91 protein-coding genes, 4 tRNA genes, 1 other RNA gene and 1 pseudogene (1 of these 97 only partly in view) are annotated in these 115,343 nt (G+C 26.9%); 24 read left to right on the top strand and 73 right to left on the bottom strand.

Annotation, left to right across the window (positions count from 1 at the left end; all coding sequences use genetic code 11):
• The 12 genes from ftsA to rsmH all read right to left on the bottom strand — a co-directional run.
• On the bottom strand, positions 1–1,256 hold the 5' portion of the coding sequence (gene ftsA, locus Bpudo544_RS00740) for a cell division protein FtsA (RefSeq protein ID WP_500825451.1). Its footprint begins 4 nt before the window's first position; only the first 1,256 of its 1,260 coding nucleotides appear in the window; the start codon lies at positions 1,254–1,256; its stop codon lies off the left edge, out of view.
• A gap of 26 nt (positions 1,257–1,282) precedes the next feature.
• On the bottom strand, positions 1,283–1,981 hold the full coding sequence (locus tag Bpudo544_RS00735) for a cell division protein FtsQ/DivIB (RefSeq protein ID WP_500825450.1): 699 nt from the start codon (positions 1,979–1,981) through the stop codon (positions 1,283–1,285).
• A gap of 197 nt (positions 1,982–2,178) precedes the next feature.
• On the bottom strand, positions 2,179–3,669 hold the full coding sequence (gene murC, locus Bpudo544_RS00730) for a UDP-N-acetylmuramate--L-alanine ligase (RefSeq protein ID WP_500825449.1): 1,491 nt from the start codon (positions 3,667–3,669) through the stop codon (positions 2,179–2,181).
• 12 nt (positions 3,670–3,681) lie between these two features.
• Positions 3,682–4,773: an undecaprenyldiphospho-muramoylpentapeptide beta-N-acetylglucosaminyltransferase gene (gene murG, locus Bpudo544_RS00725; protein WP_500825448.1), complete on the bottom strand. Its 1,092-nt coding sequence runs from the start codon at positions 4,771–4,773 to the stop codon at positions 3,682–3,684.
• On the bottom strand, positions 4,770–5,906 hold the full coding sequence (gene ftsW / locus Bpudo544_RS00720) for a cell division protein FtsW (protein ID WP_500825447.1): 1,137 nt from the start codon (positions 5,904–5,906) through the stop codon (positions 4,770–4,772). The genes murG and ftsW overlap by 4 nt, the downstream gene beginning before the upstream one ends.
• A 75-nt stretch (positions 5,907–5,981) precedes the next feature.
• On the bottom strand, positions 5,982–7,322 hold the full coding sequence (gene murD, locus Bpudo544_RS00715; protein ID WP_500825446.1) for a UDP-N-acetylmuramoyl-L-alanine--D-glutamate ligase: 1,341 nt from the start codon (positions 7,320–7,322) through the stop codon (positions 5,982–5,984).
• A gap of 7 nt (positions 7,323–7,329) precedes the next feature.
• Positions 7,330–8,373 carry a phospho-N-acetylmuramoyl-pentapeptide-transferase gene (gene mraY / locus Bpudo544_RS00710; protein WP_500825445.1) on the bottom strand — a complete coding sequence of 348 codons (1,044 nt, stop codon included), beginning with the start codon at positions 8,371–8,373 and terminating at the stop codon, positions 7,330–7,332.
• 33 nt (positions 8,374–8,406) lie between these two features.
• On the bottom strand, positions 8,407–9,792 hold the full coding sequence (murF, locus tag Bpudo544_RS00705; protein WP_500825444.1) for a UDP-N-acetylmuramoyl-tripeptide--D-alanyl-D-alanine ligase: 1,386 nt from the start codon (positions 9,790–9,792) through the stop codon (positions 8,407–8,409).
• A gap of 13 nt (positions 9,793–9,805) precedes the next feature.
• Entirely contained in the window at positions 9,806–11,323 is a 1,518-nt protein-coding gene (gene murE, locus Bpudo544_RS00700) for a UDP-N-acetylmuramoyl-L-alanyl-D-glutamate--2,6-diaminopimelate ligase (protein ID WP_500825443.1), read from the bottom strand.
• A 37-nt stretch (positions 11,324–11,360) separates the two neighbouring features.
• Positions 11,361–13,049: a peptidoglycan glycosyltransferase FtsI gene (ftsI, locus tag Bpudo544_RS00695; protein WP_500825442.1), complete on the bottom strand. Its 1,689-nt coding sequence runs from the start codon at positions 13,047–13,049 to the stop codon at positions 11,361–11,363.
• 110 nt (positions 13,050–13,159) lie between these two features.
• Positions 13,160–13,480, bottom strand: a complete 321-nt coding sequence (ftsL, locus tag Bpudo544_RS00690) for a cell division protein FtsL (RefSeq protein ID WP_500825441.1) — start codon at positions 13,478–13,480, stop codon at positions 13,160–13,162.
• Positions 13,473–14,447: a 16S rRNA (cytosine(1402)-N(4))-methyltransferase RsmH gene (gene rsmH / locus Bpudo544_RS00685; protein ID WP_500825440.1), complete on the bottom strand. Its 975-nt coding sequence runs from the start codon at positions 14,445–14,447 to the stop codon at positions 13,473–13,475. Before rsmH ends, ftsL begins: the two co-directional genes overlap by 8 nt.
• Positions 14,448–14,932: 485 nt before the next feature.
• On the opposite strand from rsmH, the gene leuA reads away from it, so the two are divergent.
• The 9 genes from leuA to Bpudo544_RS00640 all read left to right on the top strand — a co-directional run bounded on the left by leuA (position 14,933) and on the right by Bpudo544_RS00640 (position 26,373).
• Positions 14,933–16,495 (top strand): 2-isopropylmalate synthase, encoded by a 1,563-nt coding sequence (leuA, locus tag Bpudo544_RS00680; RefSeq protein ID WP_500825439.1) that lies wholly within the window; start codon positions 14,933–14,935, stop codon positions 16,493–16,495.
• Between the two features lie 29 nt (positions 16,496–16,524).
• Positions 16,525–17,631 (top strand): 3-isopropylmalate dehydrogenase, encoded by a 1,107-nt coding sequence (gene leuB / locus Bpudo544_RS00675; protein WP_500825438.1) that lies wholly within the window; start codon positions 16,525–16,527, stop codon positions 17,629–17,631.
• A gap of 16 nt (positions 17,632–17,647) precedes the next feature.
• A complete protein-coding gene (leuC, locus tag Bpudo544_RS00670) occupies positions 17,648–19,054 on the top strand; it encodes a 3-isopropylmalate dehydratase large subunit (protein WP_500825437.1) in 1,407 nt (468 codons plus the stop codon).
• 21 nt (positions 19,055–19,075) lie between these two features.
• On the top strand, positions 19,076–19,693 hold the full coding sequence (leuD, locus tag Bpudo544_RS00665) for a 3-isopropylmalate dehydratase small subunit (protein ID WP_500825436.1): 618 nt from the start codon (positions 19,076–19,078) through the stop codon (positions 19,691–19,693).
• 204 nt (positions 19,694–19,897) lie between these two features.
• On the top strand, positions 19,898–22,288 hold the full coding sequence (lptD, locus tag Bpudo544_RS00660) for an LPS assembly protein LptD (RefSeq protein WP_500825435.1): 2,391 nt from the start codon (positions 19,898–19,900) through the stop codon (positions 22,286–22,288).
• 48 nt (positions 22,289–22,336) lie between these two features.
• Positions 22,337–23,626 carry a peptidylprolyl isomerase gene (locus Bpudo544_RS00655; RefSeq protein ID WP_500825434.1) on the top strand — a complete coding sequence of 430 codons (1,290 nt, stop codon included), beginning with the start codon at positions 22,337–22,339 and terminating at the stop codon, positions 23,624–23,626.
• Positions 23,619–24,665 carry a 4-hydroxythreonine-4-phosphate dehydrogenase PdxA gene (gene pdxA, locus Bpudo544_RS00650; protein WP_500825433.1) on the top strand — a complete coding sequence of 349 codons (1,047 nt, stop codon included), beginning with the start codon at positions 23,619–23,621 and terminating at the stop codon, positions 24,663–24,665. Before Bpudo544_RS00655 ends, pdxA begins: the two co-directional genes overlap by 8 nt.
• A complete protein-coding gene (gene rsmA, locus Bpudo544_RS00645) occupies positions 24,631–25,440 on the top strand; it encodes a 16S rRNA (adenine(1518)-N(6)/adenine(1519)-N(6))-dimethyltransferase RsmA (protein WP_500825432.1) in 810 nt (269 codons plus the stop codon). The genes pdxA and rsmA overlap by 35 nt, the downstream gene beginning before the upstream one ends.
• A gap of 105 nt (positions 25,441–25,545) precedes the next feature.
• Complete coding sequence (locus tag Bpudo544_RS00640; RefSeq protein WP_500825431.1) at positions 25,546–26,373, top strand: symmetrical bis(5'-nucleosyl)-tetraphosphatase; 828 nt, start codon at positions 25,546–25,548, stop codon at positions 26,371–26,373.
• Positions 26,374–26,400: 27 nt separating this feature from the next.
• Here the strand turns inward: Bpudo544_RS00640 and Bpudo544_RS00635 are convergent, their stop codons facing one another.
• The 8 genes from Bpudo544_RS00635 to ribF all read right to left on the bottom strand — a co-directional run bounded on the left by Bpudo544_RS00635 (position 26,401) and on the right by ribF (position 38,090).
• Complete coding sequence (locus Bpudo544_RS00635; protein ID WP_500825430.1) at positions 26,401–26,904, bottom strand: dihydrofolate reductase; 504 nt, start codon at positions 26,902–26,904, stop codon at positions 26,401–26,403.
• Positions 26,905–27,060: 156 nt separating this feature from the next.
• Positions 27,061–30,330, bottom strand: a complete 3,270-nt coding sequence (gene carB, locus Bpudo544_RS00630) for a carbamoyl-phosphate synthase large subunit (RefSeq protein WP_500825429.1) — start codon at positions 30,328–30,330, stop codon at positions 27,061–27,063.
• A gap of 11 nt (positions 30,331–30,341) precedes the next feature.
• Positions 30,342–31,502: a glutamine-hydrolyzing carbamoyl-phosphate synthase small subunit gene (gene carA, locus Bpudo544_RS00625; protein ID WP_500825428.1), complete on the bottom strand. Its 1,161-nt coding sequence runs from the start codon at positions 31,500–31,502 to the stop codon at positions 30,342–30,344.
• Between the two features lie 184 nt (positions 31,503–31,686).
• Positions 31,687–32,553, bottom strand: a complete 867-nt coding sequence (gene dapB / locus Bpudo544_RS00620; RefSeq protein ID WP_500825427.1) for a 4-hydroxy-tetrahydrodipicolinate reductase — start codon at positions 32,551–32,553, stop codon at positions 31,687–31,689.
• A 164-nt stretch (positions 32,554–32,717) separates the two neighbouring features.
• Complete coding sequence (gene ispH, locus Bpudo544_RS00615; protein WP_500825608.1) at positions 32,718–33,662, bottom strand: 4-hydroxy-3-methylbut-2-enyl diphosphate reductase; 945 nt, start codon at positions 33,660–33,662, stop codon at positions 32,718–32,720.
• Between the two features lie 115 nt (positions 33,663–33,777).
• Positions 33,778–34,269: a signal peptidase II gene (gene lspA / locus Bpudo544_RS00610; RefSeq protein WP_500825426.1), complete on the bottom strand. Its 492-nt coding sequence runs from the start codon at positions 34,267–34,269 to the stop codon at positions 33,778–33,780.
• Positions 34,270–34,271: 2 nt separating this feature from the next.
• Positions 34,272–37,127: an isoleucine--tRNA ligase gene (gene ileS, locus Bpudo544_RS00605; protein ID WP_500825425.1), complete on the bottom strand. Its 2,856-nt coding sequence runs from the start codon at positions 37,125–37,127 to the stop codon at positions 34,272–34,274.
• Positions 37,128–37,136: 9 nt separating this feature from the next.
• Positions 37,137–38,090 (bottom strand): bifunctional riboflavin kinase/FAD synthetase, encoded by a 954-nt coding sequence (ribF, locus tag Bpudo544_RS00600; RefSeq protein WP_500825424.1) that lies wholly within the window; start codon positions 38,088–38,090, stop codon positions 37,137–37,139.
• A 268-nt stretch (positions 38,091–38,358) separates the two neighbouring features.
• On the opposite strand from ribF, the gene rpsT reads away from it, so the two are divergent.
• A complete protein-coding gene (rpsT, locus tag Bpudo544_RS00595; RefSeq protein ID WP_500825606.1) occupies positions 38,359–38,595 on the top strand; it encodes a 30S ribosomal protein S20 in 237 nt (78 codons plus the stop codon).
• An 86-nt stretch (positions 38,596–38,681) separates the two neighbouring features.
• Here the strand turns inward: rpsT and dnaJ are convergent, their stop codons facing one another.
• The 24 genes and pseudogenes from dnaJ to rplU all read right to left on the bottom strand — a co-directional run bounded on the left by dnaJ (position 38,682) and on the right by rplU (position 67,972).
• Positions 38,682–39,815: a molecular chaperone DnaJ gene (gene dnaJ / locus Bpudo544_RS00590; RefSeq protein WP_500825423.1), complete on the bottom strand. Its 1,134-nt coding sequence runs from the start codon at positions 39,813–39,815 to the stop codon at positions 38,682–38,684.
• Positions 39,816–39,917: 102 nt separating this feature from the next.
• On the bottom strand, positions 39,918–41,852 hold the full coding sequence (gene dnaK / locus Bpudo544_RS00585) for a molecular chaperone DnaK (protein ID WP_500825422.1): 1,935 nt from the start codon (positions 41,850–41,852) through the stop codon (positions 39,918–39,920).
• A gap of 331 nt (positions 41,853–42,183) precedes the next feature.
• Entirely contained in the window at positions 42,184–43,503 is a 1,320-nt protein-coding gene (thrC, locus tag Bpudo544_RS00580) for a threonine synthase (RefSeq protein WP_500825421.1), read from the bottom strand.
• Between the two features lie 3 nt (positions 43,504–43,506).
• The gene (thrB, locus tag Bpudo544_RS00575) at positions 43,507–44,445 is read right to left on the bottom strand and encodes a homoserine kinase (protein WP_500825420.1); all 939 of its coding nucleotides are present in this window, start codon (positions 44,443–44,445) and stop codon (positions 43,507–43,509) included.
• A gap of 35 nt (positions 44,446–44,480) precedes the next feature.
• Positions 44,481–46,931, bottom strand: coding sequence for a bifunctional aspartate kinase/homoserine dehydrogenase I (gene thrA / locus Bpudo544_RS00570; protein ID WP_500825419.1), 2,451 nt, complete (start codon positions 46,929–46,931; stop codon positions 44,481–44,483).
• 718 nt (positions 46,932–47,649) lie between these two features.
• Positions 47,650–48,057: a DNA polymerase III subunit psi gene (locus tag Bpudo544_RS00565; RefSeq protein ID WP_500825418.1), complete on the bottom strand. Its 408-nt coding sequence runs from the start codon at positions 48,055–48,057 to the stop codon at positions 47,650–47,652.
• A gap of 253 nt (positions 48,058–48,310) precedes the next feature.
• Positions 48,311–50,092: a DEAD/DEAH box helicase gene (locus Bpudo544_RS00560; RefSeq protein ID WP_500825417.1), complete on the bottom strand. Its 1,782-nt coding sequence runs from the start codon at positions 50,090–50,092 to the stop codon at positions 48,311–48,313.
• A gap of 294 nt (positions 50,093–50,386) precedes the next feature.
• Positions 50,387–52,483: a polyribonucleotide nucleotidyltransferase gene (pnp, locus tag Bpudo544_RS00555; protein ID WP_500825416.1), complete on the bottom strand. Its 2,097-nt coding sequence runs from the start codon at positions 52,481–52,483 to the stop codon at positions 50,387–50,389.
• 196 nt (positions 52,484–52,679) lie between these two features.
• Complete coding sequence (gene rpsO, locus Bpudo544_RS00550) at positions 52,680–52,946, bottom strand: 30S ribosomal protein S15 (protein WP_500825415.1); 267 nt, start codon at positions 52,944–52,946, stop codon at positions 52,680–52,682.
• Positions 52,947–53,248: 302 nt separating this feature from the next.
• Positions 53,249–53,989 (bottom strand): tRNA pseudouridine(55) synthase TruB, encoded by a 741-nt coding sequence (truB, locus tag Bpudo544_RS00545; RefSeq protein ID WP_500825414.1) that lies wholly within the window; start codon positions 53,987–53,989, stop codon positions 53,249–53,251.
• 23 nt (positions 53,990–54,012) lie between these two features.
• On the bottom strand, positions 54,013–54,381 hold the full coding sequence (rbfA, locus tag Bpudo544_RS00540) for a 30S ribosome-binding factor RbfA (RefSeq protein WP_500825413.1): 369 nt from the start codon (positions 54,379–54,381) through the stop codon (positions 54,013–54,015).
• 177 nt (positions 54,382–54,558) lie between these two features.
• Positions 54,559–57,318 carry a translation initiation factor IF-2 gene (gene infB / locus Bpudo544_RS00535; protein ID WP_500825412.1) on the bottom strand — a complete coding sequence of 920 codons (2,760 nt, stop codon included), beginning with the start codon at positions 57,316–57,318 and terminating at the stop codon, positions 54,559–54,561.
• A gap of 43 nt (positions 57,319–57,361) precedes the next feature.
• Positions 57,362–58,867 carry a transcription termination factor NusA gene (gene nusA, locus Bpudo544_RS00530; RefSeq protein WP_500825411.1) on the bottom strand — a complete coding sequence of 502 codons (1,506 nt, stop codon included), beginning with the start codon at positions 58,865–58,867 and terminating at the stop codon, positions 57,362–57,364.
• A 428-nt stretch (positions 58,868–59,295) separates the two neighbouring features.
• Positions 59,296–59,372, bottom strand: a tRNA-Met gene (locus Bpudo544_RS00525).
• 75 nt (positions 59,373–59,447) lie between these two features.
• Positions 59,448–59,533: pseudogene (locus Bpudo544_RS00520) on the bottom strand.
• A 161-nt stretch (positions 59,534–59,694) separates the two neighbouring features.
• Positions 59,695–59,979: a preprotein translocase subunit SecG gene (secG, locus tag Bpudo544_RS00515; protein ID WP_500825410.1), complete on the bottom strand. Its 285-nt coding sequence runs from the start codon at positions 59,977–59,979 to the stop codon at positions 59,695–59,697.
• A gap of 48 nt (positions 59,980–60,027) precedes the next feature.
• Positions 60,028–61,398 (bottom strand): phosphoglucosamine mutase, encoded by a 1,371-nt coding sequence (glmM, locus tag Bpudo544_RS00510; protein WP_500825605.1) that lies wholly within the window; start codon positions 61,396–61,398, stop codon positions 60,028–60,030.
• Between the two features lie 20 nt (positions 61,399–61,418).
• On the bottom strand, positions 61,419–62,258 hold the full coding sequence (folP, locus tag Bpudo544_RS00505; protein WP_500825409.1) for a dihydropteroate synthase: 840 nt from the start codon (positions 62,256–62,258) through the stop codon (positions 61,419–61,421).
• Between the two features lie 128 nt (positions 62,259–62,386).
• Positions 62,387–64,318, bottom strand: a complete 1,932-nt coding sequence (gene ftsH, locus Bpudo544_RS00500; protein ID WP_500825408.1) for an ATP-dependent zinc metalloprotease FtsH — start codon at positions 64,316–64,318, stop codon at positions 62,387–62,389.
• 50 nt (positions 64,319–64,368) lie between these two features.
• Positions 64,369–65,016, bottom strand: coding sequence for an RlmE family RNA methyltransferase (locus Bpudo544_RS00495; protein ID WP_500825407.1), 648 nt, complete (start codon positions 65,014–65,016; stop codon positions 64,369–64,371).
• Positions 65,017–65,295: 279 nt separating this feature from the next.
• On the bottom strand, positions 65,296–65,781 hold the full coding sequence (greA, locus tag Bpudo544_RS00490) for a transcription elongation factor GreA (protein ID WP_500825603.1): 486 nt from the start codon (positions 65,779–65,781) through the stop codon (positions 65,296–65,298).
• 243 nt (positions 65,782–66,024) lie between these two features.
• Positions 66,025–67,119, bottom strand: coding sequence for an Obg family GTPase CgtA (gene cgtA, locus Bpudo544_RS00485; protein ID WP_500825406.1), 1,095 nt, complete (start codon positions 67,117–67,119; stop codon positions 66,025–66,027).
• A 229-nt stretch (positions 67,120–67,348) separates the two neighbouring features.
• Positions 67,349–67,603, bottom strand: a complete 255-nt coding sequence (gene rpmA, locus Bpudo544_RS00480; protein ID WP_500825405.1) for a 50S ribosomal protein L27 — start codon at positions 67,601–67,603, stop codon at positions 67,349–67,351.
• A 51-nt stretch (positions 67,604–67,654) separates the two neighbouring features.
• The gene (rplU, locus tag Bpudo544_RS00475) at positions 67,655–67,972 is read right to left on the bottom strand and encodes a 50S ribosomal protein L21 (protein ID WP_500825404.1); all 318 of its coding nucleotides are present in this window, start codon (positions 67,970–67,972) and stop codon (positions 67,655–67,657) included.
• A gap of 211 nt (positions 67,973–68,183) precedes the next feature.
• Between rplU and ispB the strand changes: the two genes are divergently transcribed.
• Complete coding sequence (gene ispB, locus Bpudo544_RS00470) at positions 68,184–69,158, top strand: octaprenyl diphosphate synthase (protein ID WP_500825403.1); 975 nt, start codon at positions 68,184–68,186, stop codon at positions 69,156–69,158.
• Between the two features lie 175 nt (positions 69,159–69,333).
• Positions 69,334–69,867, top strand: a complete 534-nt coding sequence (ppa, locus tag Bpudo544_RS00465) for an inorganic diphosphatase (protein ID WP_500825402.1) — start codon at positions 69,334–69,336, stop codon at positions 69,865–69,867.
• Positions 69,868–69,948: 81 nt separating this feature from the next.
• Here ppa and Bpudo544_RS00460 read toward each other — a convergent pair whose 3' ends face one another.
• The 17 genes from Bpudo544_RS00460 to orn form a co-directional block, all read right to left on the bottom strand.
• Positions 69,949–73,851, bottom strand: a complete 3,903-nt coding sequence (locus Bpudo544_RS00460) for a translocation/assembly module TamB domain-containing protein (RefSeq protein WP_500825401.1) — start codon at positions 73,849–73,851, stop codon at positions 69,949–69,951.
• Positions 73,851–74,855 carry an autotransporter assembly complex protein TamA gene (locus Bpudo544_RS00455; RefSeq protein WP_500825400.1) on the bottom strand — a complete coding sequence of 335 codons (1,005 nt, stop codon included), beginning with the start codon at positions 74,853–74,855 and terminating at the stop codon, positions 73,851–73,853. The genes Bpudo544_RS00460 and Bpudo544_RS00455 overlap by 1 nt, the downstream gene beginning before the upstream one ends.
• Positions 74,828–75,577, bottom strand: coding sequence for a POTRA domain-containing protein (locus Bpudo544_RS00450; RefSeq protein WP_500825399.1), 750 nt, complete (start codon positions 75,575–75,577; stop codon positions 74,828–74,830). The genes Bpudo544_RS00455 and Bpudo544_RS00450 overlap by 28 nt, the downstream gene beginning before the upstream one ends.
• A gap of 270 nt (positions 75,578–75,847) precedes the next feature.
• A complete protein-coding gene (gene cysQ / locus Bpudo544_RS00445) occupies positions 75,848–76,624 on the bottom strand; it encodes a 3'(2'),5'-bisphosphate nucleotidase CysQ (RefSeq protein WP_500825601.1) in 777 nt (258 codons plus the stop codon).
• Positions 76,625–76,808: 184 nt separating this feature from the next.
• Complete coding sequence (gene rplI / locus Bpudo544_RS00440) at positions 76,809–77,270, bottom strand: 50S ribosomal protein L9 (RefSeq protein WP_500825398.1); 462 nt, start codon at positions 77,268–77,270, stop codon at positions 76,809–76,811.
• Between the two features lie 58 nt (positions 77,271–77,328).
• Positions 77,329–77,556, bottom strand: a complete 228-nt coding sequence (rpsR, locus tag Bpudo544_RS00435; RefSeq protein ID WP_500825397.1) for a 30S ribosomal protein S18 — start codon at positions 77,554–77,556, stop codon at positions 77,329–77,331.
• A gap of 69 nt (positions 77,557–77,625) precedes the next feature.
• Complete coding sequence (rpsF, locus tag Bpudo544_RS00430) at positions 77,626–77,991, bottom strand: 30S ribosomal protein S6 (protein WP_500825396.1); 366 nt, start codon at positions 77,989–77,991, stop codon at positions 77,626–77,628.
• A gap of 278 nt (positions 77,992–78,269) precedes the next feature.
• Positions 78,270–79,025, bottom strand: a complete 756-nt coding sequence (gene rlmB, locus Bpudo544_RS00425; RefSeq protein ID WP_500825395.1) for a 23S rRNA (guanosine(2251)-2'-O)-methyltransferase RlmB — start codon at positions 79,023–79,025, stop codon at positions 78,270–78,272.
• 203 nt (positions 79,026–79,228) lie between these two features.
• A complete protein-coding gene (locus Bpudo544_RS00420) occupies positions 79,229–80,575 on the bottom strand; it encodes an adenylosuccinate synthase (RefSeq protein WP_500825394.1) in 1,347 nt (448 codons plus the stop codon).
• A 153-nt stretch (positions 80,576–80,728) separates the two neighbouring features.
• On the bottom strand, positions 80,729–81,763 hold the full coding sequence (gene hflC, locus Bpudo544_RS00415; RefSeq protein WP_500825393.1) for a protease modulator HflC: 1,035 nt from the start codon (positions 81,761–81,763) through the stop codon (positions 80,729–80,731).
• On the bottom strand, positions 81,764–83,062 hold the full coding sequence (gene hflK, locus Bpudo544_RS00410; protein ID WP_500825392.1) for an FtsH protease activity modulator HflK: 1,299 nt from the start codon (positions 83,060–83,062) through the stop codon (positions 81,764–81,766). It abuts the gene before it with no gap.
• 54 nt (positions 83,063–83,116) lie between these two features.
• The gene (gene hflX / locus Bpudo544_RS00405; protein ID WP_500825391.1) at positions 83,117–84,394 is read right to left on the bottom strand and encodes a ribosome rescue GTPase HflX; all 1,278 of its coding nucleotides are present in this window, start codon (positions 84,392–84,394) and stop codon (positions 83,117–83,119) included.
• Positions 84,395–84,893: 499 nt separating this feature from the next.
• Positions 84,894–85,856: a tRNA (adenosine(37)-N6)-dimethylallyltransferase MiaA gene (gene miaA, locus Bpudo544_RS00400; RefSeq protein ID WP_500825390.1), complete on the bottom strand. Its 963-nt coding sequence runs from the start codon at positions 85,854–85,856 to the stop codon at positions 84,894–84,896.
• A 191-nt stretch (positions 85,857–86,047) separates the two neighbouring features.
• Positions 86,048–87,367 (bottom strand): N-acetylmuramoyl-L-alanine amidase, encoded by a 1,320-nt coding sequence (locus Bpudo544_RS00395; RefSeq protein WP_500825600.1) that lies wholly within the window; start codon positions 87,365–87,367, stop codon positions 86,048–86,050.
• Positions 87,368–87,374: 7 nt separating this feature from the next.
• Positions 87,375–87,872 carry a tRNA (adenosine(37)-N6)-threonylcarbamoyltransferase complex ATPase subunit type 1 TsaE gene (gene tsaE / locus Bpudo544_RS00390; protein WP_500825389.1) on the bottom strand — a complete coding sequence of 166 codons (498 nt, stop codon included), beginning with the start codon at positions 87,870–87,872 and terminating at the stop codon, positions 87,375–87,377.
• Between the two features lie 200 nt (positions 87,873–88,072).
• Positions 88,073–88,145 (bottom strand) — tRNA-Gly (locus tag Bpudo544_RS00385).
• A 180-nt stretch (positions 88,146–88,325) separates the two neighbouring features.
• Complete coding sequence (orn, locus tag Bpudo544_RS00380; RefSeq protein ID WP_500825388.1) at positions 88,326–88,874, bottom strand: oligoribonuclease; 549 nt, start codon at positions 88,872–88,874, stop codon at positions 88,326–88,328.
• 573 nt (positions 88,875–89,447) lie between these two features.
• Between orn and asd the strand changes: the two genes are divergently transcribed.
• On the top strand, positions 89,448–90,350 hold the full coding sequence (asd, locus tag Bpudo544_RS00375; RefSeq protein ID WP_500825387.1) for an archaetidylserine decarboxylase: 903 nt from the start codon (positions 89,448–89,450) through the stop codon (positions 90,348–90,350).
• Between the two features lie 193 nt (positions 90,351–90,543).
• Complete coding sequence (mscM, locus tag Bpudo544_RS00370) at positions 90,544–93,882, top strand: miniconductance mechanosensitive channel MscM (RefSeq protein ID WP_500825386.1); 3,339 nt, start codon at positions 90,544–90,546, stop codon at positions 93,880–93,882.
• Between the two features lie 79 nt (positions 93,883–93,961).
• Here mscM and efp read toward each other — a convergent pair whose 3' ends face one another.
• The 3 genes from efp to Bpudo544_RS00355 all read right to left on the bottom strand — a co-directional run bounded on the left by efp (position 93,962) and on the right by Bpudo544_RS00355 (position 96,728).
• A complete protein-coding gene (gene efp / locus Bpudo544_RS00365) occupies positions 93,962–94,537 on the bottom strand; it encodes an elongation factor P (RefSeq protein ID WP_500825385.1) in 576 nt (191 codons plus the stop codon).
• Positions 94,538–94,743: 206 nt separating this feature from the next.
• A complete protein-coding gene (groL, locus tag Bpudo544_RS00360) occupies positions 94,744–96,384 on the bottom strand; it encodes a chaperonin GroEL (protein ID WP_500825384.1) in 1,641 nt (546 codons plus the stop codon).
• A 50-nt stretch (positions 96,385–96,434) separates the two neighbouring features.
• Complete coding sequence (locus Bpudo544_RS00355; protein ID WP_013516405.1) at positions 96,435–96,728, bottom strand: co-chaperone GroES; 294 nt, start codon at positions 96,726–96,728, stop codon at positions 96,435–96,437.
• Between the two features lie 413 nt (positions 96,729–97,141).
• Between Bpudo544_RS00355 and cutA the strand changes: the two genes are divergently transcribed.
• The 3 genes from cutA to metC all read left to right on the top strand — a co-directional run bounded on the left by cutA (position 97,142) and on the right by metC (position 99,312).
• A complete protein-coding gene (gene cutA, locus Bpudo544_RS00350) occupies positions 97,142–97,465 on the top strand; it encodes a divalent-cation tolerance protein CutA (protein WP_500825383.1) in 324 nt (107 codons plus the stop codon).
• Positions 97,466–97,683: 218 nt separating this feature from the next.
• Positions 97,684–97,756, top strand: a tRNA-Phe gene (locus Bpudo544_RS00345).
• A gap of 380 nt (positions 97,757–98,136) precedes the next feature.
• Positions 98,137–99,312 (top strand): cystathionine beta-lyase, encoded by a 1,176-nt coding sequence (gene metC, locus Bpudo544_RS00340; protein WP_500825382.1) that lies wholly within the window; start codon positions 98,137–98,139, stop codon positions 99,310–99,312.
• Between the two features lie 106 nt (positions 99,313–99,418).
• Here metC and Bpudo544_RS00335 read toward each other — a convergent pair whose 3' ends face one another.
• Together Bpudo544_RS00335 and ribB are read right to left on the bottom strand one after the other, a co-directional pair.
• Positions 99,419–100,153, bottom strand: coding sequence for a 1-acylglycerol-3-phosphate O-acyltransferase (locus tag Bpudo544_RS00335; RefSeq protein ID WP_500825381.1), 735 nt, complete (start codon positions 100,151–100,153; stop codon positions 99,419–99,421).
• Between the two features lie 248 nt (positions 100,154–100,401).
• On the bottom strand, positions 100,402–101,058 hold the full coding sequence (gene ribB / locus Bpudo544_RS00330) for a 3,4-dihydroxy-2-butanone-4-phosphate synthase (RefSeq protein ID WP_500825380.1): 657 nt from the start codon (positions 101,056–101,058) through the stop codon (positions 100,402–100,404).
• Positions 101,059–101,396: 338 nt separating this feature from the next.
• Between ribB and Bpudo544_RS00325 the strand changes: the two genes are divergently transcribed.
• Positions 101,397–101,660: an accessory factor UbiK family protein gene (locus Bpudo544_RS00325; RefSeq protein ID WP_500825379.1), complete on the top strand. Its 264-nt coding sequence runs from the start codon at positions 101,397–101,399 to the stop codon at positions 101,658–101,660.
• A 142-nt stretch (positions 101,661–101,802) separates the two neighbouring features.
• Here Bpudo544_RS00325 and hldE read toward each other — a convergent pair whose 3' ends face one another.
• The gene (gene hldE / locus Bpudo544_RS00320) at positions 101,803–103,293 is read right to left on the bottom strand and encodes a bifunctional D-glycero-beta-D-manno-heptose-7-phosphate kinase/D-glycero-beta-D-manno-heptose 1-phosphate adenylyltransferase HldE (protein WP_500825378.1); all 1,491 of its coding nucleotides are present in this window, start codon (positions 103,291–103,293) and stop codon (positions 101,803–101,805) included.
• A gap of 205 nt (positions 103,294–103,498) precedes the next feature.
• On the opposite strand from hldE, the gene Bpudo544_RS00315 reads away from it, so the two are divergent.
• The gene (locus tag Bpudo544_RS00315) at positions 103,499–104,728 is read left to right on the top strand and encodes a multifunctional CCA addition/repair protein (protein WP_500825377.1); all 1,230 of its coding nucleotides are present in this window, start codon (positions 103,499–103,501) and stop codon (positions 104,726–104,728) included.
• Between the two features lie 109 nt (positions 104,729–104,837).
• Here the strand turns inward: Bpudo544_RS00315 and uppP are convergent, their stop codons facing one another.
• Both uppP and Bpudo544_RS00305 read right to left on the bottom strand, forming a co-directional pair.
• Complete coding sequence (uppP, locus tag Bpudo544_RS00310; protein ID WP_500825376.1) at positions 104,838–105,698, bottom strand: undecaprenyl-diphosphatase UppP; 861 nt, start codon at positions 105,696–105,698, stop codon at positions 104,838–104,840.
• A 143-nt stretch (positions 105,699–105,841) separates the two neighbouring features.
• Entirely contained in the window at positions 105,842–106,237 is a 396-nt protein-coding gene (locus tag Bpudo544_RS00305) for a dihydroneopterin aldolase (protein ID WP_500825375.1), read from the bottom strand.
• A 107-nt stretch (positions 106,238–106,344) separates the two neighbouring features.
• On the opposite strand from Bpudo544_RS00305, the gene plsY reads away from it, so the two are divergent.
• Positions 106,345–106,920 (top strand): glycerol-3-phosphate 1-O-acyltransferase PlsY, encoded by a 576-nt coding sequence (gene plsY / locus Bpudo544_RS00300; protein ID WP_500825374.1) that lies wholly within the window; start codon positions 106,345–106,347, stop codon positions 106,918–106,920.
• 72 nt (positions 106,921–106,992) lie between these two features.
• Here the strand turns inward: plsY and tsaD are convergent, their stop codons facing one another.
• The gene (gene tsaD, locus Bpudo544_RS00295; protein WP_500825373.1) at positions 106,993–108,066 is read right to left on the bottom strand and encodes a tRNA (adenosine(37)-N6)-threonylcarbamoyltransferase complex transferase subunit TsaD; all 1,074 of its coding nucleotides are present in this window, start codon (positions 108,064–108,066) and stop codon (positions 106,993–106,995) included.
• A gap of 178 nt (positions 108,067–108,244) precedes the next feature.
• On the opposite strand from tsaD, the gene rpsU reads away from it, so the two are divergent.
• The 4 genes from rpsU (at position 108,245) to Bpudo544_RS00275 (ending at position 112,805) form a co-directional block, all read left to right on the top strand.
• On the top strand, positions 108,245–108,460 hold the full coding sequence (gene rpsU / locus Bpudo544_RS00290) for a 30S ribosomal protein S21 (protein ID WP_500825372.1): 216 nt from the start codon (positions 108,245–108,247) through the stop codon (positions 108,458–108,460).
• 137 nt (positions 108,461–108,597) lie between these two features.
• A complete protein-coding gene (gene dnaG / locus Bpudo544_RS00285) occupies positions 108,598–110,376 on the top strand; it encodes a DNA primase (RefSeq protein WP_500825371.1) in 1,779 nt (592 codons plus the stop codon).
• A 157-nt stretch (positions 110,377–110,533) separates the two neighbouring features.
• The gene (gene rpoD, locus Bpudo544_RS00280; RefSeq protein ID WP_500825370.1) at positions 110,534–112,381 is read left to right on the top strand and encodes an RNA polymerase sigma factor RpoD; all 1,848 of its coding nucleotides are present in this window, start codon (positions 110,534–110,536) and stop codon (positions 112,379–112,381) included.
• A gap of 350 nt (positions 112,382–112,731) precedes the next feature.
• Positions 112,732–112,805: transfer RNA gene (locus Bpudo544_RS00275), tRNA-Ile, on the top strand.
• 89 nt (positions 112,806–112,894) lie between these two features.
• Here Bpudo544_RS00275 and Bpudo544_RS00270 read toward each other — a convergent pair.
• The 3 genes from Bpudo544_RS00270 to rsmI form a co-directional block, all read right to left on the bottom strand.
• Positions 112,895–113,458 (bottom strand): DedA family protein, encoded by a 564-nt coding sequence (locus Bpudo544_RS00270; protein WP_500825369.1) that lies wholly within the window; start codon positions 113,456–113,458, stop codon positions 112,895–112,897.
• Positions 113,459–113,723: 265 nt separating this feature from the next.
• An RNA gene (rnpB, locus tag Bpudo544_RS00265) (RNase P RNA component class A) lies at positions 113,724–114,159 on the bottom strand.
• A 42-nt stretch (positions 114,160–114,201) separates the two neighbouring features.
• Positions 114,202–115,056, bottom strand: coding sequence for a 16S rRNA (cytidine(1402)-2'-O)-methyltransferase (gene rsmI, locus Bpudo544_RS00260; protein ID WP_500825368.1), 855 nt, complete (start codon positions 115,054–115,056; stop codon positions 114,202–114,204).
• Between the last annotated feature and the right edge of the window lie 287 nt (positions 115,057–115,343).

The following is a 115,343-nucleotide window of genomic DNA, read 5'->3' as shown; positions in this document are numbered from 1 at the left end:
AATTCTCTTTTTAACCAATTACTTATTTTTTTTATCCAATTTTTAATCTTTATTCTTTTATCTATATCTAGATTATTATTTAAATGAGACTCTTTACCATAATGTAATAATCCTATAACAGTAGAATATCGTGGCCCACCTATTCCATCTATTGATCCACTAATATTTATAGAAGATGCAACTCTAACTTGCATGTTAAACACTTTTTGTGCACATGCTACTACACCTTCCATCAAAGATGCTCCTCCAGTTAATACGATACCTGCTGCAAGATGATGCTTAATACTAAGCTGTTTTAATTGTAATTGTAATTGTAAAATCTCTTTATTTACTAATTTCATTAATTCAATATATCTAGGTTCAATGATTTCTGCTAACATATGACGTTGTAAAACCCTTGATGGTCTACCTCCAACACTTGGCACTTCTATATTTTCATTTTTGCTTACTAAAGATTCTAAAGCACATCCATAACGCACCTTTATAGTTTCTGCATCAGATAATGGCGTTCCAAATGCATAAGCAATATCACTTGTTACTACATTTCCAGCATACGGAATAACCTTAATATGACGTAAAGCTCCATCAATATATATCGCAATATCCATTGTACCACCTCCTAAATCTACAACACATACCCCTAATTCACGTTCATCCTGAGTCAATACTGCATAACTTGAAGCTAATCCAGAAAAAATTAGTTGATCTACTCGCAATCCACATTTTTCTACCGCTTTTACAATATTTTTAGCCATATCATTATGACAAGTAATTAAATGAACTTTTGCTTGCATCCTCACTCCAGATAAACCAACTGGATTTTTTATACCTTCTTGATAATCAATAGAATAATCTTGAGGAATAACATGTAATATTCGATGTTCATCGCGAATTTTTACTGATTTAGCTATATGTACTACATTATCTACATCCAATTGAGTAACTTCCTCCGCCAAAATAGGGACCATACCTATTTCATTCTTACAACTAATATGTTTGCCAGATAAAGATAAATAAACAGATGCAATTTGGCATCCTGCCATTAACTCTGCTTGATTAATAGAATATTCCACACATTTTATTACCGACTCTAAGTTATTTACTCCTCCTTTATCCATTCCTTGCGAAGAGCAACAACCTAAACCAATAATATTTATTATCCCATCTGGTAAAATTTCTCCTATTAACGTAGCAACTTTATCTGTTCCAATTTCTAATCCTACTAAAAGCTTTTTATTATCCACAGATTTCATCATTCTTTCAATTGCCTTATTTGTATGTATCACTTCTTATCACACAGCATAGATTTACCCAAATTATCTATCCATTTTACAGCAAAACCAGAATAATAACGCAAATCAATATAATCAATATATATATCTTTTTTATTAATTTCTTGTAATAAAATAGGATAAATTTTTATAAAATAACATAATCGATCTATTGGATTATTTCTGCCTAATTTTAATTCAATATTATTCCTTAATTTTAATTGCCAAGAATAATGTATATCCATTTTTAATGACGCTATCTCAAATTTATTAGATCGAAGTATTGCATTAAATATTAAATAATTATTCAGTACATCTTGTTCTTTATTATGCGGACCATATAAAAATGGTAAAGATTTAATATTATCACCATCATTACAATCATTACTTTGGTATTCAGGTAGATGAAATATAATACCTGTCGTGCTGATAATTAATTTATCATTCCAATATGCCATAGGAATATACTCGATTAAATGAATTTTTAATGTATCTGGCCATTGCTTCCTAACACTAACTTGTTTAATCCATGGCAATTTTTGAATTTGTTTTTGAATTACATCAACATCTTGTGTTATAAATGATCCTAACTTTTCTAATTTTAAAATTAAATAATTAATATCATCATTAGTAGTAAAACAACGATTTCCAGTAACTACAACATAAGATATAGGATAATAACAATAATGACACATCCAACGAAAAATCATCTTATACACAACCCAAATACTGATAAGTATAAAAATAGATACAAAAATCCAACTTATTATTAATTTAAAATTAATATAACACTTTAATTTTGATACATACTTAATTAACATTACATTTAATGTAATTAAAATAACTATTTTATTTAACTTATATAATTTCTCTAATGAAAAGTATCATATTCAAAAAATATAAACTATCACCGTACAATATTCGTGTTATTATTGTGCTGAAATGTACAAAACTTTTGATTTTTAAAAAATAAATCGCGTATCTCGTTTCCTATTGTACCAGCTCCCTGAAGTAAGAGCAAATCTCCATTTTGAAGTAATTTTGACAAAATTTTTAATAAAATATATTTGTTAGGCACAAATACGGGTCTAATTTTACCATATTTAATAATTGCATTACATAAAGATTGACTATTTATATTTAAAATAGGTTCTTCTCCGGCAGAATAAATATTTAATATTAACAGCACATCTACAGTAGAAAGTACATGAATAAAATTATCATACAACTCATACGTACGAGTAAATCGATGTGGCTGAAATATCATTATTAATCTTTTATCAGGCCATCCAGATCGAGCAGTCATAATAGTTGCTTGTAATTCAGTAGGATGATGGCCATAATCATCTACTATCATGAACTTACCAATTCGACCATTTATTTTATTTAAAGAAAAATATCCTAAAATCTCAAAACGTCGATGTACTCCTCGAAAATTCAACATAGATTTTGAAATAATTAAATCATGTATACCTTCTTCAATAGATACACCTATAGAAGCTGTAGCATTTAATACATTGTGATAACCAGGAATATTTAAAATTATTTGTAATTTTTTATTATTTTTTGTTAAAACAGTAAATTTACTTTTCCCCGTATATTGATAATAATTTAAAATACATAAATCTGCATCTTTACTAAATCCATAAGTAATAATTTTTTTGTTAATATTAGATAATAATATACTGCGAATTGCTGGGTCATCAATACATACTACAGCATAACCATAAACTGGTAAATTATTTAAAAATTCAATAAATGCTCGTTTAAGAAGTTTAAATTCTTTTTGATATGTATTCATATGATCAAAATCAATATTAGTAATTATTTCTACTGTGGGATATAACCACAAAAATGATTTATCACTTTCATCTGCTTCTGCTATTAAATAACGACTATATCCAAGTCGAGCTTGAACCCCTTCCGATTTTATTATTGCTCCATTTATAAAAGTTGGATCTAACCCTGCTTCAATATAAATATTAGTTAACATAGCAGTAGTTGTAGTTTTTCCATGAGTTCCAGCAATAACTATTCCATATTTATCTCTCATCAATTCAGACAACACTTCCGCTCGTCTCATAACAGGAATTTTTGCAAATTTAGCTGCTTGAAGTTCAGGATTGTCCCAACGAATAGCGCTAGATATAACCACAACATCTACATTATTTACATTACTAGAATAGTGACCTAAAAATATTTTTATTCCTAATGTTAATAAATACTGAGTTATATCACTTTTTTTTATATCAGACCCAGTAATTTTGTATCCTTGATGCATTAATATCTTTGCAATACCACACATACCAGCGCCACCTATTCCAATAAAATGAATTCGTTTAATATTATAACGATTAATTACAGGTAAAATATTACTTTTTGATGGTAATAAATGCATAAGAATAATATTTCAATAATTTTTTTTATGTAAATGTTGTATTATTGTCTGTGCAACTAATTTTGTTGAATCAGGTATTGTAAAAGATTTAGCTCTTAGAGCCATAATAAGTAATGTCTTTCTATTCCAAGATTCTAAAATTTTACTAACATAATCACTAGTAAATTTCTCTTGTTCAATAATGATTGCTGATCCTGATTGTACTAAAGGTAAGGCATTCCAATATTGCTGTTTATCCTTATGATAAGGAAATGGTACAAATATTGCAGGTAGTCCAACACACATTATCTCACTTACTGTTAATGCGCCAGATCTAGATATTATAATATCTGCCCATGAATATGCTTGTGCTATATCATCAATAAATGGCATTATTTTATAGTGAGTTTTTTGTTTTATCTGTTGATAAGCTTCTATTACATACTTGAAATCTTTTTCACCAGATTGATGCCATATAATCAACTTATTAAATAATCTTTTAAAAATTTTTGGTACAACTTTATTGAATATATAAGCTCCATTACTTCCACCAATTACCAAAACTCGAATTGGACCAGTACGATTTTTCCATCGAACAACTGGATCGGGAATAGAAACAATAGTACTTCTTAATGGATTTCCTAATGTAACAGCATTATCAATAACATTAGGAAACCCTTGTAATATTTTTTTAGCAAAAAAAGATAGCAATCGATTAGTTAAACCTATAACTCTATTTTGTTCATGTATGATTAATGGAATCTTACATAATAAAACTGCTATACTACTAGGACCAGCAACATATCCTCCCATACTTAAAGCAATATCAGGTTTCCAATATTTTATAATCTTTAAAGCCTGATACATTGATAAAAAAATTATAAATAACAACTTAATTAACCTCTTATATATTTTTGTTCCACGCCATCTTTCAGCATGAATAAATTTAATATTAATTCCATACATTGGAACTAATTTAGATTCAATATTATTTTTTGATCCTAACCAAACTACTTTATATCCATGCTTTATTAAATAACGCGCTACCGATAATCCTGGAAAAATATGCCCTCCACTTCCACCTGCTATTATCAAAACCGTCTTTAATTTTCTTTTTACATTCATTTATTATGCTCATTCCCTTTCAAAAAGGCCTGATTTTTAATTAAACGTATTTCAAAATCTATTCGAATTAATAATATACTTGCCACTGTTGTAATCAAAAAACTAGATCCTCCATAACTAATAAAAGGAAACGTCAAACCCTTAGTAGGTAAAATTCCACTTACTACTCCTACATTAATAAATGTTTGCACTCCTAACCATATTCCAATAGAATAAGCTAAAATACTAGAAAACTTTTGATGACAATATAATGCACTAGTACCAATAATCATAGCTCGAAATACTATCACAAACAATACTAACAATACTAAAATTGATCCTATTAATCCTAATTCTTCTGATAAAACAGAAAAAACAAAATCAGTATGTGATTCAGGAAGATACTCTAATTTCTGTATAGAATTTCCTAAGCCTCGTCCAAAATATCCACCTCGCCCAAAAGCCATTAACGATTGAGTTAATTGATATCCATTTCCAAATGGATCTTCCCAAGGATTCCAAAAAGACAGAATTCGTTGAATACGATAAGGTTTGACAATTATGGATAAGGTGATTAAAAATATATTTAATATAAATATTAACATCAGCTTCCACAATTTTGCTCCAAATAAAAACAACATATATAAAGTAATAATAAATAAAATTATAATACTACCAAAATCTGGTTGTCCTAATAATAATAATGATAACGATAACATTATTATAATAGGTTTACATATACCCCAAAAAGTATTTCGTACTTCTATTAACTTACGTTCCAAATAATTAGCAAGATAAAAAATAAAAGATAATTTTGATAACTCCGAAGGCTGCATACAGAAAGATCCCCATATTATCCATCTTGAAGCTCCATTGATAGTATTATTAAAAACTAATACTATTATCAACATCACAAAACTACACAACAACATTATAAAATTATAACTTTTCCAGGTAGTTATAGGTAATCCTAATATTATTAAACATAAAACAAAAGTAATACTATAATAAATGATCGCTCGTTTTATAAAAAAATAAGGATCTCCTGATATATTTATACCTATTGGAATAGATCCAGAACTAGCTATAATAAAACCAATACAGATCATTCCCAGTAATAATCCAAATAATACCCGATCATATAACAACATCATCTATAATATAGATCTTATTTTCTTGCTGAAAAATTTTAAAATTATCATTTTAGTTAAAATATACATTTCTATATATTATCCTAATCTTTGAGCCAAATAAGTAAATAAAATTCCTCTAAACTTAAATGATAAAAACTGATCTAAACTGGAACATGCCGGAGATAATAGTACTATATCTTTTCTTTTTACTCTTCGCGCAATAATATACATCGCATCAATTATATTCTTAGTTAAAACAATATTTCCAGAACCAAACTCCGTCAAAAATAATCCATCTTTTCCAAAACAATACAAATGCACTTCATATTTTTTAATTAAATCTTTTAATTCATCAAAATTAGCTAATTTTTTATCCCCTCCCAATAATAAATGAAGATTACCTGATAACATGGATACAGCAGTATTAATTGCTATTTTAGTAGCTCCTATATTAGTAGCTTTAGAATCATTAATCCATCGTACATCACGATTTTCATAAATTAATTGAAAACGATGCGGCAATCCAAAAAAGTGTTTCAAAGATTTTAAAGATGCTATACGCGGAATATTAACGCTATCTGATAAAGCTAAAGCAGATAAAACATTATTATAATAATTAATATGATAACTCACTTTTAATTCAAGACAATTTAATATATATTTATCATATATAACTATCCAATTACTTCCTCTATAATATTCTATACGATAATCTGAAGAATCTGAATTTCTACCAAAACTTATGAGATGCTCATAATTGCAAGATAAAGACGGATACGTTAAAGGATCTAAAGAATTTACCACACAAGTAATAGCATTATTATAAATTCTATTTTTAGAACGACTATATGATGAAAATCCATCTGAATATCGATCCATATGATCTTCACTAACATTTAAAATAGTAGCAGCTGTAGCACATAAACTATGCGTTACATCTAATTGAAAACTCGATATTTCTAATATATATAACTGATATTTCTTATTTAACGAAGTAAGAGCAGGAATTCCAATATTCCCAACAACTCCAACTTTCCATCCAGCAGATTTAGCCATATTATTTACTAATCTAGTAACTGTACTTTTCCCATTTGATCCAGTAATAGCAATTATTGGAACAGTTATTTCTCGAACAAATAATTCAATATCTCCAATAATTTCTATTCCTATCCTTCTAGCTTCCATTAATATAGGATTATCTAATCGAATTCCAGGACTGACTACTATTAAATCAGCATTTAATATCCACGAACTACATAATTTTCCAAAACAAAATTTAACAAAACTAGGCAACCTATTCAGTTTAGGAGGGTATAATCTAGTATCGATAACCTTAGGTAAAACTCCTCGCATTAAAAAAAAATTTAAACAAGATAGTCCAGTAATTCCTAATCCAATAATTACAACTCGTAATTTTTTATAATCTCTTCTATTCATAACTATACTAATTTAAAATAAAAATAGCTAATCCAAGTAACACTAAAACCAAAGACACAATCCAAAATCGTACAACTAATTTTGGTTCTGAATATCCCTGCAATTCAAAATGATGATGAATAGGAGTCATCTTAAATATTCTCTTCTTAAAAATTTTAAAACAACTCACTTGAAAAATTACAGATAATGATTCTAATACAAATATACCACCTATCACTAATAACAAATATTCTTGTTGTAGTAATACAGTAATTACTCCAATTGCACCACCAAATGATAAAGAACCTGTATCTCCCATAAATATCTGTGCTGGATAACTATTAAACCATAAAAATCCAAGTCCTGTTCCTACAATTGCAGCACACACAACTATTAATTCTTGAGCAAAAAAAATATATGAAACATTTAAATAACCTGAAAAATATACACTACTACTAATCCATGCTATAACAGCTAACCCAATAGTCGCTAATATTATTAAAACAATTGCTAATCCATCTAATCCATCAGACAAATTAGTGGAATTACTTGTACCTACAATTACAAAATATGATAATAAAATACTCCAAATATCTAATTTAGATATAATATTTTTAAAATAAGTCCATCCCTCTAAATTGGTATTTATACAATCCATTCTTGTAATACACATGATAATACTTAATAATAAAGCAATTAATGTCTGCCAAAAATATTTATTTAAAACATTCACACCTAAAGTATTTTGTCGTGTTACTTTTAAAAAATCATCAATCCAACCTAATAATCCATATACTATAAATATACATAATACATACCACACATATACATTTGATAAATCAGCCCATATTAATATCGACGTAATTGACGATATTAACATGATTATACCTCCCATTGTAGGAGTATTACGTTTTAATTGATGAATTTCAGGGCCTTCCACTCGAATCATTTGAAACATACAGAAATGACGTAACCATGAAATAATAATAAATCCTATTCCTAAAGAAATAAACAAAGCAAAAAATAAACTAGCAATACTCCTAAAAAAAACAGAATATTCAACACTAGACATAAAAAAATACATCATTACGCAATTTCTCTTATATTATTTAACAACAACATTATGATTACTTTTAATAGCATCTACTACCTGTTCCATTTTAAACTTTCTAGAACCTTTTATTAAAATACTAACAGGCCGATTTTGAAATAAAATTTTATTTAAATAAAAAATTAATTCAGTTTTTCTTTGAAAATGTCTTCCTTTCTTGAAAACTTTTAATATACAATAACTAAAATCTCCTATAGTCATTATTTGATCAATATTACTTCTTTTTAGAAATTTACCAATACTAGTATGATAATATTGTGATGTTCTTAAATCTCCCAATTCCAACATATCACTTACTACTAATATACGATAACCAGGCATCATGTTCAAAACATTAATCGCAGCAATCATCGATCCAACATTAGAATTATAAGTATCATCTATTAATAATAATTTACCTTTATTTAAAACAAATGGAAATAATCTCCCAGGTAAGGCATGTATTTTTTGCAATCCATATACAATATCAAATAAATTAGCTCCTACAGAAAAAGCGAGTGCACTAGCAGCTAAGGCATTAGATATATTATGCATACCTAATACTGGTAAAAACACAGGAGAAGATCCGTATGGACTATGTAAAACAAACTGAATTCCATATGTATATAAAATAATATGACTTGCAAAAAAATCAACATCTGTATTTTTGTATAAAGCAAAATTCCATATTTTTTTAAAATTCAATAATGCTGAACGCCATATTAAAATAGCATTATTATCTAAATTTATAACAGCTTGAGCATCATTACTTGATGCACCAAAAAAAATTTCTCCTTTCTCTTTTTTTATTATATCTAATGAATTAAATCCTGATAAATGAGATGAAAAAATATTATTTACTAAAGCTACGTCAGCACAAATAATCTTTCCTAACTTTTTTAATTCTCCACACTTATTAGATCCTAATTCAATAATTGCAAATTTAATTTTATATGTTAATCTTAATAATGTTATAGATACTCCTATAAAATTATTATAATTTTTATGAGTGGCTATTACTTTTCCACAATTTCTTAATATAGATGCAGTCATTTCTTTCACTGAAGTTTTTCCACTTGATCCAGTAATAGCAATAATTTTTGAAGATACTTGATGACGCATCCATTCAGCTATTTTTAACAAAGCATCACAAGTATCATGAACTATTAACTGAGGTATATGCAATAATAAATAATGATCTACTAATAACGCTTTCGCTCCAGCAATAACTGCCTGATTTGCAAAATTATGCCCATCATAACGCTTGCCTATCAATGCTATAAACATACATTGTTTTTCAATTAAATCAGAATGAATACTAATAGTATTAATCACAACGTTCATGCCAATAACTTTAGCATTTACAATAGATGCTATTTCATAAAGTTTTAATGGAATCATAATCACATAGCTATCATAAAATATAATAATTCATCAAAGCATTTATCACTACATCTTGATCAGAATATTCTATGTAATTATGACCTATAATTTGATATCTTTCATGTCCTTTTCCAGCAATTAATATTAAATCTTTTGAATTAGCTTGATAAATAACAGTCTTTATTGCTTGAATACGATCTTGAATAATTCTTATTTTTTTAGAATATTTTATTTTCACAATAATATCATTTATAATTAGTTGAGCATTTTCAGTACGTGGGTTATCATTAGTTATAATTACATAATCAGAATATTGCTCTGCCAATTCTCCCATTTTTGAACGTTTTATTGGGTCCCTATCACCACCACACCCAAAAATACACCATAATTTTCCATTCTTACATAATAATGTATTTAAAAATATTAAAACTTTCTCTAAAGCATCTGGAGTATGAGCATAATCAATTATAATTGTAGGTCTATTATGCAATTGAAATTTCTCTAATCGCCCGCATACAGGTTTTAATCTAGACGATATTTTTAACAATTCTGTTAAGGGATATTTTAAAATCAGTAAAGCTCCCAAAGCTAGTAACAAATTACTAACATTAAACTCCCCTAATAATTGACTATGAATCACCCCTATTCCCCAACTAGAATCAAAAATAATATCAGATCCATAAGAATGATAATTTGCTTTAATTAATTTTATCCATTTGCCTTTCCAAAATTTAGGCAAATTATTTTGAACAGTTACTGCCACTGAATCAGGTAAACGTGATAACCATTTATATCCAACATAATCATCAGCATTAATTACATAATGATTGACATATAAATCATTAAACAATCTCCATTTAGCCATTTCATATTTATGAATATCACCATGATAATCTAAATGATCAGATGTTAAATTTGAGAATATTGCCACGTCAAAATTTAACGCATCTACACGATATTGAGCTAATCCATGCGATGATATTTCCATCGCAACAAATTTAATCCTATTTTTAATAAATTGACTTAACATTTTTTGAACATCAATAGCAGAGGACGTAGTATAATTAGACGCATATATATTACTTAACATACCATTCCCTAAAGTGCCCATTACAGCACTTTTCTCTCCTAATAGTCCTACCCAATTAGCCAATAAATGACTAATAGTAGTTTTTCCATTAGTTCCTGTCACTCCAATTAAATTTAAATATCGTGATGGATGACCATAAAACCTTCCTGCTATACTAGATATATGTTTATGTAACTTATTAAAATGAATAATAGGTATAAGTGTATTAGCATTATAAATAATATTTTGCACGAAAAAATTAGCATTAGATTCTAATAAAACAGCAATTGCTCCTTTTTTAAGAGCATGACGAACATATAATCTTCCATCAGTTTTATATCCCTTTATTGCTATAAATAAATCTCCAAAAGTAACACTTCTACTATCTAATTTTAATTCTGTTAAAGTTAGTGTAGATGAAATTAACTTATTAAAAATCCATGGCATAAGAAGTTCATTCAACTCATGTATAGGAAACATATAACAATTATTCAAATATTTTATCCTACATATTATATCATTTTAAAAAATCTGGACTTATGTTCATTAACCTCAATGTATTACTCATAATTGACTTAAATACTGGAGCAGATACCATTCCACCATAATAAACTCCATTTTTTGGATCATCAATTACTACTACTAATGCAAATCTTGGATTACTAGATGGAGCTATACCTGCTGTACATGCAATATATCTATTAACATATTTTCCTTGAGATCCAACTTTTTTAATAGTACCTGTTTTAACTGCAACTCGATATCCCTCTATTGCAGCTTGATAACAACCACTATTTGAGATAGTCGTAACTTCCATCATATCTATAACAGTACGCATCAATGATCTTGAAAATACTCGATTTTCAGAAGATATTAAAGGAACCACAGATTGATTTATCTTAATAATAGAAAGTGGATGAGATAAACTCAATCCCCCAATAATAGCGTAAATCCTAGCTAACTGTAATGGAGTTATCATTAATCCATACCCATATGAAAGAGCTGCATGCTCTATAATAGAATCATATCGCTCAGGTGAATATATTTTTCCCCTATTTTCTCCTACTAATCCAACATTTGTTAATTGTCCTATACCAAAACCCAAATATGCATCAATCAAAGTAGATACAGGCATAGATAATGCTAATTTAGAAATACCAACATTACTAGATTTTCTTAAAATTTCACTAATAGTTAACTGACTATTATATGAAACATCTTTTACCTGATGACCATTAATCATATAAGGTAACGTATTAATTATACTATCTTTATTTATAATATTATTTTTCAATGCTGTCATCACTACAATAGGTTTGACTGTTGAACCTGGTTCAAAAATATCAGTAATAGCTCTATTTCTCATCATTGATTTTTTTACAGTCGAAAAATTATTAGGATCATATGATGGACTATTTACCATAGCCAAAACCTCACCAGTACTAATATCTATTAATACTGCACTACCAGATTCTGCTTTATGAAAATTAACCGCATTATTTAACTCATTAAATGCTAAATATTGTAAACGTTCATCAATACTTAACACAACATTTTTAGACAGTTTTCCTTGATTCAATAAATTAATATCTTCTACTACTCTTCCCAATCGATCTTGATAAACTAATCGTGTTCTAGGAAATCCAGATAACCAATTATTAAAACTTTTTTCTACTCCTTCAATACCTTGATTATCTATATTAGTTATTCCAACAAGATGAGCTGCTGCAGATCCAACAGGATAATACCGTTTTGACTCTTGCTGTACATATATTCCAGGTAATTTTAATTGATTTACCTGTTGTGCTATAGCGGAATCTACCTGACGTGATAAATACAAAAAACGTTCTGAACTATGATTTTGTATAAAACACAATAATTTTTTTAAAGGAAAATTTAAAAGACTAGATAATGCTGTCCACTTTAAAATATCAGCATTAATTTCTCTGTGTCTATTAACTACTTGAGGATCAATCCAAATAGAAGTAGTTGGAACATTAATTGCTAATAATCGACCTATTCTGTCAGTAATAATTCCCCTAGATTCTGAAATACTTTTTATTCTTAATGAGCGTTTATTACCTTCATGAATTAAATAATTTGAAGATACAATTTGTAAATAAATTAATCTTAAACTTAAAATAAAAAACATTAAAAAAACACTAATATATAATATATATAAACGCTTTTTGCTAAAGAAACCCATAAAATTTATATCTAGTCTTATAATTAATAATTGAAATATTATTAATTACTATTATATTGTTCTATATTAATTTATCCATAACAAAAAAATTTACATACATATGTTGCTCTTTACTCACTTATATCAATCCTATCTAAAATAGGATTTGTATAACGCATTTGTAAATTATTAACAGCAATATATTCAATTCGCATATGATCAGATAATTTTTTTTTCTTAAGCATTAAATCATTCCACTCTAAATTTAATACATTTTTTTCTAAAAATAATTGCTCACGCTTCATAACCATACATCTAGTTTGGTAAGTTATCAAAATAACTGCAATAGAAGACATTACAATCAATAATAATAAGATTAATTGTAATTTTCCATAAATACATAAATCAGTATAAATAATTCTGATAAGATTAAATCGTTTCTGATTACTCATGTGTATACATATAAGTATCTATTTTTTCAGCATAACGTAAAACTGCAGAACGAGCTTGTACATTTGATTTAATCTCCTGTTTAGTCGGTATTATCTTTCCCATATTTTTAAATTGATATTTATTTGAATAAATATCAATTATTTGGGCTTCAGTCAAAGCTAATTTAGGAAATTCTAAAGAAATACGGCTATGCTTACAAATAAAATTTTTTACTAAACGATCCTCTAAAGAATTAAAACTAATAACTACTAATCTACCTTTATTGGATAATAAATTATATACATCTTTTAATATATTTATTATTTCTTTTAATTCATCATTAATATACATACGAATTGCCAAAAAACTACGAGTTGCAGGATGCTTATTCCAACTATATTTTTTTGTACGATTTGATACAACTACATCACTAATAATTTTTGACAATTCACTCGTTCTGGTAATAGGTCGAGTTCTTCTATGAAATAGAATAGATTGTGTAATCTTTCTAAAAAATCTTTCTTCTCCAAAATTTTTTAAAACCCATTCAATATTTTTTTGAGACGATACAGCTATCCATTGAGCTGCAGTCTTTCCCATAGTAACATCCATACGCATATCCAATGGACCATCTTGAGTAAACGAAAAACCACGATTAACATCAAATAACTGAGTTGAACATACTCCTAAATCTAATAAAATGCCATTAATAGAACCTATAAGGTTCATATCATGAATATAATCCGATATTTTAGAAAATGAAGTATGAATAATAGAAAATCTACGATCATGTTTAGCAATCGTTTTTCCAATTTTAACAGATAACTGATCTCTATCCAATGCTATCAATCGACCTAATTTCGATAATTTAGATAAAATTAATCTTGAATGACCTCCTGTTCCAAATGTGCCATCTATATATATTCCAGAAGGATCGATATTTAGAGCTTCTACTGCTTCATATAATAATACACTTTTATGATTCATGAAAATAATCAAACCACCTTGCCTTATATCAAAGGTTTAAATATAACCTTTATTTAATTATTTACAACAATTTACATTTATATTGTATATGTGATACACTATCACTGCTATTTCCTCAATAGAAGCCCACAAATACTTAATATAAAAATTTAATTTAAATTAACAATAATAAACAATTATATCGTGACAATATACAAGCCTCTTTACTATAAAGTAAGAAGATTATTTTATTTATCAAACATATTTGTTATATACTTTGCATATTCATTACAATACACTATAATATACTCATTATTATTAAAATAATAGTATTTTATATGATTTATAGTTGACAAATTATATTTAATTAGATTAAATTAAGTTTAATGTAATAATTTATTATTGTACAGATATCAAATACCTTAACATTAAAAATTAACGCTATTATATTAGTAGGTATTTACCCTGTTTCTCAACACTACATCAAAAATGAATATTTTAATCCTATGAAGAAACAAGTAATTATTTTTGACACAACTTTACGTGATGGGGAACAATCTTTACAAACTAGTTTAAAAGTTAATGAAAAACTTGAAATCGCTTTTGCATTAGAAAAATTAGGAATAGATATAATAGAAGTTGGATTTCCGATATCTTCTCCAGGAGATTTTAAATCAGTACAAACAATAGCACAACAAATAAAAGATAGCACAATATGTGGTTTAGCAAGATGCGTAGAAAAAGATATTGATATAGCAGCTGAAGCTTTAAAAATCGCACAAAATTTTAGAATACATATATTTTTACCAACATCTAATATACATATTACATCTAAACTAAGAAAAAATTTTGATCAAATTATAGAAATGACTATTCATTCAATACAATATGCAAGAAAATATACTGATGATATTGAATTTTCTTTCGAAGATGCAGGACGTACCCCAATAGATAACTTATGCCGTATAGTTGAAATTGCTATACAAGCTGGAGCTAAAACGATTAATATCCCAGATACTGTTGGGTATACTACTCCATATCAATTTGGAACAATTATTACTTCCTTATACAATAAGGTACCTACTATTGATAAATCCATAATCTCTGTGCATTGTCATAATGATTTAGGAATGGCGGTTGGAAATTCTATTGCTGCTATACAAGCTGGAGCCCGACAAGTTGAAGGTACCATTAACGGTATTGGAGAACGAGCAGGAAATGCTGCTTTAGAAGAAGTAATTATGGCTATCAAAATACGTGAAGATCTCCTGCATGCATATACTAATATACACCATGAAGAAATTTACAATACTAGTAAAACAGTCAGTCAATTATGTAATATACCCATCCCATCAAATAAAGCAATAGTTGGATCCAACGCCTTTTCTCATTCTTCAGGTATTCATCAAGATGGAATTTTAAAAAATAGAGAAAATTATGAAATTATGACTCCTGAAAGTATCGGATTAAAAAAAATGCAATTAAACTTAACATCTAGATCTGGAAGAGCAGCAGTAAAATACCATATGAAAAAAATGGGTTATCAAGATAAAGATTACAATATGGATAAATTATATAATGTTTTTTTAAAATTAGCTGATCAAAAAGGAAGAGTATTTGATTATGATTTAGAAGCATTAGCTTTTACAAATAATTCCTATGATCAAATGGAATATTTTAAAATAAAATCGTTTAATATTCGTACTGATTCATCTGGAGTATCTGAATCGTTTATCGAACTATATTGTGGCAATCAAAAACACATGTATTCCTGTTCAAAAATAGGAACCGGACCAATTAGCTCAATCTACGAAGCATTAATAAATATCACAAAACTACCTATAAGTTTAGAAAAATATACGCTTCATTCTAAAGGTTACGATCGTGATGCTTTAGGACAAGTCAATGTTGTAATATCATATAAAAATCGAAATTTTCATGGTATGGGATTGTCTGTAGACATTATTGATGCATCAATTACAGCTATAATTCAAGCTTTAAATAATATTTGGCGTACAAAACAAATTATGAAAAACCGCGTATATGATAGACAATATAATGAACAATAACTAACATTTGAAAAAATTTAAACATATTTATGAAAGATAACTACCGAATCGCAATATTACCAGGTGATGGTATAGGACCAGAGATTATAAAGCAAGCTCTTAAAGTAATAAATACAATAAAAAACAATTTTAAAATTAATATTATTACTACAGAGTACAAAATAGGAGGAAATGCAATTGATTCAGAAGGTACTCCTCTTTCCGACAGTACTATAAAATGTTGTGAACAATCAGACGCAATATTATTTGGAGCAGTTGGAGGGCCTCAATGGGATCATCTAAAAGGAGTAGAAAGACCGGAATACGGAGCATTATTAACCTTAAGAAAACATTTTAATTTATTTGTTAACTTCAGACCTATATATTTACCTAAAAAATTAATAGATTTATCTCCTATAAAATCAAAAATTATTTCTAATGGATTAGATATTGCATGTGTTCGAGAATTAACCGGAGGTATTTATTTTAGTCAACCTCGAGGAAGATTTGGAACAGAATTAAAAGAACGTGCATTTGATACTGCTGTATACCACCGATTTGAAATTGAACGCATTGCTCATTTTGCATTTAAATTGGCTCAAAAAAGACACAAACATGTTACATCTATAGATAAAGCTAATGTATTAAATACCTCTATTTTATGGAGAGAAACAGTATCAAAATTAGCTACACATTATTATCCAAATGTTCAATTACAACATTTATACGTAGATAATGCTGCTATGCAATTAATTCGAAATCCATCTGGATTTGATGTTATTTTATGTCCAAATTTATTTGGAGATATTTTATCAGACGAATGTGCCATGATTAGTGGATCAATAGGAATACTACCTTCCGCTAGTCTTAATGAACATAATTTTGGATTATATGAACCAGCCGGAGGATCTGCGCCAGATATTGCTGGAAAAAACTTAGCTAATCCTATAGCTCAAATTCTTTCTACTGCTTTATTATTTAGATATAGTTTACAGTTGGATCATATCGCTAAAATTATCGAACAAGCAGTATATTCTGCATTAGCATTAGGATATCGTACTCCAGATATATCCAAAAAAAATGGTCAAGAAAATGTAATAGGCACTAACGAAATGGGTGACATTATAACTTCATTAATACATAAAAATACAAAATAAATAAGAGGGTATTATTATGGGGCATTCACTATATCAGAAAATATATAACACACACATAGTACATGAAGATAAAAATGATGTACCTATATTATATATTGATCGTCATTTATTGCATGAAGTCACATCTCCTCAAGCTTTTGAATCTATTAGAATCAAAAACCGTAAAGTTAGAAAACCTAGTAAAAATTTTGCTACTATGGATCATAATGTTCCTACTATTTTAAAAGATTTTAATTGCATTAAAGAAACAGCTCAAATTCAACTAGATCAGTTGACTAAAAATTGTAAAGATTTTGAAATTAAATTATTCGATTTAAATCATCCTAATCAAGGAATTATTCATGTTTTAGCTCCAGAACAAGGTATTGTGTTACCCGGAATGACAATTGCATGTGGAGATTCACATACTTCAACTCATGGAGCTTTCGGAGCTTTATCTTTTGGTATTGGAACATCAGAAATAGAACATGTATTAGCAACACAAACTTTACGTCAACCTAGACATAAATCTATGAAAATTAATTTATTCGGAGTAATACCTCATAAAATTACGGCAAAAGATCTTATTTTATTTATCATTGGACAAGTAGGAAACGGAGGAGCATTTAATCATATAGTAGAATTTTCTGGAGAGATTATTAAAAAATTAAGTATGGAAGAAAGAATGACCTTATGTAATATGTCTGTTGAAATGGGAGCTGTTTCTGCTTTAATAGCTCCAGATTCAATTACTTATAATTATTTAAAAAACAGAAAATTCTCCCCTACTCACAAAAATTGGGAACAAGCTCTCATATATTGGAAGACTTTATATTCGGATGAAGATGCTTATTTTGATAAAATATTTAACTTTGATGTATCCTATATCAAACCTCAAATAACTTGGGGAACCAATCCTAGCCAAGTAATTTCTATTGATCAACCTATACCACAATTAGAATCTTTTAATGATCCTGTAGAGCGACAATCTGCAGAACAAGCGCTATACTACATGAAATTAAAACCTAATACTTATTTAACAAATATTCCAATAAACAAGGTATTTATAGGGTCATGCACTAATTCAAGAATTGAAGATCTACGATCTGCCGCTAACCTTATTAAAGGTTATAAGATTTCTAATCATATTCAAGCAATCGTAGTTCCTGGATCTAAATTAGTCAAAAAACAAGCAGAAAAGGAAGGATTGGATTCTATATTTTTAAAAGCAGGATTCGAATGGCGTTTACCTGGTTGTTCAATGTGTTTAGCTATGAACGATGATCGATTAAACAAAGGAGAACGATGTGCTTCTACAAGTAATAGAAATTTCGAAGGAAGACAAGGAAGAGGAGGATTAACTCATTTAGTAAGCCCAGCAATGGCAGCAGCTGCTGCCATTGCTGGGCATTTTGTTGATATTCGCACATATTTTGTCAATTAACACAAACTGCTGAGAAAAAATATGAACATCACTACACCATTTAATCAACATACAGGAATTATACTACCTCTAGATATTGCTAATATTGACACTGATTGTATTATTCCTAAACAATTCTTACAAAAAACTACCAGAGATAATTTTGGAAAATATTTATTTTTTAATTGGCGTTTTCTAGGAAATACAACTAACACTCTTAATTATAATTTCATACTTAACAATTTAAATTATAAAAATGCTAGCATTTTATTAACCCAAAAAAACTTTGGATGTGGTTCATCTCGAGAACATGCAGTATGGGCTCTTACTGATTATGGATTTCGAGTAATTATAGCTCCAAGTTTTGCAGACATTTTTTACAAAAACAGTTTTAATAATCGACTACTACTTGCAATATTAACAGAACTAGAAGTAAATTCTTTATTTAAAGAAATAAAAACATACACTAATAAAGTAATGAATGTAACTGTCAATTTGCATACCAAAACAATAATGACCGAAAATACAAAATATTCATTTCAAATAAGTGATTTTCATAAAAATTTTATGATTAACAATTTAGATAAAATTAATCTAACATTAGAACATCACTCAACCATTCAAAAATATGAAGATAATCAACCCAATTTCTTAAAATAAAAACTCAAATAATAAATTTTTTATGCTGCATGCTCATAAAAATTATATTACTTTATAAACCCTATTCCGTTCATATTAACATAATTTATTAAAAATATTAATATATCAAATAATATTATAATAAATAACACATTATATTTAAATTTATAAATAAACTTATATAAATCAACATTTTTATATTATGTATAGCTTAACAATAAATTAATGATATTAAAATTATACCGTACAATACAACTTATTAGTTTAAGTTATTTAATACTCTATACACAAACATCACTAACTCACAATTCTCAAAATAATCTATATTATTTAAACACATCACAAATTTTACAAAATAACAATGTTAATACTAAAACACACTTATATACAACAATACATATTCACTCCGATAAAATAGAAATTGATTATCCTAAAAAAATTCAATTTTTTGGCAATATTAATATTAAACAAAATAATAATATTATCAAATCCGATAAATTAACAATTTTTTATTATCACAATAATTATAAATTATACAAACCCATACTATATGCTGAAAATAATGTACGTTTTCAAAATAATTATATTCAATTAAAAGGGTCTTCTGCTCAATTTGATTTAAATAACAAAAAAATAAAATTTTACAACAGTGAATATTATATATTTAAACCAAATATTCGAGGAAAAGCAGCATATATTATCCAAAACGAACACTACCGCTATACCATTTTAAATCAAGGAAAATTTACTACATGTTCTTCTAATGAAGATACTTGGAACATAATAGGTTCAAAAATAGTTTATGATCACCATAAAAATAACATTGATATTTGGGATGCATGCTGTACAATAAAAAAAATTCCGATATTTTATAGTCCTTACTTATCTATTTCTCTAAATAAAAAAAATATCCTAGAATCTTATATTCCTAATATAAAATACAACTCAAAACATGGAATAATATTAGAAATACCATATCCTTTAGTTTTTTCAAAATATTATTCTGGAGTTATTTCTCCATGTTTTATATCTAATTCAAAAATTAAATTAAAAACTAAAATACATTATTCATTGAAACCAGGATTCGGATTCATCATTGCAAATATTATAAAAAATAATGCGACATACCCTTCGCATGCTTCTTATTCCAATGTATTCTATAAATTATACTGGAAACATAATGGATTTATATGTAACAAATGGCATTGTGATATTGACTACACAACAAACAACAATTTTAATTTTTCTTTAAATAAGAAGACCTCCAAAATAAATATTAAATTACCCGACAATAATATTATAAATCAGAAAATTCTTTGTTACTACAATAATAAACACTATAAAATCAACCTATTTTATCTAGGAAACGATAACTTTTATGAAAACAAAACAAACCAAAAAAAATACCCAATTTATAAAGCATCTCCACAATTAGAATTACATGTATACTCTAATCTTTACAAAAAATTACTTTACTTTCAAATATTTAATCAATTTTCAAAATTTATTCCATCCCATCATATTTATCCTACATCAATCAGAATGCACACAGAACCAACAATAAATTTTATAATAAACAATTTCTGGGGAAAATTAAATGTAGAAACAAAACTTAAAATTACACATTATCAACAAAATAATATTAATTATTATAATTTACAACAAGATAAAATAAATTATTTACACAAAAATATCAATCGAATTATTCCTCAATTTAAAATACAAGGAAATGTAATTTTTCAAAAAAAAACAAATATCTCTAAACAATATAAATATTTTTTAGAACCAAAATTTCAATATTTATATGTTCCTTATCATTTTCAAAGAAATATTGGAATATACGATACTAAAATGATTCATACAACTTATAATAATTTATTTTATAATTCCATATATAGTGGACTAGATCGCATAGAACCTTCTAATCAAATTACAAGCAGTATAATCACTCGATGCTTTAAAAATCATAATGAATTATATTATTTATCTATAGGTAATATTTTACACATAAAACAACATAACTTTTGTATACATTACAATAACGCCTATAAATTTTGTTTTCATCAATTTATTCAAAAATTTTTATTAGTTTCCGGAATGGGACATTGGAATATAAATAATTATTGGAATATACATTCTGAAGTGCAATACTATATTCCTATTAATGAATTCTCTTTTGGCAACATTATATTAGAGCATAACAAAAAAAATAAACATATATTTCAAATAAACTATAAATATATTAATTCAAAGTATCTGAAGAAACACTTAACTTATCATAATTCATCAATATATTCTCAAACAATTTCTCAATTAGGAGCTATTATTTATTATCCACTATTAAAAAATTGGACAATAAGCTATTCACAATACTATAGCATAAAATATAATCATGTTATTAATCAAACTATAGGAATACAACGACTTAATCCTTGCTGGATTTTTACCATATTTTTCGAACAAAAAATTATTAACTGGAATGATTTATTAAATACTGGACTATATGATAAAAAAATACAATTTTACTTCAAAATAAATAATTCAAAATCTAAATTTTATCTAAATCCCTATAAACTTTTACAATCTAGTATGATACCCTATATTAATAATATGTAATGCAATACATATTATTACAACATTAATTCATAATCATTTGTATATACAATGAAATACATGCAATTATTATTTTTAATTTTATTTTTATTGCAAACCAATACAACGTATTGTATTGAACAAACCACAGATAGAATTGTAGCTTTAGTCAATCATAATATCATTTTACACAGTGATGTTTTAAATAAAATTAATATTATTAAATTAAATCCATCCAATTTTACACATTATCTTATTCAAGATAAAAACTTGTATCATACAATATTAAACCAATTAATTATAGATAATCTAATTACTCAAATAGCAAATAAAAAAAATATTAATGTAGACTACAGTCAAATTGACAGTATAATTGATTATATAGCTTCTTCTAGAAATATGACAACAAACCAATTTCTTTTCAAACTAAACAAATACGGATTAAATTATAAACAATATTCCTCAGAAATACGTCAAGAAATACTCAATAAACTTATATGTAATCAAATTACATATCAACGTATTGATATTTCTTCATACGAAATAAATGAAATAATTCAACAATCAAACTTCATTGATATAAATAAACAATTCAAACTAATACACACTATTATTGAATTACCTATACATCCATCATTAGATCAAATTAATATTTCAAATAATTTATCAGAATTATTAATACACACAATAAAATCTAAAAAAAATACTCAAAATTTAATACACACATATTACAATAACAGTATTTTTCCAAGAATTACAGTAAATAAATCATCATGGATTTCGTGGAAAGATATCCCAATGATTTTTGATCAATATTTACAAATAGTTAAACCAGGTGATATTATTGGACCAATTCACTCGAACGATGGCATTCATATCTTGGAAATTCAAGATATACGTTTTAAAAAAACTATCTTTCCAATAACTAGAGTAAAAATAAATAGTATTTTATCTAAAAATACATCTAACATACAAGATGTAAAAAAACAATTATTCAATATTAAAGAAGAACTTAACAACCATTATATCACATTTGATCTAGTAATTAAAGAAAAATCAAAAAATTTCTATTCTGAAAATTACGGTATTTCAGAAAAATGGATAGATTTGAACAACTTTAATTTATCAGTACAAAAATCCTTACTTTCTCTAAAAAAAAATCAAATCAGTGATCCTATGTATATTTTTGATACATGGGGTATAATAAAATTAATAGATATTGAAAAATTAAACTATTCTGAAATAATACGAGAACGTGCTTACTTGTATTTATTATGCCAAAAATTTAATGAAAACTTAAATAATTGGATTTATGAATTAAAATCTGAATCATACATCAAAATTCTTAATAAAAATGACTAATTACAACAATAAACACCATAGAATTGTCATCACTCCAGGAGAACCATCTGGTATTGGTCCAGATATAGTTGTTATGGCTATCCAAAAAAAATGGCCTGTAGAATTAATTATATGTGCTGATGCCAATTTATTACTAGATAGAGCAAAAAGAATCAATCTACCATTAAAATTATGGCCATACCATGTCAAAAAAAAAATACTCCCTTTCAAACCTGGAGAATCATCTATACTAAATGTATCATTATTCAATTCTGTTATCCCAGGAAGATTAAATATAGCTAATAACAATTATGTAATTAATACTTTAAATAGAGCTGTCAAAGGATGTATAAATGGAGAATTCTCAGCTATAGTTACCGGTCCAATAAATAAAGCTATTTTAAACAAAGGAGGAATACCATTTTATGGACACACTGAATTTTTTGCTAAAATTAGTGGTATAAATACACCACCTGTAATGATGTTAAGCAATGATAAATTAAAAGTAGCATTATTAACTACACATATTCCTATATCTTCTGTATCAAAATCTATTACTCAACAATCTATCCATAATACTATGACCGTTCTTGTAACGGGATTACAAAAATATTTTAATATTTCACGTCCTAAAATTTATGTATGTGGTTTAAATCCACATTCTGGAGAATCAGGATTCATTGGTTCAGAGGAAATTGAAATTATTATACCTGCCTTAAATAATTTAAAAAAATCAAATATTATTTGTGATATTACTGGACCTTTATCTGCAGATACTATTTTTCAAACACAATACTTACGTCATGCAGACGTAATCTTAGCTATGTACCATGATCAAGGATTACCTGTACTAAAATTTTCTAGGCCCGGAAAATCTGTTAATATTACATTTGGATTGCCTTTTATTAGAACCTCTGTTGATCATGGTAGTGCTTTAAAATTAGCTGGGTTGGGCATTGCAAATGCCAATAGTATAGATATAGCTATCAATACTGCTATTAATATGATAAAAAACTCTAGTAATTATGCAAAAAATACAGTACAAACAACATATAATTAAAAAAAAATGGGGACAAAATTTTTTAAAAGATCAACATATAATTGATTCCATTATTGATATATTTAAACCTCATCCAAATCAAATTATAGTAGAAATTGGACCAGGATTAGGAGCTTTAACTAAACCAATACTAAAAATTGTTGATTTTTTAACAGTAATAGAATGCGATTCTCTTTTAACTAAAAAACTTTTAAAAAATTTTAAAACTAAAAAATTAAAAATTTTAAATACAAATGTCATGAAAATAAATTTTTTTCATCTTATTCCTCCAAACTCTAATCAAAAAATTCGATTAATAGGAAATTTACCATATAACATCGCTACAAAACTAATCATATATTTATTTAAATATACTGATGTCATTTTTGATATGCATTTTATGTTACAAAAAGAGGTAGGTAAACGAATTATAGCGCAACCTAATAATAAAGCATACGGAAGATTAAGTATTATGACTCAATATCACTACAAAGTATCACCTTTATTGGAAGTATCAAAATCATCATTTATACCTATTCCAAAAGTAGAATCTATGATGATAAAATTTATTCCTTATCATACATATACTCCTTATCCAATTACTGACATAACATCACTATCTTTAATCACTCGAATTGCTTTTCACCAAAGACGAAAAATAATTAAAAATAGTCTATCTTCCCTATTTAGTACAAAAGAAATAAAACAATACGGTCTTGATATCAAGTCAAGACCAGAAAATTTAACTATTCAACAATTTTGTCTACTTGCAGATATCTTACATAACAAACGCTAATAAGGTTGATTAAAAAAACAAAATTGTTATAATTGATACAAATATTAATTGTTTGTTTTATACAGTAACAAACAACATTATATATAATTAGTATTATAGGTAACAATGACTACTTATTTTATTGGGGATGTACATGGTTGTTATACGAACTTAAGAAATATATTAGATCATGTAAACTTTGACCCAAACATTGATTTTCTTTATCTTACTGGGGATTTAGTCTCCAGAGGTCCAAATTCGTTAGAAGTACTGCGTTTTATTAAAAGTTTAAAAAAAAACGCTTGTACAGTACTAGGAAATCATGATTTACATCTATTAAAAACATATTTTTCTGCAACAAATAAAAAAAAAAATAACCACTTTGAAGATATTCTTAATGCTGCAGATATAGATGAATTAATAAATTGGTTACGTTATCAACCCATACTTTATATCGATGACAATAAAAAAATATTAATGAGTCACGCTGGCATTCATCCTAAATGGAGTATTAATCAAACAAAATTATATGCTCAAGAAATAGAAAATATCTTAATTAGCAATCAACCTATATTATTATTTTTAAACGATACACAAAAAAAAGATACAATAGAAACTTACAATATTCACATAAACCAATTAGAAAAAATACAAAACAATCTTACTGTATTCACTAGAATGAGATATATTTATTTAGACGGAACATTAAATTTGAAGTATAAAGATCTTCCTCGATTTGCCCCACCGAATATATTTCCTTGGTTTAATTTATCAAAATTAACAACTATTACTGGATATAGTATAATTTTTGGACATTGGGCATCATTAAAAAATATTAAAATTACTGATAAAATTTATGGATTAGATTCTGGCTGTTGTTGGGGAGGAGAATTAACTTTATTAAGATGGGAAGATAAAAAAATTATACAAGAGTCCTGTATACCTACTTCATAATTCTAATATAACATTAACATTAATACGTTAATAACGATCAAGAATTTTAAAATTCAAATTGTAAACCCGATTACTTTTAGATTTAAATGTTTTATAAATATTATATATTATCTTCCAATCTCTTCTTTTATAATTAGGAAACCATGTATCACCATAATTATAAATAGTATTAATATATGTCAAATACATCCTAGTACATTGAGGAAAAAATAAATTATATAATGACTCTCCACCTATAATCATAATTTCCTTATTTTTATTCATTAAAGACATTGACAATGCCTTATAAGGACTATTTACAAAAATAACACTATTTTTATCTCTATCTAATAACTGACTACTTAACACTACATTCAACCTTTTAGGTAATGGTTTTTTTCCTATAGATTCAAACGTTTTTCTCCCCATAATAATTGCTTTATTAATAGTATGATATTTGAACCAATCCATATCTATAGAGAAATACCAAGGAATAATATTTTTTCTGCCAATAACATGATTAATTGTCATTATAGATATTAAACTTATCATCATACTCATTATTATTATATGATATAACTAGCTTCGATCAGAAATTACTTATACTTATATAAAAAATTTTTACTTTTTATTATAAAATTTGATTTCAATATCAAAAACATTATATAAAATCATAATATAACCAAGTTAAATATAATTTTTAATTAATTAAACTGATATGTGTATCTCTTGAATAGACTTAATATATTTTGTTGGATCTTCATCAATAGACATAACAATAGCTGCTCCTCCTTTTACTGTGGTACTATAATGAATAGTACTTTGTAAAGCCATACTTCTTAATAAAATAGAAGAATCATTATTAATCTCATCACAACATATTGTAGGGTTATTGTTTGTTGTGTCAATTACATAATTATATTTTCCGTCCTTCATTTTACTAAATAAACATGAAAAATTCATTACATTTATTTTTTTTATCATTTTAGAAAAAATACCTACATTTTTTAACATATCTGCAGTTTTTTCAGTTACTTCTAACATAAAACCTTTTTTAAGAAATTTAACAACCAAATCTCTTATTTCAAATTTTAAATCCTTCTCAGAAAAAGATAATAATACACAACCTTGATGACAATTATTTTGTTTCATTTTAAATTGACTGCTGCTTAGCACAGCTTTAGCAAAAGCTTCTTCAAAAGTACGTCCAATTCCCATCACCTCTCCAGTAGATCTCATTTCAGGACCTAATTTCGGATCAACATTTAAAAATTTATTAAAAGGCAACACCACTTCCTTTACTGAAAAATAAGGAGGAATAATTTCTTTTACAATTTTTTGATCTGACAGAGATTGACCAATCATTACACGAGTACCAATTTTTGCTAATGCTATATTAATAGCTTTGGAAACAAATGGAATAGTACGAGAAGCCCTTGGATTAATTTCTATAATATAAATTTCGCTTTTTTTAATAGCTAATTGTACATTCATTAGCCCCTGAATATTAAAATATAAAGCTATTCTTTTTACTTGCTGACGTATTATATTTTGGATATCTTTATTCAAAGTATATGCTGGTAAAGAACATGCTGAATCTCCTGAATGAATTCCTGCATACTCAATATGTTCCATAATACCACCAATAAATACTTGAATTCCATCACACACAACATCTACATCTACTTCTATAGCATTTTCAAGAAAATGATCTAATAATACCGGAGCATTATTAGATACTTGGATAGCATTTTTTAAATAAAACAATAATTCTTCTTCATTATATACTATCTGCATAGCTCTTCCTCCTAATACATAAGAAGGTCTCACTACAATAGGATATCCAATATCTTCTGCTTTTTTTAAAACTAAATCTATAGAAGTAACCGTAACATTTTTTGGCTGTTTTAACCCTAAATATTTTATTGCGCTTTTAAAACGTTCTCTATTTTCTGCTTGATCTATTATATTTGAACTAGTTCCAAGAATAGCAACCCCTCCATACTCTTCTATAAATTTAGCTAATTTTAATGGAGTCTGACCACCATACTGCACAATTATTCCTTTTAATCTATTAATACGTACAATTTCCAACACATCCTCTAACGTAATTGGTTCAAAATATAAAATATCAGATATATCATAATCAGTAGAAACAGTTTCTGGATTACAATTCACTATAATTACATTATATCCTTCTTCATGTAATGTCATTGCTGAATGCACACAACAATAATCAAATTCAATACCTTGACCAATACGATTTGGTCCACCTCCTAAAATCATAATAGTTTCCATATTATTATTAATAACACTATGTTCACATTCGTCATCATAAGTAGAATACATATATGCAGTATCTGTAGAAAATTCTGCAGCACAAGCATCTATATGTTTATATACAGGATGTACATCATACAAATTTCTTAATTCTCTAATTTTATTCTCTGATGTATTCGTTAATTGTCCTAATCTAACATCAGAAAATCCTTGTTGCTTAAGAAAAAATAAATTTTTTCTATCAAGACACGATATTCCTTTAGATGCAACATCATTTTCTAATTGCACAATTTCTTTAATATGACTCAAAAACCATCGATCAATATGAGTTAATTTAAAAATTTGATCTAAAGACATACCATAACGAAATGCATCAGCAATATACCATAGTCGACTATCACTAGCATATTTAAGTTCATGAGTAATAATTTCAGACACATTAGGATCATTTATATCGATTTTAGAATTTAATCCAAATATTCCAATTTCTAAGGCACGTATTGCTTTTTGTAATGATTCCTGTTGATTCCGTCCAATTGCCATTACTTCTCCTACTGATTTCATTTGTGTTGTTAATAACCTATTATTTTGACCTGGAAATTTTTCAAAATCAAAACGAGGAATCTTTGTTACTATATAATCAATAGCAGGTTCAAAAGATGCTGGAATTCGACCATTTGTAGTATCGTTTAACAATTCATCTAAAGTATATCCTACTGCTAATTTAGCAGCAATTTTTGCAATAGGAAAACCAGTAGCTTTAGAAGCTAAAGCAGAAGATCTCGATACTCTTGGATTCATCTCAATAACAACAATACGTCCATTATTTGGATTTACCGCAAATTGTACATTAGCTCCTCCAGATTTTATTCCAATTTCTCGTAATACCATAAAAGAAGCATCTCTCATAACTTGGTATTCTTTATCAGTTAAAGTTTGAGCAGGAGCCACAGTAATAGAATCACCAGTATGAATACCCATAGGATCTACATTTTCTATAGAACATACAACAATATAATTATCTTTAAGATCACACATAACCTCCATTTCAAATTCTTTCCATCCAATCAAAGATTCATCAATAAGTAATTCATGGTTAGGTGATAAAAACAAACCACGTTGACAAATATTTTTAAATTCTTCTATAGTATAAGCAATACCACCTCCACTGCCTCCTAAGGTAAAAGATGGACGAATAATACACGGTAATCCAATATTTGTAAGAATTAACATTGCTTCCTTAATATCATGAGCAATATCAGACTTAGGAGTGTTTAAACCAACTTTTTTTATAGACTCTTGAAATTTTTGTCTATTTTCTGCTTTATGAATAGAATCTACCGTTACTCCAACAGTAGTAACATTGAATTTTTTTAAAATCCCTTGTTGATCTAAATCCAAAGTACAATTTAAAGCTGTTTGACCTCCCATAGTTGATAATAATGCATCTGGTCGTTCTTTTTGTATGATTTTATGTACAACTTCCCATTGAACTGATTCTATATAGGTTACATCAGCCATATCAGGATCTGTCATGATTGTAGCAGGATTGGAATTTACTAATATTAAACGATATCCCTCTTCGCGTAAAGCTTTGCATGCTTGAGTCCCAGAATAATCAAATTCACAAGCTTGCCCTATAATAATCGGGCCTGCTCCTAAAACTAAAATACTTTTTATATCAGTACGTTTCGGCATAAATAGCACTCTCAAACATTACTGTTAAGATAATTTTTAATTAATTTAATAAAATAATTAAAAATAAATATTGAGTCACGTGGACCAGGACTAGCTTCTGGATGTCCTTGAAATCCAAAAACAGGTTTATTTACACATTTAATACCTTGCAACGTTCCATCGAATAACGAAATATGAGTTACCTTTAATATACTTGGTAAAGTTTCCATATCTATCACAAAATTATGATTTTGGGTAGTAATCATTACCTTGTTGGTTTCTAAATCTTTAACTGGATGATTAGACCCATGATGTCCAAATTTCATTTTTACTATTTTAGCCCCTAGAGCTAATGCTAATAACTGATGTCCTAAGCAAATTCCAAAAATCGGGATCTTTGTTTTAACTAAAAAAGTTTTAATAACATTAATAATTTCTGAATATTTATTAGGATCTCCTGGTCCATTTGATAAAAAAATACCATCTGGATGCATATCAATAACTTCTTGAGCTTGAGTGTGCGCTGGAACTACAGTTAACAAACAACCCAAATCCACTAATATACGCATAATATTATACTTAATACCAAAATCATATACTACAACATGATAAATCAATTTTTTAGAAGCAATCAAAGAAGAACTATAATTATATTGAATATTTACACAACCAGTTCCTTGATTCCAAATATACTTCTGAGATGTACTTACCTCATACACTGATCTAAATTGACAATCAACCGAATATTCATAAATCTTTTGAATAGCTAATTGAACTTCTAATAAATTAGAAGAAGTTATAATACAAGCACGTTGTATTCCCTTTTCCCTAATTAACCTAGTTAATTTACGTGTATCTACATTAGAAATACCAACAATATTATGCTGTATTAAATAATCAGATAAAGATATTATAGAATGCAAATTACTAGCAATAATTGATAAATTACGTATAACTAATCCTGATACTTGAATCCTATCTGATTCATTATCAAACTTATTAATACCTACATTACCAATGTTAGGATAAGTCAATACAACTATTTGTCGAGCATAAGAAGGATCAGTTATAATTTCTTGATATCCTGTTATTGAAGTGTTAAAAACAATTTCTCCTGTTGATTCCCCATATGCCCCAATCGACTGTCCATAAAACTTATTACCATCTTCTAACACTAATAATGCGGTTCTCAACCAAACACCTCTATATTTTTATAAATTACGGCTATTATTTTACAAAAATTTCGGTTCTTTAAAAACCTTATAATTTATATTAATAAAATAATGTAAGTACATTATTTTATAATGTAATAATTATAGTTTAATAATATTGAAAACACAACAAATATTATCAAATACAATACTATCAATTGTATAATTATATATTACACTCTAATACATCATCTAACCCAAATAATCCTATTTTTGATCGTCCTAACCAAATAGCAGAAAGCACTGCTCCATTTGCAAATATTCTTCTATCATATGCTTGATGAGTTATTTTTAAATACTCTCCTATTCCAGCAATCAAAACTGAATGTTCACCAACAATATCTCCAGAACGTATTGAATGAATCGTGATATCTTTACACATATTATTACTAAACTCAGATTTTTCTTCATATAACTTATTATTGCACTGCATATCTTTAGTCAATGATGATTTATCACATAAATCATTTTTAATAATAGTATTGCGAATCATTAACGCTGTTCCAGAAGGAATATCTTTTTTTTTATTATGATGAGTTTCAATTATATCTATATTTGTAAAATTTCTTATAACTTGCATCTTCATCAATTCTAATAATTTTAACATTACAGCCATTCCCACGCTAAAATTAGAAGAAAACACAATTCCTATATTCTTAGATGCATCTTTAATTATCTCTTGTTGAATCTTATTAAATCCAGTAGTACCAATAACCATCCTTTTATTATTTAATATACAAAATTTTAAATATTCCATAGTTGATTCAGGAGAAGTAAAATCAATTAATACGTCAAAATCTTTTTTCACTAACTCAATATCATTCGTAACATATATTCCAACATTAGCAATTTTAATAAGTTCTCCTACATCTATATTATAAATCCCAGTTTTTGCTCTACTTATTGCTGCTCCTAAAATAAACTTTTTATTAACTTGATAATCTTGTTTTTGAATAATACACTTTATTATTTCTTTTCCCATTCGACCTGTTATTCCTGTGACAGCAAGTCGAATAGGGGTATCGTTTATCATAATTAAAATACCTGCAATTAAAAACTTTAATAACATCAATATTATTTCATCTATATTCCAAACAGAGGATTATAACATAAATAAAATAATAGTCCTTTCAAACTATATGTAAATTTATATATAATCTAACAATAAATTATTTACATACTTTCATTACTTATCACTTATCTTAATATTGTTGGTATATCAAAAAACATATTTTCTTGTTTCCCGAATATATTCTCAACTATTACATCATACGCATTGATCTCGCGCAATTTTTCCAACACCTGTTGTACTAAAATTTCCGGAGTAGATGCTCCTGCAGTAACTCCAATGCTATTTACATTAGATATCCAACTTTTTTGAATATTATTAGTATTACTAATTAAATAAGCAGGTTTTCCGATTTTATGAGCTAACTCTAACAATCTATTAGAATTAGACGATTGAGTTGATCCTACTACTAAAATTACCTCTGTAAGTAATGCTAAATTTTTTAGTGCATCTTGTCTATTAAATGTTGCATAACAAATATCACTTTTTTTAGGTTCCAACATATTAGGAAATCTTTTTCTCAAAATTTTAATAATTTCTAAAGTATCATCTATCGATAAAGTCGTTTGTGTAACACAATAAACATTGTCTGGATAATTAATTTGCAACGACCAAGCATCTTTTTTAGATTGAATCAAATGTATACTTGTATTCGCATCACTAGTATATTCATACTGTCCAATAATCCCTTCCACTTCTGGATGACCAAAATGTCCTATTAAAATTACTTCCATTTTTTTTCTGCTAGCACGAAATACTTCCATATGTACTTTTCTTACCAAAGGGCAAGTTGCATCAAATACTATTAATTTTTTATCTTTTGCTTGGATTTTTATTTGCTTTGAAACACCGTGAGCTGAAAAAACTAATACAGAACCATCAGGAACATCATTCAAATCTTCAATAAAAATTATACCTAATTTTAATAATTCAGAAATTACATAATCATTATGTACTAATTCATGCTTTACATAAATTGGAGCTCCATAAATATTTTTTACTTCCTTTACAATATTAATAGCTCTAATTACTCCAGCACAAAAACCTCTGGGATTAGCTAATATAATTTTAATAATAGACAATTACCTCCAATATTTAATAAAAATAAAAAAATTCTTTATATATTTCATGCGCTCAAGCTCAATCTTTTTTTTGACATTTACTAAACAAACGATTAATTAATTATATTTATTTTTTATCATAAAAACATCTAACAGATAAAAATGTAACTCCTATACAAATTTCTATATCTGCTATATTAAAAATCGGCCAATGCCAATAATTAATATAAATATCTATAAAATCAATCACTGCATTATGAAGTATTCGACTATATAAATTTCCTACAGATCCTCCAACGATCATAGCATATAACAAACCATCATAAAAATGGCAATATTTTTTTAGTTTATAAACTATTATAACTAATACAAAAAGTATAAATATTATTATTCCAATACATGTCCATCTGAAATAAATATTATTACCAATACTAGAAAATAATCCAAATGCTAATCCCGAATTTTGAATATGACAAACATTAATACCAGGTAGTATATGTTGAATCTCCCCAATAAAAAAATGAGTTTTTATCCATTGTTTAACACCAATATCCAATAATGCTAAAAACACAGAAAAAGATAACCACACACAATATTTATAAATAAGTTTAATTTTCATTACTAAAAAAATCGACGATTTTCTCCTAATCCCATTATATTTTGAGCACAACGAGAACAAATATTAATATAATTAGCATATTGTTTCACATTTAATGTATAATTCCAGCAACGTAGACATTTTTTTCCTTGAAACTTTTCTAAAGTAACCTTCAACTCAATAATATTTTCTTTTTTTTTCTGTTCAATTATATCAATATCATGAATATCTTCTGATATAATAACAGAAGATGTTATTAATCCAAATGCCAATTCATCACTTAATATTCGTAATTTATGTGCTAATGTTGGAGTAACATTTAAAATAATTTTAGCTTCTAAAGATCCTTTAATAACACCGTCAATTCGTGACTTTTCAATGACTTTATTTACTTCCTTACGAACATAAAAAAAAATATTCCAAAGCTCATTATTTACAATTTGATTTCCATCTAATTTAAATAATCCATTATACCATTCTTCAGTAAATACATACTTTGAACGTTTCCCTGGAATATATTTCCAAATATCATCTGCAGTAAAAGATAAAATAGGAGCAATCCATCGTACCATAGCTTCTAAAATATGATATAAAGTTGTCTGACAAGAACGTCTAGCTACACTATTTTTTTTTAAAGTATATTGTCTATCTTTAATTACATCTAAATAAAATGAACCCATTTCAATTGAGCAGAACTTCATAATATTCTGAATCACATTATGAAACTGATATTTATCATAATTAGATATAATTTTTAATTGCACTAATAAAGTATGATCTATCATCCAGCGATCTAATTCAACCATATTTTTAGGCGACACTAAATTCTCATCTGGATTAAAATCATTTAAATTTGCTAAACAAAATCGCATGGTATTTCGAATACGTCTATACATATCAATTACATGTTTCAAATTACTATTTGATATCGTCATATCTCTAGAATAATCAGAAGAAGCAATCCATAACCGTAAGATATCTGATCCGAATTTATCTATTATATCTTTCGGTCTAATAATATTCCCAAGAGATTTAGACATTTTATTTCCTTGAGAATCAACAGTAAATCCATGAGTTAATACTTGTTTATAAGGAGCTTTATTATTAATAGCAACAGATGTAATTAAGGAAGACATAAACCATCCTCGGTATTGATCAAACCCTTCTACATATAAATCAATTTCTAGTTTTTCTTTTATAAATTTAAATTTTTCCGAAATTACAGAATCATGAGTAGATCCAGAATCAAACCATACATCCAAAACATCATTCAATTTCCTATAACAACTTGCTTCCTTCTGATTTGTAATAAACTCTTCAACTTTTAAATCCCACCATACTTGAATACCATTATTTTCTACAAGTTTTTCAATCTTTTCCATAAATTCTAATGTTTTAGGATGAAAATCTTCTGTTTTTTTATGAACAAAAATAGGAATTGGAATACCCCAAATACGTTGTCTAGAAAGACACCAATCTGGTCTATTAATGATCATTGATTGCATGCTAGAACTTCCATTATTTGGAATCCACATTACCTTTTGAGATGCTTTCAATAATTTCTCCCTTAAATTCATATGATCCATATTAAGAAACCACTGTGAAGTAGCTCTAAAAATTAAAGGTATTTTATGTCTCCAACAATAAGGATAACTATGTTGATAATTTAAATTAACATTTAAAAAATTTTTTGATTGATATAATAATTGGATTATTGTTGAGTTAGATTCAAATATATGTAATTTATTTAAATTATTGTGAATATTAGGTAAATAACATCCCTTTTCATCTATAATATTGCTAATATTATTTTTAAATTTATATTTTTTAAAAAGAATATAATCGTCTAATCCATGATTTGGAGCAACATGCACAATTCCTGTTCCAGAATCTAATGTAATATGTCTGCTTAAAATTACAGGAACATTAAATAACATAAATGGATGTTTTACCTGTAAATATTCTAAAGTATTTCCTACAACTTGACCTAAAACTACCCAAGTTTCATATTTTATATATTTCATAAACATATTTATTAATTCAGCTGCAATAATTATATATTTATCATCAATTGTTTTAATTAATTGATAAACATAATCTGGATGCACGGAAATAGCCCGATTAGCAGGAAGAGTCCATAAAGTAGTAGTCCAAATTACTAATTCAACATTTTCTTGATGTATATTAATATTAAATATTCTATTAACATCAATATTATTAACAACAGAAAAACCAACATAAACAGCAGTAGAGCAATGATTATGACAATATTCTACTTCAGAATTAGCTAAAACAGAGCGACATTTAACACACCAATGCACTGGTTTAATGCCTTTATAAAAATAACCATTAGATATAATCTTTCGTAACGTTCTAATAATATTTGCTTCAATTTTAAAATCCATCGTTAAATAAGGATACTTCCAATCTCCTAATACTCCTAATCTAATAAAATCTTTTTTTTGTATTTCTATCTGTTCTTCGGCATATTTTCTACAGATATTACAAAATTCCTTAAAATCAGTATCATTATTAAAATTAGCCTTATTAATCTGTTGCTCTACTTTTAATTCAATAGGTAATCCATGACAATCCCATCCAGGAATATAAGGCGCATTATAACCAGATAATCCCTTATACTTAATAATAATATCTTTAAGTACTTTATTAATTGCATGTCCTAAATGAATCTTACCATTTGCATAAGGAGGTCCATCATGTAATAAAAAAAGTTTTTTATTATTTTTTTTTGTACGAATAATTTGATATAAATCATTTTCATACCAATCTTTCAAAATTTTAATTTCAACACTTGGTAAATTAGCACGCATAGGAAATTTAGTATAAGGCAAATTCAAAGTATTTTTATAATTCGTCATATTATTTGCTCACTTTACTATCTTATTATAATTAGAATATTTTTTAAAATATTCGCATACTTGCAACATATCGTTTTGAATCTGATTTTTTAATATATGTATAGAACTAAAATATTGCTCATTACGTATTTTCTTAAGAAACACTATAGTAATATAACGACAATATAAATCTACAGATATATTTAATATATGTACTTCTAATTGTTGTGTTGATGATCCAGAAACTGTCGGTCGTATCCCAATATTAGCCATACCCGGTAATGGAAAATTAAAAATTCCATGTACTATTACTGCGTACACGCCATGAATAGGTAATTGTTTTCCTTTCAACAATATATTAGCTGTCGGAAATCCAATAACACGCCCTAATTTATTACCATGCACTACTTTACCAGAAATACGATAAGAATGACCCATTAATAACTCAGCATCCATCATTCTATCTTCTATTAAAGCAGTTTTTATTGCAGTGCTACTTATTTTTTGTCCATCTTGATCTAAACAAGTATCTATGCATACTACTTTAAATCCTTCTCGTTTTCCTATATTTTTCAAAAATTTACAATCTCCCTTTCTAAACGCTCCAAACCTAAAATCATTTCCAATGCAAACAAATTGCACTCCTAATTTATATATTAGGATTTTTTTTACAAAATTATATGCCTCAATACAAGCAAATTTCTCATTAAATGCTATACATAAAATTATATCAACTCCAGCAGTAAATAAATACTGAATTTTATCTCTAAATTTACTTAGTCGAATTCTCACTACTTTAGAAAAAAATTCTTTAGGATGTGGTTCAAAAATCATTACCATCACAGGTAATTTATAATTTTTATTTTCATGTAATTTTGAAATCAATAATTGATGTCCTTTATGAAACCCATCAAAATTTCCCATTGTTAATATACATCCTTTATGACAAGGTTTTATGTTATGTAATCCACGTATTAATTTCATAATAAATATTATCAAAATTATAGAATATTTATTTAATATATTTCTTATTTTTTAGTAAATTCATTGCACGTATATAATAATATATATATTATTATATACGTGCAATATAATGATTATTGCATATAAATAAACAAAACTTTAAACAACTTTTATAAAAGTTGTTTAAAGTTTTGTTTATTTATGCTAATATAACTAAATGAAATTATGTTAATACTGTACAGTTGCTAAGGAAAATGAATTGGCTAATATTAAATCTTCTAAAAAATCTATCAAAAAATCAAGAACCCAACGAAAATTTAATGTCAGTAAAAAATCCATGCTACGAACTTTTATAAAAAAAGTAAAAAATTCTATTCAAAATCAAGAAAAAACTATTGCAATGAATCAATTCATTGTTATGCAAAAATGTATAGACCGACAAACCTCTAAAGGGTTAATTCATAAAAATAAAGCTGCTAGATGTAAATCAAAAATCTTTAGACAAATAACAGAAATCTCATCATAACCTTATTCACAAACAACAGAATAACCTAATTGTAATCACTGATCTTAATTGCCTTTAATTTTTTATTTAGCAATAAAACAATCTAATTACCTAGTAAGATCATCAAAAAACTTCCTGACCCCCTCAAAAAAATTCTTTGATCTAGGACTATTTTGATTTCCACAAGGTCCATCAAAACTATCTGATAGATCTTGAAGTAATTTTTTTTGTCTCTCACTCAATCTAACTGGAGTTTCTACCACTACTCTACATAACAAATCGCCATACCCCCCACTTCTAACAGATTTTACTCCTTTACCTCTCATTCGAAATAACTTCCCAGTTTGGGTTTCCGGTGGTATTTTTAATTTTACTCTACCATCTAGTGTTGGAACTTCGATTTCTCCTCCTAATGCAGCCATAGAAAAACTAATTGGAACTTCACAATATAAATTTTTTTCTTCTCGATCAAAAATTGGATGTTTTTTAATCTGAACTTGTACATATAGATCCCCAGATGACGCTCCATATTTACCAGATTCACCTTCTCCCGATAATCGAATCCGATCTCCTGAACTTATTCCAGCAGGAATCTTAACAGATAAAGTCTTAGTTCTTTCTACTCGACCATTACCCCGACATTCATTGCAAATTTCTTTAATAATCTTACCATGACCTCGACATGAAGGACAAGACTGTTGCACAGAAAAAAAACCCTGACGCATCTGTATCTGTCCTTGACCACGACATGTCATACATGTAACTATTGACGCACTTGATTTAGCTCCACTACCTCTACATTTCATACATGTTGATAAAGTTGGAACAAAAATTTCCTTAACAACTCCACGAACAGCTTCTTCTAAAGTTAATTCCATATCATACCGTAAATCAGCTCCTCTACTAGAACGATTTCTTCTATTACCGCCAAAAATATCACCAAATACATCTCCAAAAATATCACTAAAATCTGATCCTCCAGAATTTGATCCTGATCCCATTCCTCCGCTTTGTTCAAAAATTGCATGTCCATATTGATCATATGCAGTTCGCTTATCGGGATTACTTAACACTTCATATGCTTCTTTAATCTCCTTAAATTTAGTTTCAGCAGAAACATTACCCGGATTTCTATCTGGATGAAACTTCATCGCTAAACGCTTATAGGACTTCTTTATTTCACGATCACTTGCATTTCTAGAAACCCCTAAAATTTCATAATAATCCGACTTCTTGCCCATGATCCCTCTATCTTATACTTTCAATAATAAATTCCAAAAATCAATAATTACATATTTTTACTATTCTTAACATTTATTAATTTATATACATACAAAATATAATTATTTCTTATTTTTTATCTCTTCAAATTCAGCATCTACAACGTCTTCATTTGAATCAGTAGAAGTATTATTTTTATCAGAGCTTTGAGATTGAGTAGAAGAATTTGATTCTTTACTCTTTTGAGTACTTGCTTCTAATAATTTTCCAGAAACTTTTATCAAATCTTGCACTTTAGATTCAATCTCATTTTTATTTTCATTTTTCATCACTAATTCTAATTCTTTCAAGGCATTATTAATAACGGTTTTATCATCTACAGATAATCGATCTCCTAATTCTTTTAGTTGCTTCCGAGTACTATGAACTAGATGATCAGCTTGATTTCTAATTTGCACTAATTCTTCAAATTTTCTATCAGACTCAGCATTGGCTTCAGCCTCTTGAACCATCTTTTTTATTTCTTCTTCATTTAACCCAGAAGAAGCCTTAATAGTAATTTTCTGCTCTCGACCACTATTTTTATCCTTTGCAGACACATGTAAAATTCCGTCTGCATCAATATCAAAAGTTACCTCTATCTGAGGTATTCCACGCATAGCTGGAGCTATCCCATCTAAATTAAATTGACCTAAAGATTTATTATCATTTGCTCTCTTACGTTCACCCTGTAAAACATGAATTGTAACAGCTGATTGATTATCTTCAGCTGTAGAAAAAACCTGACTATGTTTAGTAGGGATAGTGGTATTTTTAGAAATTAAAGGAGTCATAACTCCACCCATAGTTTCAATACCTAAAGACAAAGGTGTAACATCTAACAATAATACATCTTTCACATCACCAGATAACACTCCTCCTTGAACAGCTGCTCCAATAGCTACTGCTTCATCAGGATTAACATCCTTTCGAGGTTCTTTACTAAAAAACTCAGATACTTTTTTCTGAACTAAAGGCATTCGAGTTTGCCCACCTACTAAAATGACATCATGTATATCAGAAACAGATAAATTTGCATCTTTAAGCGCTAATTTAAGAGGATTCATAGTGCGATTAACTAATTCTTCTACAAGAGACTCTAATTTAGCACGAGTCACTCTTAAATTCATATGCTTAGGACCAGTATTATCTGCAGTTATATATGGCAAATTTACATCAGTTTGATGTGATGTTGACAATTCTATTTTTGATTTTTCTGCTGCCTCTTTCAGTCTTTGCATTGCCAAAGGATCATTATATAAATTAATACTTTGATCTTTTTTAAATTCATCTACTAAATAATTAATTAAAAGACTATCAAAATCTTCCCCTCCTAAATGAGTATCTCCGTTAGTAGATAGTACTTCAAAAGTTTTTTCTCCATCAACATCATCAATCTCTATAATTGAAATGTCAAAAGTACCCCCTCCTAAATCATATACAGCTATGATTCTATTTCCTTTAGTTTCTTTATCTAAACCATATGCTAACGCTGCTGCTGTAGGCTCATTTATTATTCGCTTTACTTCCAGCCCAGCAATACGACCAGCATCTTTAGTAGCTTGACGTTGAGCATCGTTAAAATAAGCAGGAACTGTAATAACTGCTTCCGTAACTTGGCTTCCTAAATAATCTTCTGCAGTTTTTTTCATTTTTTTTAATATTTCAGCTGAAATTTGAGGAGGAGCTATTTTTTGTCCCTTAATATCTATCCAAGCATCTCCATTATCAGCAGAAATTATTTTATATGGCATAATATTAACGTCCCGCTGTACTTCTTTATCCTGAAAACGACGACCAATTAAACGCTTTATAGCAAATAAAGTATTTTTAGGATTAGTAACAGATTGACGTTTAGCCGGTTGACCTACTAAAATTTCTCCATCTTGTGTATAAGCAACAACAGAAGGAGTTGTTCTATCTCCTTCACTATTTTCTAATACACGGGGCTTATTACCTTCAATAATCGCAACACAAGAATTGGTTGTGCCTAAATCAACACCAATAATCTTTCCCATCTAAACATCTCCATTATTTTATATTACATAAATAAAATAGACAATTTAACCAGACCATGAACCTGATATGCGGTCAAAACTACACTTTTCAACCTTCAATAAACTTGTTTTTCGTAAACTTTTTTAAACAGAACACGTATATGTATTCACTATATCAAATAAATTATATGAACTCTTCACATTTATAACAAATCTACTATTATATTTTTACCAAACATAAAATCATATACCAGTGATCATTTATATTTATATATATTATTATATAACTCTATATTTATTAAAATCTTTACACACATTATTAATTTTATTAATAAAAAAATCAAATAAATAATTATAGTACTATTGAACAAATTAAGTTACGCAATTCAGAAAAACATCCTGATATTTTATAAGATAAAATAGGTAATTTTATTTGGCTTTTTAAAGAATCAGGCAACAAAATACTTATTTTACCTTCTAACAAATACTCTATTAATTCTTTAAATTTAGCTGGATGAGCAGTACCAAGACATATTCCAAATTCATTAGAATTTAATTGATCATTTAATAAGCTATATGCTACTGCAGTATGAGGATCAGCAATATATCCTAATTTTATAATTTTAAATATTGTTTCTTTAGTTAACTCATTATTAACAGAACCATATCTTAATTCTAAAAAAGATTTATTCTCTCTCCTAAACAATTCTTCTATTCTACTCCAATTACTAGGACAACTCACATCCATTGCATTAGAAAAAGTTGAAATAGTAGGTAAGGGATTCCATATTCCACATTTTAAAAATCTAGGTACTGTGTCATTTGAATTGGTGGCAGCAATAAAACATCTTATTGGCAATCCAGAAGATTGAGCTAATAGTCCTGCTGTCAAATTTCCAAAATTTCCACTAGGGACAGAAACTACTACCTTATTATTGATTCGTATTCGTTCAGGAAGTTGAGCCAATGCTTCAAAATAATAACAAATTTGAGCTAATATTCTGCTAATATTAATAGAATTTGCAGAATTTAAATATAATCTTTTTTTTAAAAAATTATCTTCAAAAGATTGTTTAACTAAACTTTGACAAACATCAAAATTTCCATCAACTGAAATAGTAGTTATGTTTCTTCCTAATGTACAAAACGATTTTTCTTGTAATATACTAATTTTATCCTTAGGATATAAAATAATAACATGTACATTATTTAATCCATAAAACGCATGAGCCACTGCAGCTCCTGTATCTCCTGAAGTAGCTGTAAGAATAACTAAAGGTTTTTCTACTAATTCATATTTTTTTTTAACTTGTTGCATTAACATACGTGCCATCAACCTACTACCAAAATCTTTAAAAGCTAAAGTTGGACCATGAAATAATTCTAAAATTGCAATATTCTTTTTGATAAACACTAATGGAACAGGAAAATTAAAAGCATTCTCAACACACGTCAAAATATTTTTGTACGATAGCTCAGATCCTATATATTTTGATAAAATATATGTACTTCGTTCTATAAAATTCATGTCTAATAAAATATTAATTTCAGATATGGAAAATTTAGGTAAATCACAAGGAAAAAATAATCCTTGATTTTTTCCTAAACCTCGTATAAGAGCATCAGAAAAACTAACTTTTTCATCATGTTGTTTAATATTATATAGTTTCATTAATTATTCCACTACAATATGAGCGCCTATTTTATTTAATAAGCAAACTTTTACAAAGCCTAATTTACTTTTTACATAAAAATTAGATAAAAAATTGCAAACATCATCTATTACATAATTAACATTACATAACGCAAATATGGTTGGTCCTGAACCAGAAATACCACAAGACACTACTCCTTTTTCTATAAGACACTTTTTAATAAAAGATAAATCTACCGGTAATAATTTATTTCGATAAGGTTCTGCAATAATATCGTTCATACACTCAATTGCTAAAGATTCTTGATGAGTATGACAAGCGTGTACAAATCCAGATAAATATTGACTATGATTGACACAATCTTTTCTACTATATTGTTCAGGTAGTACTGATCTAGATATTGAAGTTAAGACTTTAACTCCCGGGTATGCTATAATCCATACCCAATTATTAAAACTGGGAATCAGTTGACTTATATTTTTACAAACCGCAAGAGAAATACGCATGCCTCCTAAAAAACAAGGAGCCACATTATCTAAATGAATAGATCCAGAAATTTTTCCTTCTATTTCTCCCATGAGTTTAAACAATTGTTCATTATTCAATGGACATCCGTAATAATGATTAATAGCAATTAATGTTGCTACAACAGAACATGCACTCGATCCTAATCCAGAAGAAACAGGAACATTTTTTTCTAATTGAATAATCACAGGAGGATATTTTTTACACAAAAATTCACAAAACCTTTTCCAACACTGAAAAACAATATTTTTTTCTAATTGAATAGGTAATTGATCATGAAATAACCCAACATTCTTCACAACAAAACTATCAGATTTTTCAATATTGACAAAATCTCCTAAATATTCTCCATTACTAGGAGTAATTGCCATCCCTAAAGTATCAAAACCAACCCCAATATTACCTATAGATGCTGGAGCATACACTCGAACCATATTTTATATCCCTACTATTATTAATTTCAGATAAATTAAGATAAAGTACGTAACAAATCAGCAAACACACCTGCCGCTGTGACATCATTTCCTGCGCCATATCCTCTTAATACTAGAGGTAATGGTTGATAATATTGTGTAAAAAATGCCAGAGCATTCTCTCCATCCTTCACTTTAAATAAAGGATGACTATTATCAACAGATTCTATTCTAACATAACATTTACCTTTTTGTATATTACCAATATAACGCAAGACATGACCTAAATTTTTCGCTTCGTTAACTTTATTTATAAAGTACTCATCTAAAGATGATAATTTTTCTAAAAAATCATTAATAGAATAATGATTATTATTTAATATATTACCAGGTATTACAGACTCAACATATACATCTTCTAATTCTAATTGATATCCTACTTCTCTAGCTAAAACTAATAATTTTCGAGCTACATCTATACCAGAAAGATCATCACGAGGATCAGGTTCAGTGTATCCATTTTTTTTAGCTAATAAAGTTGCTTCAGAAAATAATAATCCTTCATCTAATTTTCCAAAAATATAAGATAAAGATCCAGATAAAATTCCAGAAAATGTTATTAACTCATCTCCAGCATGTAACAAATTTTGTAGATTTTCTATTACCGGTAATCCAGCTCCAACATTAGTATCATACAAAAATTTCCGTCGAGTTGCATGAACAACATTTCTAATTGCATTATAATATTCCATAGAACCAGTATTAGCTTTTTTATTCGGAGTAACTACATGGCACCCTCCTAATAAAAAATCTACATAACAATTTGATACTTGAAAACTACCAGTACAATCAACAATTACTGGGTTTAATAAATGATATTGTTTAATGATAGTGATTAATTTTTTTAAGTTACAAGGTTCTTTCGATTGCATTAACAATACTTTCCACTCATTTAAACTAATACCATCTGGATTAATCAACATACATTGAGAATTAACAATACCACATATACGTAAATCTATACATTTATTCTTTAACCAAAAATGTTGTTTTCGAATTTGTTCTATTAATGCGCTACCAACACCTCCTATTCCAATAATAAACGCTTCAATTACCTGATCAGTACTAAACAACACTTGATGAACTGCTTTTACACCAATAGCAGTAACATTATTTTTAACTACCACAGAAATAGAACGTTCTGATGATCCTTGAGTAATAGCAATTATATTAATATTAGCACGAGCTAAGGCTCCAAATAATTTACCTGCTAATCCTAATTGAGTCCTCATTCCATCACCTACTACTGAAATAATTGATAAATTTGGCATTGAATCTATTGGTTCTAATAATCCATTTTTTAATTCTAAATAAAATTCTTCATTTAAAGCATCACAAGCTTTTTCCAGTTCCTGATTCGGCACACAAAAACTAATACTATATTCTGAAGATGATTGAGTAATTAATACTACCGAACACGCTGCTTTATACATTGAAGCAAATACTCTCGCTGCCATACCAATCATTCCTTTCATACCTGGACCAGATACACTCAGCATAACCATATTTTTTAAATAGGTAATTCCTTTTACTACATTATTATTAATATTATCAGGAGAACTTATCAAAGTTCCAGTACCATCAGGCTTAAAAATATTTTTTATTAAACAAGGAATATGAAATTGTGCAATAGGCACAATAGTACGTGGATGTAAAATTTTAGCTCCAAAATAAGAAAGCTCCATAGCTTCTGTATAAGATAATGTATGTAATAATTTAGCATCAGGTACTTGATGAGGGTCACATGTATAAATTCCATCCACATCTGTCCAAATCTCACAAAGATCAGCACCTACACAAGCTGATAAAATAGCAGCTGAATAATCCGATCCATTACGACCTAAAGTAACTAATTCTCCATATTTATTACCTCCAGTAAATCCAGCCATTAAAATTATCTTATCATCAGAAACAGAAATATTTTTAATACGACGAGTTGATTCTTCAATATTTACTATAGATGTAGAATAACCACCTTGAGTTAAAATTACTTTTACAGGATCTAAAACCATCACTTTTAAATTTTGTGCAATTAAAACTTCCTTCATTAAAACTACAGATAATTTTTCTCCTAAACAAATAATATTGGCATTTATATTTTCTGGACAAAAATTTAATAATGAAATCCCATGTAATAATTTTTTTAAACAATTAAATTCTTTTTCTAATATTACATTAGCAACCAAATAATTAAATTTAGATTGAAATTGAGTTATATCTTTTATCAAAATAGTAAAAACATTTTTTATACTAAAAATACTTTCTGATATATTTAAACCATTTAATGTATTATTAATAGCTAATACTAAATAATTTGTAATAGTTGCAGGAGCCGACAATACTACTGCTATTTGTTCTTTTTGAGCATTTTTTTTAATGATATTAGCTACATGTATAAATTGTTGTGCATTAGATAACGAAGTTCCCCCAAATTTCAATACTTTCATATTACATCTCCTAAATGTAACTTAATCTAATCTTATACTTCATTACCTATTATTATAATAAATTCTAGGATAGAATATGTGCTCAGATCAAGTCATACACTATTTATACTATCATTTACAATATAAAATATAATCATCACGAAACAATATAAAATTAGAACAAACACAAATTAGAACGAATTATATCATCAATCAAGTAATATTAATATCATTAAAATAATTTTTTAACAATCAATTAATTATTTATAAAATTTAAATTTACTACAAAATTTTAATGCAAGTATTTAATTAAAATAATTCATATTACATATAGTAAATGATATTATTTATTCTTTATTCTCATCATATTAATTTTTAACCAAATTTCTCATAATACTAATCAAATCAAACTTTTTCTAGTTATTATATATATTAATAATATTGCATTATTTATAAATAACTGTATTAATATTATTTTACATCAATACTTTTATCAACAAAAAACTTACACCTATTACTATTGAGAATTTAAAAAATAGTTTCGATAGTATTAGTAAATATTATTTAAAAAAATATTTTTAAAGAGTAATATAAAAATGATGAGTAAAATAACTAATTAATTTTTAATAAAATTACTATTAAATGTTTTTGTTATTAACTGAAAAATATTTCAATACATAATAAAAAATTGCAATGCAACAAATGAAAAAGATAAAATATTTATATAATAGAAACTATATTAATTTTTATCAGAATATCGATAAATTTGATCCCACAAATTACGTTTAGCTTCAAGATTATTTTTTAATATCTCTAATGATGGAGTACATAACGTTATACATCTAAAATTACATAAGATTTTTACGCCCATCCACCAACAACAGTTTAAAAAATTTTTTGGTAAGAAAAGATTATGCATTTGCTCTACAGTAATTACATATGATTCTATAACATCTATATTTATTGCTCTAATAACATCCTTAATAAATCTATCCTCTACAAATACAGTAGTATCTGATATTATTAACAACTTCAGTCTAGTTAACAAACAATAAGTTGGTACTTTATTTGTTAATACAACAGGATACCTGAACTGCCATAAATGAATACCTAATTCTTTTGCAATTAAACTCCAATTTAATTCCATAAATACTACTATTAATCAATATTAAATATCTACATAATTTATTTCATTCATTACTAAATTTAACACAGACATTTTCAATAAAATATAAAACTATTCATTTCAATATCCTTAAATACCGAAATTAATCAAATTTATTTGAACTTTCAAATATAATTAATCTACTAAAATTTAATGCTCCAATACATAAATGTACAACATTAACAATATATGAATTATAATATATTCTTTAAAAATTATCAGAACTTATAATACATCATTTTTTAGAATATATTTTATTAGGTCGACCAAAAACTCGCTGTCCTAAATATTTTATACACACCTTTTTATTTAAAACTTGCATATTTGATAATCCAATATCCATAAATTTTTTATTAAATAAACTAGTTGTATAAATCTCAATAATAGAATATGAAGAAAATAATTTCACATTACCAATATTACAATAATTAATATCTATTTTATTCAAAACTGCTTGAATTATATGCTTTGTTTTAACTCCATCATTTTGTCCTATCGACATATGATATAACAACATTCTTGAATTAACTGTATTAACAGAAACACTATTACTGTCTTTTTTATTATCATTAATACTATCATTATACTGAGTTCGACGACAATTTGAAGTATGACTGAACTTCTTCTTATTATTATTCTTTATATTAGTTTTTTTTTGAAAACAAACTATTTTATTTTTTATAACTGAATTTGAAGGTAATACTAATGGCCGATCTCCCTGAGCTATTTTTAACAAAGCAGCAGCAAGATTTTCCATAGTTAAATTCTTTTCAGGTTTTACTTTGTTCAATAATGCACGATATACTATTAAATCATCAGAATTTATATGCTTAGCTATTTTATTAGAAATTTTAATCAATCTAGAATGAATTAAATCATTATATGTAGGACACTTAACTTCTGAAATATTAAATTTTTCTCCCCTCTTAATAGTATGAAATATATTATATTCTCTCCTTTCTACAAATAATAAAGATCTTCCACTTCTACCAGCTCTACCTGTTCTTCCAATACGATGTATATAGGAATCATGATTATTAGGAATATCATAATTAATTACCAAGCTTATACGATGAATATCTAAACCTCTAGCAGCAACATCAGTAGTTATTAATATATCTAAAGTACCGTATCTTAAACGAGATATAGTTTGATGACGTATAGATTGATGCATATCTCCGTTTAATGCTGCACTATTATATCCAAAATTCTCTAAAATTTCTGCAATTTTCAAAGTATCAGATTTAGTACGTACAAAAACAATAGCCGCATCAAAATTTTCTGTTTCCAAAAAACGCATTAAAGCTTCATGTTTAGTAGTCATTCCTTTTTTTACTAACCAATAACTTTGTTTAATATCAGAACAATACATATCCGTACTATCATTCATATAAATTTCTTTCGGAGTATTCATAAACTTATAACTTATTTTCTTTATAGCAGCAGGAAAAGTAGCAGAGAAACACGCTGTTTGTCGATTCAATGGGATTTTATTAACAATAAGCTTTATATCTTCAATAAAGCCCATACGTAACATTTCATCCGCTTCATCTATTATTAAAGTCTTTAATTGTGCTAAATTCATAGCTCCTTTACTTAAATGATCTAATAACCTACCAGGAGTCCCTACAATAATATGTGGATTTTTTTTCAAATCATTTAACTGAATATTATAACTTTGTCCTCCATATAAAATAGCAACATTAATTTTAGTCATATTTTTAATAAAATTTATACAAACCTGACCAATTTGAATAGCTAACTCTCGAGTAGGAGTTATAATTAAACCTTGCACAAATACTTGATTAATATCTATGTTTTGAATTAAAGGTAACAAAAATGCAGCAGTTTTACCGCTGCCAGTACGTGCTATACCTAAAACATCATGTCCCTTTAACAATAATGGAATGCATTTCTCTTGAATGGGTAAAGGTTTTTGATATCCCATTTTTTTTAACATACTAATAACACATGAACTCAATCCTAAACTACCAAAAGAACTTTCATACTGGGACATCTATATACCTCAATTATACTTTAATAGTTATATGAATAAAATTCACTTATATATTATTAATACATATCATTACTGTAATCTTGATTAAGATAACAATTTATTCTACAAACGCTGTGATTAAAACATATTAAACTAACATAATACTATTTATTGTACTAAGCTAATATATTTATAATTTATACAATAGACATAAAACACAAAACTACACAATATTAATTATATTCTTATCATAAATCTATATAACATTATCTAATAATTATAATAAAAATAAAAACCTTAAATTTCATATCATAGTTAAATATCGTTTATTCCACGCATACTCAAACGAATCCTTCCTTGTCGATCAATATCTAAAACTTTTACCAATATTTCTTGTCCTAATTTTAAATAATCAGATACCTTACTTATTCTTTTCTCTGAAATTTGAGAAATATGCAGTAATCCTTCTTTTCCTGAAAATATAGTAACAAATGCACCAAATTCTACAATATGAGTAACTTTTCCAGTATAAACAGAACCAATAACTATATTGGCAGTAATTTCTTGAATTCGAGATATAGCTTGTTTTGCTTTATCAGCACTTAAAGAAACTATTTTTATTAATCCATCATCTTCAATATCAATAATAGTATCTGTTTCTTCAGTTAATGCTCTAATAACAGAACCACCTTTGCCTATTATGTCTTTGATTTTGTCTGGATTAATTTTAATATTATATATCCTAGGAGCAAACTTAGAAATATTTTTACGAAATACTCTAATTTTTTGGTCCATAAGATCTAAAATTTTTAATCGCGCTAATTTTGATTTCTCTAAAGCAACTCGAAGAATTTCATAAGTCACTCCTCCAGTTACCTTAATATCCATCTGCAATGCCGTTATACCTGTTCTACCTCCAGATACCTTAAAATCCATATCACCAATACGATCCTCATCACTAATAATGTCAGACAACACCATAAACTTATTTTCTTCTTTAATTAATCCCATAGCAACTCCTGCTACAGATTCTTTAATAGGTACTCCAGCGTCCATTAACGCTAAAGATGCTCCACAAGTAGAAGCCATAGAAGATGACCCATTAGATTCAGTAATTTCTGATACCACTCGTATTGTATATGGAAACTCATTGGCATTAGGCATAACTGCTAACATTCCTCTTTTCGCTAAACGACCATGACCTATTTCACGTCTTTTTGGTGCCCCTACTATACCAATTTCTCCTACACAATATGGATTGAAATTATAATGCAATAAAAATCGATCTACACGTTCCCCTGTAAGTTCATCTAAATTTTGAGCATTACGTTCAGTTCCTAAAGTCACAGAAACTAAAGCTTGAGTTTCTCCCCTAGTAAATAATGCTGATCCATGAGTCCTAGATAATATTCCAACTTTTATATCTATCTCTCTAATCATATCTTGAGACCGACCATCAAAACGTAAATTATCTTTTAAAATACGTCGACGCAATAATAAAGCTTCTAAATCATTTAAAAAACATACCACTTCGCTTTTATTAAAAGTATCATCGCTATATTCACTACAAATAATATCAATAAGATCTTGCTTTATATTATTTAACTGTTCTTGACGATTTTTTCTATCTATAACAATAGAAGTAGAATTTAAACGAGATTCATACAAACTAGATAAATATTGTTGCAAATCTATATCTAACTCTTTTTTTTTCCAAATATATTTAGATTTCCCAACTTCTTGTACTAATTTATTAATGTTTTGGATTACTATTTGTTGTTGTTCATGTCCAAACATAACAGCATTCAATATCTCTTGCTCATTTAATAAACGAGATTCTGATTCAACCATCAAAACATTAGATTCTGTTCCTGAAATAACTAAATCTAGTTTACTATGAGACAATTCTGTAGTAGTCGGATTTAATACATACTCATTATTAATATAACCAACTCTTGCTGCTCCTATAGGCCCTAAAAAAGGAATATCAGATAAACTTAATGCTGCAGATGCTCCTATTATAGCAACAATATCTGGAGATATTTGAGGATTCACTGAAACTACAGTAGCTATTATCTGAATATCATTATAAAAACCTTTTGGAAACAACGGGCGTATTGGTCTATCTATTAATCGAGCAGTTAATATCTCACCTTCACTAGGCCTACCTTCTCTTCTAAAAAATCCTCCTGGAAATTTACCAGCAGCGTAAGTACGTTCTTGATAATTTATAATTAAAGGAAAAAAATCTTGATCCATTTTAACTTGATCAGAGCTTACTACAGTAACCAGTACAGTAGTATCATCCATACTAATCATAACTGCAGCATTAGCTTGACGAGCTATAGTACCAGTATCCAAAATTATAGTATGTTTACCATATTGAAATTCACAAATAGTCGACTTTATCAAAATAATATCCTTTCTTTTTTCTTATAAAACAAAACTAACTTTTAAACAAAAATCAGAAGTTAATCTCTTACTAAATAATATAACTTCACTTCTCTAAAAATTTATACATACAATTTACTTCATAAAACCCTACTCAACAACAATTTACGTTAATTAGCTATTATTTATTTATTCAAATTAATTTACTATTTTTTATTTAATGGCGTAACCCCAAAATTTTAATTAAATTATTATATCGTAATATACTATTATTTTTTAAATATTTTAATAATTTCCGACGTTGAGCAACTATTTTTAATAAACCATAACGACTATGATGATCATTTTTATGTTTATCAAAATGATATTTTAGGTGATTAATACGCTCGGTTAATAAGGCAACTTGTACTTCAGTAACTCCAGTATTTTTACTATTGTTTCCAAACTTTAAAATAATTTCATTTTTTTTTATATTACAAGACATTTATATTACCTTTCATAAAGAATAAAAATTTCTAATATTATACTTTTATCATATATACACTATAAATACTAATTAATCTCTCTATAATGCTAATAAAATATAATTTTTATTCTTTAATCTAATTAAAATAATTATTAACAATAATATTTATTAAAATAAATAAATTACTTAATTTTTATAAAAATATTTTTAATTTTAACAACCTATTTCATCATCACGTACACCATGTTACATCATGTACATAAATATGCATACATTACAAAAACTATTATCTCTAAAAATTCATTTTATACCATCAATCACTATGATTGATCTATTAATAATTTGTCAAGCTTATTTAATACCTCTATATCACTTAAAACTTTATTATAAAAAATATCCTCAATAGTTTTAATATTTATCATAGACGAAGAGACATATTTAGATACCATTAATCGACGCAATCTCACAACATGCGCTCCACACCCCAATTTCTCTCCAATATCATTAATTATACTACGTATATAAGTACCTTTAGAACAATAAATATTCAACTCAATAATATTATCTATTCTATTAATACAAGATAAATAATAGACATAAATTATCCTAGGTTCTCTAGGTACAACAATACCTTGTCTTGCATATTTATATAAAGGTAATCCACGATATTTTATTGCTGAAAACATAGGAGGAATCTGATAAGATTTACCTACGAAAGATTTTAAGCATTTTTCGATTTTTTTTTCGCTACATTGCACAGATTTAGTACTAACAATTACTCCATCTGCATCAAAAGTGTCAGTACTTTCTCCTAATTTAGCTGACACTATATACCGTTTATCAGAATCTAATAAATATGTAGAAAATTTTGTTAATTTTCCAAAACAAATAGGCAGCATTCCTGTTGCTAATGGATCCAGAGTACCAGCATATCCAACCTTTTTAACATAAAAAAATTTCTTAATTCTATTTAATACAAAACTGCAAGACAATCCAGCTGGTTTATCTAATAATAAGATCCCATGCACATCCCGTTTAAATAAATTTAAATATCTTTGCATTCATTTACATATACTCATATTAATTATATGCGTTTATTTTTATTTAATTGTGACACTAAATCATCTACTTTCAATCCTGATATCAAAGAAGAATCATATTTAAATAACAATATTGGAACTACTCGAAAATTTATAGAATGAGCCAATACAAATCGAATAAAACAAGAAGCTTTTTGTACAATTTTAATAGCACTATTTATTTCTTCTAAATTATTTTTATCTAAAAAAGTAATAAAAACTTTAGCATATCTTAAATCTTTAGATACTTTCACTCCTGAAATTGTAGTAATTCCTATACGAGGATCCTGTATTTTACGCTGCATAATAACAGAAACTTTCCTTTGTATTTCCTGAGAAATACGTTGAATACGACTAGATCGCCTTGTATACATTTTAAAAATGCCTTAATAAACAAAATTATATCGGTTACTACATATCATCTGCATATATTTTAATTATCTTCTCTGTTTTAAAAAACAACTTTATCATCTTATCTAATCTTTTTACTATAATAAAAAAAAGAATAAAAAACATATATAATAACTAAAATATTTAATATTTATAATTCATTATACACGATAATTTATTTTTAAATCCAATACTTCAATTATATCTCCGGCGCAAATATCATTATAATTTTTTATTCCTACACCACATTCAATGCCACTCTTAATCTCATTTACATCATTTTTAAAATGACGTAATGATTCTAATTCCCCTTCATGGATCACTGAGTCATTACGTATTATTTTGACTTTTTTATGAAGTTTCATTATTCCTTGAGTCACTAAACAACCAGCTATCGTTCCATTTTTAGGAGATCTAAAAATATTATAGACCTTAGCTAATCCAATTATTTCGTATTTATATTTTGGAACTGATTTGCTACGTATTAATTTTTTTACTTCATGTAATAAATCATAAATCACAGAATAATAACGTACATCTACATGATGTGATTCAATAATATTCCGAGCAATAAGATCTGATTTAATATTAAAACCTAATATAGTAGCTTCAGAAGTTAATGCTAATATAGCATCTGTTTCAGTGATATTGCCAATAGAAGTAGATAAAATTTTTACTATTACTTCATCGTTGGTTGATAATTTTTTTAAAGATTCACAAATAACTTCAGCAGCTCCACAAGTATCAGATTTCACAATAAAATTTAATTCAGGAATTCTATTCTCAGCATTAATATTATTAAACACATTCTTTATTACAGAAGATTTGTCAGCATTATTTGCTAACTTTATTTCACGTTTTTTTTCTTTTCTATATACAGCTACTTCTTTAGCTTTTTTTTCATTATGCACTACAATTAACATATCTCCAGCATCAGGAGTTCCTGATAAACCTAATAATTCTATCGGCATTGATGGACCAGCAGCTGTAATGCTACATCCAAATTCATTACGCATAGCTTTAACTCGACCGTATTCTGTACCACATAAAATAATATCACCGCATTTCAATTCTCCTTCACGAACTAAAATAATAGCAACCGGTCCCCTTCCTTTATCTAAAAAAGAATCAATAACGACAGCTTTTGCTATTCCACAATGAACTGTTTTTAACTCTAACATTTCTGCCTGTAATAAAATTGCATCTATTAAATCATTAACACCTGTTCCTAAAATAGCCGAAACATTTACAAATTGAGTATGCCCACCCCATTCTTCTGGAACTAAATTATAACTATTTAATTCATTTTTTATTCGATCAATATTACTGTTAAGCTTATCAATTTTATTTATAGCTACTATCACTGGTATATTAAATTTCTTAATATGATTAATAGATTCAACAGTTTGTGGCATCACTCCATCATCAGCAGCTATTACTAACACAACAATATCAGTTAATTTAATTCCACGTATTCTCATTGTAGCAAATGCTTCATGACCAGGAGTATCTAAAAAAGTAATCATACCATTTTCAGTATTTACACAATACGCCCCTATACCTTGAGTAATTCCACCAACCTCAGAAGAAACAATAGTTGTAGAGCGAATGTAATCAAGAAGAGAAGTCTTTCCATGATCAACATGTCCCATAATTGTTACTATCGGAGCTCTATTTTTATAATTAATTCTATTATTTTTAAAATTAACAGTATTATCACAAATATTATTTACGTACCCATCGTTCATAATGAACTCTTCTAATTCATTTTCACGACGTAAAATTGCTCGATGCCCCATTTCTTCCACAATTAATTGAGCAGTTTCTTGATCTAAAATTTGATTAGCAGTTATGATCAATCCTAATTTCATCATATTCTTAATCATATGTGAACTTTTTACCGACATCTTATTAGATAATTCTGATACACTAATTGTTTCATCTATAATAATATTACGAGAAATTATATTGACAGGTTTATTAAAATCTTGCACTAGGACACTTTTTTTTCTTTTATTTTTATTAATACGATACACAGTAGAAATCGACAACTTTTCTTCTTTATCAGAGTCATTCATTATATCTATATATGATCTAGATTTATAATGCCGTTTATGTTTAATTAATTTTCCAAAATTTTTATATCTCAAACGAATCCGATTACCATTATTCCTACAATCATTTTCTAATTTTTTATCATCTTTTTTAGCATTTTTTGATGTAATATTTTTACCTAATTTATCATTACTATTACCAATAACACTACTCTTGTTTGTTATAAATACATTTAAATCTTTTTTATTATATAATTCATCCTGTTTATTGTTTAATTGTTCTTTTTGACTTACATTGATATCTTTTTGAATTTTATTATCTGCAACATCAAAAACTTCTGTTTCTAATTTATTTTTAACAGAAATTATATCTATTGAGTTAACACTATTTTTTCCAATAATACTTTTTTTATCAGTAAAATCCTGTTCCTTATTAATATTCGAAAAAAATAACTTATTATGCTGTGAACTACATTCAATTAATTCATTATCGTTACTTTTATGTTCATTATTTCTTTTTCTATCTTGCAATACAACATGTGATTCATTAGAAGAATAAGAATCTTGAACAGCACATTTTACCATATATACACGTTTTTTACGTACCTCTATTTGTATTTTTTTATTTTTACCGCTAATACTAGATACATTTAAAGTACTACGAGTCTTCCTTTGTAAAGCAAACTCATTAAATACTGCTATCCTATTACAATCCATATGTTTAAATAAAATTTCTCTTTCTTTTTGAGTAACAAAATCAAATGCAGTTTTAATAATACCTGCATTTAAGAATTGCTGTATTAAATGATTAACAGACATCTGCATTTCTATAGCCAATGTCTGAATTGTCACGTGTGATGATATCATAATAATCCTTTACATTTTATTTTAATTTAAAACATTATTATCTCTATTTATGATTACAATTAAACCAACAAATATTTCGAGCTTCCATAATTAAATCTCCAATTTCCTTTTTTGTTAACTCTTGTATTTCAGATAAACTTAAAACATCTTGTTCAGCTAAATCTTCTAATTTACAAATTCCACGATCAACTAATTTTAATGCTATTTCATATTTAAGACCAGACAATTGTAATAATTCTGACACTGAATTTATACTGTTATCATAATTATTTTTTCCTGTAGATTTATCAAATCCAGAAAAATTTTTTAGGGCCTGTTTTGCTCTAAATCTTAAAAGTTCTACTGTTTTTGAATCAAATACTCCGATCGATAATAATTCTGTTATAGGAACATACGCTAATTCTTCTAAAGAGGAAAATCCGGAATCAATTAACACCTTAGCAGATTCCTCATCAATATTTAATACTTGAACAAAAACATTTATCGTATTACACAATTCAAATTGACGTTTTTTATCTAACTCATGAGTTGTCATGATATTCAGTTCCCATCCACTTAACTGAGATACTAATCGAATATTTTGACCATTTCTTCCAATAGCTTGAGCTAAATTAGACTCATCAACTGAAATATCCATCACATGCTTATCTTCATCTACAATAATCGAAACTACATCAGCCGGGGACATAGCATTAATGACGAATTGAACAGGATTATCATCCCACAATATAACATCAACCCGTTCGCCTCCTAATTCACTAGAAACAGCTTGTACTCGTGCTCCTCTCATTCCAACACATGCTCCTATAGGATCAATACGATTATCATTTGTCTTAACAGCGATCTTAGATCTAGAACCAGGATCTCTAGCAGCTGATTTTATAGTAATAACTTCTTCTCCAATTTCAGGAACTTCGATACGAAACAATTCAATTAACATTTCTGTACAAGTACGACTTATAAATAATTGATGACCTTTAGAATCGGGTTTAACTTCATATAATATTCCACGTATTCGATCTCCTAATCTAAAATTTTCTCTAGGCAACATATCTTCTCTTTTAATTATACCTTCAGCATTATTACCTAAATCTACATGAATAGCATTTCTATGTATTTTTTTTATTATACCTGTAATAATATTTCCTTGACGACTTAAAAATTGTTCAATAATAACCATTCGCTCTGCTTCACGTAATTTTTGAATAATTACCTGTTTAGCTGTTTGAGTTGTAATTCTATCAAACCCAATTGATTCAATAGTATCTTCAATATAATCATTAATACTGATTTTAGAATTTTCTAAACGAGCAGCCTCTAACGTAATTTCCTTAGTAGGATGTATCACTTGATTTACTACAATCCACCGACGAAAAGTATGTATTTGACCTGATTTCCGATCAATTATTACTCTTACATCAATATCCTGCTCAAATTGTTTCTTAGTTGCAGTGACTAAAGCTGTTTCTAATGCAGCAAAAATCTTTTCTTTTGGAACTGCTTTTTCATTAGAAACTACTTCTACTACAGATAGAATTTCTTTATTCATTCCAAATAATCTCAGTCAGTTATTATACTAATAATAATATAACAATTTAATTTAATTTATTTTTTATTTATATCTTGAACAATATTATATTATCTATACAGATAGAAAGATACAATAAACATTACATTTCCATCAAACCACTTGTGTATATTTTATATATTAATTATTATTAATATATTGTAAAAAAGTTAACTTTAGTATCATTTTATACACATATCTTAAATATTTTAAATAACGACTAAAACAACAACTATTATAAACAATATTCACAAAATGCAATGAAATATGAATTTTCCTTAATTCTTTACAATTAAAACTAAATATTATTTTGAAAAACAAGACTACCAGTTTTCCATTTTTATTAAAGGAAAACTAATTTATATTGAAACTACATAATCAAATCAAAAATATCATATATTACCAATTAATGGTTGCGGGGGTCGGATTTGAACCAACGACCTTCGGGTTATGAGCCCGACGAGCTACCATACTGCTCCACCCCGCGATTTTTTAAAAGCCAACTGTTTCAGTTTACTTGAAATATTCAAAAAAATCAACTAATTAATTTATTACTGTCTAATGCCGAGAACGGGAATCGAACCCGCAATCCTAATACAAGGAACTATCCCCTCAAAATAGCGTGTATACCTTTTTCACCATCTCGGCATTAGACAGTAATAAATTTACTTCTTGAGTATATACAAAACACTACATTACAATAACAAAGATTCAAATTTCTCTTAATAAAATATTGTATTCTACTAATAAATAATTACTAAACTATTGTCATATTTATTGCATATATTTATTATACTCGTCGTATAGTCTTATCTTTTCTGTTTACTGCTACTTTGAAGATACACATGATCATTATATTTACTATTCATATTTCCCAATATTAAACTAAATAAAAAAAACAATACAGCTAATATAACAATCATACGAGTCAAATTATCGTTAAAAGATCCAGAATTTAACATATCTCCCAAAGAACGATGATCAAATCCTCCTATGCTATTCCCATTATTTTGTTGTAACATAATTAAAATAACTAAAATAACAGCTATTATTACAAATGTAACCAAAAAAAATTGATACATAATTCGTACCATTCCTATTTATAATTAATAATTTTTATCAATATTTCAACAAAAATTATCTCATATTATTAACTTGTTAACTTTATTTATTTCTTCTTTAATTACTGAAGCAATTCTTTTAGCTAGACATAAAATTTTACTATATTTTCTTCCTTCCACCATAATTCTGATATATGGTTCGGTCCCAGATTGACGTAACAATATTCGACCTTGATCAGACAATTCCTTTTTCACTACTTTTACTTCTTTTTTTATTAAACTAGACTGTAAAAGATTTGATAAACCAAAACAATACACATTAATCAAAATTTGAGGTAACAAATATATATCATGACATAACTCATATAAACTAACATGATTAGTTACCATCGTGGATAGTATTTGTAAAGCTACAATAATTCCATCTCCAGTAGTAGTTTTATTCAATAAAACGATATGACCTGAATTTTCTCCACCAATATACCATCCTTTTTTTTTTAACATAGACAATACATTGCGATCTCCAACATTAGCACGTACAAAAGGAATATTTAATTGTTTCAATGCTAATACTAAACCCATATTACTCATAAGCGTTCCTACTATACCTCCATTTAATTTTCTACCATACAAGTATTCTCTAGCTAATATATATAACATATGGTCTCCATTTACTTTATTGCCAATATGATCTACCATAATTACTCTATCTCCATCTCCATCATATGCAATACCTAAATCTGCTTTCTTCGATAAAACTTTTGCTCTTAATTGACGAATATCCATGGCTCCGCATGCTTTATTAATGTTAATTCCATTAGGCTGACAAAAAATAGGTATTACATCCGCTCCTAATTCTCGAAATACACTTGGAGCAATATGGTAAGTAGCGCCATTAGCGCAATCAACAACAATCTTTAATTTCTTTAAACTAAGATGAGTAGGAAATGTGCTTTTACAAAATTCAATATAACGCCCGACAGCATCTACAATACGACTAGCTTTTCCTAATAATTTAGGCTGAGCACATGTTAAACATTTTTTCAGTTCTATTTCAATAGAATGTTCTACATAATTATTTAATTTGGTACCTTTTATAGAAAAAAATTTAATACCATTATCATAAAATGGATTATGTGAAGCAGAAATAACAATACCAACTTCAGCTCTAAAAGTACGAGTTAAATACGCAATAGCTGGAGTTGGCATAGGTCCAGTTAATGAAGCAGATAAACCAGCAGCAGCTAATCCTGACTCCAATGCTGATTCCAACATATACCCAGAGATACGAGTATCTTTGCCTATAATCACTTGATTAAATCGACTTTTACTACAACAATTTAGCACTTTTCCAACAGCCCATCCTAATTTTAGCATAAAATCTGGAGTAATTGGAGGTAAACCTACTCTTCCTCTAATCCCATCAGTTCCAAAATACCTCAAATGATTCATATAAATAATTCCTATTTCCATTAAATTCTTTCTTTTTCTTGTACAAATTTAACTACTTGTAATGCCTCCACTGTTTCTTTAACATCATGAACCCGAATAATTTGCACTCCTTGCATTGCTGCAATGACAGCACATGCTATACTTCCTGCCAATCTATTTTTTGAAGAATCAGTACGATTGTTATAATTTAACATTGACTTTCTAGATACTCCTATCAGCAAAGGTAAACCAAAATGATGAAAATATTTTAAATTTGATAACAACTGATAATTATGCTGATTTTTTTTTCCAAAACCAAACCCAGGATCAAGTAATAATCGAGTTTTACTAATACCTGCTAATTCACATCTTGCAATCTGAGCACTAAAATAATCATTTACCTCATGTAAAACGTTATGGTAATTAGGAAACTTTTGCATAGTATTTGGATTGCCTTGCATATGAGTTAAGCATACCGGCAGATTAGAACATTCTGCAGCCTGTATTGCTCCTTTAGTAGTCAATGATCTTACATCATTAATTAAATGTATCCCGATTTCAGCACTTTCTTTCATTACTAATGCTGATGATGTATTTACTGAAATAAAAATATCAAAACGATCTACAATGGCACGTATTACAGGCAAAACACGTTCTGCTTCTTCTTCATCACTAATTCCATTAGATCCTGGTCTGGTAGATTCTCCTCCAACATCAATTAAAGTAGCTCCATCATTAATCATATCAAATACATGATTAATTGCTTTAGGCATAGTATTATATAATCCTCCATCAAAAAATGAATCAGGAGTAATATTTAAAATTCCCATAACTTGCGGGTAAAAAAGATCTAAAACTCGATTATTACTAATTAATTTCATAATATTTTTGCTATATACAATAAAAAATTATTATTAACAATAGCCCTTGATTAACTACGTACACAATAGTACATACAAAACTTATATATAAATACAAATATTTATTACTTTAAATAAATTTCTATTTATTATGATGCTATATTTGGATTATTATCATAAGATTCTTTACTTGTAGATTGTACTTTTTTTGAAGTATCAGATTGTACATTATCTACCTTATCGATTTTTTTTTGTATACCTTCTTCATGAAATGAGCCTTTCATACTTTTCCTATTCATTAAATCATCTATTTGAGATGCATTAATAGTTTCATATTTAATTAATGCATCTTTCATAGCATGCAAAATATCTATATTTTCTATTAACAACGTCCGAGCTCTTAAATAATTTCTTTCAATTAACAATTTAATTTCTTGATCAATAATACGAGCAGTTTCATCAGACATATGTTTTGCTTTAGCTACTGATCGACCAAGAAATATCTCTTCTTCTTCTTCAGCATATAATAATGGTCCTAATTTTTCTGAAAACCCCCACTGCGTTACCATATTACGAGCAATAGATGTAGCTATTTTAATATCATTAGAAGATCCAGTAGATACTCTATTTACTCCATAAATTATTTCTTCAGCCAATCTTCCTCCATATAATGTAGAAATCTGACTCTCCAATTTTTGCTTACTCACGCTAAGAGCATCTACTTCTGGCAAAAAAAACGTTACTCCTAAAGCTCGACCACGAGGAATAATAGTCACTTTATGTACAGGATCATGATCTGGAACTAACCTTCCAATAATAGCATGACCTGCTTCATGATATGCAGTAGACTCTTTTTGAATTTCCGTCATCACCATAGAACGTCGTTCTGTCCCCATCATTATTTTATCTTTAGCTTTTTCAAATTCTGACATAGATACTGAATTTTTCATTTCTCTAGCAGCAAATAAAGCAGCTTCATTTACAAGATTAGCTAAATCTGCTCCTGAAAAACCAGGAGTGCCCCTCGCTATTACCGATATATTAACATCCGAAGATAATGGAACTACTTTTATATGCACTCTTAGTATTTGTTCTCGACCTCTAATATCTGGCAATCCTACTATAACTTGACGATCAAATCTTCCAGGCCTTAATAATGCAGGATCTAAAACATCTGGTCTATTAGTAGCAGCTATTACAATAATTCCTTCATTTCCTTCAAATCCATCCATTTCTACTAACATTTGATTTAAAGTTTGTTCTCGTTCATCATGTCCTCCTCCCAATCCTGCACCTCTTTGTCTACCAACTGCATCAATTTCATCAATAAAAATAATACAGGGTGCTGATTTCTTTGCTTGTTCAAACATATCTCGTACTCTAGATGCACCTACTCCAACAAACATTTCTACAAAATCAGATCCTGAAATAGTAAAAAAAGGAACTTTAGCTTCTCCAGCTATTGCTTTCGCTAACAAAGTTTTACCAGTTCCTGGAGGTCCCACCATTAAAATTCCTTTAGGTATTTTTCCACCTAATTTTTTAAATTTATTCGGTTCACGTAAATATTCTACTAATTCTTTTACTTCTTCTTTTGCTTCATCACATCCTGCAACATCTTCAAAAGTAGTTTTGATTTGATTTTCGTTAAGCATCTTCGCTTTACTTTTTCCAAAAGACATCGCCCCTTTACCACCTCCCTGCATTTGACGCATAAAAAAAATCCATACTCCTATTAACAACAACATAGGAAACCAAGAAATTAATATAGAAGTAATTAAACTAGGTTCTTCTGGTGGTTCTCCAACTACTTTAACTTTTTTTGTCAAAAGAATATCAAGTAATTTTGGATCATTTACTGGAATATAAGTAATGTAACGACTGCTATCTTTTTTTATAACAACAATTTCTCTTCCGTTAATATGAGCTTCTCCAATTTGATCTTGATTTAACTCATACATAAAAGTAGAATAATCTACCTTACGATTATTTGAGTCATTAAATCCAAAGTTTTGAAATAAAGAAATTAATACTACCGCAATAACTAACCAAAGAATTAGGTTTTTTGCCATGTCACTCAAAAGAATAACCCCTCTTCCTAACCAATTTTAATAAATCTCATTAATATAATTCATAATATATCAATTGCCTTGTATCTAAATCTTTTTGCTACAATATAAACTTCACGAGAATTATATCTTGAAGAACTCGGTTTACGAATCTTTACATTATAAAATAAAGATTGCACATTATATAAATATTGCTCAAAACCTTTTCCCTGAAAAACTTTTACTAAAAATGATCCTCCTAACTCCAAAACATTCTGACACATATTTAATGCTATATCTCCAAGACGTATAGATTTACATACATCAATTATTGATATTCCAGTTGTATTAGGAGACATATCAGATAAAATAATCTGAACCTTTTTATCGTTTGCCCAAAAACATATTTTTTTAATAAAATCAGGATCTTCACAATTGCCTTGTAAAAAATCAACACCTTTAATTTTTTTCATAGGTAATATATCACATGCCATAATACGTCCTGTATTACTTACCTTTTTTGACGCATAAATAGACCAACCCCCAGGAGCAGATCCTAAATCTATTACTGTTATACCTTTTTTAAATAAAATATCAATTTGATCAATAAATTGTAATTTAAACCAAGAACGCGATCTCAATCTTTGAACTCGTGCTGCACGTGTATATTGATCTGTATAATATTTTTTCGTCCATTTTGATGTACGTATAAAACGTTTTTTATCGAACATATGATTCTATATAAAACCTATTTATTACTTACATATAACGGTAATAATCTACTAAATTGATTAACAACAAATTTAAATTTCATTAAATTAACTACTTATTAAAGATGTCACAAAATAAATACAATTATTATATACCTAATATATAATATTTATTATAAAATGACCATATGCATAAATCTATTTATTCTATCAGTATTTATTACATAGCATTTTGTTCACTATATTTTTTAGATACCACATAAACCATACAATTACCTGTAATCATTAGAAATACACAAATTACTCTTCTGATGAATATTCAATTTTAATAATTTTATATTTTATTTGTCCTTGTGGAGTATTAATTATCACAATATCTCCTTCCTTATTACCAATCAACCCTTGAGCTATAGGTGAGCTAATAGAAATCATATTTTTTTTTAAATTAGATTCATCATCCCCAACAATACGGTACATCTTTTTACATTGAGTTTCCATATTTTCAATAAAAACGGTCGCGCCAAATACAACTTTTTTATCAGAAATTATTTTAGTTACATCAATAATATATGCATTTGATAATTTATATTCTATCTCTTGGATACGGCCTTCACAAAAACCTTGCTGTTCTCGAGCAGCATGATATTCAGAATTTTCCTTTAAATCTCCATGTTTTCGCGCTTCAGAAATATTCTTTATAATTTCTGGACGCAATACATTTTTTAAATAATCTAACTTTTTCCTCAACTTTTCTGCTCCACGTAAGGTCATAGGAACTTGCTTCATTTTCATAATCATCACATCAATTGTATTTTATCAAAATAAGTTTCAAAATATAAAGAATATATAATCTTTCACTAATATTCATTGTATTTCTTAATACACTTAAGAATTAAATTTATTTCTAAAACTATCAACCAATAAATAACAATAATCTATTACTACTAACTAACACACACAAAACATAATATGCATGAATTATACTAATTATAAAAATAATACTGACAATTATGACATCACAATCACAATCTACCTGTTTATAGCAGATACAATACTATTACTGCCAATAAATTTCATAATATCCCAACATAATAACGATAAATTTATTTCATGTATAACAGAAATAGCATAATAACGATTATTCCATCCTAAAGATCTAATTATAAAATTTATCTTATTTTCTGCTTCCAATTTATCCAATAAATCTATTTTATTAAAAATTAACCATCTAGTCTTATTAATTAATTTTTTATTATAAACTTTTAGTTCTTTTTCAATATCTATAATATTTCTCACTGGATCAGATTGGTCTGCTGGACTGATGTCAACAAAATGCAATAACATTTGACAACGTTGTAAATGTTTGAGAAATTTTATTCCTAAACCAGACCCTATAGAAGCCCCTTTAATTATACCTGGAATATCTGCTATAACAAATCTATTATTGCTGTTTAAAACATTATTATTAGTATCCATCTGCACAACTCCTAAAGTAGGAGTTAGGGTAGTAAACGGATACTCTGCTATTTTAGACTTAGCTTTAGATACCATACTAATAAAACTAGACTTTCCAGAATTAGGTAATCCAAACACTCCTACATCTGCTATTAAAATTAAATCTAGAAATAAATGTCTAATTTCTCCAGGCTCTCCTTTTACTCTCACTTTATCAAAATATTCAATATCTTTGTTATTCTTATTACACTTTTTTTTAAAATATTTAACACCACTATTACCTATGCCATGACGACCACCACGAGCTACCATCAACAAAGTTCCACTTGGTTGATTTACCATATCTCCTAAAAATTTATTTGTTTTCTGACAACTTACACGAGTACCAATAGGAACATGTATTATCAAATCTTTTCCACGCTTTCCAGTACAACCCCTAATCTGACCTGATTTTCCATTACTAGCTCTAAATATACGATTATTACTAAAATAATTTAAAGTGCTAATATTAGAATCAGATAATAACCAAACACTACCACCATCTCCTCCGTTACTACCATCAGGTTTGTTTAAAAAAACACTTTTTCTCCATTTTTTAAAAAAACTAACATATCCATTACCGCCATTACCAGCTATTACAGTAATATTTACTGAATCAACAAATTTCACCTCTCATCCTTAATTTTTTAATAATAAAACATTAATGTATTGCATTATATCATGATATATCACATTATAATATATCACTATATACTATCAATCTTAATCAATGCAAAATTATTAACAAAACGCATAACACCATCAACGACTAAAATACCATAATTATTATTGTATTACATTGTTGTTTATCTTAGTAAAAACAAAAATTTAAACAATAAATATTTATTTATATTTACCTTCAAGCAATAATATAAACTAATTTACGATTTAATTTACCTTTCTTTTTAAAAAATACCTTTCCATTTCTTAAAGCAAAAAGAGTATAGTCTCTTCCACAGCCTACATATCTGCCAGGATGAAATTTACTTCCACGTTGTCGAACAAGAATACTACCCGCAGAAACAAACTCTCCTGCAAAATGTTTCACCCCTAACCGTTTCCCTTGTGAATCCCGACCATTACGAGTAGAACCTCCAGCTTTTTTATGTGCCATATATTCTATTTTCCTATATAAAATAATACACAACATCCTTCTATTTCTATATTAAGAAGAAGTTACAATATCTATAATTTTTATTTTTGTAACATATTGTCGATGTCCTTGAGATTTTTTAAAATGTTTCCGACGACGAAATTTAATAATCTTTATCTTTTTACAACGATCATGACTAATAATACTAGCTATAATCCTGACAGCACTGATAAACGGAGTACCCACTTGAATGCAATCATTCTTTTCCAGAAAAAGAACTTGATTAAATTCAATTTGACTTCCAATGCTAATAACCATCCTATCAATATAAATTACTTTTCCTATATGAACATGGTACTGCCTACTTCCACTTTGAAAAACCGCATACATAAATAATAATCCATCTCTTGTTATAATCTGATATTATCACACTTTATCTAAATTAGATATTTATACATTATAATATCATGTTTCTCAACACAATTAATAAAATTAAACACACTTATTACCATATTAATAAAAATTATTACATTTAATAGTACAATTAGCATAATGCCACTAACAATTATATAAAAACATAACCACAACTAATCGTAATAACATGAATATAAATCAAATAAATAAACTTATCCAACAAGATATGACTAGTGTTAATTTTGAAATTTGTAGAAGATTAAAATCAAAAACAACTCTAATTAACAAATTAGTTCACCATATTATCAATAGTGGAGGAAAAAAAATTCGATCAATTATGATTTTATTGATTGCAAAATCATTAACTTATAAAAAAACACAACATATTATTATTGCTACATTAATAGAATTTATCCATATAGCTACTTTATTGCATGATGATGTTGTAGATACATCAGAAATGAGAAGAGGAAAAATAACTGCTAATGTAATTTTTGGAAATTCTGCTAGTATATTGGTAGGTGATTTTATATATACCCGTGCCTTTCAAATGATGACAGAATTACAATCTTTACGAATACTTTCCTTAATGGCTAATGCAGTTAATATTATTTCAGAAGGAGAAATATTACAATTAGTACATTGTCATGATCCTACCATTACCATTAATAATTACATGAAAATTATTTATAATAAAACAGCTCGTTTATTTGAAGTAGCTTCTCAATCGTCAGCAATTGTAGCCAATGCTAATCTTAAACAAGAACAAGCGTTAAGTAACTATGGAAAATATATAGGAATTGCATTTCAATTAATTGATGACTTATTAGATTATGGAGCAACCGACACTATTTCTTTAGGCAAACACACAGGAAATGATTTAAATGAAGGTAAACTTACACTACCTTTGTTACATGCTATTCACCATAGCACACCTAAAGAAGCATCAATTATACGACAAGCTATTATACATGGCAATAGTCGTCATTTTTTTAATATTATTTTACATACAATGCAACAATATGGTTCTTTAGAATACACTAAAAAATGCGCTGAAACTAAAATTAATAAAGCTATTTCTTGTTTAAATGTTTTACCTACATCTCCATATAAACAAGCTTTAAAAAAATTAGCTCACTTTATAATACAAAGATATCAATAATAAAAATTATTATCAACAAATTTATACTTGACAAATAAAAAGTCTTTTGTATGATATATTATTTAGTATTATTGTATGTTGTTTATTTTTTTTAAGAATAAGTAATTTTTGTAGTTATTTTTAAAGTAAAACCAATTAAATTATAGATTGATTAAGTTTATTAATTAAAAACAGTATGAATCTACAAAAAGTTTCAGCTGGAGATAATATTCCAGAAGATATATATGTAATAATTGAAATCCCGTCAAATTCATCTCCTGTAAAATATGAAATTAACAAAGAAACTGGAGTAGTTTATGTTGATAGATTTTTGTTTACCCCTATGTTTTATCCATGTAATTATGGATATGTAAACAACACATTAGCTCCAGATGGAGATACTATTGATGTCTTGGTATTTACACCTTATCCCTTATTTATCGGATCTGTAATTCATTGCAGACCTATAGGCATGCTAGATATGATAGATGAATCTGGGGAGGATTATAAAATCATAGCAGTACCACATAAAAAAATATCAAACCAATATGATTCTATAAAAGATATAGATGAATTACCAGTTCTTTTACGTACTCAGATTACTTATTTTTTCGAACATTATAAAGATCTAGAGCCTAATAAATGGGTAAAAATAAAAGAATGGAAAAATGCTAATGTAGCTAAATCAAAAATTTTTAATGCCTTTCAACGCGCTAAAATTGAAAAATAAAAAATACAAACATAAATAATAAAAAATTGATTTTCTTTAATACAAAATCAAAATCTATAACACTAGACTTGTTGTATAAATTTAATCAAAAAGATTAAATTTATACAACAAGTCTAGTGCATAATCGTAACCTTTAGATGTAGCCTCTAAATATAACTGATGATTTATACAATATCTTATTGTTATTGTAGTAAACAAATCAAAAATACTCACACCGTATTTAATTTGCAATCCAGGAGCTATATATCCGCTCAACGCTACTACTGGTGTAGTTCCAAAATCTTGCGCATTTACTGTTAAATCTTGGACTCCTAAAACTCTACCAATTTTCCCAATAAATTTTTCATATCGCTCTATACCCATCCCTATTAATAGAGATGTTATTCTATTGTTATTAATTATATTTAAATTAGATAAAGTTGTGTTATACTCTCCTAGCAAATAAGAAGCTATTTCTTGTTGAGATAATAAAGCTGAATTAGATAAAAACTCTAATTTTAATTGTTCTAATATGCCAGTAATATGTATACCTACAGTAATAGGATCCTTTGAGTTATTCAATACACAAGAAGTATTTTTAATTGCTTCAATATCAAGATATGCTTCATTAATTGCTCCAGAAAATAATATCTGACCTTGTTTTAGTATTAAATTTATACCATATGCTTTAAAATAACCAGATGATGTTCTAACATGTCCTACTACTAATAAATTACTTTTATCATTATATGTAATTTCTAAATCACCTTTTAATTTAGTATATAATCCTAATCCATTAAAATTTACATCATGACCTAAATGTATAAAAAGATTAGAAATAGTAAATATACTTAAATTTTTAAAATTATTTGTAGAAATAGGAGAAAATTGACTATCTAATAAAACCTCTTCAGATGAAATTTCTATCGAATTCTTTAAAAATTCTTGAAATTCAATTTGAGCATAAGGTATATCTAAATTACCTTTAATATCAATACCATTTATAGTTATTGTACAAATAAGATTAGGAGATATTTTTGCATATGTTGTTGGAGATACATGTATATCAATCTGATCTCCTTTTACATTTAATAATAAGTAAAAATTTGTCAAAGAATTAAATTTAATCAATTTTCCATCTAGATTCAATTGCCCTCCATATTCTGTTTTCATTAAACCACTTAATAATGCGTAATCTCCAAAAAAATTAACTTTAAAAAAACCATCTTTCATATTAAAAAAAGTATTAGATTGATTAAAGTTACAATTTTCAAATTGAATAAATCCATAAAAATTAATCGAATTTAAATATCCATGAAAATTCAAATCCATATTCATCAATCCATTTATACATTCTTTTAATTGAAATAATAAATAAAAAAAAGAATTTACTTTCATATTAGAAATTGTTACATTCCCAGAAACCTTAGGAATATTATGAAAATCAGTGATTGAAAATCTCCAACAACTTTTATCATTTTTTATTTTTATTGATCCAATACAAGAAAAATTAATTGGAGTAAATATTGTATTTAAAATTGCATCATTAATTTCAACACAAAGATTAGTATTATCTTTATTAAATAATTCAATATTTAATTGAGTTACAGAAAAATACATAGAACCTTGAGGTAAAATATCAGTAATATTCCAGCATATATCTGTAAAATATATATGCGTACCACACGCATTTATAATATTTATTAATTTAAAATTTAAAAATGAAAAATCAAAGTACTGATTTATTTTGAATATTTTTTTTAAAAAACTTTTTTGAATCATATCATCCATTGAGATTTTACATACTTTACTTTCCCAACAATGTGATTTGAAAATAATTTTTTGAGGTATATACTGATAAATAAAAACAATATCATTTATTAACTTCCATGTTCCTATAGGGGTCACAATGTTTGTTTTATCAATTTTTCCACTCCAAATTTGATTAAATAAATCAAATTTTCCATTTATATTCATTACTCCAACTAATTCTTTTCCATATAATCCCACATTTAAAAAGTGTTTTGAAAAATTTCCTATTCCTTTTATCAAAAGTTTATGTAATAAAAACTCTTCATATTGCACTTTATCTAACTTCACAAAAAAATTACTCTGAACTAACTTGCCATAATGAACATTACTATTAATTCGAATTTTTTTAATATTAATATTTTTATTTTTCCAATTTAAAGATTGAGCATCAATTTTAAACAACATAGAAAATGAACTAATTGATCTATATAATTTACAAGAAATATTTAAATGACTATTTGATTGAGATGAAAAAATAGAACAATCTATTACCTTAAGTTTTAAAGAAATATCAAAAGTACGATTTTGTTGTATGTTTTCTTGTATTACTAAAAAATTATCATATTTTCCTTTACTCAACATAGAATCAAAAATATCATATTTCCCATTAGTTTTTATAAATACCCATTCATTGTGTACAATATCATTATCTTTAACACCCTCAAATACATTAGCATACGATACTACTAATCCCAAAAAGTTTTTATCAAAATACTCTTGAATCATATTTTTCTTCCATATTAACTTCTTCGTTGAATATTTTACATACTCCTTTATATTCATTTTGTTGAAAAAACATACATTATTATAATTAATTAAATCTTTCCATTTAATTATGCCTTCTATGTTATAATAATCGTTTGGTGTTTTTATTTTTAATTCAGAAATAATACAACTATTCAAATTTCCTTGAGCATTCATTAATACTGATACACGTGTCATCTTAATTTTTGAACAAGACAGTTCAGATTGCATTTGAATATAATAATTACTCATATTTCCTATTAAAAAAAAATTTATTTTTTCAACAATAAAATTGTTACTTCCTAAAAGAAAAATTGGAATCTTTTCTCCAGTAATAAACAAGTTAATTGGGATAGAAGGACACATCAATTTAATTTTCATTAATATATGCATTGTAGGGGAAATAATATTAAAAGTAGTACAATCTATACATAATTCATCAATTAATGATCCTGTCACCACTAATTTAATTTTTCCCAAATTTTTTTCTTCTAATTTATTACTATTACAACTTCCTTTATAATTATAATAATGAACATAATTAGCTACTATACATACTGGACAATGATTGCGTAAAATAACATTACTAATACCATCTAAATGCCCTAAAGATAAATCAATATGAAATTCTGTATTTATTATCTCTTTAATATAAGAAAAATGTATTTGAAAATAATTAACTACATATTTATTTTGATTATTGAAAAAAAAACAAAAATTTTTTCCTTGAACATCTGTTAATATAAAATTTATAAAAATTCCATGTTGCTTTTGAAAAACTACTAATGTTTTATCAATTAAATTGCGTAATATATCTTTTATATAAGAAAAATTTTTTACCCAATGCACTGAATGAATTGTTATATTATTTTTTTTAATTAAATTTTTATCTAAAAAAAAATTATATACAAAAGATCCTTCTACAATATCAGAAGATAATATTTTCAATAAATTATTTTTAAAAATACAACTAGTATTAATCTGTTGAAATTGTAATTCTATATTACTCAATAGCACAGAAATATTATTAAATATTACATTTTTAAAAATAATTGAATAATTCTTTAAAATTTTTTTAAAAATCTTATTTTTTTTAATATTTTTTATGTCATCAGGTACTAAATTAACTAATCTCCCATCTATATAAATATCTGTTAAAAACAAATGATCTATATATATTCTTTTAAGCAAAAAATGTTTAAAATTTATTGAAATATCACATTTATGAATCTTTATTACACCTAACGAAGGTGTCTTATATTCTACATGAGACACATTAAAATTACCCCAACACCCAGAAACAGAATCAAAAGTTAACCCAGAAATCTGACTTGTTATTCTCGTAAATATTAAATTAGTTCCTATATTCGTTCCAAATAAAAATATAAATACTCCACATATAGCGATTATTCCTAATAATAAAATTAAAAACATTTTTCGTATAAACATTACAATTCCGGTCCTAAATTTACGTAAAAATGTAAAAAATTATAATTTATTTTAATTTCATGTATTAGTGGAATTGCTATATCTAATCTTACAGGACCTATTGGTAACTGCCAACGTATTCCAACACCAAAACCAGATTTAAAATCCTTTCTCCAATTAATATTATTACCAATTTCTCCAAAATCTATAAAAATAGCACTCCATAATCTACCACAAATATTGTATTGATATTCAAAAGTATTTGTTATTGACTTTGTGTATTGAACAGAATCATGAAAAGACGATATGATTTTATACTCATATCCACGAATACTACAGTCTTTATCAAAAAACAAACGAAACATTGGGATAATATATGCTAAATTATTTACTTCCATCCAACTTAAGTTACTTTTAACTACAATACGATTTTTTTCTAAAAACGTACGAATCCAAATATTTTGGGCTCGTACAATTATAAAATCAATATCTGATTTCCAATAATTTGCTGATATATTTATTGAATAACGTTGACTTTTTCCCCAGTATGGTATTATTTCACCTCGTTTTTGTACTCGATTTATATTAATTCCAGGACAAATTAATACTGTAGTTTTAGTAAATTTATTTTTATACACACAATGATTTATATACCAATATAAATTAATCACTCGTTGCCAATTATCATCTATGCACTTCCAATATCGTGCTATATTGAACATAATAACTCGAGACTGCAGGTCATATACATTATTTTCATATATACAACCTCCTTGACATAAGTAATATTCTTCTAAAGGATTACGCAAAATAGGGATTTTATAATTTATATCTATAAATTGTTCTAATGCTGATATACTAAAACTATTCTCTAAACTATGTCCATATGAATTTATCCATGGTTTTTTCCAAATAATCTTAGCGCGTAAACCTGTCTCATTAGTATATCCAGATCCAATCTCAAAATTATCTTTAACATTAGGAGTAAGTAAAACGTTTAATACCAGTTTTTTTTTTGAACACATGAAACGGCATTCGAAGATGTAAATATAGATCCAAACCAATTAGTAGAAGATAATCGACGATTTAATTCTATTATAGATTTAGTAGAATAATAATCTCCAATATTTATATTAGATATATTTTCTAAATAATTTTCTTGAATTTGACTACCTTGAAATTTTACTGTTTTTACAATATATCGATGTCCACTAAAAAATTTAATATCCCAAATACTTTGATATAAATCAGGAATAACAATCAACTGACTTTTTAAAAATTTGGCATCTAAATATCCTTTGGACACAGCTAAACTATAAAGCTTATTTTTAATCTGTTCATAATCGTGATGATTTAATTGTTTCCCAATAAACAACTTACTATCTTCAATTATATTATGAAAACCGATATCATTTTTTCCTTCTCCATCTATGTCAATAGTTACCCGAACAATTTTAATAGGTATTCCAGGAAAAACTTTTATAACTAAAACTTTCAATTTTTTATTTTCTATACTTTTAGTAAAAAAATCAAAACTGACTCTAGGAGAGTAATAACCACAAGATCTTAAACTAGATTTAATTACGTCATCTATTTCTTTTTTAACATTTGAATTAAGAAAATTAATATTATATGTTGTATAAAAATCAAGCTTTTTACGTATATTATGTTCTAATTTTACATCCAGGCCTTCTAATATTATTTGCAATTCTCCTTTACAGTATATTGGAATTAAAATCCAAAACATAATAATATACAATTTTATTATAATAATTTTTCTCATTATATATTATAAAAACATAACATATATACATTACTTCTAATTTTAATGATTATTATTTATATTGTCGATAATTCTTTTTTAAAAAATATTATTAATATGTATTGTTACATAAATTTAAACAAATAAAATCAAAAAATCACTTCTCTTCTATTTCATTTCAATTATATACCACTAATATAAATATCTATTTATATGTAGATCATCTCATTTCAAACATATATTAAAACATCATGATCATAATGATACTTGAAATCCAGGATTTAAAAAATATTTATTAATATTTTTATAATTCAAAGGATATCCATTCCAATCATTAATTAAAGCCCCAGCTGATTTAGCGATAATATGCCCTGCAGCTGTATCCCAAATTTTAGTAGAAGAAAATCTAGGATAAAATTGAGCAATTCCTTCCGCTACCAAACAAAACTTAAATGAAGATCCAATATTAACAATTTTATAATTTTTTATATTTATTAAATAATTATTTAAAAGTTTCTGTTGATAAGCAGTAACGTTGCTTCTACTCATTACTATAATAGGATTTTTATAAATTTTATATTTATTAGAAAAAACATTTAATGATTCTAATTTTCCAGTGGAATTAACTTTCCATGCTTTATTATTACTTGATGCATATAATATATCATATACTGGAACATATACTACTCCTATTACAGGTTCACCATATTTAATAAAAGCAATATTCACTGTAAATTCCCCATTTCGAGATAAAAATTCCTTAGTGCCATCTAACGGATCAATTAACCAAAAATAATTCCATTTTTTACATTCTTCCCATACCGGAAGATGTTCTTCTGATATAACAGGAATATTAGGAGTTAATTTCTTTAAAAAAGATACAATTATTTGATGAGCGAATAAATCAGCATTCGTAACAAAAGACTGATCTATTTTTTTTCTTACATTTATTCTAATATGATTATTTATAGAATAAACTCTCATTATTTCCTTACCAGCTACACGAGCAATATAGCTAATTTGATCAATTATTTTACAATTATTTTTCATAATTACAGATTATATCTGTTTTTCTTTCCATCTTGAAAGTATTATTTTTTATATTTAACTTATTAAACTACAACATAAAATCAATTTTTTATATTAAATAAAATAATAAGTTTTAATTTGTTATAACTTAAATAAATCAATAATTACAATATAGATGTTTTTCTTCCTAGGAAGATACAGCAATTATTTTAACTATTAAATCAGCATATATATTATTATATATATGAATCTTAACTTTATACTCACCTAATGATTTAAATGAATTACAATCAATTAATCGAACTTGAGATTTATAAATCTTAAAACCTGATAATTCTGATATTGCTCTAGCAATTTCCTTTGACCTGATCGAACCAAAAAGTTTTCCTTGAATACTTGATTTAGCCGTCATAGTAATACTACCCAATTTATTTATTGATTCTGCATAAACCTCAGCTTCCATTTTTTTTTGGACGAGTTGATTCTCATAATTCAACTGATTTTCTTTAAATAATTCAATATTTCTTTTTGTAGCTAATATTGCCTTAGATTGAGGAATTAAAAAATTTCTTGCGTATCCTGATTTAACAATTATCTCAGACCCAGCAACACCTAAATTTTTTATATCATCTAATAAAATAACTTTCATCTTATATATCTCTATATATCATCAAATTTAATTGAACCCGTCTCATTAATAATATTTATTAATATCTATCGATATATGGTAATAAAGACAAATAACGTGCTATCTTTATAGCTCGAGCCAATTGTCGTTGATATTTTGAACATGTTCCTGTAATTCTACTAGGAATTATTTTTCCATTTTCTATTATGGAACTTTGTATACTAACAAGATCCTTATAATCAATATATACATATTTTTCTGCTGTAAATCGACAAAATTTCCGATGACGTACATAACGTTGAGCCATTTTCTTATTTTATATCTCCCATATATAAAATTACATTAATTTAATTGATAAATATTTATAATATTAAACTTAATTTATCTGATGTATTTCATTTATATTGCAATTTTTACTATCTTCTTTTTTATTCATCATAGGAGATGGATCAGTTTTCGCATGTTTAGTTTTAATTATGATATTTCTTAAAATCCTTTCATTGAATCGAAAAATATTACTTAATTCATTAAGAGTATTTAAAGAAACTTCTATATTCATTAAGACATAATAAGCCCTATTCAATTTTTTTATTGAATATGCTAATTGTCGATCTCCCCAATTCTCTACTCGATGAATCTTACCTCCAGAATTAATAATCATTTCGGTATAATGATCAATCATATTAGAAATATTGCTACCAAAATCAGGATGTACTATTAATACTATTTCATAATGACGCATGAATTTTTTCCTTTATTAACAAATTGTAGAATACTGTAAAATATATCCTTATACATATCTTCATCATATACAAATTATAATACTACGATTTAATTAAAAACAACCAGAAGTAACAAAGAATTTTCTATAAATAATACACATTGCCATTACAAACTATTATACTTTAAAATATCATATGTATATTCTTCATTCATACTGTATAAAAACTCACAATATAATAAATAAACATAGCACTATATCTGCTTTCTCTGTAATATTTATTATATACTACTTACACATTATTTACGATAACTACGACGTTGTCTTAGTACCTCAAATAAACATATTCCAGTAGCTACAGAAACATTCAAAGACGCTATTCTTCCTAACATAGGAATACTAATAAGTTCATTACAATTTTCTCTAATAATTCGACGTATTCCAGACCCCTCACAACCCATAACTAAAGCTAAAGGCCTAACTAATTTAGTATCAAAAATTACTTGATTAGATTTCTCTGATGTTCCTATAACCCAAATATCATGTTGCTGAAGTAACTTTAAAGTCCTTGATAAATTTGTCACTCTTAAAATAGGTATATATTCTGAAGAACCACTAGAAATCTTCCTTACCGTGCTATTTATAGGCGCTGAACGATTTTTAGGAATTATTACCATCTGTACTCCAGCTGCATCTGCTGATCTTAAACAAGCTCCTAAGTTATGCGGATCAGTCACCCTATCTAATATCAAAAAGAATGGAGTTCCATTACAGCATTGTAATAACTTTAATAAATCATTTTCTCCTAAGCAAAGCTTTTTAGGTATTCTACTAATTTCAGCAATAATTCCTTGATGCAAAAATCCAGACGATTTAATATCTAGCCAACGACGAGACTTTTCTTGTATTTTAATTTTTAAAATAATGCTACAATTAATCAAAAATTCTAATCTTGAATTTCTTGGTTTTTCAATAATAAATATTTTTAATACAAAATCTGGATTATTATCTAATATGGATCGTACTGCGTGTATTCCATATACTATTTCACTCATCTTATTTTTCTAATATAAACAAAATAACTTTAAATTAATAATTTCTCACATTACATCTATATATGACGATGTGCATAATATTAATTATATAACAATTCTATTTATTTAATTTTAAATACACATATTTCACATAAAAACAAAACTAATACAATACTTATTAGTTACTGTATTGTAACTAATATAGTGACCATAGTACAAATAAATTACATACATGAATTATAATTCCATGGATTTTTTACAATAATATTCATAGATCGATCTGATCCAGTAGAAATGATATATATTGGAATCCCTATAATTTCTTCGATTCTTTTAATATAATTTTTAGCTTCTATAGGCAGCTGATTAAATTCTTTAACGCCAGCCGTACTTCCATAAGTCCATCCAGGTAAACTCTCATATACTGGAGTAACACTTAAAATTTTCTCTAAAGAAGATGGAAAATGATATACTAACTCTCCACTTGAATATTGATATGCAACACAAATTTTAATTTTTTCTAACCCATCCAATACGTCAATCTTTGTCAAACACCCAGAATCAATAGAACTAATTCTAATAGCATGACGTACCAACACTGAATCAAACCATCCTGTTCTTCTACGTCTTCCAGTAGTAGATCCAAATTCTTTACCATGTACACACAACCAATCTCCTGTATTATTCAATAATTCGGTAGGAAAAGGACCATATCCAACTCTAGTAGAATATGCTTTTATTACTCCTACTACATAATCAATATAGTTTGGACCAATACCGGACCCTACCGTCGCACCTCCTGCAATGGTATTAGTTGAAGTTACATACGGATAAGTACCATAATTTAAATCTAATAAACTTCCTTGAGCGCCTTCAAATATAACATTCTCTCCTCTCTTGCGAGCATTTATTAATAACTCTGAAACATCTGTAATCATATTTATTAAAGCACCAGAAACTGACATAATTTCGTCTAAAATATTTTTATAATCAATAGGTTCTACATGATAATATTTCTCTAACTGAAAATTATAATAATCCGCTACATTTTTTAATTTATTCTCAAAATCTTTATAGTTATACAAATCACTTATACGCAACGATCTACGTGCTGCTTTATCTTCATAAGCAGGACCAATTCCACATCCAGTAGTTCCAATAATTGTATTATCAACAACCGACATATCTTCAGTAAAAGTATTAGATAACTTTTTTTCTCGTGCTAAATCTATTGCTACATGATAAGGTAATACCAAAGAACAAGATTCTGAAATAAATATTCGTTTATCTATGGAAATATTCAATTCTTTTAATTTTTCTATTTCTTTCATAAAAGCAATAGGAGATAATACCACCCCTCCAGCAATAATATTGATAACATTCTCATTAAGTATTCCAGAAGGAACAACATGTAAAGTTATTTTTTTACTATTTATAATAATGGTATGCCCGGCATTATTCCCACCTTGATAACGAACCACATATCTAGCTGTAGAAGTTAATAAATCTACTATTTTTCCTTTTCCTTCATCTCCCCACTGAGTTCCTAACACTACAATATTCTGTATCATTCTGTATTTTATTACCTGCTATTAAAATAATTAAACACTATATCATTTATTAATGCAATTTTATTGCATTAGTTCAAAGTAAATCAGTTCATCACATCAATCAGTTGTTTCTTAATATTATTCTAACACACTATATTTGATATATAGTAAATCTTATTTGTGTGAAGATATATTCTTTGGTGACCTCATAAAACGTAAAAAATCAGAATCTGAACTTAATACCATAAGATTATCATTGCTCTTAAAACTATTTTCATAAGCTTTCAGGGTACGTATTAATGAATAAAAATTAGGATCCTCATTAAAAGTTTTAGCATACAGCCTAGCAGTAGCAGCGTCAGCTTCACCCCTCATAATAAGAGCTTGACGCTTAGCTTCTGCCAAAGTCCGAGTAGCTTCATAGTCTGCTGTTGCCCTTAATTTTTCTGCTTCTTCTCTTCCCTGTGAACGATGTCTTCTTGCTACAGCATCTCGCTCTGCACGCATACGTTGGTAAATAGCATCAGATACCTCCGTTGGTAAATTAATTTGTTTAATTCTTACATCTATTATTTCAATTCCCAAAGCAGTCATACTATTTGGATTCATATATTCATAAGCATTATTATTGCACTGTGATTTTTTTGACATATTATATATGTTCGAATTTACATTATTCGATGAATATACATTATTATTCATCGAAGATTCTAATACTTCTTCTCCAGCGGTTCCATAATTTAAAGATATTCTCACATCTGTCATTAATTGATTTCGAGAATCAGTTACAATCCCTTGAACTTTTAATTTTCCTAATTCAGATCTTAATCTATCCGAAAACTTACGTTTAATTAAAACTTCTGCTTGCGCAACATCTCCTCCTCCAGTCGCTAAATAATAACGACCTAAATCACTGATACGCCATTTAATATATGAATCAATAATCAAATCTTTTTTTTCCATAGTAACAAAACGATCAGCTTGGTTATTCATAGTTTGAATTCTGGAATCAAAAATTTTCACTGTTTCTATTCCAGGAATTTTCATATGTAATCCAGGATAATAAATCAACGGATTTTTATCCTCATCTCTCAATACTTTTCCAAAACGCAATATTATCCCTCTATGTCCTTCTTGAATGGTAAATAAAGAGAAAAACAATACTGACAACACACATATTATAATAAATAATAACAAATTTCGTATCATTTACAACTCCACTCCTTGTCCCTGTCTAATAACATCAACACGTTTTGCCGCATTCAATTGGCGTTTATCCAAAAATCCCTCGGCAGAATTACTATTAATATGACTAGAAGGTAAATTATGTTCAGAATTAAATGCTGAAGAACTTTTTTTAATACTCATATTAGATTTTTTTTTATTAGAATTGTTTCCTAAATTACTACTAATACCATCTTTACGATCACTATTATTCAAGATCATTGGATCAGAATTAAGTAATAGTATATTATTAGTATTCTTTAAATCTACAAAAATTTTTTTAGTATTACTTAAGACTCGCTCCATGGAATTAATATACAATCTTTCTCTAGTAATATCAGGAGCAGCTTTATATTCTGGTAAAACCTTCAAAAACCTCTGTACTTCTCCGCGCGCCTCTAAAATCGTTCTAGCTTTATACGCACGTCCTTCTTCTAAAATTCGTTGAGCTTGACCATTAGCTTTAGGTTGTATCTCATTAGCATAAGCTTCAGCTTCACGAATATACTGTTGTTCATTTTCTCTAGCTGCAATAGCATCATCAAATGCAGCTTTCACTTCTTCTGGAGGTCGAGCAGTTTGAAAATTTACATCTAATAAACTGATACCCATATTGTATGGATAAATTGTTTTTTCTAAAATTCTTCTAGTGTCGCTACGTACTACCGTACGTCCTTCTGTAAGAATTCGATCCATATTATATTTTCCAATCACTCCGCGTAAAGCACTGTCAGTAGCTTGACGTAAACTATCATCTGCATTAATTACACTAAATAAATAATTTTTAGGATCAGTTACTCGATACTGTACATTCATCTCTACTCGAACTACATTTTCATCAGAAGTTAACATCATTCCAGATGCTGCTAATTCTCGAACTGACTCAACATTTACAGGTATTACGCAATCAATAAAATTAGGCTTCCAATTTAATCCTGGCTGTACTAAACAATGATATTTACCAAACCTTAAAATTACTCCTCTTTCTGCTTCTCTAATAGTATAAAATCCACTAACAGCCCATAAAATAATTGCCATTATCATTAAAATACTAACAATAATTAAAGGAGACATATTATTAGAAAATTCCTTATCATTATGATAACTACTAAATTCATTAGAAGTAAAAAACATCTTATTTAAATATTTGCATACATCAGAAATATTAAATTTTAATCTATTTTTACATTTAATTGCAAAATTTATAATAATTTTACTAAAAATATAATTGTGCCAACAATTATAAACATGTTTACACCAATATAAAAAACAATTACATATCATTTTATACCCCAAATTTATAATGCTTATATACCTTACTTTAAACCATTACATTATTCAAACAATATAACTAGATAAAGAACCGTAACATTTAGTTAAATAATTCCAATCCTTAAAAGATAAATGTACCTTCAATTTTGCAATATTCTCATTTTCATAACAAAATTTCTTAACTGCTTGTAATTTATATAACTCTTGATACAAACTACTATTTATTGGTACCATTAATTTTCGTGATATTATATGATTCGGCAATATTTCATCAATAGCTTGATTTAACAATTCTATACCTATACCATTATAAGCAGATAACCAAACTCGAATCGGATATCCATCGATATTTCGATCAATGTGAGGTTTTATTTTACCCATTAAATCAATCTTATTCATAACTAAAAGAATAGGAATATCCTGAACATTCATCTCCTTTAAAATATCATGAACTATATTAATATTTTGTTCAATTTTTTTACTAGATACATCTACCACATGTAATAATAAGGCTGATTCTGATGTTTCCTGTAATGTCGATTTAAAAGAAGTTATTAAATCTTTTGGTAAATTTTGAATAAAACCTACCGTGTCAACCAATATCATATGTGGTTTTCTTTTTTTCATAATTCTCCTAAATGTCGGATCAAGGGTAACAAATAATTTTTCAGCTGTATCTACATTTGCAGATGTCATTGAATTAAATAATGTAGATTTCCCGGCATTAGTATATCCTACTAAAGAAATAGTAGGAATTCCAACTTTAATTCGACGGTACCTATTTTGTTTTCTTTGATTCTCTATTTTTTTTAAATCTGATAAAACTCGAAATATACGTTTACTTAACAAACGACGATCATCTTCTAATTGCATCTCCCCTGGCCCTCCTCTGACTCCAATTCCACCTCTTTGACGTTCTAAATGATTCCATTCATGCGTTAAACGAGAGTTTAAATAACGTAATTGTGCTAATTTTACCTGTAATTTACCTTCATACGTACGTGCTCTATCAGCAAAAATATTAAGAATTAATTGATTTCTATCTATTATCTTACAACATAAAAATTCGGATAAATTACGTTCTTGATTAGGAAATAAAGTGCAATTAAATAAAACAATAGATGCTAAATGTTTCTTAACTATACATTCTAACTCTAATATTTTTCCTTTTCTAATAAAATATTTAACATCAATTATCCTTAAATTTTTAATAATTAGAGTGCTTGACACTTGAATTCCAGAAGAACATGCCAAATTCGAACATTCTTTAATATTCCAATTTATATCTTCTGATTTAGAAAGCATCACATAAACTAATATGGCTTTATTATCAAATTTGTTCAAATCAATTATACAACTCTATTCATACATATAACATAGATTTTAAATATTAATTTAAAAACACATTATTTTCTATATATAGAAAAATTACTTATCTGATTCGTTAAAGATGTTATTAAAATAATATACTCAATTAACTTCACTCCTTTTTAAAAAATTCTTATTGATATAATTACATCTATAATACATATCATGATACATGATTAAATACTAATCCAGTATAACATTACTTATAATATCACTCCACATATTAATTATTTCAATTAACATAAATACATTTTAATAATTATTAATTTTAACTAAAAACAAAAAATAAACTTAATTATAAAACCCTTATTGTCATAAATACATTATATTTACATTTTGTCTATATTTGTTGACATATTAGTCACACAAAAATATAAATAGATTTTTTAATCAAAACTATTCAAAATTTTATTTTTATTTCATAAAAATTAATATTATAAACAAACGAAATACATTAATTCACCTGTAATAAATTTTATATATCAATAAATTTCTGATGCAATATTATTAATATATCATTAACTGCTTTAGACTTATTATCACTATTTATCCAATGTAAATTAGGCCATGCTCGAAGCCATGTAAGTTGTTGTTTAGCTATTCTCTTAGTTTCAGAAATACTCTGATATATCATATTATTATACCCAATTTCACCTAATAAATACTGCCACATTTGACGATAACCTACGCAAGAAATTGATGATTTCAACTTTTTATCATGTAAATTTGATCTAGAAAATAACTCTCTTACTTCCTGTTCAAATCCCATTTCTAACATTTTATAAAAACGTTGCTCAATTCGATCATTTAAAATTTTTCTATTTGATGGCATCACAGCAAACTGCAACACCCTATTTTTTGAAATATAACAAGTAGATTGATGTTTTAATTCTGTCAAAGTCTTACCTGAAATTAAAAATATTTCTAGTGCTCTAATTATTCTATGATGATCATTTAAATGAATAATTCTAGATGATTCTGGATCAATATATCCAAGCATTTTATGCATGTTTATCCATCCTGTTCTTTGAGCAATGCATTTTAAATTATCACGAATATTTTGATCAGATCCTGGTAATTGAAATAACCCCTGTAATAAAACTTTAAAATATAACATACTCCCTCCTACTAACAAAGGGATGTAACCAGATTTAATAATTTCCTTTATTTCAAAAACTGCATCATGATAAAAATCTGATACAGAATAACAATCAGCTGGATCACGAATATTTATAAGTCTATGAGGAGCAATTTGTAATTCAAAACAAGAAGGTTTGGCTGTGCCAATATTCATATCTTTATATACTAAAGCTGAATCCACACTAATAATTTTTATTTTTAATTCTCTTTTTTGCAAAGCAATAGCCAAATTTGTTTTCCCAGAAGCTGTAGGGCCCATCAAAAAAATAATTTGCGGACAAGAAGTATCTTTATTCATTTATAACGACATCATTTTTTAATTTTTAATTGACTCAAAATTATAACATCTTTAATATAATTATTTATTACATAATAATAGACATTATATGTCTACATTACTTTATATAAAAAGTATATTTAATTTCAAAATTAAATAACGTATTATATTTTATTAAAAATATTTTATATATCTTCTTAATAAAATATTTGTTATACACAATTTGATATTCTATTTTTTTGATGCTGATGAGAAAACAAAAAATATGAACGTAACCCTGTATATAAAGCTTGTGCTATTTGTTCTTGATACTTGTCAGTTGAAAGCAATTGACCTTCTTTAAAATTACTAATAAACCCTGTTTCTACTAAAATGGATGGAATATCAGGAGATCGTAATACACCAAAACTAGAATACTCAGGCATATTTTTATGTAAAAAACCAATATTTTTTAACTGATGTAACATATGTACTGCAATATCATATCCAGCCTTTTGTGCATAACAAAACTGTAAATCTAATATTAAATATCGAAAATATGGATCATTTTGATAATGATTTAATATCTGTCCGACTCCTCCTAAAAGTTCTGCATATTTCTCTTTACATTTTAGCCAATGAATCGTTTCTATATGAGCTCTATTTTTAGATAAAACCCAAACTGAAGCTCCTTTAATATTGGATTTAGTAGAAGAATCCGCATGAATAGAAATCAATATATTTGCTTTCTTTTTTCTAGCTAAATCAGAACGATCCATAACTGATAAAAAATAATCCCCATTTCTAATCATAACAGCTTTAAATCTTAAATCCTTATCTAATAATTTCTTCAATTTTTTTGCGATATTGAAAGTAATATTTTTTTCGTACACTCCATAATAACCTGTAGCCCCTGGATCTTGACCTCCATGACCTGCATCAATAGCTACAATTATAGGTAATGATTGTTGCACTTGATCACCACCACTATTAGAACAACATTTAATATTATTGCTAATATTGTTGTTGTTAATTACTCTTACCGGACAATTGGTATCATTATCTATTATGGGTTTTGAAGACGCAGTAAGACACGATTTTTGATGTGTAGTAGAATTATTACATGCACTATGATGCATCATATTCAAACGAGATTCAATTGGCATTTTTTTTTCAATTTTTAAAATAACTCGATAATTTTTTTTTATTTTTTTTTGAACTACTGCCTTAATATCAGATAGATGATTTAAATCACAAACTATACGTGTACTATTCCCATTCACAGCAGAACTTGTACGAATACATTTAATTAAATTGTTTTTATTACAATTTACTGGAAATACATTTTTTTGTATATTTGAAATATTAAATAAATCTATCACTATTCTTTCTGGATTATGTAAATAAAAAATTGTATACATAGGAATAACACTGCAATATATAATCACTGTAGATTGATACGTATTGTTTTGTATATAAATAGAATTAAATACCGTCGAGGCATGAATTATATTGAAAAATAAATATTTAAATAAGATTAATATTAAAAACATTATTTTTTTATACTTTAACTTCATATTTAAAGCTTCCAGTATATAATGCATCATCTACTATTGTTTGCCCAAGACTACTAAAAGTGGTAATAACTACTTGCCGAGACTTCTCATACTTATAATACTTAACATGTATCGAAATATCTGGATCAGGTAACATATGAATTTCTGGTTTTGGCCATTCTATTAATAATATAGATTTTCCGTTAAAACAATCATAAATACCTGTACTTATTAATTCTTCCTTTGAATGTAATCGATATAAATCTATATGATAAATATGTTTATCAGATAAAGAATAAGACTCAATTAAAGTATACGTTGGACTTTTCACGTATTCTTTACATCCTAAAGCTTTTAAAAACCCCTTACATAAAGTAGTTTTTCCAGATCCTATACATCCATATAAGTAAAAAATACAATTTAACAAACAAACTTCAGCTAAAACAGATCCTAATAATAAAGTTTGAGATTTATCAAGTAAAACAAACACATATTGTTTCATTATTAATCAACATTATCATTAATATAATTCTATTAATTTTTAAATCATCAATTGTTAATATACTTTTATTTATATGTAAAAGTTATTTTTCTAACAAAAAAATAACTAAACCAACAATCTTAATGCACAAAAATATTTACATGTAATATCACTTTGATATTACATGTATCAATTATACAATAATCAAAAATACACATATAAGCGGGAAACGAGATTTGAACTCGCGGCCCCAACCTTGGCAAGGTTGTGCTCTACCAACTGAGCTATTCCCGCTTACTCTTATTATATTAGATAAAAACTTTTATATTACATGTATATAATATTCCAGATTGTAATAATGTTGTTTCTCATGCATCATTATCAAAAACAATACCCACCCAACATATTAACGTAATTTTTATCTATAAAAATAAATCACATTTACACACATATATAAAAATTAATATTCAAACCTTAATGATTTTTGTAATTTATAAAACATTCACGATAATACAATAATTCTTCAATTGATCTACGAATATCTTCTAAAGCGCGATGAGTTTTTTTATTTAATTTTAATCCTGACATTAAATCTAATCTCCATCTAATCATTAATTCTTTAATCGTACTAACATCTAAATATCGATGAGTAAAATAAGCCTCTAATTGAGGCATATATTTAATTAAAAATCTACGATCTTGAGCAACACTACTGCCACATATAGGGGATTTTTTAGAAGATATCCAGTTTTTTAAAAACTTTATAGTTAAACTGGATGCATCATCTTCATTTAACTGACTAGAACGAACTTCTTTTAATAAACCATTCGCATCATGAGTACTTATATTCCATGAATCCATTGCTGATAATTGCAAATCATTTTGATGAATCACTAAATTTGGCCCTTCTGATAAAATATTCAATTCACTATCAGTGATCAATGTAGCTATTTCAAGAATACGATCCCTCTCTGGATTTAACCCAGTCATTTCTAAATCTATCCAAATTAAATTTTTATCCATACATAATATATATTCTGATTAATTGTACTCATGCATATTAAATAATTAAATAACACCATCTAAAATAAAACTCAGTTATCAAACAATTTAAACAATCAAACACAATTGAAAATTATTATTACTAATAATATATAATATATAACATTTTTTCAATTACTTTTAATTCTAAAAAAGATCAGTTAACTAAAATAAACATATATTTAAAACAATTCAATTAAGCACTTAAATAAACATTACCAATATGAGCAAGTACTATTTATTAATAATACTTTATGTAAATAAATAACTTAAATACAAGTTATCTAATAAATTAACATTTTATTTTCCAAAAATAAAACGGCACATCATATTTATTTTATGATAGAATACAATTTTGATATTAATTACTATTATGAATAATTTAACGAATTAAATTATATACATGTAATTTTATTGCTAAAGTTTAACACCATGAAAATTTAAATTTTCAAGAAAAAGATACTTCGTTAATTAAAATTGAATTAAATAAGAATATCTTGAAAATTATATTAAATTAATATAAATTAACTTCATACTTACATTAGGTATGATAATATGTCCGAAAAAATACAAGTTATACTACAATATTTGTTGCCAAAAAAATGGATTACTTATTTAGCAGGATTAGGAGCATCTTTAAAAGGAGGACTAATAACTCAGTACTCCATTAGATTGTTTATTAAATTTTATAATATAGATCTAAAAGAATGCTCTAATCCAAACATAAATGATTATGCAACATTTAATGACTTTTTCGCTAGAAAATTCGATATAAGTTCTAGGCCTATTAATAGAGACCCAGATACTTTAATAATACCTGCAGATGGAATAATATCTCAAATTGGTAAAATCAATGATACTCATCTTTTCAAAATCAAAAATTGTTCTTATTATTTAGATGAATTACTCGCAGGACACGACACAATAATTGATTATTTTAAAAATGGGAATTTTAGCATCATATATATACCTCCTCAGAACTGCCATCGGGTTTATATGCCTTGTACCGGAACATTGAGAGAATTATTATATATACCAGGAGAACTGTTTTCTGTACATCCTAAAATTTTCAAAAATATCCCCAATATTTTATCTAGAAATGAAAAAATAATCTGTTTGTTTGATACAAAATTTGGGTATATGGCTCAAATTTTGGTAGGAGCTGCAATGGTTGGTAGCATTGAAACTACATGGTGTGGAACAATCATTCCTCCTAGAACAGGAATGGTCAAACATTGGCACTATCCTCCTTTAGACAACAATAATAAGAAAATGACTACGACTGATAATAATGCGCCTGTTATCTTATCTAAAGGAGAAGAAATGGGTATTTTTAAGTTAGGGTCTACTGTTATTAATTTATTTAATGGCGATACAGTATTTTTAAATAATCAATTAAAACAAAATGATACTGCTAGGATTGGAATGTCTTTAGCTCAAGGAAAACAATTGTCATAAATAAATAATTGAATATATGCAGAGCGCAAACATATTTTACAAACAGAACATCAAGAAATCTTTAAAAACAAATAAGATTTCTTGATGTTCTGTTTGTATTTACCTCTAGTATTTATAACATGTAATTTAATAACTCTATTTATCAAATTATAGCATGATCCTAAAAAAATATATATTTACCTCCTTTTTTACAATGATATACATAAGTATTTGTTTGTTTGCTATAGAAGTGCTTTCTTATGATCTTTTAGATGAAGAAAAAATTAAAAAAGATTTACAACAAATTGAAAAATTAAATTATATTAATAATAATCAAAAAACTACTATAGATCTTTTAAAATCTGCTTTATATTTTATTGCTGAAAAAAAATTATCTAACGAAAAAATTAAAGAATATCAACATGTTATAAACAATTTTTCTTATATAATTCTACAATTACAAACCGAATATAACAACATACACGAACAACCAACAAATATATATCAAAATCTAACTATTCATGAATTACAACAAAAAATATTCCAAATTAACAATCAATTAATAAACTTATCTGAATTTCTTGTGCAAGAAGAAGATCAATTACATTCTATTTATGTAACATTAAAACTATTACCACAACAACAAATTACTATTAAAAATATATTAAATAATTTAGAACAACAACAAATTTTATTTACTAATACTGATACAGTATATGCCAAATTTATTTCATTTCAAGCAGAACGCTCTGCTAATCGATTAAAATTAGTTGAACTAGAATTAGCTCAATTAAGTGCTAATAACCGAAAGGAATTAATTAAATTAAAAATAGCACTGATAAAAAAAAAATATAATTATACAAATAATTTATTAAAAATATTAAAGAATGAATTAATTTATCTTCGTCATAAAGAAGCTGATCAAGCTATTGCTTATACTGAAAAAATTTTAGAAGAACAACATAATGCATTGCCAAAGTCTATAAAAAACCAATTATATATAAACCATGATCTCTCATTATTAATCACTCAACACACTCAAGATATGAATAATATTATCTTAAGACAAAGAGAAATTGAAACTCATATTTTACAAGTAAATCAAGTTTTTTCGAATTTAGTTGAACAATCACAATGGATAAATAAATCTCCAATTCTTGGAGAAACATTACGTTCTCAAGTTGCTAATTTACCTAAAAAACCTAAAATTCAACAATTAGATAATGATATGGCTAAACTAAAAGCAAAACGATTACAGTACGAGAATTATATAAATAAAATTCCTAATATTATATTAAGTAGCAAACAAGATGATGAATTAGCATTAACACTTACGCAAAAAAATATTCTTGAAAAACAATTAAACATACAGAAAGAATTAATTGTATCTTTATTAAATAATTATGATAATCAAATTCTCGAGCTAACAAAACTAAAATTACTTTATGATCAACTTAAAGATTCTATACAAGCAGTACAACAAGCTACTCATCGTTACTTATTTTGGGTAGCTGATATTTGTCCTATTACCATATATTATCCAATACATGTATATCAAGATATATGCAAACTACTAACCAATAATATTTTTTATAATCAAATTAAATCTGCATTATGCATGATTTTCACAAATCCTAAAACATTAATACCAACAACATTTTGTTTTATGATGTCATTAGGACTACATTTCGGAGTACGCCGTTGGTATTATGAATTTTTAGAAACAACCAGTAAATATGTAGGTAAAGTTAATCGAGATAATTTTTTAATAACCTTTCACAACGTATGGAGTTCTATGTTTATGGCTTTACCTATACCAATTTTATGGATTAGTATAGGATATAATTTAAACCACGCTTGGCCATATCCAATCATTGTCTCTATCGGTGATGGAATGCACGCTACAGCTTTTATGTTATGGATATTCATAGTAAGCAGTTATTTTGCATCTCCTCAAGGATTATTTATCATTCATTTTGGATGGCCTAAAAAAAGAATGCAACAAGTCTTTTCTAAAAATTATTTTTGGTCAGCAACTTCAATTACAATTTTAACAACATCTTTAGTTGTATTTAATAATTATAACAATAGAGAATTCTCTAATACTTTAGGCCGAGTATGTTTTTTTATATTGTGCATTTATTTAATATATCTCACTGCTAATTTAAAACGTTCAGGATTGCCTTTATATTTAAATAAATACAATTCTTCTGATAATATAATTAATCAATTTTTATGGAATATTATGATAGCTGCTCCAATTGTTGCAGCTATTTCTTGTTCAATTGGCTACTTATTTGTTGCTCAAGAATTGTTAATTCGGTTAGAAACATCACTATTGATTTGGATTATATTATTAATAATATATCATTTAATTCGAAGGTGGATGTGTATTCAACGTAGACGTATTGCATTTAAACGATCTAAAACAAAACAAGAAATTCAATTAATTACTGAAAATTATAATGAATCTAATTTAGAAAAAAAATTAATAAAAAAAGAACAATTCGTTAATAATAATAAAAAATCTTTAGATCTCGAAGTTATAAGCACACAATCATTACAACTTATAAGATCTATTATTACTTTAATCGCCTTAATTTTAATGACTTTATTATGGTCTGAATTACGTTTTGCTTTTTCTTTTTTAGAAAATATTACACTATGGGATGTAAAATCTACTATTAAAGGTATTGAAAATATTCAACCTATAACATTAAATAAATTTCTTACTGTTATTGTAGTAATGATCATTACTACAATAACAGTAAGAAATTTACCAGCTTTTCTAGAATTAACACTATTACAATACTTAAATTTCACTCCAAGTACAGAATATGCCATTATTACATTAACTAAATATATTTCAATGTTATCAGGTGGATTAATAGGATTTTCTCTAATAGGAATAGAATGGGTAAAAATTCAATGGTTAATCGCAGCATTAGGGGTAGGATTAGGATTCGGATTACAAGAAATTTTTGCAAATTTTATTTCTGGATTAATGATTTTATTTGAAAAACCAATCCGTATTGGAGATACCATAACTATTCACAATTTTACTGGAAATGTTACTAAAATCAATATTCGAGCAACAGTACTTACTGATTGGGATCATAAAGAAATTATCGTTCCAAATAAAGAATTCATTACAAAAAAATTTATTAATTGGTCACTCTCAGATACAATGACTCGAGTAATCTTTAGAATCCCTGCTCCATTACAAATAGATACAAAAAAAATGATACAAGCACTTACTAAAATAATAAAAAACTCCTCTTTATCTCTAGATACTCCTTCCCCAGAAGTATATTTAATAGATTTTCAACAAGGATTATCTATTTTTGAAATTCGAATATACACTGCAAATATAAAATCCCGAGTTCCTTTACGCCATCAAATTAACACAAGTATTATAAAATACTATAAAGATAATGGTCTAGAATTACCATGTTTTCCCATTTATTTATATAAAGAACATACAACTGCTGTTGACTTAACTTCTTATATTAAAAATACCACTCACTTCAACGAAATTAAACCAACATACTAATCAAACCAAACAAAACCTTCATATATACAAAAAATCATTACATTCTGATTTTTAAACATGTAAAATTTTATTTAAATGATTATTTTACTCTAGAAATATAAGTTCCTGTACTAGTATTAACTTTTATTAAGTCTTCAGATTTAATAAAAAAAGGAACTCTTACTACTGCTCCTGTACTTAAAGTAGCTAATTTATTTCCAGAAGATGTTGACAACGATGAAGCACTCTTCAGAACTGGACCTGTTTTGACAACTCGAAGACACATAATATCCGGAGGTACAACAAGAACCGGATTATTATTCCAAAAAGTAACAAAATAACCCAATTGTTCTTTCATCCATTTTTCAGATTCTCCTATTAAATTTGAATTAATAGAAATTTGGTCAAAATTTATTTCATCCATAAAATACCATAAAGTATTATCCCTATACACGTATATTAATTTAGTTTCAACAACATCAGCTAATTCTAAATATTCCCCGGATTTTAATGTTCTTTCTAATATCTTTCCAGATATTATGTTTTTTAAACGTACTCTATTAAACGATAATCCTTTCCCAGGTTTGACACATTCATTGCCGATGATAACACATGGTTCTTTATTTTGAATCACTTTTAATCCAATTTTTAATTCATTAATCCCATAGTGTATCATAAATTTAACTTTCTATAACCTTACCACTTACTTAATAACAAGTACTTAACTCTTTTTTTTTGCACCTAACCAACCCAAACGCTTGATATACTATGGTCCATAGTATATCAAGCGTTTGGGTTGGTTAGGTGCAAAAACACACTTCATTTACTATTATCTATGTGGAACAATAATACAAATAACAAAAAATAATAATTATTCCAACATTACATCATGCCACCCATACCTCCAGCTCCAGGATTTGCTCCACCTAAATCAGGCTTATCTTCTTTAGGAAGTTCTGTAACCATACATTCCGTCGTAATCATTAATCCAGCTATAGAAGCTGCATATTGCAATGCAGACCTAGTCACTTTAGTAGGATCTAAAATACCTAATTCTATCATATTTCCATATTTCTCAGTTGCAGCATTGTAACCTGTATTTCCTTCTCCAGATCTAACATTATTAGCTATTACGGATGGTTCTTCCCCAGCATTTGCCATGATTTGACGTAAAGGAGCTTCCATAGCCCGTCTTGCTACTTTAATTCCAACATTCTGGTCCTCATTATCTCCACACAAATTTCTAATAGCATTAGCTACTCTGATCAAAGCTACGCCTCCACCAGCAACAACACCTTCTTCTACTGCAGCTCTAGTAGCATGCAAAGCATCCTCAACTCTAGCTTTTTTCTCTTTCATCTCAACTTCAGTAGCAGCTCCCACTTTTATCACTGCAACACCACCAGCTAATTTAGCTACACGTTCTTGAAGTTTTTCACGATCGTAATCAGAAGTAGCCTCATCACGTTGCTGATTAATTTGAGCAACACGACTATCTATTGCTAACTTATTTCCTACTCCATCAATAATAGTAGTTGCATCCTTAGTAATCACCACACGCTTAGCTTGACCCATATCATCTAATGTGGCTTTTTCTAATTCTAATCCAATTTCTTCAGAAATTACAGTACCTGCAGTTAAAATAGCAATATCTTGTAACATAGCCTTACGTCTATCTCCAAATCCAGGCGCTTTTACTGCGGTAACTTTTACTATTCCACGCATATTATTGACCACTAAAGTAGCCAAAGCCTCTCCTTCAACATCTTCAGCTATAATCAATAAAGGCTTTCCAGCTTTCGCCACAGATTCCAATATCGGTAACATTTCTCTAATATTAGATATTTTTTTATCAGCCAATAAAATAAAAGGATGTTCTAACTCAACAGCTCCACTTTCTGGTTTATTAACAAAATAAGGAGAGAGATACCCTCTATCAAACTGCATGCCTTCAACTACATCTAATTCATCTTGCAATCCGGATCCTTCTTCTACGGTAATAACTCCTTCTTTACCAACTTTGTCCATCGCCTGAGCTATTAATTTGCCTACAGTTTCATCAGAATTTGCAGAAATAGTCCCTACCTGAGCAATAGCCTTAGGATCTGAACACGGAACAGATAGTTTCTTCAATTCTTCCACCGCTGCTACTACTGCTTTATCTATGCCACGCTTTAAATCCATTGGATTCATTCCAGCAGCAACTGCTTTTAATCCTTCATTAACTATAGATTGAGCTAATACAGTAGCAGTTGTAGTACCATCCCCAGCAGAATCATTTGCTTTAGAGGCTACTTCCTTTACCATTTGAGCCCCCATATTTTCAAATTTATCTTCTAATTCTATTTCTCGTGCTACAGACACACCATCTTTAGTGATTACCGGAGCTCCAAAAGACTTATCTAATACCACATTACGACCTTTTGGTCCTAATGTAACTTTCACCGCATCGGCTAAAACATTAACTCCTCTAAGCATCTTAACACGAGCATCATTACCAAATTTTACATCTTTAGCTGCCATTTCATTTTCCCTTAAAAAATTTTTAGTTAAATTAATAAGTTAGTCACTAATTATTTTTCAACGATAGCAAGGATATCGTTTTCTGACATAATTAATACCTCTTCATTATCAATTTTCTCTACTTTTACACCATACCCGTCATTGAAAATAATTGTATCACCAACGCGTACATCTAAAGCTTTTACTTCCCCATTTTCCAAAACACGGCCATGACCAACAGCCAACACTTCACCTCGTGTAGACTTTCCAGCTGCAGACCCGGTCAATACGATACCCCCAGCAGACTTTGATTCAACTTCTTTACGTTTTACAATTACACGATCATGCAATGGACGAATTTTCATTTAACGCTCCCTAATTATTATAATATTACATCTACTTACAATATCTCATTTAATCATAATTAAAAAATAAAACTTTATACCATTATCTTCTCAAGACAATATGTAAAATGGGGGCATTCATCATTCCTTCAAGGGGTTATAATAAAAACTTTTATATAAAACTTAATTATTCTAATTTTTCAGCAATAAAAAGACTAACAAAACATAATTTATCTAATTTTTTTACAAATATCAACATACTCATTACATTAAATTTTATTAAAAATATCATCGATCACATGCTGATAGATAACAAATATACTGTTAACTCGTTTAAAACAATTTTTTTATTGTATTTAATATATTGTTACAATACCGTATAATAATAAATTAAATATTTTAACTCATTATAATAGGAATTATTAGTTTTTACAATGACAAACAAAATGATTATTATTCTATGTACTTTACCTAATAAAAAAAAATTTGCTTTAGAATTGATACAAATATTATTACATCTAAAATTAGCAGCATGTATAAGCCTATTAAATAATGTACACTCTTACTATTACTGGAACAATAAATTAGAAACTTCCAATGAATTACAACTTTTAATCAAAACAAAATCTGATTTACAGAAAGAAATTTTTAATAAAATTAAAGAACTTCATCCTTATTCTATACCGGAATTATTATCAATACCTATAATTAATTCTGAATTAAATTACTTAAATTGGATGATCAACACTTTAAAATAAAAATATCTTCTTACTTTACTTCATGCGCAACAATTTATCTTTACATCACTAATATAATAATCAACACAAAAACTCCTGCTGTTCTCTTTTAAGATTACATTCATTTTCTAATTCATATTCAATTGAATTTTTAAAAATCTTCATCAATTTTTTCAGTATTTATTGTATACTACATATATTATATAGTATTATCCTAACTAAGATTATCATAATTTTCTGCCCGGATAGCTCAGTTGGTAGAGCAGAGGACTGAAGATCCTCGTGTCCTTGGTTCGATTCCAAGTCCGGGCACATTGCATATTAATATTATATTATTATAAAAATATATAAACATCTTAAATATATTTAGAATAAACTTAAATTAAAAATTGGTACGAATTTCAATTGATAATTTATACTTCCTTCACACAAAAACTCACAGAAAATTACACTACTATTAAAAATAATAATACTAAATAAACTATAGATTTTTAAACATTCTGTATATTAAACATCAAATATCTATATATTTTATATATAACATACTATCCATGCATGCATAACAAACATATACTAAACCTTTGATTTAAAATATAAAAATCTAGATAAATATATTGTGCATCAATAATGTAATGCTATACTTATAAAAAATTTGTATATAACCTAACAAAAATTATAAGTGTATTAATATCATGAGAGATGCAACTAAACTTATCATATCTGGAAGAAATAAAAATTTTACACAAGGTGCGGTAAATCCTATCATTCAAAGAGCATCTTCAGTTATTTTTCATTCCGTCGAACAAAAAAAAGATGCCTTTAAACACCGAATGAATAGAAAATTATTTTATGGAAGATATGGTACTCTTTCTCATTTTTCTCTACAAGAATCTATGATGGAATTAGAAGGCGGATCAGGTTGCACATTATACCCATGTGGTACAGCTGCTATTACTCATACAATTCTTGCATTTATAACTGCAGGAGATCATATTTTAATTACAGGCTCAGCCTATGAACCAACTCAAAATTTTTGTCGAGTAATTTCTAAAAAAATGAACATTCAAATTACTTGGTTCAATCCATTAATTGGTATTAATATTACCAGTCTTATTCAAAATAATACTAAATTAATTGTTCTAGAATCTCCTAGTTCTATTACCATGGAAGTACAAAATATCCCCGAAATAGTTAAAGCAGCACGTACAAAAAAAAAAGATATTATTATATTGTTAGATAATACTTGGTCAGCAGGAGTTTTTCTGAAAGCTTTAAAAATAGGAATAGACATATCTATTCAATCTGGTACAAAATATATTCTAGGACATTCTGACGGTATGCTCGGTACTGCAGTATCTAATGCCAGATGTTGGGACCAATTAAAAGAACACTCTTATTTAATGGGGCAAATTATTGATGCGGATACTGCATATATGGCAACTCGTGGACTACGTACATTACATACTAGATTAAAACAACACGAAGAAAATGGATTGAATATAGCTCATTGGTTGTCTACACATCCAAAAATACATCAAGTTAATCATCCAGCTTTATCTAACTGTAAAGGTCATGAATATTTTGTAAGAGACTTTAGTGGATCTAGCGGACTATTCTCTTTTATTTTAAAACAACGTCTTACTAATATGCAGCTATCAAATTTTCTTAATAATTTTAAATATTTTAAAATGGCATATTCTTGGGGAGGATTCGAGTCGTTAATTATAACAAATCAGGCAGAAGAATTACACGCTATCCGTCCTGTTGGATTATTAGACTTTACAGGCACATTAGTGCGAATACATATAGGACTAGAGCACTATAAAGATTTACTTCAAGATCTATCAAATGGATTAGATCGTATCTAATTTTTAATATAAAGTATTATCTTAAATCATTAACCACAACAAACTAAACAAAACTAATGCAATCATTTATGAAATGAATATACTCAATTATGAATTTTAAAGATGCTTAATTTTCTCTAAACATTACCTCCTTATTAAGTTCATCAATTTTCAATTGCATAATTTTATGGCAATGTGCAGTTACATTACGAACTTGATTGAGCTTATATCGACATGTTTCTACAGGAGGCATAATTTCAATTATTACCAATCCATTTGACCAACGATTCAATTTAATTTTATTATTAGATATATTGGATACACAAATCGGAATAATAGGAACTTTAGCAAAAATTGCTGTATAAAAAGCTCCTGTTCTAAAAGGTAATAATCCTTTTCCACGGTTTCTCGTTCCCTCTGGGAAAATCCATACTGACATACCATAAACTTTAATAATATTAATAATTTTTAATAAAACTTTACGAGTTTTCTGTATACTACAATGCGATCGATTGATCAATATATTTCCACTTAACCAATACAATTGACCAAATAATGGAACCCATAATAAACTTTTTTTTCCTATTGTTATAGTATTCGGTTGTACTGCATTAGATACTGTTACCATATCATAATTATTTTGATGATTAGAAATATATACATAATTTTTAAACTTAGACAAATCTTTAGATTTACGTACTTCAATCTTCACTCCAATAATAAAAGCCATATATCCAAATAATTGACTAAACACATTAACACAACATAACTTTCTAGAAACACATAAACAATAAACTATGCCAAACACACAAATATTAATTGATATTATCAAAATTAAAACTACACGAATTATAGCAATCATATATCAACAAACATCTATCACTACTTTTGGTAAAAATATACCAAATATATAATACTTATTTTACAAAAAAATAAATCTTCAATATATATACAACAAATATAATAATGCAAACATTATTTTATAAAAACATATCTTTATCAAAAAAAAAGATATTAATTACTCTAATTTAGAGAATAAATATTATACATATATTGTATATATAATACTATATTATAATTTATTATCTTTTATTTAATAAATATACAACTTTAAAGTTTACTTCTACAACTAATATAAGTTACTAAATCTAAAATAGTTAATACAGGCATACCATACTGTTTTGAAAATTTAACTATTTCTACAGTACGAGCCATACTACCATCCTCATTAGTAACTTCACATAACACTCCAAATGGTTTTTTTAAACCAGCTAATGTAACTAAATCAACTGCAGCTTCTGTGTGACCTAATCGCATTAATACTCCTCCATTGTTCGCTTTTAAAGGAAACACATGTCCAGGTCGATTTAAATCAGAAGGTTTTGCGCAATCTTCTATCGAAGTCTTGATAGTAGTTAATCGATCCCTTGCTGAAACACCAGTAGTTACACCTTTTGAAGCTTCTATAGTAACAGTAAAAGCAGTTTTATAATTATTGCTGTTATTTTCTACCATCATCGGTAAATTTAACTGCTCACATCTATCTTCTGTTAAACATAGACAAACTATACCACTACCATGTCGGATAGCTAAAGCCATCTGATTAACAGTCATATTTTCTGCAGCAAATATCATATCTCCTTCATTTTCTCGATTTTCATCATCTATCACTAAAACTCCACGACCCTCATGCAACGCATCTAATGCATTTCGAACACGTTCTATCGGAGTTCCAAATTCAAGTAAAAGATCTTCTCGTTGGTACATAATTATTTAAATTCTCGATAAATACTTTACTAAAACTTCTTATAATGTTAAGAAGTATATATTAAAAATTTTAATTAATTTAATAAAATAAAAATTTAATACAATACTTAATTTTTTAATACATTATCAACATCAACTGTTCTATTCTTTAACAACTAATAAAATATTATAATTTTATTTGTAAAAATACAAATTCAACCGAAGGATAAATTTACAATATCATTTTAAAATTGTATAATTTTATTTCTGTTAATTATTACCTAATTACCTATAAAGTAAATTTAATTACAATATTTTTATATTAACAACATGTAGAATAAAATTTAAGAATATTTCCTATGTTTGATCCTAAAACTATTGAAAAATTTGCTCGATATTTACATGAATCCATTCCTAAAGCTATTTCTAACTTTACGTGCGATTTAGATTCCAAAATACGAAAAATATTACAAAGTCAACTTGATTGCATGAATATTCCTAATAAAGAAGAATTTGATGCACAATCTCAATTTCTTTTTGAAATACAAGAAAAAATAAAAAAACTAGAAAAAAGAGTAGAAATATTAGAAGAAGTATGTAAACAAAAGTTTAATAAAAATTAATAATACAATAAACATTATAAAACAAATATAACATATAAATTAACACAATATATTCGAAAATTTTTATCTTTACTTTATTTTATTTGTCATATAAATATTTTTAAAAAAACATTCCAATAACAAAAAATAAAATTTTATTAACTTAACTAAATTTGTTCATATTAATTTTATTTACCGTATTATTTTGAATAAAATTAATTATTCTACTACTAGAATAACCAGCATGAAATTTTAATACACATACTTTTCCTCCTTTACTAAAAACTTCTTTATTTCCATCAATTTCACAAACACTATAATCACCTCCTTTTACTAAAAAATCAGGAGATATTTCTGAAATTAATCTAGCAGGAGTATCCTCATAAAAAGGAACCACCCAATCCACCATAGATAAAGCAGACAAAACAAACATACGTTTTTTTAGAGTATTTATAGGTCTTTCTTTCCCTTTTAATCTTCTGGTAGATTCATCGCTATTTACTGCTACAATTAACCTATCTCCAAGTTTCTTTGCTTTAGTTAAATAATTAACATGTCCATAATGCAATATATCAAATACACCATTGGTCATTACTATTTTTTCTCCTCTACTACGTGCTAAAGATACAATTCTTTTTAAAGTATTTTCTTTTAATATAATACCAAATGGTATTTTTTCATATTCATATTGTTGAACAATATTTTTCATTTCATTTATATCAACAGTAGAAGTGCCATATTTACCTATCACTACTCCTGCAGCTAAATTGGCTAAAAAACACGCTTTTTCCAAGCTAATACCAGATGATAGAGCTGCAGATAATACCCCAACAACTGTATCCCCAGCTCCAGTAACATCATATACCACTTTTGATTGAGCTTCTAAGTATAACGGATCTATTATTTTTTTTCTTAATAAAACCATACCTCGTTCAGCTCGAGTCACTAATAACGCCGAAAAATCATAATCATTCATAATCTCTCGAGCACGATTAATTAAAATTCTATCATTACGACAAAATCCAGCAACTGATTCAAATTCTGACATATTAGGAGTTAATATAGTTGCTCCTTTATAACGAGAAAATTGTATCCCCTTCGGATCTATTATTACTGGAATACTCTCTAAACGTGCTAATTCTATTATTTCTTCTATTTTATCTAAAGTACCTTTTGCGTAATCAGATAACACTAAAATTTTATGTTTTTTTAAATGTAATTTAACTTGATTCATCAACTGAGTTGTATCAATATTTCTAATATTTTTTTCAAAATCTAACCGAATATATTGTTTATTCTTAGATAATACTCGTAATTTTAGGGTAGTAGAGTATTTATTTAATGCAATAACATTCCACTTTACCTTAAATTTTGTAAGCTGTTTTTTTAAAATATGAGCAGATTTATCTGTCCCTGTTAATCCTATTAATCTTACTTTTCCTCCTAACGAAGCAATATTCATTGCAACATTAGAAGCTCCACCTGGTCTATTAATCACTTTATTAACTTTAACTATCGGTACAGCAGAAGATGATGATGATTCTAAAGAAACTGTATTAGTAGGTCCTATCCAATACCGATCTAACATTACATCTCCAACTATTAATACATTAGACTTTAAAAAATTTACAGAACAACAATTATAATCTTTCATTAACATACCTAAATATCATTAATAAATTGTAACTTAATTTTTTAAAACATTATTATTACATATTAATTAATATTCTTATACTACACATAATAAATAAAATTTGTAGTATTATTTTTATTAACAAAAATCAATGTTCATAAATATAACATTAATAATTATTATATATATTTTACATAAAAATTTTGATTTAGATTCAACAAAAAATATGAAAAAATATTTAGTAGGAGGTGCAGTACGAGATTCATTATTGAATTTACCCATTGTAGAAAAAGATTGGGTTATAACAGGTACAAATCCTCAAAAAATGTTAGAAATAGGCTACGAACAAGTTGGTAAAGATTTTCCAGTATTTTTACATCCTGAAAACCATGAAGAATATGCTCTAGCTCGTACTGAACGTAAATCTGGATTAGGATATACAGGATTTACTTGTTATACTGATCCTTCTGTTACTATTGAAGAAGATTTGTACCGTAGAGATTTAACTATTAATGCTATGGCATATGATATGAATGGAAACTTGTTGGATCCATATCATGGACAGAGAGATATTAAACTAAAATTACTAAGACATGTTTCTAATTCATTCCATGAAGATCCATTAAGAATTTTAAGGGTTGCAAGATTTGCTGCAAAATTTAAACATATGGGATTCGCTATTGCTTCAGAAACATTACAACTTATAACTCAAATGTCTTCTTCCAAAGAATTACAATTATTATCCTCAGAACGCATATGGATGGAAACTAAAAAAGCTCTCCTCACAGAGAATCCTCAAGTATATTTCCAAGTTTTACAAAAATGTGGTGCATTAAAAATATTATTCCCTGAATTATATACATTATTTACAATATCCAGTTCAAAAAAATGGCATTTCAATTGTAATAACATAGGTGATCATACTATGTGCAAATTGTTTAATATCTCTCGTTTAACTAAAAATATTGCTGTACGTTTCGCAATATTATGTTGTAATTTAGGTGAACAATATAATTTATCCAAACAATCTCACTATAACAATATAACAACACAATCAACACATTCATCAGTATATACTTTATGCAAAAGATTAAAAATTCCAAATAATATTTTAAAATTATCAACAATAGTTTCTATTTACTATAATTATTTATATGATGTTACGAGATTATCTGAAAGAATGATTATGACAATATTTAAGGAATTTAATTGCTGGCGTTGCCCAGAAAACATTGAATTAATTATTTATATGAATAAATCTCATTTATTAGATAATAAATCTTATATTCAATGCTTATATTATCAAGAAAAGTTTTTACGAACGGCTTTTACGTTAACTAATCAAATAAAAGTCAATGAAATTATAAACGATGGATTTTATAAAATTCATATAGGGCGAGAATTATACAACAGAAGATTACACCTTTTAAGAACATGGAATAAAAAAGAACTATAGATAATTTATTTATTTTTTTACTGACACAATATTTATATTTTTATTTAAAACTTCACAATCATCCTTAATAAAAATATTATACAAAATCATGTTTAATCTACACAAAATATTACACACTTTTTAATCCTAAATATATTCCTAAGGCTAACATAAATCTATACATCGCAAATGGAATTAAAGAAATACTCTGAATTACTCCTAATAAAAATCTAATAGAAAATATTGAAATAACAAACGTTGTTACACATCCCACAACAATTATATATATATCAGTAATATCATTAATATCAGCCTTATAACGACATATAGCAAATATAACAGATCCAAGTATAATTGGAACAGCTAAAAAAAATGAAAATTGAGATGCTACTCTTCTATCTAAACCTACTAATAACCCACCCCCAATAGTTGCGCCAGATCTAGAAAATCCTGGAAAAAAAGCTAAACATTGAAATAATCCTATTAAAAAAGCTTGGTAATAAGTTATATTATTTATATTTAGTGTTATACTATATTTTGACAATAACGATAACTTATACCAACGCCATTCTCCAATGCATAAAAATACTCCTCCTGCCACTAAACCATACATAATAATAATTGGATTACATAGCAACAATTCAATTTTTGAATAACATAAAAATCCAACGATTATTCCTGGAATAGTTCCAATAAATATATGTAACACTCCTAAACAAGAAATACTATTATATCTTGAACCAAAAAAACTGAGTACACTATGTTTAATAACACAATACAAATCTTTCCAAAAAACTATTAAAATAGCTAAAACGGCTCCTAATTGAATAGTTATTGTAATAGTTTTTATTACAAGATCGTCCATATCACAATTTAATAATAACTTTTCAATTAAAATTATATGTCCTGTCGAAGAAATAGGAAGAAATTCAGTTATACCTTCCACTACACCTAAAATTAAAGCGACAATTAATTTAAACGTATCTAACATTATTTTAAATCTCTCATAATTTACGTAATGGTAAATACATACATAATATAAAATATAAACAAATTCTAAAAATTAATATTAAAACTACATATAGCTAATATTAATAAAACAATTAATTATCATTTTTATCTATATAATATTAATTATTTTAATCCTGTATATAATTTGAATTTCTTAGAACTATTCATCTTGCTTCGTGAAATACAAAACCCAACATTATACGCATTACGTATCGCATTTGGTTTGTTGACTTTTACTTGGATCCAGGAAATTATAGGAAATCTACTCATTAAATTTTCTATTATTATTTCTGCAACACTTTCAATTATTAAAAAATGTCTCGAATTTATTATATCTAATATTACTTTATTTATTTTAGTATAATCTAAGTAAATAAGTGTACTTGAATCAAATTCAAAAATTTTATCATCATAAGTTAATTGTAAGTCAAAAACTAATTTTTGTAAGCATTGCTTTTCCCAGTCGTATACGCCAATTCTAGCCATTACTACTAATTGATCTATATATAAAAGTTTCATAAATTAAAATTCATATTTATCCAATAATAAAACAAATATTAATATTTAGTTTACACCAAACCAAATATGTATAATAATTGTTATTTAACTTATTACTCTAAATTCTCATGATCATAATTACTATATTAATAATACTTGCTTATTTATTAGGATCAATATCTGGAGCTATTTTAATATGTAAAATTTTTCATTTATCCGATCCCAGAGATAACGGTTCTAAAAATCCTGGAGCTACTAATATATTTAGAATATTTGGTTATAAGTTAGCAATTTATGTAACATTCTTTGATATATTAAAAGGTTCTATTCCAATTTGTATAGGATTATATTTTAAAATTCCTTCTATTTATTTACACATAATAACTATTTTTGCATGCATAGGACATATGTATCCTATATTCTTCCAATTCAAAGGAGGAAAAGGAGTTGCTACTGCATTTGGAAGTCTGTCTACAATAGATATTAACTTTTTTATTATTATGATTAGTTCATGGATTGTTACTGTATTACTTTTCAAATATTCATCTGTAGGATCAATAACTACTTCATTAATAATTCCACTTTATGCATGGTATATTCAATATCCACACTTTTTATTAATTATATTATTATCTTGCTTGATATTAATTCGACATATTAATAATATTAAGCGATTATGGAAACATCAGGAAAAACGTCTTTAAATTCATAACTACTATTTTAATATTTACATAAATTTATGTACGTAAACAAATAAGATTAAAATTAAATATATTTCACTTAATTTCTACTTTAGACAACGATTCTAATGACCAACGAGGTTTTACTGAAATAGATAAATCAGGATTAGCCACTAGTCCTGATTTTAACCTGATCAAACCAGCACAAGCTACCATAGCTCCATTATCCGTACAAAATTCTAATTTTGGATATAATAAATTACCTTGAATAGAATTTACCATTTTCGACAAATGTGATCGTAACACACAATTAGCACTGACTCCTCCAGAAATTACTAAATTTTTTATTTTTGTTTGTTTTAAAGCGCGATAACATTTAATAGTTAAAGTTTCAGCTACAGCACGTTCAAATCCACATGCAATGTCAGCTTTAGTTTGATTATCGTTAATTCTTAATGACATAATTACTCGTGATACAGCTGTCTTTAGTCCAGAAAAACTAAAATTTAAACCTGGTTTATTAATCATTGGTTTCGTAAAAATATAACGATCTTGTATGCCATCTCGAGCCATTTTTGATAATGCAGCTCCACCAGGATACTTTAATCCTAATAATACCGCAATTTTATCAAATACCTCCCCAACTGCATCATCTACTGACTCTCCTAAAATTTTATATTCTCCTATTGTATTTACCATCACAAGTTGAGTATGTCCTCCAGATACTAATAAAGCAATAAAAGGAAATTTAATAGTATTAGCATAATTACAATAAAAATTAGCATCAAAAACTATATTTTTCAGATTTAATATAGGTGCTAACAAATGAGCTTCCATATGATGAATATCAATAACAGGTATATTCCATGAATATGCTAAAGAACGAGCAACAGCAGAACCTACTAATAACGCCCCTACTAAACCTGGACCAGCAGTATAAGCAATCCCATGTATATCGGATGAATTTAATCCAGTTTCTTTTAACACAGACAAAATTAAAGGGATAATTCTCAATATATGATCTCTTGCTGCTAATTCTGGCACAACTCCTCCATAATTTGAATGTAATAAACTTTGACTATATATCTTATTTATTAACAATCCTTCGTTTTGATCATATACTGCTATTCCAGTTTCATCACATGAAGTTTCAATTCCCAAAACACGCATATATTATATTACTTTATTTATATACATTATTACATTTAGATAACAATAATAATTAATCAAATATTTTGAAAAATTAAATATTCTGCACTATAATAAAAAAATTGATATTATCGCTATGAATTATAAAATAACGTCAATTATATAACAATATAATAATACAAATTAATAAGAGGAAAATATGCCAATAATTAAGATACGTGAAAATGAACCATTTGATGTAGCATTACGTCGTTTTAAAAGATCATGCGAAAAAGCAGGTATATTATCAGAAGTACGTCGTAGAGAATTTTATGAAAAACCTACCACAGAACGAAAAAGAGCAAAAGCATCAGCTATAAAAAGACACATGAAAAAAATAATCAGAGAAAACTCTAAACGAATCAAATCATTTTAATATACTATTTCAATAATTATTTCATCATTCAAAATAAAACAAACTTTTTATATTATTATTAGAATATAATTATCCATATAATTAATTGATTTTTATCATCATTAACAAATAACAACCGATATGAATATGATACAAGTATGATTATTCGTATTCCAACAACATTAATCGATACATTAATATCACGTACTAATATTGTTAATATAGTTAATCAACAAGTACCTTTACAAAAAAAAGGTTCAAATTTTGTTGCATGTTGTCCATTTCATTTAGAAAAATCTCCATCTTTTACTGTAAGTTTTAAAAAACAATTCTACTATTGTTTTAGCTGCGGAGCACACGGTAATGTAATAAATTTTTTAATGAATTATAATCAATACACGTTTATTGAGTCTATACAAAAATTATCTACTATTCATGGAATTTCTATAAAACATTTTTTACACCACAATCATTATGATCAAATCTATTATAAAAATAATTTGCATAAATTTATGTATGATTTATGTAATTACTACCAAAATAATTTAACAAATGAAAAATATTCTTATGCTTATAAATATTTAAAAGATAGAGGATTAACCGATAGTTCTATTTTAAACTTTAATATCGGTTTTGCTCCTACAGGATGGAATAATATCAACTATAACTTAAATCTTAAAACATATGATCATAAATCAATAACTCAGTCAGGAATGTTAATAACAAATAAACAAAAAAACAAATATGATCGATTTCGTGAACGTATTATATTTCCTATGAAAAATCAATCAGGAAAAATAATCGGATTTGGTGGCCGAGTTATTCATCAAAATCATAAACAACCTAAATATCTAAACTCTCCAGATACTGATATTTTTAAAAAAAATCAGTATTTGTATGGATTTTACGAAACTTGCAAAAAACACAAAAATATTCCTTACATATTATTAGTAGAAGGATATATAGATGTAATAATTTTAACACAATTTGGAATAGATTATGTAGTCTCAACACTAGGCACATCTATTTCAGTTAACCATATTCGCTCAATATATAATGTTACCGATCAAATCATTTGCTGCTACGATGGTGATGATGCTGGGAAAAAAGCCGCTTGGCGTACACTTAAAATTATACTACCATATCTTACTGACAATCGAGAAATATGTTTTATGTTTCTACCTAATCAAGAAGATCCTGATACATTAATACGTAAAATAGGAAAAGATAATTTTTTAAAACATATTATGAAAGCACATAGCTTATCCTATTTTTTATTTGAAACTTTATCTAAAGAAACAAACTTACATACATTAGAAGGTCGAGTTAAATTAAGTAGTTTAATATTACCTATAATCGATAAAATTCCAGGTCAAGTATTAAAATTATGTTTAAAACAAAAACTCAGCAAAATAATTGGAATATTAGATGAAAACAAACTAAATCAACTACTTACACAAAAAAATAAATCTATCAATAATATACAATATAAAAATTATATCCCATATAACACAGAACATATTTTAATCGGATTATTGATACAAAACCCAAAACTTGCTAAATTAGTTCCAACTATACAAGGACTAGAAAAACTTACATATAATAAAATAAAAATATTTATAGACTTGGTGAAATTATGTAAATCCTATCCGACTTTAACTACTGCACAATTGCTAAATTTTTATTATAATAAAAATGCTAAAAATGATTGCTTTTTTATTACTCTTAAAAAATTAGCACATTGGAAACATGCAATTAAAAAAGATATGATTGTCGTCACTTTTATCAATTCTTTAACCAAATTATATAATTTAGTTCTCGAACAAAGACAAAATATACTTATTGCGCAAGATCGAGTCTATAGTTTAACAAAAGAAGAACGCCAAGAACTTTGGACATTGAACCGAAAGTTATCTTTAACACATATATTGAAATAAGTAATGATATCATATACTAATAATATACTACTAATAATAGTTATCAAAAAGATACTTTGTTTTACTTTTCATTTGTTAACATTTTAATTAAAATTATATATGAAGATAATCGTTGTTAATTTGAAATATTATTTTTTACACTCGTGGGAGTCGTTTTATGGAACATAACCCACAATCACAACTAAAATTACTTGTTACTCGTGGAAAGGAACAAGGTTACTTAACTTTTTCTGAAGTAAATGACCATTTACCAGAAGATATTATTGATTCTGACCAATTAAACAATATTATTCAAATGATGAATGATATGGGTATTCAAGTAATGGAAGAAGCTCCTGATTCTGATGAATTTTTATTAACAAAAAATTGTGATACAGTTGTTAATAATGATGAAGAAGACGCAACAGAAGCTGCAATGCAAGCTTTATCTAATGTAGACCCAGATTTAGGAAGAACTACAGATCCAATTCGCATGTATATGAAAGAAATGGGTGCTGTAGAATTATTAACTAGAGAAGGAGAAATAGATATTGCTAAAAGAATTGAAGATGGAATTAATCAAGTACAATGTTCAGTAGCTGAATATCCAGAAGCAATCACTTATTTACTAGAACAATATAAACGTGTAGAAACAGGAGAAACTCGTCTATCAGATTTAATTACTGGTTTTGTTGATCTTGATATAAATCAAAACATTAATACAATACAAACAACACAACCTATTAATCATATTTCATCCAATGTTATAACAGATGATGAAGATAATACAGAAAATGAAGATGATGATAATAATATTGATCCGGAATTAGCTCGAAAAAAATTTATAACTTTACAAAAACAATATGAAATCACTCGAGAAACAATTAAAAATAATGGCCGAAACCATAATAAATCATTATCTGAAATCTTAAAACTTTCTGAAGTATTCAAACAATTTAGATTAGTTCCAAAACAATTTGATTATTTAGTTAATAACATGCGCACTATGATGGACCGAATTCGTTTTCAAGAACGATTAATCATGAGATTATGTGTAGATATGAGCAAAATGCCAAAAAAAAAGTTTATTGATTTATTTTCAGGTAACGAAACTAATAAAACTTGGCTAATTAAAGCATTATCTATAGATGAATCATGGTCTAAAAAATTATATACAGTTAATGAAGAAATACAACAAAGCATAAGGAAACTATATCAAATAGAAAAAGAAACAGGATTAACAATAGAACAAGTAAAAAATATTAACCGACGTATGTCTATTGGTGAAGCTAAAGCCCGAAGAGCTAAAAAAGAAATGGTTGAAGCTAATTTAAGATTAGTTATATCTATTGCCAAAAAATATACAAATAGAGGATTACAATTTTTAGATTTAATACAAGAAGGTAATATTGGATTAATGAAAGCAGTGGATAAATTCGAATACCGTCGTGGTTACAAATTTTCTACTTATGCGACTTGGTGGATCCGTCAAGCTATTACTAGATCTATAGCAGATCAAGCTCGTACTATTAGAATTCCAGTGCACATGATTGAAACCATAAATAAACTTAATCGTATTTCAAGACAGATTTTGCAAGAAACAGGATGTGAACCTACACCAGAAGAGCTTTCAAAACGTATGTTAATATCTGAAGATAAAATCAGAAAGGTATTAAAGATTGCTAAAGAACCTGTATCCATGGAAACTCCTATAGGTGATGATGAAGATTCACATCTTGGAGATTTAATTGAAGATACCAGTCTTGATTTACCTTTAGATTCAGCAACATCAGATAATTTAAAAGCTGCTACAAACGATGTCCTCTCTGGATTAACTCCAAGAGAAGCAAAAGTATTACGTATGAGATTTGGTATTGATATGCATACTGATCATACTTTAGAAGAAGTAGGTAAACAATTTGACGTAACACGAGAACGTATTCGCCAAATAGAAGCAAAAGCTTTAAGAAAATTAAGACATCCTAGTCGTTCTGAAATATTAAGAAGTTTTTTAGATGATGATTAATAATAATTAATCTATTTACAATTGATGGTAGAAATAAAAATAAAAAATACATAATAATATCAATAAAAACTATAGACAAATCTAATCAGTATACATGATAATCAACACAGAAAATTTTCATATATCAATTACTTCTATTGCTCTTTATGATCAACAAATATTTAATCATTATATATTCGTAACAATATATACTTTATAAATTTTATTATACTTATAAAGTATTACACATGTTTAATTCATTATACTTTTAATATAAAATAAATATTATTTTTTAATTTTATTGCTTGTATGTATTATAGATTATATATAGTATAATCTGTTTTGTAGAATTAACTTTGGTAGATAAAAATGGCCCCTTAGCTCAGATGGTCAGAGCAAGCGACTCATAATCGCTTGGTCGCTGGTTCAAATCCAGCAGGGGCCATGCATCATCATTATGATGTAACAGTTTTTATTTGTATTTGTTGTTATAAAATTTTTATACCTTATCTTATGAATATAATTCTTATAAAATCATAAAATAAAATTTAAACAATATTCTATATGTCCCACACAACACCCTAAAATAATTAAAATTAATACCCACATAAATGAACTAATCCAATTAAATAATTGAAATTTAAATGAATTTAATCCAGATATTCCAGCAATAATTGGCAAAACTGTTCTGATAAAAGCAACAAAACGACCCATAAACAAAGCCATCAATCCATGTTTATTAAACATATTGCTTGCTTTTTGATATGATTGTCTAGGTAAATATGATACCCAATAATTCAATATTCTTTTATTTTTTAATAAAAATCTTCCTTGCAAATAACTTACCCAACTACCTAAACTAGAAGCAGTAGTTAAAATACTTAAGGTTATAAAAAAATTTAATATACCTTTTTCAACTAATATTCCTAAAACAATTAATAAACTATCTCCAGGCAAAAAAAAAGCTGGAATAATAGCATTTTCTAAAAATAATACAATAAACACCACTATATAAAAAATTAAAATTAATTTAATATTAGAAGATAATGTTAAACCATTTTGAGTCACTACACTTAATAATTCTTTTAATATATTCATAATTTTTTATTTAATATACAATAAATATGTATATTGGTTTTAACATAATTTTTTAAAGATAAAAAACCCATAAACTTTAATAATATCAGTAAATTTGCTTATCAAATATCTTATTGTAATACAATAAAAAAATAAAATTAAATTTGGATTTAACATGCAATTCCATTAAAAATTTAAAAAACATTACTAATATGCTATATCTTATAAAATCATCTATTATTTTTTACATACATTTATATCTGTAATCATTATAGTTTATGCATGATATAAAAGTTGATCTTTAAGCCGGGTTCTGTCTAGGGCAATCATTTATCTATATTTATATTCACATATAAATTAAAGCGGCTTACCCAAATTCAGCACGGACCATGCTATAGAACTTTTATTTAGCCTTGCTCCAAGCGGAGTTTACATTACTACAAATTGTTACCAATTGTATGGTGCGCTCTTACCGCGCCTTTTCACCCTTACCATTTTCATTCTGTACATATTACTTTTACTATAAATTATATTAATAATGTGTATAATAATATATATTATTAAAAATGGCGGTATCTTTTCTGTTGCACTTGTCGTAGATTTACATCCCCCAGGAATTATCTGGCGCTTTGTCCTACGGAGCCCGGACTTTCCTCTCCTTTTATTTTATTTCTTTTATAATTCAAAAAAAAATTAAAAGCAGCGATTGCCTAATCAACTTTTATATCTAAAATACTTACAAATATTACATAATTAATTGTATATCATTTATTTTTATTTAATTTTTCATATAAATACCTTTGATATAAAATATTTTTCTTAATACCATATATCTTTCCAACTAAAGTCGCAGCCTTCTTTATAGACAATTCTGATGCTAACAACCTCATTACATCCCATACTCGTGGAGATAATTTATTATAATTTTTATCACTATATCCTGATATAACCAATACTATCTCTCCTTTTATACGAGATGTATCTTGTTGTATCCAAAACAACAATTTATCTACTGGCGCTCCATAAATACTCTCCCAAATTTTACTTAACTCCCTTACTAATACAACATAACGTGTTTTTCCAAAAACAGATACTATATCTTTTAAACTATCTATGATCCTGTATTTTACATCATAAAAAATTAAAGTTCTTGATTCTTTTGATAATTCTTTCAAACGATGTATTCGTAAACTTTGTTTAGATGGAAGAAATCCTTCAAAACAAAAACGACTTACAGGTAATCCAGATCCACAAAGTGCTGCAATAGCAGCACATGGTCCAGGCAATGAAATTACTTTTATTTTCTTTTCATGACAAGTTTGTACTAACCTATATCCTGGATCACTAATTAAAGGGCTTCCTGCATCAGAAATTAAAGCTAAATTATATCCTTCCTGCAGTTTTGAAATTAATAAAGGAATTCTGCTTTCTTCATTATATCTATTCATAATATATATAGATGATTTAATAGAAAAAAAATTTAACAGAACCCTAACTCGACAAGTGCTTTCCGCAATAATACAATCTACTTGACGTAATGTAGATAACGCTCTATATGTAATATCTTGTAAATTACCAATAGGAGTAGGCACAATATATAACGCATTATTTAAATTCACTTGAATATATATTCACACTATCTATCAAAATAAATCACACTAAACACAATCAAAAACACATTATATTTAGACAATAAATTCATTATTATATAATGAATTGCACTATTATATTAATTCAAATCTTTACTAATTATCGTAACTTTTCAAAAACTTACTACTTAAATAAAATATATCTTAATTTATCAATATTCACTATATAATAAATCCTATTCTATCTACATAAAACAATATTTTAACAATAATTGTATATACTACTAATACTAAATTATATTATAAAAAATAGTATT

It is taken from the genome of Blochmannia endosymbiont of Camponotus pudorosus, assembly GCF_059934925.1.
The sequence above is the reverse complement of the archived record's forward strand: the minus strand, read 5'-3'. Positions and strand labels throughout refer to the sequence as shown.

What these genes read in the sequence shown, in the direction of transcription:
- ileS (WP_500825425.1), bottom strand. Translation starts at nt 37,127, where the DNA reads ATGACGAATTATAAAAATACTTTGAATTTGCCTTATACTAAATTTCCT.
- ppa (WP_500825402.1), top strand. Translation starts at nt 69,334, where the DNA reads ATGAATCTACAAAAAGTTTCAGCTGGAGATAATATTCCAGAAGATATA.
- dnaK (WP_500825422.1), bottom strand. Translation starts at nt 41,852, where the DNA reads ATGGGAAAGATTATTGGTGTTGATTTAGGCACAACCAATTCTTGTGTT.
- Bpudo544_RS00640 (WP_500825431.1), top strand. Translation starts at nt 25,546, where the DNA reads ATGACTACTTATTTTATTGGGGATGTACATGGTTGTTATACGAACTTA.
- asd (WP_500825387.1), top strand. Translation starts at nt 89,448, where the DNA reads ATGTCCGAAAAAATACAAGTTATACTACAATATTTGTTGCCAAAAAAA.
- rplI (WP_500825398.1), bottom strand. Translation starts at nt 77,270, where the DNA reads ATGAAAGTTATTTTATTAGATGATATAAAAAATTTAGGTGTTGCTGGG.
- miaA (WP_500825390.1), bottom strand. Translation starts at nt 85,856, where the DNA reads ATGAATAAAGATACTTCTTGTCCGCAAATTATTTTTTTGATGGGCCCT.
- murD (WP_500825446.1), bottom strand. Translation starts at nt 7,322, where the DNA reads ATGAATAGAAGAGATTATAAAAAATTACGAGTTGTAATTATTGGATTA.
- Bpudo544_RS00270 (WP_500825369.1), bottom strand. Translation starts at nt 113,458, where the DNA reads ATGAATATATTAAAAGAATTATTAAGTGTAGTGACTCAAAATGGTTTA.
- ftsI (WP_500825442.1), bottom strand. Translation starts at nt 13,049, where the DNA reads ATGGGTTTCTTTAGCAAAAAGCGTTTATATATATTATATATTAGTGTT.
- rpsR (WP_500825397.1), bottom strand. Translation starts at nt 77,556, where the DNA reads ATGGCTCAACGTTATGTACGTCATCGGAAATTTTGTCGATTTACAGCA.
- Bpudo544_RS00420 (WP_500825394.1), bottom strand. Translation starts at nt 80,575, where the DNA reads ATGATACAGAATATTGTAGTGTTAGGAACTCAGTGGGGAGATGAAGGA.
- rpmA (WP_500825405.1), bottom strand. Translation starts at nt 67,603, where the DNA reads ATGGCACATAAAAAAGCTGGAGGTTCTACTCGTAATGGTCGGGATTCA.
- rbfA (WP_500825413.1), bottom strand. Translation starts at nt 54,381, where the DNA reads ATGTATACAAGGCGATCTAGTCGTATTCAACGTATTTCTCAGGAAATA.
- Bpudo544_RS00655 (WP_500825434.1), top strand. Translation starts at nt 22,337, where the DNA reads ATGAAATACATGCAATTATTATTTTTAATTTTATTTTTATTGCAAACC.
- rpsO (WP_500825415.1), bottom strand. Translation starts at nt 52,946, where the DNA reads ATGTCTTGTAATATAAAAAAAAATGAAATTATTTTAAAGTTTGGAAAC.
- ftsW (WP_500825447.1), bottom strand. Translation starts at nt 5,906, where the DNA reads ATGATGTTGTTATATGATCGGGTATTATTTGGATTATTACTGGGAATG.
- dnaG (WP_500825371.1), top strand. Translation starts at nt 108,598, where the DNA reads ATGATTATTCGTATTCCAACAACATTAATCGATACATTAATATCACGT.
- lptD (WP_500825435.1), top strand. Translation starts at nt 19,898, where the DNA reads ATGATATTAAAATTATACCGTACAATACAACTTATTAGTTTAAGTTAT.
- rpoD (WP_500825370.1), top strand. Translation starts at nt 110,534, where the DNA reads ATGGAACATAACCCACAATCACAACTAAAATTACTTGTTACTCGTGGA.
- nusA (WP_500825411.1), bottom strand. Translation starts at nt 58,867, where the DNA reads ATGAATAAAGAAATTCTATCTGTAGTAGAAGTAGTTTCTAATGAAAAA.
- murF (WP_500825444.1), bottom strand. Translation starts at nt 9,792, where the DNA reads ATGATTCCATTAAAACTTTATGAAATAGCATCTATTGTAAATGCTAAA.
- Bpudo544_RS00495 (WP_500825407.1), bottom strand. Translation starts at nt 65,016, where the DNA reads ATGTTCGATAAAAAACGTTTTATACGTACATCAAAATGGACGAAAAAA.
- folP (WP_500825409.1), bottom strand. Translation starts at nt 62,258, where the DNA reads ATGAAATTAATTAGTAATAATCGAGTTTTAGATCTTTTTTACCCGCAA.
- murC (WP_500825449.1), bottom strand. Translation starts at nt 3,669, where the DNA reads ATGCATTTATTACCATCAAAAAGTAATATTTTACCTGTAATTAATCGT.
- dnaJ (WP_500825423.1), bottom strand. Translation starts at nt 39,815, where the DNA reads ATGGGCAAGAAGTCGGATTATTATGAAATTTTAGGGGTTTCTAGAAAT.
- hflC (WP_500825393.1), bottom strand. Translation starts at nt 81,763, where the DNA reads ATGATACGAAATTTGTTATTATTTATTATAATATGTGTGTTGTCAGTA.
- murG (WP_500825448.1), bottom strand. Translation starts at nt 4,773, where the DNA reads ATGAATGTAAAAAGAAAATTAAAGACGGTTTTGATAATAGCAGGTGGA.
- Bpudo544_RS00635 (WP_500825430.1), bottom strand. Translation starts at nt 26,904, where the DNA reads ATGATAAGTTTAATATCTATAATGACAATTAATCATGTTATTGGCAGA.
- Bpudo544_RS00560 (WP_500825417.1), bottom strand. Translation starts at nt 50,092, where the DNA reads ATGTCCCAGTATGAAAGTTCTTTTGGTAGTTTAGGATTGAGTTCATGT.
- Bpudo544_RS00335 (WP_500825381.1), bottom strand. Translation starts at nt 100,153, where the DNA reads ATGATTGCTATAATTCGTGTAGTTTTAATTTTGATAATATCAATTAAT.
- ribB (WP_500825380.1), bottom strand. Translation starts at nt 101,058, where the DNA reads ATGTACCAACGAGAAGATCTTTTACTTGAATTTGGAACTCCGATAGAA.
- Bpudo544_RS00450 (WP_500825399.1), bottom strand. Translation starts at nt 75,577, where the DNA reads ATGTTTTGGATTTTAATTCCAATATACTGTAAAGGAGAATTGCAAATA.
- truB (WP_500825414.1), bottom strand. Translation starts at nt 53,989, where the DNA reads ATGCAAAGATATTTAAATTTATTTAAACGGGATGTGCATGGGATCTTA.
- rpsU (WP_500825372.1), top strand. Translation starts at nt 108,245, where the DNA reads ATGCCAATAATTAAGATACGTGAAAATGAACCATTTGATGTAGCATTA.
- rplU (WP_500825404.1), bottom strand. Translation starts at nt 67,972, where the DNA reads ATGTATGCGGTTTTTCAAAGTGGAAGTAGGCAGTACCATGTTCATATA.
- uppP (WP_500825376.1), bottom strand. Translation starts at nt 105,698, where the DNA reads ATGTTAGATACGTTTAAATTAATTGTCGCTTTAATTTTAGGTGTAGTG.
- leuD (WP_500825436.1), top strand. Translation starts at nt 19,076, where the DNA reads ATGAACATCACTACACCATTTAATCAACATACAGGAATTATACTACCT.
- pdxA (WP_500825433.1), top strand. Translation starts at nt 23,619, where the DNA reads ATGACTAATTACAACAATAAACACCATAGAATTGTCATCACTCCAGGA.
- leuC (WP_500825437.1), top strand. Translation starts at nt 17,648, where the DNA reads ATGGGGCATTCACTATATCAGAAAATATATAACACACACATAGTACAT.
- rsmA (WP_500825432.1), top strand. Translation starts at nt 24,631, where the DNA reads ATGCAAAAAATACAGTACAAACAACATATAATTAAAAAAAAATGGGGA.
- tsaE (WP_500825389.1), bottom strand. Translation starts at nt 87,872, where the DNA reads ATGAAACAATATGTGTTTGTTTTACTTGATAAATCTCAAACTTTATTA.
- Bpudo544_RS00355 (WP_013516405.1), bottom strand. Translation starts at nt 96,728, where the DNA reads ATGAAAATTCGTCCATTGCATGATCGTGTAATTGTAAAACGTAAAGAA.
- thrA (WP_500825419.1), bottom strand. Translation starts at nt 46,931, where the DNA reads ATGAAAGTATTGAAATTTGGGGGAACTTCGTTATCTAATGCACAACAA.
- Bpudo544_RS00565 (WP_500825418.1), bottom strand. Translation starts at nt 48,057, where the DNA reads ATGGAATTAAATTGGAGTTTAATTGCAAAAGAATTAGGTATTCATTTA.
- thrC (WP_500825421.1), bottom strand. Translation starts at nt 43,503, where the DNA reads ATGAAACTATATAATATTAAACAACATGATGAAAAAGTTAGTTTTTCT.
- Bpudo544_RS00315 (WP_500825377.1), top strand. Translation starts at nt 103,499, where the DNA reads ATGAAAAAATATTTAGTAGGAGGTGCAGTACGAGATTCATTATTGAAT.
- Bpudo544_RS00460 (WP_500825401.1), bottom strand. Translation starts at nt 73,851, where the DNA reads ATGTTTATACGAAAAATGTTTTTAATTTTATTATTAGGAATAATCGCT.
- rsmH (WP_500825440.1), bottom strand. Translation starts at nt 14,447, where the DNA reads ATGAATCATAAAAGTGTATTATTATATGAAGCAGTAGAAGCTCTAAAT.
- ispB (WP_500825403.1), top strand. Translation starts at nt 68,184, where the DNA reads ATGAATATAAATCAAATAAATAAACTTATCCAACAAGATATGACTAGT.
- cutA (WP_500825383.1), top strand. Translation starts at nt 97,142, where the DNA reads ATGACAAACAAAATGATTATTATTCTATGTACTTTACCTAATAAAAAA.
- leuA (WP_500825439.1), top strand. Translation starts at nt 14,933, where the DNA reads ATGAAGAAACAAGTAATTATTTTTGACACAACTTTACGTGATGGGGAA.
- dapB (WP_500825427.1), bottom strand. Translation starts at nt 32,553, where the DNA reads ATGATAAACGATACCCCTATTCGACTTGCTGTCACAGGAATAACAGGT.
- thrB (WP_500825420.1), bottom strand. Translation starts at nt 44,445, where the DNA reads ATGGTTCGAGTGTATGCTCCAGCATCTATAGGTAATATTGGGGTTGGT.
- hldE (WP_500825378.1), bottom strand. Translation starts at nt 103,293, where the DNA reads ATGAAAGATTATAATTGTTGTTCTGTAAATTTTTTAAAGTCTAATGTA.
- carB (WP_500825429.1), bottom strand. Translation starts at nt 30,330, where the DNA reads ATGCCGAAACGTACTGATATAAAAAGTATTTTAGTTTTAGGAGCAGGC.
- hflK (WP_500825392.1), bottom strand. Translation starts at nt 83,062, where the DNA reads ATGATATGTAATTGTTTTTTATATTGGTGTAAACATGTTTATAATTGT.
- rpsF (WP_500825396.1), bottom strand. Translation starts at nt 77,991, where the DNA reads ATGCGTCATTATGAAATAGTATTAATAGTACATCCTGATTTTGGTAGC.
- glmM (WP_500825605.1), bottom strand. Translation starts at nt 61,398, where the DNA reads ATGAATCATTTGAGGTATTTTGGAACTGATGGGATTAGAGGAAGAGTA.
- plsY (WP_500825374.1), top strand. Translation starts at nt 106,345, where the DNA reads ATGATCATAATTACTATATTAATAATACTTGCTTATTTATTAGGATCA.
- ftsL (WP_500825441.1), bottom strand. Translation starts at nt 13,480, where the DNA reads ATGAGTAATCAGAAACGATTTAATCTTATCAGAATTATTTATACTGAT.
- efp (WP_500825385.1), bottom strand. Translation starts at nt 94,537, where the DNA reads ATGATACACTATGGGATTAATGAATTAAAAATTGGATTAAAAGTGATT.
- leuB (WP_500825438.1), top strand. Translation starts at nt 16,525, where the DNA reads ATGAAAGATAACTACCGAATCGCAATATTACCAGGTGATGGTATAGGA.
- mscM (WP_500825386.1), top strand. Translation starts at nt 90,544, where the DNA reads ATGATATACATAAGTATTTGTTTGTTTGCTATAGAAGTGCTTTCTTAT.
- orn (WP_500825388.1), bottom strand. Translation starts at nt 88,874, where the DNA reads ATGGATAAAAATTTAATTTGGATAGATTTAGAAATGACTGGGTTAAAT.
- murE (WP_500825443.1), bottom strand. Translation starts at nt 11,323, where the DNA reads ATGTTTCCTATACATGAGTTGAATGAACTTCTTATGCCATGGATTTTT.
- secG (WP_500825410.1), bottom strand. Translation starts at nt 59,979, where the DNA reads ATGGTACGAATTATGTATCAATTTTTTTTGGTTACATTTGTAATAATA.
- ribF (WP_500825424.1), bottom strand. Translation starts at nt 38,090, where the DNA reads ATGAAATTAATACGTGGATTACATAACATAAAACCTTGTCATAAAGGA.
- Bpudo544_RS00395 (WP_500825600.1), bottom strand. Translation starts at nt 87,367, where the DNA reads ATGTTTTTAATATTAATCTTATTTAAATATTTATTTTTCAATATAATT.
- lspA (WP_500825426.1), bottom strand. Translation starts at nt 34,269, where the DNA reads ATGAAAATTAAACTTATTTATAAATATTGTGTGTGGTTATCTTTTTCT.
- Bpudo544_RS00455 (WP_500825400.1), bottom strand. Translation starts at nt 74,855, where the DNA reads ATGTGTTCAAAAAAAAAACTGGTATTAAACGTTTTACTTACTCCTAAT.
- infB (WP_500825412.1), bottom strand. Translation starts at nt 57,318, where the DNA reads ATGATATCATCACACGTGACAATTCAGACATTGGCTATAGAAATGCAG.
- Bpudo544_RS00325 (WP_500825379.1), top strand. Translation starts at nt 101,397, where the DNA reads ATGTTTGATCCTAAAACTATTGAAAAATTTGCTCGATATTTACATGAA.
- Bpudo544_RS00305 (WP_500825375.1), bottom strand. Translation starts at nt 106,237, where the DNA reads ATGAAACTTTTATATATAGATCAATTAGTAGTAATGGCTAGAATTGGC.
- Bpudo544_RS00735 (WP_500825450.1), bottom strand. Translation starts at nt 1,981, where the DNA reads ATGATTTTTCGTTGGATGTGTCATTATTGTTATTATCCTATATCTTAT.
- groL (WP_500825384.1), bottom strand. Translation starts at nt 96,384, where the DNA reads ATGGCAGCTAAAGATGTAAAATTTGGTAATGATGCTCGTGTTAAGATG.
- tsaD (WP_500825373.1), bottom strand. Translation starts at nt 108,066, where the DNA reads ATGCGTGTTTTGGGAATTGAAACTTCATGTGATGAAACTGGAATAGCA.
- rlmB (WP_500825395.1), bottom strand. Translation starts at nt 79,025, where the DNA reads ATGAGTGAAATAGTATATGGAATACACGCAGTACGATCCATATTAGAT.
- metC (WP_500825382.1), top strand. Translation starts at nt 98,137, where the DNA reads ATGAGAGATGCAACTAAACTTATCATATCTGGAAGAAATAAAAATTTT.
- mraY (WP_500825445.1), bottom strand. Translation starts at nt 8,373, where the DNA reads ATGTCTAGTGTTGAATATTCTGTTTTTTTTAGGAGTATTGCTAGTTTA.
- greA (WP_500825603.1), bottom strand. Translation starts at nt 65,781, where the DNA reads ATGAAGCAAGTTCCTATGACCTTACGTGGAGCAGAAAAGTTGAGGAAA.